96 protein-coding genes are annotated in these 114072 nt (G+C 67.1%); 67 read left to right on the forward strand and 29 right to left on the reverse strand.

Features of this window, described 5'->3' with window-relative positions; all coding sequences use genetic code 11:
* Positions 1–201 precede the first annotated feature (201 nt).
* Entirely contained in the window at positions 202–591 is a 390-nt protein-coding gene (locus EA796_RS18805; RefSeq protein WP_021444290.1) for a MerR family DNA-binding transcriptional regulator, read from the forward strand.
* Positions 592–593: 2 nt separating this feature from the next.
* Here EA796_RS18805 and EA796_RS18810 read toward each other — a convergent pair whose 3' ends face one another.
* The 7 genes from EA796_RS18810 to EA796_RS18840 form a co-directional block, all read right to left on the reverse strand.
* Positions 594–1232 carry a TetR/AcrR family transcriptional regulator gene (locus EA796_RS18810; protein ID WP_122109711.1) on the reverse strand — a complete coding sequence of 213 codons (639 nt, stop codon included), beginning with the start codon at positions 1230–1232 and terminating at the stop codon, positions 594–596.
* A gap of 68 nt (positions 1233–1300) precedes the next feature.
* On the reverse strand, positions 1301–2452 hold the full coding sequence (locus EA796_RS18815) for an acyl-CoA dehydrogenase family protein (protein ID WP_122109712.1): 1152 nt from the start codon (positions 2450–2452) through the stop codon (positions 1301–1303).
* A 9-nt stretch (positions 2453–2461) separates the two neighbouring features.
* Positions 2462–3565 (reverse strand): enoyl-CoA hydratase/isomerase family protein, encoded by a 1104-nt coding sequence (locus EA796_RS18820; RefSeq protein ID WP_122109713.1) that lies wholly within the window; start codon positions 3563–3565, stop codon positions 2462–2464.
* On the reverse strand, positions 3562–4458 hold the full coding sequence (gene mmsB, locus EA796_RS18825) for a 3-hydroxyisobutyrate dehydrogenase (protein ID WP_122109714.1): 897 nt from the start codon (positions 4456–4458) through the stop codon (positions 3562–3564). Before mmsB ends, EA796_RS18820 begins: the two co-directional genes overlap by 4 nt.
* A 77-nt stretch (positions 4459–4535) precedes the next feature.
* Entirely contained in the window at positions 4536–5309 is a 774-nt protein-coding gene (locus EA796_RS18830; RefSeq protein ID WP_021442708.1) for an enoyl-CoA hydratase, read from the reverse strand.
* Positions 5310–5355: 46 nt separating this feature from the next.
* A complete protein-coding gene (locus EA796_RS18835) occupies positions 5356–6864 on the reverse strand; it encodes a CoA-acylating methylmalonate-semialdehyde dehydrogenase (protein WP_122109715.1) in 1509 nt (502 codons plus the stop codon).
* Between the two features lie 97 nt (positions 6865–6961).
* Positions 6962–8662 carry an AMP-binding protein gene (locus EA796_RS18840; protein WP_122109716.1) on the reverse strand — a complete coding sequence of 567 codons (1701 nt, stop codon included), beginning with the start codon at positions 8660–8662 and terminating at the stop codon, positions 6962–6964.
* Between the two features lie 262 nt (positions 8663–8924).
* Between EA796_RS18840 and EA796_RS18845 the strand changes: the two genes are divergently transcribed.
* From EA796_RS18845 to EA796_RS18865, 5 genes are all read left to right on the forward strand, one after another.
* Positions 8925–9875: a LysR family transcriptional regulator gene (locus EA796_RS18845; protein WP_031302800.1), complete on the forward strand. Its 951-nt coding sequence runs from the start codon at positions 8925–8927 to the stop codon at positions 9873–9875.
* A gap of 143 nt (positions 9876–10018) precedes the next feature.
* A complete protein-coding gene (locus tag EA796_RS18850; protein ID WP_122109717.1) occupies positions 10019–11923 on the forward strand; it encodes a sigma-54-dependent Fis family transcriptional regulator in 1905 nt (634 codons plus the stop codon).
* A 6-nt stretch (positions 11924–11929) separates the two neighbouring features.
* On the forward strand, positions 11930–13663 hold the full coding sequence (locus EA796_RS18855) for an ABC transporter ATP-binding protein (protein WP_122109718.1): 1734 nt from the start codon (positions 11930–11932) through the stop codon (positions 13661–13663).
* Positions 13653–14330, forward strand: coding sequence for a peptidase S8 and S53 subtilisin kexin sedolisin (locus tag EA796_RS18860; RefSeq protein WP_122109719.1), 678 nt, complete (start codon positions 13653–13655; stop codon positions 14328–14330). Before EA796_RS18855 ends, EA796_RS18860 begins: the two co-directional genes overlap by 11 nt.
* On the forward strand, positions 14327–15637 hold the full coding sequence (locus EA796_RS18865) for an NAD(P)/FAD-dependent oxidoreductase (protein ID WP_122109720.1): 1311 nt from the start codon (positions 14327–14329) through the stop codon (positions 15635–15637). Before EA796_RS18860 ends, EA796_RS18865 begins: the two co-directional genes overlap by 4 nt.
* Positions 15638–15675: 38 nt before the next feature.
* Here EA796_RS18865 and EA796_RS18870 read toward each other — a convergent pair whose 3' ends face one another.
* Positions 15676–17169 carry an aldehyde dehydrogenase gene (locus tag EA796_RS18870; RefSeq protein ID WP_122109721.1) on the reverse strand — a complete coding sequence of 498 codons (1494 nt, stop codon included), beginning with the start codon at positions 17167–17169 and terminating at the stop codon, positions 15676–15678.
* Positions 17170–17624: 455 nt separating this feature from the next.
* Between EA796_RS18870 and peaA the strand changes: the two genes are divergently transcribed.
* The 10 genes from peaA to EA796_RS18920 all read left to right on the forward strand — a co-directional run bounded on the left by peaA (position 17625) and on the right by EA796_RS18920 (position 30063).
* Complete coding sequence (gene peaA, locus EA796_RS18875; RefSeq protein ID WP_256679229.1) at positions 17625–19142, forward strand: quinohemoprotein amine dehydrogenase subunit alpha; 1518 nt, start codon at positions 17625–17627, stop codon at positions 19140–19142.
* A 73-nt stretch (positions 19143–19215) separates the two neighbouring features.
* Entirely contained in the window at positions 19216–20646 is a 1431-nt protein-coding gene (gene peaB, locus EA796_RS18880; RefSeq protein ID WP_021443192.1) for a quinohemoprotein amine dehydrogenase maturation protein, read from the forward strand.
* Between the two features lies 1 nt (position 20647).
* Positions 20648–20971: a quinohemoprotein amine dehydrogenase subunit gamma gene (gene qhpC / locus EA796_RS18885; protein ID WP_021443193.1), complete on the forward strand. Its 324-nt coding sequence runs from the start codon at positions 20648–20650 to the stop codon at positions 20969–20971.
* 29 nt (positions 20972–21000) lie between these two features.
* Positions 21001–22125, forward strand: a complete 1125-nt coding sequence (gene peaD / locus EA796_RS18890) for a quinohemoprotein amine dehydrogenase subunit beta (RefSeq protein WP_122109789.1) — start codon at positions 21001–21003, stop codon at positions 22123–22125.
* A 147-nt stretch (positions 22126–22272) separates the two neighbouring features.
* The gene (locus EA796_RS18895; protein WP_122109723.1) at positions 22273–23949 is read left to right on the forward strand and encodes an AMP-binding protein; all 1677 of its coding nucleotides are present in this window, start codon (positions 22273–22275) and stop codon (positions 23947–23949) included.
* 75 nt (positions 23950–24024) lie between these two features.
* Positions 24025–25044, forward strand: coding sequence for an AraC family transcriptional regulator (locus EA796_RS18900; protein WP_122109724.1), 1020 nt, complete (start codon positions 24025–24027; stop codon positions 25042–25044).
* A 153-nt stretch (positions 25045–25197) separates the two neighbouring features.
* Complete coding sequence (locus EA796_RS18905; protein WP_122109725.1) at positions 25198–26817, forward strand: acyl-CoA synthetase; 1620 nt, start codon at positions 25198–25200, stop codon at positions 26815–26817.
* Between the two features lie 18 nt (positions 26818–26835).
* On the forward strand, positions 26836–27603 hold the full coding sequence (locus EA796_RS18910) for a 3-hydroxyacyl-CoA dehydrogenase (RefSeq protein WP_122109726.1): 768 nt from the start codon (positions 26836–26838) through the stop codon (positions 27601–27603).
* Between the two features lie 10 nt (positions 27604–27613).
* On the forward strand, positions 27614–28798 hold the full coding sequence (locus EA796_RS18915) for an acetyl-CoA C-acyltransferase (RefSeq protein WP_122109727.1): 1185 nt from the start codon (positions 27614–27616) through the stop codon (positions 28796–28798).
* A gap of 137 nt (positions 28799–28935) precedes the next feature.
* On the forward strand, positions 28936–30063 hold the full coding sequence (locus tag EA796_RS18920) for an acyl-CoA dehydrogenase family protein (protein ID WP_122109728.1): 1128 nt from the start codon (positions 28936–28938) through the stop codon (positions 30061–30063).
* 8 nt (positions 30064–30071) lie between these two features.
* Here EA796_RS18920 and EA796_RS18925 read toward each other — a convergent pair whose 3' ends face one another.
* Entirely contained in the window at positions 30072–30938 is an 867-nt protein-coding gene (locus tag EA796_RS18925) for a LuxR C-terminal-related transcriptional regulator (RefSeq protein WP_371921478.1), read from the reverse strand.
* A gap of 157 nt (positions 30939–31095) precedes the next feature.
* Between EA796_RS18925 and EA796_RS18930 the strand changes: the two genes are divergently transcribed.
* From EA796_RS18930 to EA796_RS18995, 14 genes are all read left to right on the forward strand, one after another.
* On the forward strand, positions 31096–32487 hold the full coding sequence (locus tag EA796_RS18930; RefSeq protein ID WP_122109790.1) for an aminotransferase: 1392 nt from the start codon (positions 31096–31098) through the stop codon (positions 32485–32487).
* Between the two features lie 43 nt (positions 32488–32530).
* A complete protein-coding gene (locus tag EA796_RS18935; protein WP_122109730.1) occupies positions 32531–33928 on the forward strand; it encodes an APC family permease in 1398 nt (465 codons plus the stop codon).
* A gap of 73 nt (positions 33929–34001) precedes the next feature.
* Positions 34002–34667 (forward strand): TetR family transcriptional regulator C-terminal domain-containing protein, encoded by a 666-nt coding sequence (locus EA796_RS18940; RefSeq protein WP_122109731.1) that lies wholly within the window; start codon positions 34002–34004, stop codon positions 34665–34667.
* Positions 34668–34747: 80 nt separating this feature from the next.
* Positions 34748–35473: a response regulator gene (locus tag EA796_RS18945; RefSeq protein WP_122109732.1), complete on the forward strand. Its 726-nt coding sequence runs from the start codon at positions 34748–34750 to the stop codon at positions 35471–35473.
* Entirely contained in the window at positions 35470–36240 is a 771-nt protein-coding gene (locus EA796_RS18950; protein WP_122109733.1) for an ABC transporter substrate-binding protein, read from the forward strand. The genes EA796_RS18945 and EA796_RS18950 overlap by 4 nt, the downstream gene beginning before the upstream one ends.
* Positions 36237–38486, forward strand: coding sequence for an ATP-binding protein (locus EA796_RS18955; protein ID WP_122109734.1), 2250 nt, complete (start codon positions 36237–36239; stop codon positions 38484–38486). Before EA796_RS18950 ends, EA796_RS18955 begins: the two co-directional genes overlap by 4 nt.
* 128 nt (positions 38487–38614) lie before the next feature.
* Positions 38615–40111 carry a Na+/H+ antiporter NhaC gene (nhaC, locus tag EA796_RS18960; protein WP_122109735.1) on the forward strand — a complete coding sequence of 499 codons (1497 nt, stop codon included), beginning with the start codon at positions 38615–38617 and terminating at the stop codon, positions 40109–40111.
* A gap of 382 nt (positions 40112–40493) precedes the next feature.
* Entirely contained in the window at positions 40494–41285 is a 792-nt protein-coding gene (locus tag EA796_RS18965; RefSeq protein ID WP_122109736.1) for an enoyl-CoA hydratase/isomerase family protein, read from the forward strand.
* Between the two features lie 27 nt (positions 41286–41312).
* Positions 41313–42473 (forward strand): acyl-CoA dehydrogenase family protein, encoded by a 1161-nt coding sequence (locus EA796_RS18970; RefSeq protein WP_122109737.1) that lies wholly within the window; start codon positions 41313–41315, stop codon positions 42471–42473.
* 9 nt (positions 42474–42482) lie between these two features.
* Positions 42483–44573, forward strand: coding sequence for an acetate--CoA ligase family protein (locus tag EA796_RS18975; RefSeq protein WP_122109738.1), 2091 nt, complete (start codon positions 42483–42485; stop codon positions 44571–44573).
* A 76-nt stretch (positions 44574–44649) separates the two neighbouring features.
* Positions 44650–46260: a 5-guanidino-2-oxopentanoate decarboxylase gene (locus tag EA796_RS18980; RefSeq protein ID WP_122109739.1), complete on the forward strand. Its 1611-nt coding sequence runs from the start codon at positions 44650–44652 to the stop codon at positions 46258–46260.
* Positions 46261–46365: 105 nt separating this feature from the next.
* The gene (locus EA796_RS18985; RefSeq protein ID WP_122109740.1) at positions 46366–47556 is read left to right on the forward strand and encodes a pyridoxal phosphate-dependent aminotransferase; all 1191 of its coding nucleotides are present in this window, start codon (positions 46366–46368) and stop codon (positions 47554–47556) included.
* Positions 47549–48967 carry an aldehyde dehydrogenase family protein gene (locus EA796_RS18990; RefSeq protein ID WP_122109741.1) on the forward strand — a complete coding sequence of 473 codons (1419 nt, stop codon included), beginning with the start codon at positions 47549–47551 and terminating at the stop codon, positions 48965–48967. The genes EA796_RS18985 and EA796_RS18990 overlap by 8 nt, the downstream gene beginning before the upstream one ends.
* A gap of 67 nt (positions 48968–49034) precedes the next feature.
* On the forward strand, positions 49035–49739 hold the full coding sequence (locus EA796_RS18995) for an NAD(P)H-dependent oxidoreductase (RefSeq protein ID WP_122109742.1): 705 nt from the start codon (positions 49035–49037) through the stop codon (positions 49737–49739).
* A 21-nt stretch (positions 49740–49760) separates the two neighbouring features.
* Here the strand turns inward: EA796_RS18995 and EA796_RS19000 are convergent, their stop codons facing one another.
* On the reverse strand, positions 49761–51845 hold the full coding sequence (locus EA796_RS19000; RefSeq protein ID WP_122109743.1) for a TonB-dependent receptor: 2085 nt from the start codon (positions 51843–51845) through the stop codon (positions 49761–49763).
* A 195-nt stretch (positions 51846–52040) separates the two neighbouring features.
* Between EA796_RS19000 and EA796_RS19005 the strand changes: the two genes are divergently transcribed.
* From EA796_RS19005 to EA796_RS19020, 4 genes are all read left to right on the forward strand, one after another.
* Entirely contained in the window at positions 52041–53162 is a 1122-nt protein-coding gene (locus tag EA796_RS19005) for a gluconokinase, GntK/IdnK-type (protein ID WP_122109744.1), read from the forward strand.
* Between the two features lie 50 nt (positions 53163–53212).
* A complete protein-coding gene (locus EA796_RS19010; protein WP_122109745.1) occupies positions 53213–54490 on the forward strand; it encodes a TRAP transporter large permease in 1278 nt (425 codons plus the stop codon).
* A 58-nt stretch (positions 54491–54548) separates the two neighbouring features.
* The gene (locus EA796_RS19015) at positions 54549–55562 is read left to right on the forward strand and encodes a TRAP transporter substrate-binding protein (RefSeq protein ID WP_122109746.1); all 1014 of its coding nucleotides are present in this window, start codon (positions 54549–54551) and stop codon (positions 55560–55562) included.
* Positions 55563–55685: 123 nt separating this feature from the next.
* Positions 55686–56705: a LacI family DNA-binding transcriptional regulator gene (locus EA796_RS19020; RefSeq protein WP_122109747.1), complete on the forward strand. Its 1020-nt coding sequence runs from the start codon at positions 55686–55688 to the stop codon at positions 56703–56705.
* A gap of 88 nt (positions 56706–56793) precedes the next feature.
* Here EA796_RS19020 and EA796_RS19025 read toward each other — a convergent pair whose 3' ends face one another.
* The 3 genes from EA796_RS19025 to thpR all read right to left on the reverse strand — a co-directional run bounded on the left by EA796_RS19025 (position 56794) and on the right by thpR (position 59571).
* Positions 56794–57834 carry a lipase secretion chaperone gene (locus EA796_RS19025; protein WP_122109748.1) on the reverse strand — a complete coding sequence of 347 codons (1041 nt, stop codon included), beginning with the start codon at positions 57832–57834 and terminating at the stop codon, positions 56794–56796.
* Between the two features lie 52 nt (positions 57835–57886).
* Positions 57887–58840, reverse strand: a complete 954-nt coding sequence (locus tag EA796_RS19030; protein WP_122109749.1) for a triacylglycerol lipase — start codon at positions 58838–58840, stop codon at positions 57887–57889.
* A gap of 185 nt (positions 58841–59025) precedes the next feature.
* Entirely contained in the window at positions 59026–59571 is a 546-nt protein-coding gene (gene thpR, locus EA796_RS19035; protein WP_122109750.1) for an RNA 2',3'-cyclic phosphodiesterase, read from the reverse strand.
* Between the two features lie 193 nt (positions 59572–59764).
* Between thpR and EA796_RS19040 the strand changes: the two genes are divergently transcribed.
* Positions 59765–60073, forward strand: coding sequence for a hypothetical protein (locus EA796_RS19040; protein ID WP_021446298.1), 309 nt, complete (start codon positions 59765–59767; stop codon positions 60071–60073).
* Positions 60074–60079: 6 nt separating this feature from the next.
* On the opposite strand, the gene greB is transcribed toward EA796_RS19040, so the two are convergent.
* From greB to EA796_RS19055, 3 genes are all read right to left on the reverse strand, one after another.
* Positions 60080–60577 carry a transcription elongation factor GreB gene (gene greB / locus EA796_RS19045; protein WP_031304191.1) on the reverse strand — a complete coding sequence of 166 codons (498 nt, stop codon included), beginning with the start codon at positions 60575–60577 and terminating at the stop codon, positions 60080–60082.
* 129 nt (positions 60578–60706) lie between these two features.
* On the reverse strand, positions 60707–63211 hold the full coding sequence (locus tag EA796_RS19050) for an ABC transporter permease (RefSeq protein ID WP_122109751.1): 2505 nt from the start codon (positions 63209–63211) through the stop codon (positions 60707–60709).
* Positions 63211–63894, reverse strand: a complete 684-nt coding sequence (locus tag EA796_RS19055) for an ABC transporter ATP-binding protein (protein WP_122109752.1) — start codon at positions 63892–63894, stop codon at positions 63211–63213. Before EA796_RS19055 ends, EA796_RS19050 begins: the two co-directional genes overlap by 1 nt.
* A gap of 10 nt (positions 63895–63904) precedes the next feature.
* Here EA796_RS19055 and EA796_RS19060 point away from each other — a divergent pair, with 10 nt between their 5' ends.
* From EA796_RS19060 to EA796_RS19070, 3 genes are all read left to right on the forward strand, one after another.
* Positions 63905–64510 (forward strand): arylesterase, encoded by a 606-nt coding sequence (locus EA796_RS19060; RefSeq protein ID WP_122109753.1) that lies wholly within the window; start codon positions 63905–63907, stop codon positions 64508–64510.
* Between the two features lie 56 nt (positions 64511–64566).
* Positions 64567–64848: a hypothetical protein gene (locus EA796_RS19065; protein WP_122109754.1), complete on the forward strand. Its 282-nt coding sequence runs from the start codon at positions 64567–64569 to the stop codon at positions 64846–64848.
* A gap of 69 nt (positions 64849–64917) precedes the next feature.
* Complete coding sequence (locus EA796_RS19070) at positions 64918–65874, forward strand: L,D-transpeptidase family protein (RefSeq protein ID WP_021445791.1); 957 nt, start codon at positions 64918–64920, stop codon at positions 65872–65874.
* Positions 65875–66004: 130 nt separating this feature from the next.
* On the opposite strand, the gene oprI is transcribed toward EA796_RS19070, so the two are convergent.
* A complete protein-coding gene (gene oprI, locus EA796_RS19075) occupies positions 66005–66256 on the reverse strand; it encodes an outer membrane lipoprotei OprI (protein ID WP_003239826.1) in 252 nt (83 codons plus the stop codon).
* 265 nt (positions 66257–66521) lie between these two features.
* Between oprI and EA796_RS19080 the strand changes: the two genes are divergently transcribed.
* Positions 66522–67895, forward strand: coding sequence for a GntP family permease (locus EA796_RS19080; RefSeq protein WP_122109755.1), 1374 nt, complete (start codon positions 66522–66524; stop codon positions 67893–67895).
* A gap of 141 nt (positions 67896–68036) precedes the next feature.
* Complete coding sequence (locus tag EA796_RS19085; protein WP_021445793.1) at positions 68037–68315, forward strand: GNAT family N-acetyltransferase; 279 nt, start codon at positions 68037–68039, stop codon at positions 68313–68315.
* 63 nt (positions 68316–68378) lie between these two features.
* Here the strand turns inward: EA796_RS19085 and EA796_RS19090 are convergent, their stop codons facing one another.
* Positions 68379–69455, reverse strand: a complete 1077-nt coding sequence (locus EA796_RS19090; protein ID WP_021445794.1) for a 3-deoxy-7-phosphoheptulonate synthase — start codon at positions 69453–69455, stop codon at positions 68379–68381.
* A 163-nt stretch (positions 69456–69618) separates the two neighbouring features.
* Entirely contained in the window at positions 69619–70032 is a 414-nt protein-coding gene (locus EA796_RS19095) for a PilZ domain-containing protein (protein WP_021445795.1), read from the reverse strand.
* Between EA796_RS19095 and EA796_RS19100 the strand changes: the two genes are divergently transcribed.
* The 5 genes from EA796_RS19100 (at position 70031) to cysB (ending at position 73973) form a co-directional block, all read left to right on the forward strand.
* Positions 70031–70417 carry a thioredoxin family protein gene (locus EA796_RS19100; protein WP_122109757.1) on the forward strand — a complete coding sequence of 129 codons (387 nt, stop codon included), beginning with the start codon at positions 70031–70033 and terminating at the stop codon, positions 70415–70417. The genes EA796_RS19095 and EA796_RS19100 overlap by 2 nt on opposite strands.
* On the forward strand, positions 70417–71373 hold the full coding sequence (locus EA796_RS19105) for a putative 2-dehydropantoate 2-reductase (protein WP_122109758.1): 957 nt from the start codon (positions 70417–70419) through the stop codon (positions 71371–71373). Before EA796_RS19100 ends, EA796_RS19105 begins: the two co-directional genes overlap by 1 nt.
* A 3-nt stretch (positions 71374–71376) precedes the next feature.
* A complete protein-coding gene (locus tag EA796_RS19110) occupies positions 71377–72282 on the forward strand; it encodes a 5'-nucleotidase (protein ID WP_122109759.1) in 906 nt (301 codons plus the stop codon).
* Positions 72283–72392: 110 nt separating this feature from the next.
* Positions 72393–72893, forward strand: a complete 501-nt coding sequence (locus EA796_RS19115; protein WP_021445799.1) for a universal stress protein — start codon at positions 72393–72395, stop codon at positions 72891–72893.
* A 105-nt stretch (positions 72894–72998) separates the two neighbouring features.
* Entirely contained in the window at positions 72999–73973 is a 975-nt protein-coding gene (gene cysB / locus EA796_RS19120; protein WP_021445800.1) for an HTH-type transcriptional regulator CysB, read from the forward strand.
* Positions 73974–74023: 50 nt separating this feature from the next.
* Here cysB and EA796_RS19125 read toward each other — a convergent pair whose 3' ends face one another.
* On the reverse strand, positions 74024–74758 hold the full coding sequence (locus tag EA796_RS19125) for a phosphoadenylyl-sulfate reductase (RefSeq protein WP_021445801.1): 735 nt from the start codon (positions 74756–74758) through the stop codon (positions 74024–74026).
* Positions 74759–74947: 189 nt separating this feature from the next.
* On the opposite strand from EA796_RS19125, the gene thrH reads away from it, so the two are divergent.
* Positions 74948–75565, forward strand: a complete 618-nt coding sequence (gene thrH / locus EA796_RS19130; protein WP_122109760.1) for a bifunctional phosphoserine phosphatase/homoserine phosphotransferase ThrH — start codon at positions 74948–74950, stop codon at positions 75563–75565.
* Between the two features lie 52 nt (positions 75566–75617).
* On the opposite strand, the gene pabB is transcribed toward thrH, so the two are convergent.
* Positions 75618–76961: an aminodeoxychorismate synthase component I gene (gene pabB / locus EA796_RS19135; RefSeq protein WP_122109761.1), complete on the reverse strand. Its 1344-nt coding sequence runs from the start codon at positions 76959–76961 to the stop codon at positions 75618–75620.
* Between the two features lie 165 nt (positions 76962–77126).
* Between pabB and EA796_RS19140 the strand changes: the two genes are divergently transcribed.
* The 7 genes from EA796_RS19140 (at position 77127) to EA796_RS19170 (ending at position 87869) form a co-directional block, all read left to right on the forward strand.
* The gene (locus tag EA796_RS19140) at positions 77127–79841 is read left to right on the forward strand and encodes a LuxR C-terminal-related transcriptional regulator (RefSeq protein WP_122109762.1); all 2715 of its coding nucleotides are present in this window, start codon (positions 77127–77129) and stop codon (positions 79839–79841) included.
* The gene (locus EA796_RS19145) at positions 79838–82561 is read left to right on the forward strand and encodes a LuxR C-terminal-related transcriptional regulator (RefSeq protein ID WP_122109763.1); all 2724 of its coding nucleotides are present in this window, start codon (positions 79838–79840) and stop codon (positions 82559–82561) included. Before EA796_RS19140 ends, EA796_RS19145 begins: the two co-directional genes overlap by 4 nt.
* 240 nt (positions 82562–82801) lie before the next feature.
* Complete coding sequence (locus EA796_RS19150; protein ID WP_021445806.1) at positions 82802–83224, forward strand: DUF6160 family protein; 423 nt, start codon at positions 82802–82804, stop codon at positions 83222–83224.
* Between the two features lie 85 nt (positions 83225–83309).
* Positions 83310–84071 (forward strand): C39 family peptidase, encoded by a 762-nt coding sequence (locus EA796_RS19155; protein WP_021445807.1) that lies wholly within the window; start codon positions 83310–83312, stop codon positions 84069–84071.
* Positions 84072–84109: 38 nt separating this feature from the next.
* The gene (locus tag EA796_RS19160; protein WP_031303833.1) at positions 84110–85114 is read left to right on the forward strand and encodes a flagellar protein FilC; all 1005 of its coding nucleotides are present in this window, start codon (positions 84110–84112) and stop codon (positions 85112–85114) included.
* 18 nt (positions 85115–85132) lie between these two features.
* Positions 85133–86722 carry an outer membrane protein transport protein gene (locus tag EA796_RS19165; protein ID WP_122109764.1) on the forward strand — a complete coding sequence of 530 codons (1590 nt, stop codon included), beginning with the start codon at positions 85133–85135 and terminating at the stop codon, positions 86720–86722.
* A gap of 4 nt (positions 86723–86726) precedes the next feature.
* Complete coding sequence (locus EA796_RS19170) at positions 86727–87869, forward strand: MalM family protein (RefSeq protein WP_122109765.1); 1143 nt, start codon at positions 86727–86729, stop codon at positions 87867–87869.
* A gap of 83 nt (positions 87870–87952) precedes the next feature.
* Here EA796_RS19170 and EA796_RS19175 read toward each other — a convergent pair whose 3' ends face one another.
* The 3 genes from EA796_RS19175 to EA796_RS19185 are packed head-to-tail and all read right to left on the reverse strand — an operon-like array spanning position 87953 to position 91010.
* A complete protein-coding gene (locus EA796_RS19175) occupies positions 87953–88936 on the reverse strand; it encodes an alpha-L-glutamate ligase-like protein (RefSeq protein ID WP_021445811.1) in 984 nt (327 codons plus the stop codon).
* A 4-nt stretch (positions 88937–88940) separates the two neighbouring features.
* Complete coding sequence (locus EA796_RS19180; protein WP_021445812.1) at positions 88941–90467, reverse strand: inactive transglutaminase family protein; 1527 nt, start codon at positions 90465–90467, stop codon at positions 88941–88943.
* Between the two features lie 6 nt (positions 90468–90473).
* Positions 90474–91010: an ATP-dependent zinc protease gene (locus tag EA796_RS19185; protein ID WP_021445813.1), complete on the reverse strand. Its 537-nt coding sequence runs from the start codon at positions 91008–91010 to the stop codon at positions 90474–90476.
* A gap of 299 nt (positions 91011–91309) precedes the next feature.
* Here EA796_RS19185 and EA796_RS19190 point away from each other — a divergent pair, with 299 nt between their 5' ends.
* The 5 genes from EA796_RS19190 to prpF all read left to right on the forward strand — a co-directional run bounded on the left by EA796_RS19190 (position 91310) and on the right by prpF (position 98006).
* Positions 91310–92032, forward strand: coding sequence for a GntR family transcriptional regulator (locus EA796_RS19190; protein WP_021445814.1), 723 nt, complete (start codon positions 91310–91312; stop codon positions 92030–92032).
* On the forward strand, positions 92029–92913 hold the full coding sequence (gene prpB, locus EA796_RS19195) for a methylisocitrate lyase (RefSeq protein ID WP_122109766.1): 885 nt from the start codon (positions 92029–92031) through the stop codon (positions 92911–92913). Before EA796_RS19190 ends, prpB begins: the two co-directional genes overlap by 4 nt.
* 32 nt (positions 92914–92945) lie before the next feature.
* Complete coding sequence (gene prpC / locus EA796_RS19200) at positions 92946–94100, forward strand: 2-methylcitrate synthase (RefSeq protein WP_021445816.1); 1155 nt, start codon at positions 92946–92948, stop codon at positions 94098–94100.
* Positions 94100–96709 (forward strand): Fe/S-dependent 2-methylisocitrate dehydratase AcnD, encoded by a 2610-nt coding sequence (gene acnD / locus EA796_RS19205; protein WP_122109767.1) that lies wholly within the window; start codon positions 94100–94102, stop codon positions 96707–96709. Before prpC ends, acnD begins: the two co-directional genes overlap by 1 nt.
* A 109-nt stretch (positions 96710–96818) precedes the next feature.
* Positions 96819–98006, forward strand: coding sequence for a 2-methylaconitate cis-trans isomerase PrpF (gene prpF, locus EA796_RS19210; protein WP_122109768.1), 1188 nt, complete (start codon positions 96819–96821; stop codon positions 98004–98006).
* 66 nt (positions 98007–98072) lie between these two features.
* Here prpF and EA796_RS19215 read toward each other — a convergent pair whose 3' ends face one another.
* Positions 98073–98891 (reverse strand): pyruvate, water dikinase regulatory protein, encoded by an 819-nt coding sequence (locus EA796_RS19215; RefSeq protein ID WP_021445819.1) that lies wholly within the window; start codon positions 98889–98891, stop codon positions 98073–98075.
* 182 nt (positions 98892–99073) lie between these two features.
* Between EA796_RS19215 and ppsA the strand changes: the two genes are divergently transcribed.
* The 9 genes from ppsA (at position 99074) to EA796_RS19265 (ending at position 107361) form a co-directional block, all read left to right on the forward strand.
* The gene (ppsA, locus tag EA796_RS19225; RefSeq protein ID WP_031303835.1) at positions 99074–101446 is read left to right on the forward strand and encodes a phosphoenolpyruvate synthase; all 2373 of its coding nucleotides are present in this window, start codon (positions 99074–99076) and stop codon (positions 101444–101446) included.
* A 127-nt stretch (positions 101447–101573) separates the two neighbouring features.
* Entirely contained in the window at positions 101574–102563 is a 990-nt protein-coding gene (locus tag EA796_RS19230; RefSeq protein ID WP_122109769.1) for an alpha/beta fold hydrolase, read from the forward strand.
* A 90-nt stretch (positions 102564–102653) separates the two neighbouring features.
* On the forward strand, positions 102654–102953 hold the full coding sequence (locus EA796_RS19235; protein ID WP_122109770.1) for a Rieske (2Fe-2S) protein: 300 nt from the start codon (positions 102654–102656) through the stop codon (positions 102951–102953).
* Between the two features lie 36 nt (positions 102954–102989).
* On the forward strand, positions 102990–103478 hold the full coding sequence (gene rraA / locus EA796_RS19240; RefSeq protein ID WP_021443659.1) for a ribonuclease E activity regulator RraA: 489 nt from the start codon (positions 102990–102992) through the stop codon (positions 103476–103478).
* A 4-nt stretch (positions 103479–103482) separates the two neighbouring features.
* Positions 103483–104469, forward strand: a complete 987-nt coding sequence (locus EA796_RS19245) for a zinc transporter ZntB (protein WP_122109771.1) — start codon at positions 103483–103485, stop codon at positions 104467–104469.
* Positions 104470–104518: 49 nt separating this feature from the next.
* A complete protein-coding gene (locus EA796_RS19250; protein WP_177342892.1) occupies positions 104519–104770 on the forward strand; it encodes a CrfX protein in 252 nt (83 codons plus the stop codon).
* A 1-nt stretch (position 104771) separates the two neighbouring features.
* Positions 104772–105596 carry a mechanosensitive ion channel domain-containing protein gene (locus EA796_RS19255; protein ID WP_021443662.1) on the forward strand — a complete coding sequence of 275 codons (825 nt, stop codon included), beginning with the start codon at positions 104772–104774 and terminating at the stop codon, positions 105594–105596.
* An 85-nt stretch (positions 105597–105681) separates the two neighbouring features.
* Entirely contained in the window at positions 105682–106272 is a 591-nt protein-coding gene (gene sigX / locus EA796_RS19260; protein ID WP_031303023.1) for an RNA polymerase sigma factor SigX, read from the forward strand.
* A 108-nt stretch (positions 106273–106380) separates the two neighbouring features.
* On the forward strand, positions 106381–107361 hold the full coding sequence (locus EA796_RS19265) for an OmpA family protein (RefSeq protein ID WP_122109772.1): 981 nt from the start codon (positions 106381–106383) through the stop codon (positions 107359–107361).
* A 115-nt stretch (positions 107362–107476) separates the two neighbouring features.
* Here the strand turns inward: EA796_RS19265 and cobA are convergent, their stop codons facing one another.
* The 4 genes from cobA to nirB form a co-directional block, all read right to left on the reverse strand.
* Entirely contained in the window at positions 107477–108220 is a 744-nt protein-coding gene (gene cobA / locus EA796_RS19270) for a uroporphyrinogen-III C-methyltransferase (RefSeq protein ID WP_122109773.1), read from the reverse strand.
* 11 nt (positions 108221–108231) lie between these two features.
* Positions 108232–110949 (reverse strand): nitrate reductase, encoded by a 2718-nt coding sequence (locus EA796_RS19275; RefSeq protein WP_122109774.1) that lies wholly within the window; start codon positions 110947–110949, stop codon positions 108232–108234.
* Positions 110950–111010: 61 nt separating this feature from the next.
* The gene (nirD, locus tag EA796_RS19280) at positions 111011–111337 is read right to left on the reverse strand and encodes a nitrite reductase small subunit NirD (protein ID WP_021442824.1); all 327 of its coding nucleotides are present in this window, start codon (positions 111335–111337) and stop codon (positions 111011–111013) included.
* A complete protein-coding gene (gene nirB, locus EA796_RS19285) occupies positions 111334–113790 on the reverse strand; it encodes a nitrite reductase large subunit NirB (RefSeq protein ID WP_122109791.1) in 2457 nt (818 codons plus the stop codon). The genes nirD and nirB overlap by 4 nt, the downstream gene beginning before the upstream one ends.
* Positions 113791–114072 lie beyond the last annotated feature (282 nt).

A 114072-nucleotide genomic window follows, 5' to 3' on the forward strand; every position in this document is an offset into this window, starting at 1 on the left:
TCAGCTACAGCCTGCCGCTCTGGTAAGGCTTGCGTGCACAACTGCTCCTCGTGAAGCATTTCGGGCCCTGCGGGGCCCGTTTTTTTACCGCGGCGCAGCGTACTGGCGTTTCGCCTTCCTGCGTTGACGTTAACGTAAAGACTTGCTAGCGTGCCGGCCACGCGGCTTCATCCGCGCCGTCTTTTTCAAGGGATAACCGCCATGGCCGCCAAGACCTACAGCATTTCCGAACTGGCCCGTGAGCTGGACGTGACCACGCGGACCATCCGTTTCTACGAGGAGCAGGGCATGCTCTCGCCGACCCGTCGCGGCCAGGAGCGCATCTACACGGCCAAGGACCGCGTGGCGCTGAAGCTGATCCTGCGCGGCAAGCGCATCGGCTTCTCCCTGGCCGAGTGCAAGAGCCTGATCGAGCTGTACGACCCGCAGGGCGACAACCGCAATCAGCTCAACATCATGCTGGGCAAGATCGCCGAGCGGCGCCTGCAGCTCGAGCAGCAGTTGCTCGATATCCAGCAGATGCAGCTGGAGCTGGACACCGCCGAAGAGCGTTGTCGCGCGGCCTTGCTGGAGATTCCCGAAACGCGTTGAGTTCAGTCCCGCAGACTGCCCAGGGCTCCGCGCAACGCGCCCTGCGCCATATCGCGCAGCAGCGCCTGACGGGCCTGGCCACTCAACTGCGGTGCCTCGACCCAGGCCGGCAGCTGGTTGAGCAGGGTGACGATGCCGCCCAGCGCCGCCCGGCAGCTGTCGCCGAGCGGCTGGCCGTGACACTGCTCGACGCTCTCCACCAGCAGTCGTTGATAGCGTGCGCGAAGCGCGCCGATCTGTCGCTGCTGCTCGGCGTTCAGGCAATGGCTCTCGTATTCGGCGAGACGAAAGTGCGCCGCCATGCGCCCGTGCAGCTGCAGGTGCGCCTCGACCAGCGCCTGCAGCCGCGCGTTCGCTGGGGCGGCCTGGCGGCTGACCTGCTGGGCGCCATGCAGCAGTTCCTCGTAGAGCTCCTCGATCAGCTCGAACAGCAGCGCCTCCTTGCTCTCTATATGGTTGTACAGCGAGCCGGCAGCGATACCCAGATGCTCGGCCAGGTCGCGCATGCTGACCCGGCTGAACCCGCGGCAGGCGAACAGTTCCAGCGCCTTGAGGCGCGTGTTCTGGTAGCGCGAGGGATCGGTGCGGCGTTGGCTGGCGGGCATGGCGGCAGGAATGGAGTAGCAGGGGGCGCCAAGCATGGCGCCGCTGATGGTGAAAGCCTAGGTCGGCAGCGCTCGGCTTGGCCGAGCGCTTTGGCCAACGGCCGTTACAGGGGGTAGTGCGTCAGCTCGCGGGCGATCAGCAGGCGCTGGATTTCGCTGGAGCCCTCGTAGATCTGAGTGATGCGCGCATCGCGGTAGTACTTCTCCACCGGGAAGTCCTCCAGGTAGCCGTAGCCGCCATGGATCTGGATGGCCTGGGAGCAGACTTTCTCGGCCATTTCCGAGGCGAACAGCTTGGCCTGCGAGGCCTCCGACAGGCAGGGCAGGCCGGCGCTCTTCAGTCGCGCGGCATGCAGGATCAGCAGGCGCGCGGCGTTGAGCCGGGTGTGCATGTCGGCCAGCTGGTTGGCCACGCTCTGGTGCTCGGCGATCGGCTTGCCGAACTGCACCCGCTCGCGCGCATAACCCAGCGCCGCCTCGAAGGCCGCGCGGGCGATGCCCAGGGCCTGGGCGGCGATGCCGATGCGCCCGCCCTCGAGGTTGGCCAGGGCGATGGCCAGGCCCTTGCCGCGTTCACCGAGCAGGTTTTCTTGCGGGATGCGGCAGTCCTGCAGGGTCACCGCGCAGGTGTCCGAGGCCTTGATGCCCATCTTGTGCTCGCTGCGTTCGACCACGAAGCCCGGGGTGTCGGTGGGCACCAGAAAGGCTGACAGGCCTTTCTTGCCCAGCTGCGGGTCGGTGACGGCGAAGACGATGGCCAGCTTGGCGCGCTTGCCATTGCTGACGAACTGCTTGGTCCCGTTGAGCAGCCAGTGACCGTCCTGCAACACCGCCTGGGTGCGCAGGTTGTGCGCCTCGGAGCCGGCCTGCGGCTCGGTGAGACAGAAGCAGCCGATGGCCTGGCCGCTGGCCAGCGCCGGCAACCAGGCGTCCTGCTGGGCGGGGTTGCCGTACTTGAGCAGGGGGCCGCAGCCCACCGAGTTGTGGATGCTCATCAGCGCGCCGAGGGCGCCGTCACCGGCGGAGATTTCCTCCACGGCCAGGGCGTAGGCGACGTAGTCGGTGTAGCTGCCGCCCCATTGCTCCGGCACCACCATGCCGAGCAGGCCCAGTTCGCCCATCTGCGTCACCACGGTGTCGTCCAACCAGCCGGCTTTTTCCCAGGCCTGGGCGTGCGGCGCCACCTCGCTACGGGCGAAGTCGCGGGCCATGTCGCGGATCATGCGTTGGTCTTCGGTCAAATCGATATCGTGCATGTTCTACTCCTAGTGGCAGCTGGTGTGCGCGGTGCACCCCAAGGCGGCGTGGCCGGGGCGGAAGCCGGCGAAGAAGGCCTGCACCCGCGCGGGCGACAGCTCGGCCAGACTCGGTGGGTTCCAGCGCGGCGTCCTGTCCTTGTCGATGATCAACGCACGCACGCCTTCCATGAAGTCGCCCTTGGCGAACCACTGGCGATCCAGGTGCAACTCCAGGGCGAAACAGTCGGCCAGGCTCAGATGGCGACCGCGGCGCAGCAGCTCCAGGGTCACCGCCATGGCCAACGGCGAGCGGCTGCCCAGCAGCTGCAGGGTCCGCTCGGCCCAGTCGGCGGCATCGGTCTGCCGTTCGGCGTGCAGCGCCGCAAGGATCGCCGGCAGGTCGGGCGCGGCGAAGCAACGCTCGATGGCCGGGCGCAGTCTAGGCAACTCGGCGTGCGGTAGCTCGCCGCTGGCCAGCTCGGCGAGCAGGGTGCGCAGGTCGTCGTCGGGCGAGTCGCTCCAGGGCAGTCGATCCAGTGCCGCGTCCAGTTCGGTCAGGCGGTCGCTGTCGATGCAATGGTCGGCCAGGCCGGTGTAGAGCGCATCGCCGGCGCCGATCTGCACGCCGCTGACGCCCAGGTACAGGCCCAGCTCGCCGGGCAGGCGCGGCAGGAAGTAGCTACCGCCGACGTCGGGGAAGAAACCGATGCCGACCTCGGGCATGGCCATGCGCGTGCGCTCGGTGACCAGCCGCAGCGAGGCGGCCTGGGCCAGGCCCATGCCGCCGCCGAGTACGTAGCCGTCGAGCAATGCCAGCACGGGCTTGGGATAGGCGTGCAGGCACTGATCGAGGGCGTACTCCTCTTCGAGAAAACGCAGGTGCAGGTCGTCGCCGCTGCGTTGGCTGTCATACAGCGCGCGGATGTCGCCGCCGGCGCAGAAGGCCTTGTCGCCGACGCCGCGCAGCACCACCGCGCGAATCGCCGGGTCCTGCGCCCAGGCGTCCAGCTGCATTTGCAGCTGGCGCACCATGACCAGGGTCAGGGCGTTGAGTCCGGCCGGCCGGTTGAGCGTCAGGTGGCCGACGCCGTTGCGCACGGCCACCAGGATCTGCGGCTCGGCGCCGCTCATGCCGGCTGATCCTGCTGGTACAGCTTGATGATGGCGGAGAAATCCAGGCCGCCATGACCCTTGAGGCTCAAGCTCTGGTACAACTGCTGCGCTGCGGCGCCGAGCAGCACCGGTTGGCGTGCGTGCCTGGCCGCCTCGGTAGCCAGGCCCAGGTCCTTGAGCATCAGCTCGGCGCCGAAGCCGCCGCTGTAGCCGCGCGAGGCCGGGGCGTTGTCCAGCACGCCGGGGTAGGGGTTGTTGATCTCCGAGCTCCAGCAGCGGCCGCTGGAGGTGTTGATGATGCCGGCCAGCACCTTGGCGTCCATGCCCAGCGCCACGCCCAGGGCCATGGCCTCGGCGACGCCGACCATGGAGATGCCCAGCAGCAGGTTGTTGGCGATCTTCGCCACCTGGCCATTGCCGCTGTCGCCGCAGTGCACCAGGTTCTTGCCCATAGCAGAAAGAATCGGCCCGGCGCGGTCGAACGCACTTGCCGGACCGCCGACCATAAAGGTCAGAGTGCCGGCCGCGGCGCCGCCGGTGCCGCCGGAGACCGGCGCATCGAGCATCGGGTTGCCCTGGGTGGCGGCGCGGGCGGCCACCTCGCGGGCGCTGAGCGGGTCGATGGTGGAGCTGTCGATCAACAGCACGCCCTTGGCGACCTGGGCGAGCAGGCCGTCCTGGCCGAGGTAGACCTGTTTCACCTGGGCGGCGGCCGGGAGCATGGTGACGATCGCCTCGACCGGCGCCTGGGCCACGGCTGCCGGCGAGATGGCCGCGCTGGCACCGGCCTCCACCAGGGCCGTAACGGCCTGGGCGCTGGGGTCGTAGACGCTGACGCTATGGCCGGCCTTGAGCAGGTTGCGGGCCATGGGGCCGCCCATGTTGCCGAGACCGAGAAAACCTATATGCATGATGGAGACTCCGTTGTGAGTGTTCGAGGCGCTGGACCTTTGCCCCTCACTCCATGGGGGAGAGGGGCGATAGCGGTTCAGCGGTGCTGAAAGCGCGGCGGGCGTTTTTCCACGAAGGCTTGCATGCCTTCCTTTTGGTCGTGGCTGGCGAACAGCGAATGGAACACTCGCCGTTCGAAACGCACGCCTTCGGCCAGGCCGAGTTCCTCGGCGCGGCCCACGCATTCCTTGATCATCATCGCCGCCGGCAGTGACTTGCCGGCGATGCCAGCGGCTACCGCCAGGGTCTGCTCCAGCAGTTCGGCGGCCGGCAGCACGCGGGCCACCAGGCCGGCGCGTTCGGCTTCTTCGGCGCTGAGCTGGCGGCCGGTCAGGCACAGCTCCATGGCCTTGGCCTTGCCCAGCGCACGGGTCAGACGCTGGGTGCCGCCGATGCCGGGAACTACCCCCAGGCTCAGCTCCGGCAGGCCGAAGCGGGCGGTATCGGCGGCGTAGATGAAGTCGCACATCAGCGCCAGTTCGCAGCCGCCGCCCAGGGCGTAGCCGGCCACTGCGGCGATCAGCGGCTTGCGCCGGTTGCCGATGCGGTCGGCGGCGGCGAAGAAGTCGTCCAGGTAGATCTGCGGGTAGCCCAGTTCGAGCATTTCCTTGATGTCGGCACCGGCGGCGAAGGCCTTGGCCGAGCCGGTGATGACGATGCAACCGATGCCGGCGTCGGCCTCCAGGTGGTCGAGCGCCTGGTTGAGCTCGGCGATCAGTTGGCTGTTCAGCGCATTGAGTGCCTGCGGGCGGTTGAGGGTGATCAGGGCGACGCGTTCGCGCACCTCGACCAGCAGGGTCTGGTAATCCATGGAGCTGTCTCCCGACGGGGCCGGCGCGGTGGCCGGCCCGCATGGCTTATTTCAGGGTGATGGTGGTGTTGACCGGGCCGCCGACCTCGTCCTCGTCAAACCAGCGCGAGGTGACGGTCTTGGTCTGGGTGTAGAACTGCACCACCTGCTTGCCGTAGGGACCCAGGTCGCCGAGCTTGGAGGCGCGCGAGCCGGTGAAGGAGAACAGCGGCACCGGCACCGGGATCGGCACGTTGATGCCTACCTGGCCGACGTCGATCTCTTCCTGGAAGTGCCGGGCGGCGGCGCCGGAGCGGGTGAACAGGGCGGTGCCGTTGCCGTTGGGGTTGGCGTTGATGACGGCGATGGCCTCGTCCAGGGTCGCGGCGTGCATCACGCACAGCACCGGGCCGAAGATTTCCTCGCGGTAGATGCTCATGGCGGGGGTGACTCCGGCGAACAGGGTCGGACCGACGAAGTTGCCGTCCTGATAACCCGGCACCTGCGGGTTGCGGCCATCGAGCAGCAGCTGGGCGCCTTCCTCGATGCCGCGGGCGATCAGGCCGCTGACGCGATCCAGGGCGGCGCAGGAGACCAGCGGGCCGACGTCGGTGCCGGGCTCGACGCCTGCGCCCACCTTCAACGTCTTGCTCTTTTCTACCAACTCCGGCAGCCAGCCTTGCGCCTCGCCCACCAGGATCACCACCGAAAGTGCCATGCAGCGCTGGCCGGCGGCGCCGTAGGCCGCGCCGAGCAGGTTGTTGAGGGTCTGCTGCTTGTTCGCATCGGGCAGCACGATGGCGTGGTTCTTAGCCCCCATCATGCACTGCGCCCGCTTGCCGTTGGCCGTGGCACGGTTGTAGACGTGGGTGCCGACCTGGGTCGAACCGACGAAGGACACCGCCTTGATGTCCGGGTGATCGCAGAGCAGGTTGACCGCCTCGGCGCCGCCGTGGATCACGTTGAGCACGCCCTTGGGCACGCCGGCCTGCATGGCCAGCTCAGCCAGGCGCATGGTTACCAGCGGGTCTTGCTCGGACGGTTTGAGGACGAAGGTGTTGCCGGTGGCGATGGCCATGGGGAACATCCACAGCGGGATCATCGCCGGGAAGTTGAACGGGGTGATGCCGGCGCACACACCCAGCGGCTGGTGCAGGGTGTAGGTGTCGACGCCGCCGGCGACGTTGTTGGCCAACTCGCCCATCTGCAGGTTGCCGATGTTGGCGGCGTGCTCGACCACCTCCAGGCCGCGGAAAACGTCGCCCTCGGCGTCCGGCAGGGTCTTGCCCTGTTCGGCGGTGAGCAGCGCGGCCAGCTCCTTCATGTTTTCGCGGATCAGCTGCTGGTACTTGAGGAAGATCCGTGCGCGGGCACCGATCGGGGTCTTGCGCCAGGTCTTGAAGGCCTCGGCGGCGCAGGCGACTGCGGCGTTCATTTCTTCGGTGGTGGCGAAGGGCACGCGGGCCAGGACTTCCTGGGTGGCCGGGTTGACCACATCGCGCCACTGGCTGGTCTTGGATTCGACGAGTTCGCCGTTGATCAGCAGCTTGACGCTGGGAACGCTGGAAGAGGTCATGTTTCGGTCCTATCTGCTTCTTGGGGTCGAGTGAGGCCCCTCGGCCGGGGCGGCCGAGCGGTCGGGTTTAGGGGGAGGCCGGCGCGCCGGCCCGGATTCAGCCCTTGAGCTGCGGGAAGTCTTCTTCGAAGTATTCCTGCGCGCCGCGTTCGCCCTGGCGGCGCTGCACCTCCATCTGCCGCAGTTCGACGCGGCGGATCTTGCCGGAGATGGTCTTGGGCAGCTCGCTGACGAACTCGATGCGCCGCACCCGCTTGTAGGGCGCCAGGTGCTCGCGGGCGAAGGCAAATATTTGCTCGGCCAGCGCGGCGTCGCCGGTCCGGTCGTGGGCGAGGATGACGAAGGCCTTGGGTACCGCCAGGCGCACTGGATCGGGGCTCGGTACCACGGCGACCTCCATCACCGCAGGGTGTTCGATCAGCGCGCTCTCCAGCTCGAAGGGGCTGATGCGGTAGTCGGACGCCTTGAACACGTCGTCGGCGCGACCGACGAAGGTGATGTAGCCCTCGGCATCGATGGCTGCGGTGTCGCCAGTGCGGTAATAGCCGCCGCGCATCACCTCGGCGGTCTTCTCCGGGCTGTCCTCGTAGCCGAGCATCAGGCCCAGCGGATGCGGGTCGAGCGGCAGGGCGACCTCGCCTTCGCTGGCCGGTGCGCCGTCGGGGTCGAGCATGCACACCCGGTAGCCGGGCAGCGGACGGCCCATGGAGCCGGGCTTGAGCGGCTGGCCGGGGGTGTTGCCGACCAGGGCGGTGGTCTCCGACTGGCCGAAGCCGTCGCGCAGCGGCAGACCCCAGGCCGCCTCGATCTGCTCGATGATCTCGGGGTTGAGCGGCTCGCCGGCACCGACCAGCTCGCGCAGGCGCAGGCGGCCTTTCAGGCTGGCCAGGTCTTCCTGGATCAGCATGCGCCATACGGTGGGCGGCGCGCACAGGCTGGTGATGCCGTACTGCTCCAGCACGCCGAGCAGGGCCTTGGCGCTGAACCGCGCGCAGTTGTGGATGAACACGCAGGCGCCGGCGTTCCACGGGGCGAAGAAGCAGCTCCAGGCGTGCTTGGCCCAGCCGGGGGAGGAGATGTTCAGGTGCAGGTCGCCGGGCTTGAGGCCGATCCAGTACAGGGTCGACAGGTGGCCGACCGGGTAGCTCTGGTGGCTGTGCAGCACCATCTTCGGTTTGCTGGTGGTACCGGAGGTGAAGTACAGCAGCAGCGGATCGCTGGCGCGGGTCGGGCCATCGGCCTGGAACTCGGCGGGATAGTCGGCGGCGCTGGCGTGGCCGATCCAGCCCTCGACCGCTGCACCGACGCAGATGCGTGTGCAGCCTTCGGCCAGGTTGGCGAATTTGCCGGTGTGCTCGCTGCCCACCACCAGATGGCGCACGCCGCCGCGCTCGAGGCGGTCGCGCAGGTCGTCGGCGGTGAGCAGGGCGGTGGCCGGGATCACTACGGCGCCGAGCTTGAAGGCGGCCAGCATGGTCTCCCACAGGGCGATGTGGTTACCCAGCATCAGCAAGATGCGCTCGCCGCGGCGCACGCCGCGTTCGCGCAGGTGGTTGGCCACGCGGTTGGAGCGCTCGGCCAGTTCGGCGAAGCTGTAGCGCTGCTCGCTGCCGTCCTCCTCGACTATCCACAACGCCGGCGCCTGGTTGCCCGCGGCCATGGCATCGAAGTAGTCCAGTGCCCAGTTGAATTCGTCGAGCTGCGGCCAGCGGAAGTCGCGCACCGCAGTTTCGTAGTCGCTGCGGTGGGCCAGCAGGAAATCGCGGGCGGCGAGAAAGGGGAGGCAGTTGCGGTTCATGGTTGCGGCCCTGTCTTGTTGTTGTGGGGGTACGGCGCAAGCAAGCTTGTATCTGGAGTATAGGTAGGCGTTTGCGCCGCCAGAAGACGTAAATAATCCGGATCGATATGCATAAATATCGCTATGGATTTAACCCGTGGTGAGGCCTGAGGTGCGGAGCAGAGCCGTCTTCGCAGGGCAAACCGGGGGCTGGTCAGGGTGTCTGGCATGGCGTATATCTGTGCGCAATTGCCCCGATACGACGGCAGGTACAGGGATCGATATGCAAAAAGGCACGATGGGCGACAAGCTCAACTGGGACGACCTGCGCTTTTTCCTCGAGGTGGCGCGTACCCGCACCGCCAGCGCGGCTGCGCGCCGGCTGGGGGTCGACTACACCACCGTGTCGCGGCGCATCCGCGCGCTGGAGCAGAGCCTGGGAGCGCTGCTGTTCGAGAAGTCGCGTGCCGCCGGCTTCGCCCTTACCGTCGAGGGCCAGCGCCTGCTGGGGCATGCCGAGACACTGGAAAGCACGTTGCAGGCCGCTTGCGAACAGGTCTCCGGGACCCGTCTGGGGCTTTCCGGGCACCTGCGCATCGGCTGCACCGAGGCCTTCGGCTGTTGTTTCGTCAGCGCGCAGATGAGCGGTTTTCTCGCGCGCTACCCGCATATCTCCCTGGATATCCTGCCGGTGCCGCACTTCGTCAGCCTGTCGCGGCGCGAGGCGGACATCGCCATCACCCTGGAACGCCCTGAGCGTGGGCCCTACGTCTGCGCCAAGCTGTGCGACTATCGCCTGCGCCTGTACGCCACCCCTGAGTACCTGGCCAGCCATGCGCCGATCCGCAGTCGCGACGATCTGGCCGGCCACCCCTTCGTCAGCTATGTCGACGACCTGGCGTTCAGCTCCAAGCTGCTCTACCTCAACGACCTGTTGCCGGGGACCGTCAGCCAGCTGCGCAGCACCAGCGTGATCGCCCAGTACCACGCCGCGCTGCAGGGCAAGGCGCTGGCCATTCTGCCGAGCTTTCTGGCCGGCCCGGACTCGCGCCTGCAGGCGGTGCTGCCGGAGGAGGTGGACGTGATTCGCCAGTTCTGGCTGTCCTACAGCGAGGACCTGCGCAAGCTCAAGCGCGTGACTCTGGCAGCCGAGTACCTGCGCGCCTGCGCCGATCTCAACCGGCCGCTGCTGATGGGCGAGTCCAGCCAGATGCACTACCTGCCGCCGAGCTGAGCTCAGCGGCACGGGGTTTGCTCGCCAATCCCCCAGCGGCCCCCGGCGGGGCCGGAGCTGGACAAGCGATAACGGCGGGAGCATGGTCACCCATAGTGCCGTCAGGCGCTGGCGACAAGGTAGAGGTTCAGGCGGGAGCGAAGATGGCACAGCGTATTCAAACAACAACGGCTGCCGATCCATTGCACGAATCGAGACAGGCGCGTCTCAAATTGCTACACGAGGGCGAGTTGCCCGAGGGCCTGCTGCGCGAGGAGATCCATGCCTCCTGGCGGCGCAGCCTCGGTCACGGCCTCAACTGCCTGGAGCACGATGCTCTCGGCCTGCAGCAGGACAATGACCTGCAGCTACTGCTCGACAGCAACCGCCTGCTGATCGACGCCGCCACCCCCGAACTGGAGTACCTGGTCAGCCAGCAGGGCAAGGCCGGCCTGGTGATACTCGGCGACGCCCAGGCCAATATCCTCGCCCTCGAAGGCCAGACCCAGCTGCTCAAGGATCTCGGCCTGCGCGACCTGCGCCCCGGCAGCTGCTGGAGCGAATCGCTGCGCGGCACCAACGCCCTGGGCACGGCGGTGCTGGAGGGGCGGCCGACCCTGATCAACTGCGGCGAGCATTATCTCGATCGGCTCAGCCGCTTCTCCTGCACCTCGGTGCCGATCCGTGACCCTCGTGGCCGGGTGGTCGGCGTGCTCGACCTGACCCGCGACGGAGTTATGAGCCAGCCGCAGGACAACCTGGCAACCCTGTTGCTGGCGGCCAGCAATATCGAGAGCCGGCTGTTCGCCAGCTGCTATCCCGAGCATCTGGTGCTGGCCTTCCATGCCCGCCCGCAGTACCTCGGCTCGGCCTGGCATGGCCTGCTGGCGCTGAGCCTGGACGGCGAGGTGCTGGCCGCCAACCAGCAGGCCTGCGAGCTGCTGCAGATCGGCCGCGAGGCGCTGCTCGGCCGGCGCAGCAGCGACCTGCTCGGCAGCCGCTCGCCGCAGTTTATCGCTCGCCTGCTGCAGGGCGGCGTCAGCAGCGTGCAGACCGCCAAAGGCGAGTTCTATTTCCGTGCCCTGCAGGTGCCGCGGCATACCAGTCTGGCCGGCGTGCCGCTGCAGTCGCCGCGCAGTGCGCCGACCAAGCCTACCCTGCTGGACGACCTGGCCGCCGGCGACAGCCGCTTCGCCCGCGCCCTGCGCATGGCCAGTCAGGGGCTGGCCGGTGACCTGCCGGTATTGCTGCTGGGCGAGACCGGCACCGGCAAGGAAGTGGTGGCGCGCGCCCTGCACCAGGCCAGCGCGCGGGCCGACCGGCCCTTCGTCGCGGTCAACTGCGCGGCCATTCCCGAGGGGCTGATCGAGTCCGAGCTGTTCGGCTACCGCGACGGCGCCTTCACCGGCTCGCGCAAGGGCGGCATGGTCGGCCGGCTGATGCAGGCCCACGGCGGCACCCTGTTCCTCGACGAGATCGGCGACATGCCGCTGGCCCTGCAGGCGCGCCTGCTGCGCGTGCTGCAGGAGCGCAAGGTGGCGCCACTAGGCGCCGGCGAGGAGCAGGACATCGACGTCGCGGTGATCTGCGCCACCCACCGCGACCTCAAGCGCCTGGTGCAGGACAAGAGCTTCCGCGAGGACCTCTACTACCGGGTCAACGGCGTCAGCCTGCGCCTGCCGGCGCTGCGCGAGCGCGGCGAGCTGTCTTCGATGATCGCCCTGGTCCTGGAAAAGCTGGGCGCCGAACAGGTGAGCCTGGACAAGGACCTCGCCGAGCTGTTCGCCGGCTATGACTGGCCGGGCAATATCCGTCAGCTGGAAATGGTGTTGCGCGCGGCGCTGGCCATGCGCGAGCCGGGCGAGACGGTGCTGGGCCTGGATCACCTGACCGACAGCCTGCTCGACGAGCTGACCGCCAGCTGTCGCCAGCCCGGCAGCATCCGCGAGAGCGAGCTGGAGCTGATCCGCGGTGCACTGGCGCGGCACCAGGGCAACGTCTCGGCGGCGGCCGATGCGCTCGGCATCAGCCGCGCCACCCTGTATCGCAAGCTCAAGCAGCTGCGCTGACGCGCCATGATCGAGCTGCTGGCACGCCTGGTCGACACCGCCGATCCGCTGCTGCTGCGCCAGGCGCTGGCCTGGCTGTACGGCTTCGTGCGTCCGCACCTGCGCGCCGTGGCGCTGCTGCTCGGCCTGTCGCTGGGCGCCTCGTTGCTGGTGCTGGCGCAACCCTGGCTGACCAAGACGCTGATCGACGACGGTCTGCTGGCGCGGGACTTCCCCGTGCTGGTGCAGGTGGCCGTGGCGATGATAGTCGTCGGCATCCTCGGCACGCTGCTCGGCGGCATCAACCGCTACCTGCATACCCAGCTGTCCGGGCGCATCCTGTTCGCCCTGCGCGACGACCTCTACGGCCATCTGCAGACCCTGTCGCCAGCTTTCTATGGCCAACGACGGATCGGCGACCTGCTGTCGCGTCTGGACGGCGACGTCGCCGAGATCCAGCGCTTCGCCGTCGATTCGCTGTTCGCCGCGGTGTCGGCGGTCATCGGCCTGCTCGGTGCCGTAGTCCTGATGCTGGCGTTGTCCTGGCAGCTGGCGTTGCTGCTGGCGGTGCTGATCCCCGTCGAGGTGCTGTGGCTGCGCTGGATGCGGCGTAGGGTCGAGCGCGACGCCCGCGGCCTGCGCGAGCGCTCGGCGGACCTGTCGTCGTTTCTGGTCGAAACCCTGCCGGCGATGAAGTTCATCCAGGCCGCCGGCCAGCAGCAGCGTGAGGCGCAGCGCCTGCAGGGCCTCGGTCAGGGCTACCTGCGCCAGCTGCTCAGACTGCAGGTCAGCGAGTTCTTCACCCACGCGGTGCCCGGTACCCTGACCTCGTTGTCGCGGGCCTGCGTGTTCATCATCGGCGGTTACTGGGTGGTGCAGGGCACCTGGCAACTCGGCGCGTTGATCGCCTTCTCCACCTACCTGGGCATGGCCGTTGGCCCGGTGCAGAGCCTGCTCGGCCTGTACGTGGCGATGCAGCGGATGAGCGTCAGCCTCGGCCGGGTGATGGAGCTCAAGTGCGAACCGGCCCAGGTCAGCCAGGTGGCGCGGCCGCAGCCGCTGGCGCAGGGCCACGGCGAGCTGCGCCTGGAGGGGGTCTGGTTCGCCCACCCGCAGCGCGCCGAGGCGGTGCTGCGCGGCGTCGAGGTGCGCATCGCGGCAGGGCTGAAAGTCGCCATCAGCGGCGCCTCCGGGGTCGGCAAGTCGACCCTGATCGACCTGCTGCAGCGCTTCTACGACCCCAGTCAGGGCCGCATCCTGCTGGACGGCCGCGACCTGCGCGAACTGGAGCTGGCCGAGCTGCGCCGGCGTATCGCCGTGGTCAGCCAGGACATCGTGCTGTTTCGTGGCAGCCTGGCCGACAACCTCGCCTACGCCGCACCGCAGGTCGAGCGCGCGGCCATCGAACAGGTGGTGCGCCTGGCCCGCCTCGACGAGCTGGTGGCCAGCCTGCCGCAGGGCCTCGACAGCCAGCTCGGCGAGCGTGGCCAGCAGCTCTCCGGCGGGCAGAAGCAGCGCATTGCCATCGCCCGCGCGCTGCTCCAGGCGCCGCTGATCCTGGTGCTCGACGAGGCCACCTCGGCGGTGGACGAGAACACCGAACGCGAGGTGATCGCCGCCATCGACGAGCTGTTTGCCGACCGTACACGCATCCTCATCAGCCACCGCCGTTCGACCCTGGCGCAGTGCGATCTGCACCTGCAGCTGGCCGAGGGGCAGCTGCGGCCGCTGCCGGCGGAGGCCGCGAGCGATGTCCGCTGAACCGCATATCGGCCTGGTCGACAGCGGCCACGCGTCGGCCCAGGCGCCGCTGATCCGCGCCGGGCGGCGTTTCTGGCTGGACGGCGAAGCGCTGTGCGAGGGAGCGCTGGCAGCCGATGACCTTGGCCACGGCGCCGCGGTGATCGCCAGCCTGACGGCCGAGGCCGGCGCTGCCGAGCTATGCCTGGCCCAGGTATTCGACGGCCGCGGGCAGACCAGCGCGCTGCAACTGGCCGCCGCCATCCACTGGCTGATCGAGCAGGACGTGGTGCTGATCAACCTCAGCCTCGGCCTGCGCCAGGACCGACCCTTGCTGCGCCAGGCCTGCGCGGCAGCGAGCGCGGCGGGCATCCTGCTCTGTGCCTCCAGCCCGGCCCAGGGCGCAGCGGTGTTCCCGGCGGCCTATCCGCAGGTGCTGCGCATCACCGGCGACGCCCGCTGTGCGCCGGGGCAGTGGTCCTGGCTGGATAGCGCCCAGGCCGACTTCGGTGCGCCGGTGCGCGCGGACAGCGGCATGGCCGGCGCCAGCGTCGCCTGCGCCGCCCTCAGCGGGCTGATCGCCGCCTTCCTGCGTCGCGAGCCCGGGGCGGGGCGCGAGGCGGTGCTCGACTACCTGCACCGGGGCGCCGCCTTCATCGGCCCCGAGCGGCGCGGGGCCGGCCCATGAGCGCGCCGCGTATCCTGGTGCTGGGCGCCGGCCCGGCCGGCGCCGCGGTGGCGCTGGGCCTGCGGCGCCTGGGTTATCCGTTACGGGTGGTCAGCGACTGGCGCCGCTTCGTCGCGCTGGAGGGCGTCTCGCAGCGGGTGCTCGACGGCCTGCGCCAGGCCGGCCTGCACCGTGCCCTGGCCTGCGCCACCCTGGCCTCGCCGCGGCGGGTGCAATGGAACGGCGAGGAACAGCGGCTGAATCAGGAGTTTCTGATCGACCGCGCGGCCTTCGATGCGGCGCTACGCGAGGATCTGCGCGAGGCCGGCGTGGAGCTGCTGGCGGCGCGGGTGCGTGCGGTCGAGAGCGGCGCCGACGGCCATCGGGTGCAGCTGGAAAGCGGCGAGACGTTGCACGGCGAGTTCCTCGTCGAGGCGCGCGGGCGCCAGGCGCCGCTCGCCGGCAAGCGCCAGCGTGGCCCGGAGACCCTCAGCCTGCTCAGCCAGTGGCAGCAGGCGTCGGGGCCGGCGGCGTCGGCGGTGCAGAGCCTGGCCGACGGCTGGGCCTGGATGGCGCGGCTGGCCGACGGCCGCTGCTACTGGCAGATCACCCGCGACGCCGCCGGCCTGCCGCTGCGGGCGCAGCTGCCGGCCTGGTGCGCGCAGCGCCGCGGCGAATCGGCGCTGGTGCGCGAGCTGTTTGGCGCCGCGGCGCTGCAACCGGCCGCCCTGCATGCGCGCAGCAGCACGGCGATCCTCTTCGACGAGGCCAGCGGCGCCAACTGGCTGCGCGTCGGCGACGCCGCCATGGCGGTGGACCCGCTGTCCGGCAACGGCATCTTCCAGTCGCTGTCCTCGGCGCTGCAGGCACCGGCGGTGATCAACACCCTGCTGCGCCACCCCGAGCGCGCGGCGTTGGCGCGACGCTTCCACCAGCAGCGGGTGGCGCAGCTGTTTCTGCGTTTCGCCCGCACCGGCCGCGACTTCTATGCCCTGGAGCGGCGCTGGGCCGAGCAGCCGTTCTGGCAGGCGCGCAGCCGCTGGCCGGACGCCGAACCGATGCACGCGCCGGCCGACGTTTCCCAGGTTCGGATCGTCAGCGCCCCGGTGCTGCGTGGCGACTCGATCGAGGAGGCCGAGGTGGTGGTCACCGCCGACCAGCCGCTGGGTATCTGGCATCTGCAGGGCGTCGAGTTGGCGCCAGTGGTGCGCGCGCTGCAGGCCGGTGAACTCGCGCAGGCCCTGGCGCGCTTGCAGCCGGAGCCGCGTCGGCTGGTGCAGCGCTGGTTGCTGGCTCAGGGCTACGGCCCTGCTGGGCGACCTGGATAGACTGCGCCACGTGCGATACGTGGCGCGTCTGGAGAGGATCAGAGTTTGATCAGCACCGATTTGAGTTCGGTGTAGTGCTCGATGGCGGCGGCGCCCATCTCGCGGCCGACGCCGGAGAGCTTGTAGCCGCCGAAAGGCAGCGCCGGATCGAGGGCGCTGTGGCAGTTGACCCAGACCGAGCCGGACTTGATCCGCGGCACCATACGGTGCACCGCCGACAGGTCGTTGGACCAGATGCTGGCGCCGAGGCCGTAAGGGTTGTCGTTGGCCATGCGCACCACCTCGTCGATATCGTCGAAGGGCATGGCCACTAGCACCGGGCCGAAGATTTCTTCCTGCACCAGGCGATGCTGCTGGTCGACGTCGACTATCACCGTCGGTTTGACGAAGTAGCCGGGGCCGAAGCCTTCGCCGCCACAAGCGATGGTGGCGCCCAGCTCGCGGCCTAGCTGGATGTAGCCGGTGACGCGATCCTGCTGCTTGGCGGAGATCAGCGGGCCCATCTGCACGCTCGGGTCGAGGCCATTGCCCAGCTTCATGCCGTTGGCGATGCCGGCGATGTCGGCCACCACGTTGTCGAAGTGCTTGCGGTGCACGTACAGGCGCGAACCGGCGCAGCAGACCTGGCCCTGGTTGAAGAAGATCGCGGTGGCGGCACCGGCGGCGGCTTCGGCGAGGTTGGCGTCCGGCAGGACGATGGTCGGCGACTTGCCGCCCAGTTCCAGGGTCACCCGGGTCATGTTGTCCATGGCCGCCTTGCCGATCTGCTTGCCCACCTCGGTGGAGCCGGTGAAGGTCAGCTTGTCCACGCCCGGGTGGCGGGTGAGGGCGACGCCGGCATTCAGGCCGGTGCCGGTGACCAGGTTGAACACCCCGGCCGGGTAGCCGGCTTCCAGCACCAGCTCGGCCAGCTTCAGCGCGGTCAGCGGGGTTTCGTCGGCCGGCTTGAGCACCATGGTACAGCCGGTGGCCAGTGCCGGGCCGAGCTTCCAGCAGGCCAGCAGCAGCGGGAAGTTCCAGGCGACGATGGCGCCCACCACACCCACCGCCTCGCGGCGGATATAGCCGTGGAACTGGTCGTCGGGCATCAGCGGCATCGACACGTCGACCGTAGTGCCCTCGATCTTGGTGGCCCAGCCGGCCATGTAGCGCAGGAAGTCGATGGCCAGCTGCACGTCCATCACCTGGGCCACGGCGACGCTCTTGCCGTTGTTCAGGCACTCCAGCTCGGCCAGCTCCCTGGCGTCGCGCTGCATCAGGTCGGCCAGGCGCCACAGCAGGTTCTGCCGCTCGCGCGGGCGCATACGGCTCCACGGCGAGTCGTCGAAGGCCTGACGGGCGGCGCGTACGGCGCGATCGACATCCTCGGCCGCGGCGCTGGGCACGTCACCGAGCACCTCGCCGCTGGCCGGGTTACGGAAGGCCAGGGTGGCGCCGCTGGCGGCGTCCTGCCACTCGGCGCCGATCAGCATCTGCAGCTTGCGCGCAAGGAAGGCACGGGTCTGGGGGAGGGTGGGCAGGTCGGTGGACATGGGAAGGACCTCATTCATTGATGTTGTCCCGGCCCTTTCGCAACGCCCGTGCCAAGGCCGTTTTTGTCGATCAAGCCATTGATGTAGAAGGATTTATTCGCTCTTCTCGAACCAGGGCAAGGCGTTCCGCTGTTGCACTTTGAGACGGCCTGAGACGGCCCTGGCACAGTTGCCGGAGCTACGCTTGCAGGGTGGCGCGCGCTCGCGTCTCAGGCTGGAACAGTCTGTCGCGAAACAAGACAGCCAGGCGGGCCGTCAGCATTTTCCCAAGGCCGGTATTTTTTAATTAATTAATTGTTTTAAAAGGGTTTTATCTGCTGTGGCACACATTGTGTATTTGCCCTGGCAGCTGCGCCCGCCTTGCAACGGGATGCAAACCATAAGAACAACACCGTGGAGGTCTGACCTTGAAGACGACTCGACTCCGGCAGCACGCAGGCACCCTGGCCCTGGCCATGGCAGCCCTGACGTTCGGCCAGGCCCAGGCAGCAGAGAGCGGCGAAGCCCTGCTCAAGTCCAAGTGCATGGGGTGCCATATTCCCGAGGGCAACGACGCGCTCAGCCGCATCAGTCACCAGCGCAAGACCCCCGAGGGCTGGCTGATGAGCATCGCCCGCATGCAGGTGATGCATGGCCTGCAGATCGGCGACGATGACCGCCGCACCCTGGTCAAGTACCTGGCCGACAAGCAGGGCCTGGCCCCCAGCGAGACAGAAGGGGTGCGCTATGCCATGGAGCGCCGCCTGAACACCGTCGAGCAGTTCGACGAGCAGCTCGGTCAGATGTGCGGCCGCTGCCACTCCAGCGCCCGGGTCGCCCTGCAGCGCCGCCCGGCCAAGGAATGGGAGCACCTGGTGCATTTTCACCTCGGCCAGTGGCCGTCCCTCGAATACCAGGCCCAGTCGCGCGACCGCGACTGGCTGGACCTCGCCCTCAAGCAGATGGTGCCGGACCTGGCCAAGCGCTTCCCGCTGGAGGACCAGGCCTGGACCGACTGGCAGAAGACCCGGCCCAAGGCCGACGTCCTGCCGGGGCAGTGGAGCTTCAGCGGCCACATGTTGGCCAAGGGCGATGTGCGCGGGGTGATGACGGTGACTGCCGATGCAGGCGATACCTTCAAGGTCGACGTGATAGGCCAGTATGCCGACGGCAGCCCCTTCAGCGGCAGCGGCTCGGCCATCCTCTACAACGGCTATGAGTGGCGCGGCAACGTGAAGGTCGGCGAGACCAACATGCGCCAGGTTTTCGCCGCCATCGACGGCGAGATGAAGGGCCGCATGTTCGAGGCCGAGCACGACGAGCGCGGCCTGGACTTCAGCGCCGTGAAGGAGGGCAATGCCCGTCTCCTCGCGGTACAGCCGGCCTTTATCAAGGCGGGCAGCGAAACCGAGCTGACCCTGGTGGGCAGCGGCCTGTCCGGCGCCCCCGAACTGGGCGCCGGGCTCGAGGTGGTCAAGGTGCTGGACAGCGCACCGACCCAGTTGCGGGTGAAGGTGAAGGCCGCTGCCGATGCCGCGCCGGGTCTGCGCAGCGTGACGCTGGGCCAGCTCGCGGGTGTCGAGCTGGCCGTCTACAAGGACATCGCCGAGGTCAAGGTGGTGCCCGCGTTCTCCGTCGCCCGGGTCGGCGACAACGGCGGCTCCACGCCCAAGGTGCAGGGCCGCTTCGAGGCCGAGGCCTGGGGCAAGGGTGCCGACGGCAAGCCCTACCGCATCGGCTACCTGCCGGCGAAATGGTCGGTCGAGCCGTTCGACGAGCGGGCCGAGGAAGACGAGGACGTGAAGTTCGCCGGCCAGATGCAGAAAGATGGCGTCTTCGTGCCCGGCGGCGCCGGCCCGAATCCCGAGCGCAAGATGATGACCAACAACGCCGGCAACCTGAAGGTGATCGCCGAGCTGGAGGAGGGCGGCCACAAGGGCCAAGGCCAGCTGATCGTCACCGTCCAGCGCTGGAACAACCCGCCGCTGCCCTGATGGGCAGGGCCCGGGCGGCGAATGGGCGCCGTCCGGATTCACGACGAATTGGGAAGAATTCCGGGAGGTCGCCATGGGCGCAATCTTGAATCTGGTCGAACGCAACCTGCACGAAGTGCGGGTCGATGCCGACCGCATGCTGTTCCATATCCCCAGCAGTTCGCTGTTCGCCACCGATGCGGTCACCGGCGGCATCATCGACGCGCTGCGCCAGCGGGGCTGCTCGTCCGAGGAGCTGGTGCAACGGCTGGGCGAGCGCTTCGCCGGCCAGGAGGTCGAGGAGACGCTGCGCGAGCTGATCGCGCTGGAAGTGGTCAGCGACGGCTCGCCGCTGACGCCGGAGATCGGCATCGCCAAGGTCGAGCGCACGGCACTGAACACCGTGGTGCTCAACGTCAACACCGGCTGCAATCTGAGCTGCACCTACTGTTACAAGGAAGATCTCGACAAGCCCTCGGCCGGCAAGAAAATGGGCGCGGAAACCGCCGAAGCTTCGGTGGAAATGCTGTTGCGCGAATCGCCCGACGAGCAGCGCTACAGCGTGGTGTTCTTCGGTGGCGAGCCGCTGTCCAACCGGCCGCTGATCGAGCACATGGTGGACTACTGCGAGCGGCGCTTCGCCGAGGCTGGCAAGCAGGTGGAGTTCATCATGACCACCAACGCCACGCTGCTCACCGAGGAGACCATCGACTACCTCAACAAGCATCGCTTCGGGCTGTCGATCAGCATCGACGGGCCGAAGACGGTGCACGACCGCAACCGCATCACCGTGGGCGGGCAGGGCACCTACGACGTGGTGCGGCGCAAGGTCGACCTGCTGCTGTCGCGCTATCGCAGCCGCCCGGTGGGCGCGCGGGTCACCCTGACCCGCGGCATCACCGACGTCGAGACCATCTGGAACCACCTGTTCAACGAACTGGGTTTCGCCGAGGTCGGCTTCGCCCCGGTCACCTCGGGCGATATGGCCGACTACAACCTCACCGCTGAGGAGCTGGTAGAGGTTTTCGCCAACATGAAGGCCCTTGGCCGGCGCTACCTGGAGGCGGCGCTGGAGCACCGCAACATCGGCTTCTCCAACCTGCACCAGCTGATCACCGACATCCATGAAGGCCACAAGAAGGCGCTGCCCTGCGGCGCCGGCCTGAAGATGCTGGCGGTGGACCACAAGGGCGAGCTGAACCTCTGCCACCGCTTCACCGGTTCCAGCCTGCCGACCTTCGGCAATGTGCACAGCGGGGTGAAGCAGGCCGAGCTCAACGATTTTCTCTCCCAGCGCCTGGACCGCAGCGGCACCGGCTGCGACAGCTGCCGCATCCGCAACCTCTGCTCCGGTGGCTGCTACCACGAGAGCTACGCCCGCTACGGCGACCCCACTCACCCGACCTATCACTACTGCGAGCTGATGCGCGACTGGGTGGACTTCGGCATCGAAGTCTATAGCCGCATCATGGCCGCCAACCCGGCCTTCATCAGCAGCTACATCTCCCCGCGGAAGGCGCACTGACATGAAACATCTGAAGCCGCTCAACAACAAAGCGCAACTGCTCGAACAAGCCGCAGCCGAGGATCGCATCGAGGACGTCATGGCCATGAGTGCGGTGGCCGGCTGCACCGCCACCACCGATCCCGGCTGGGAAGTGGACGCCTTCGGCGGCGTCGCTTCGCTGTGCCAGCCGATGGAAGCCGACCTCTACGGCTGCTCCGACCCTTGCTGGTGGCCGGCCCAGGTGCCCGACATGATGAGCACCTACCAGGACTGGAATGCCAACGCTCAGGACTCCGCGCAGGACTGGCGCAACCTGGGCACCGTATTCCCGAAAGACAAATGACCGGCGACCAGAACAAGAGGGAAAACCGTATGAAACTCACCGTCATCGCCAGCCTGGCGACCGCCGTCGCCGGCCTCGCCCTGGGCATCCCCGCTTGGTCCGCCGACACTGCCGGCCCGGCGCTGAAATCCGGTCATGAATACATGATCGCCACCAACTACCCGAACAACCTGCACGTGCTCGACCTGGCCACCGACAGCCTGTACAAGACCTGCCAGCTGCCCGACGCCTTCGGTCCCGGTACCGCCATGATGGCGCCGGACAACAAGACCGCGTTCCTTCTGAACAACCACTTCGGCGACCTCTACGGCGTGAACCTGGACGACTGCAAGACGGTGTTCCACGCCAAGCTGTCGCGCAATCCGGGGGAGAAGGTGCGCTCGATGTTCTCCTTCGCCCTGAGCCCGGACGGTAAGGAGCTCTACACCACGGTCAAACCGACGCAGATGATGAACGACCACTACGTGGTCAAGCCGCCGCGCCTGGAGGTGTTCCGCACCGGCGATGGCCTGGATGCCAAACCCGTACGCAGCTTTCCGATGCCGCGCCAGGTCTATCTGATGCGCGCTGCCGACGACGGCAGCCTGTTCGTCGCCGGGCCGGACATCTACAAGATGGACGTGCACAGCGGCAAGTACGAGGTGGCAGTGCCCCTGCGCAACTGGCAGCGGCCGCTCTACAGTGCACCGGACGTGCTGTACTTCTGGCCGCACCAGACCGCCTTGAACGACTTCTCGATGCTCTACACCACTGCGAAGTTTCAGGATGACAAGCAGGACCTGGCCACTGCCGACTACCGCTACGGCTACCTGAGCATCGACCTCAAGACCGGCAAGTCCGTCGTGCAGGACTTCGCCCCGCTCACCGAGCTGTACTTCACCGGGCTGCGCTCGCCGAAGGACCCGAACCAGATGTTCGGCGTGCTCAATCGCCTGGCCAAGTACGATATCAAGGAGCAGAAACTGATCAAGGCGGCCAACCTGGATCACTCCTACTACTGCATCGCCTTCAACACCCAAGGCAGCAAGCTATACCTGGCCGGCACCTTCAACGACATTGCCGTCTACGACCCGGACAGCCTGGAGAAACTGGGCAATATCAAGCTGCCGGGCGGCGATATGTCGCTCACCACCACTCAGGTATTCACCCGCTGATACGGCTACCCCGCGCCGGGCGCGGGGTATTCGACCAACAGATGACTGGACAGCACCGGGGTCGGTGATCTAGGTTGCCGTTTGCGTAAACGGAAAAGCCGGGCCCGGCCCAGGCGTCCCATAACAAGCACAAGATCGAGGGAACCCATGACTTCACCCAGCTATACCCGCGGCCCGCAGGACAAGCCCCTGCTGGCGATGACCATAGGCGCGGCGTTCGATGCGACCGTGGCGCGTTTCGCCGAGCGCGAGGCGCTGGTGGTGCGTCACCAGCAACTCCGTTACAGCTGGACGCAGCTGGCCGAGCAGGTCGAGCGCTGCGCCCGCGCGCTGCTGGCCATCGGCATGCAGCCGGGCGAGCGCCTGGGCATCTGGGCGCCGAACTGCGCGCAGTGGTGCATCGCCCAGTTCGCCAGCGCCAAGGTCGGGGTGATCCTGGTCAACATCAACCCGGCCTATCGCCTGAACGAGCTGGAATATGCGCTCAAGCATTCCGGCTGCCGCTGGCTGATCTGCGCCGATGCGTTCAAGACCAGCGACTACCACGCCATGCTCGGCGAGCTGCTGCCGGAGCTGGCGGCCAGCGCCACCGGCGCGCTGCACAGCCGCATGCTGCCGGAGCTGCGCGGGGTGATCAGCCTGGGCCGCGAGCCTGCCGCCGGCATGCTAGGTTGGGACGCACTGCTGGCGCACGCCGAGGCGGTCGGCGCCGAGCAGCTGCGCGCCTGCAGCGCCCAGCTGCAGTTCGACGAGCCGATCAACATCCAGTACACCTCCGGCACCACCGGCTTTCCCAAGGGCGCGACGCTCAGTCACTACAACATCCTCAACAACGGTTACATGGTCGGCGAGAGCCTGGGCCTCACCGAGCACGACCGCCTGGTGATCCCGGTGCCGCTGTACCACTGCTTCGGCATGGTGATGGGCAACCTCGGCTGCCTGACCCACGGCAGCACCATGATCTACCCGGGCGACGCCTTCGACCCGCTGACCACCCTGCAGGCGGTGGCCGAGGAGCGCGCCACGGCGCTGTACGGCGTGCCGACCATGTTTATCGCCGAGCTGGATCACCCGCGCCGCGGCGAGTTCGACCTGTCCAGCCTGCGCACCGGGATCATGGCCGGGGCGACCTGCCCGATCGAGGTGATGAAGCGGGTGATCGGCGAGATGCACATGGCCGAGGTGCAGATCGCCTACGGCATGACCGAGACCAGCCCGGTGTCGACCCAGACCGCGGCGGACGACGACCTGCAGCGCCGCGTGGCCAGCGTCGGGCGCACCCAGCCGCACCTGGAGAGCAAGGTGGTCGACGAGCACGGGCGCATCGTCGCGCGCGGGCAGATCGGCGAGCTGTGCACCCGCGGCTACAGCGTGATGCTCGGTTACTGGAACAACCCCGAGGCCACCGCCGAGGCGATCGACGGCGCGCGCTGGATGCACACCGGCGACCTGGCGGTGATGGACGAGGCGGGCTACCTGAGCATCGTCGGGCGCAACAAGGACATGATCATCCGCGGCGGCGAGAACGTGTACCCGCGCGAGATCGAGGAGTTCCTCTTCGGTCATCCGGCGGTGGCCGACGTGCAGGTGGTGGGCATTCCCGACGAGCGCTACGGTGAGGAGATCGTCGCCTGGATCAAGTGCCACCCCGGCCAGGCGATCGACGACGAGCAGCTGCGCGCGTTCTGCAAGGGGCGCATCGCCCACTTCAAGGTGCCGCGGCATTTCCTCTTCGTCGACGCCTTCCCGATGACGGTGACCGGCAAGGTGCAGAAGTTTCGCATGCGCGAGATCAGCATCGAGCAGTCGAGCAAGGCCGGCTGAGGCGCGGCGGCGATTGCCCGCGCGCCGGGCGCCTGCCACAGTGCGCGTCCCACGTCCCCACCGGCAAGGAGCACGATGAGCGCCAGCAGCGAGAAGGGCACCATCTCCGTCCATCTGGTGGCCGAGGCGCTGCTCGAGTGGCGGCGCCGCGGTCTGCCCGACGAGCCGCTGCTGGAGCAGGCCGGCATCGCCCCGGCGCAGCTGCTGCGGCCCTACGCGCGGGTCCCGGCGCAGGCCTATGCGCGCCTGTGGCTGGGCATCGCCGCGGCGATGGACGACGAGTTCTTCGGCATGGATGCGCGGCGCATGAAGTCCGGCAGCTTCGCCTATATGGCCCATGCGGTCCTCGGCGAGGCGGACCTCGGCGCAGCGCTGGAGAGCATGCTGCGCTTCCTCGCCCTGATGTTCGACGACCTGCAGCCGCGCCTGGAGCGCCAGGGCAGCCTGGTGCAGATCGTCCTCGACGAGCGTGGCGAGCCGCCGGCACGGGCCTTCGCCTGCTTCACCCTGTGGCTGATGCTGCACGGCCTGGCCTGCTGGCTGGTGGGGCGGCGCATCGCCATTCTCGGCGTCGAGCTGCGCGGCCCGGCGCCGGGCTACTGTGGCGACTACCGAGTGATGTTCAGCGACAACCTGCGCTTCGACCGCCCGCACAACCGCCTGCTGCTCAACGCCGACTGCCTGGCCCTGCCGGTGCGGCGTAGCGCGCGCGAACTCAAACGCTTTCTCGCCGGCGCGCCGGGCAACATCCTGGTGCGCTACCGCGATCCGCAGAGTCTCGGCGCGCGGATCAAGGCCTACCTGCGCAGCCTCAAGCCCGAGCGCTGGCCGGATCTCGACGCGCTGTCCGGGCATTTCTTCATGGCCTCCTCGACCCTGCGGCGCAAGCTGGCCCAGGAGGGGCAGTCCTACCAGGGCCTCAAGGACCAAGTGCGCCGCGACCTGGCCATCGCTCGCCTGGACGCCGGGGCGAGCAACTTCACCGAGCTGGCCTTCGATCTGGGCTTCGCCGACACCAGTGCCTTCTACAAGGCGTTCAGGAAGTGGACCGGCACCACGCCAGGGCAGTACCGCGCCCTGCATCATCCGGACTGAGAAAAACTGACGGCTCCTGGCAGTTCGTCGGCGCCTTGCGCGCAGGCGCTGTCCAAAACGCTCGGACCGATCGACGACTTTCGACATTGCCGGCGGCCAGCGCCGGCGCGAGCATCGCGCTACTCCAACAAAAACAATCCGGGAGGCTACCCGATGCGCGATTACTTCACCGCTGCCGGCGAGTTCGATTACGCCAGTGCCGCTTCCAGCACCCTGGCGGGTGACCTCGAGGCCCTCAATGCCTGTGTCGAATGCTGCGACCGCCATGCCGAGCCAGGGCGCGTCGCGCTGGTCTGGGAAGGGCGCGAGGGTGCCCGGGCCAGCTGGACCTTCGCTCAGCTCAAGGACGCCTCGGCGCGCTTCGCCAACCTGCTGCAGGCGCGCGGCGTGGGGCCTGGCGACTGCGTATCGGGCATGCTGCCGCGCACGCCGGAGCTGCTGATCACCATCCTCGGTACCTGGCGCGCGGGGGCGGTGTACCAGCCATTGTTCACCGCCTTCGGGCCCAAGGCCATCGAACACCGGGTACGGCTCGCCGGATCGAAGCTGCTGGTCACCGACCTGGCCAACCGCGCCAAGCTCGACGAGGTGCAGGACGCGCCGCCGCTGCTGAGCGTCGGCGAGGACTTCTGGACCGAGCTGGAGCGCCAGCCGGACCACTTCGAGCCGGTGCGGCGCAAGGCGTCCGATCCCTTCCTGCTGATGTTCACTTCCGGCACCACTGGTCTGGCCAAACCGCTGGCCGTACCGCTGAAGGCCATCGTCGCCTTCGTCAGCTACCTGCGCGATGCGGTCGACCTGCGCCCCGAGGACAGGTTCTGGAACCTGGCCGATCCGGGATGGGCCTACGGCCTCTATTACGCGGTGACCGCTCCGCTGGCCATGGGGCATGCCACCACCTTCTACGAAGGCGGCTTCAGCGTGGAGAGCACGTGCCGGATCATTCGCGAGCACGGCATCACCAACCTGGCCGGCTCGCCCACCGCCTACCGCCTGTTGCTGGCGGCCAAGGACGAGGTGCAAGCCGCGCTCAAGGGCCAACTGCGTGCCGTCAGCAGCGCCGGCGAACCGCTGACCCCGGAGGTGATCCGCTGGTTCGCCGAGGGCCTCGGTTGCACCATCCACGACCATTACGGCCAGACCGAGCTGGGCATGGTACTGTGCAATCACCACGCCCTGCAGCATCCGGTGCGCCTCGGCGCCGCCGGTTTCGCCATGCCCGGTCACCGCGTCGTGGTGCTGGACGAGCAGCAGCGCGAACTGCCCGCCGGCCAACCCGGCATCCTCGCCCTGGACATGCCGCGCTCGCCGCTGTTCTGGTTCCCCGGCTATCAGGGCATGGCCACCCGTGCCTTCGTCGGCGACTACTATCTGAGTGGCGATACGGTGGAGCGGAACGAGGACGGCAGCATCAGCTTCGTCGGCCGCGCCGATGACGTGATCACGACCAGCGGCTACCGGGTCGGCCCCTTCGACGTGGAGAGTGCGCTGATCGAGCACCCGGCGGTGATCGAAGCCGCGGTGATCGGCAAGCCCGACCCGGAGCGTACCGAACTGGTCAAGGCCTTCGTCGTGTTGCATGCCGGCCACACGGGCGACGCCGAACTGGCCGAGGCGCTGCAGCAATACGTGCGCAAGCGCCTGTCCGCCCATGCCTATCCGCGCGAGATCGAGTTCGTCGCGGAGCTGCCCAAGACCCCGAGCGGCAAGATCCAGCGCTTTCTCCTGCGCAACCAGGAGATCGCCAAGGCCCAGGCGGCCGCCGCTCACTGATCCCAAGGAGTCAACAACGTGCGTATCGAAAATTCCGTGTTCCTGGTCACCGGCGGCGGTTCCGGCCTGGGCCTGGCCACTGCCCGCGAACTGTTGGGGCAGGGCGGCAAGGTGGTGCTGGTGGACATCAATGCCGAGGCTGGCGCCACCTGCGCCGAGGAACTGGGCGAGGGTGCCCGTTTCGTCAGGGCCGACATCTGCCGTGAGGAAGACGCCCGCGCCGCGGTGAGCGCCGCCGTCGAGGCGTTCGGCGGCCTGCACGGCCTGGTCAACTGCGCCGGGGTGGCGCCGGCCGAGAAGGTCATCGGCCGCAACGGCGTGCACGGCCTGGACAGCTTCGCCCGGACCATCAACATCAACCTGGTCGGCAGCTTCAACATGCTGCGCCTGGCCGCCGAGGCCATGGCCCAGGGGCAGCCGAATGCCGAGGGCGAGCGCGGCGTGATCATCAACACCGCCTCGGTGGCGGCCTTCGACGGGCAGATCGGTCAGGCCGCCTATGCCGCGTCGAAGGGCGGCGTGGTCGGCATGACCCTGCCGATCGCCCGCGAACTGGCGCGTCATGGCATCCGCGTGATGTGCATCGCTCCCGGCATCTTCGAAACCCCGATGATGGCCGGTATGCCCGAGGAGGTCCGCGCCTCCCTCGGCGCCGCCGTGCCGTTCCCGCCGCGTCTGGGCCGTCCGGCCGAGTACGCCGCATTGGTGCGCCATATCGTCGAGAACGCCATGCTCAATGGCGAGGTGATTCGCCTCGACGGCGCCATCCGTATGGCTGCGAAATAAGGAGGCCGCCATGAACAAGAATTCCATCGTCATCGTCAGCGCCGCGCGTACCGCCATGGGCGGCTTCCTCGGCGACTTCAAGGACATGAGCGCCGCCCAGCTCGGCGCCGCCGCCAACCGTGCCGCGCTGGAACGCGCGGGCGTCGCCGGCGATGCTGTCGATGAAGTGATCATGGGCTGCGTCCTGCAGGCCGGCCAGGGCCAGGCGCCGGCGCGCCAGGCCGCCCTCGGCGCGGGGCTGCCGCAATCGGTGGCCTGCTCCACGGTGAACAAGATGTGCGGCTCGGGCATGAAGGCGGTGATGCTGGCCCATGACCTGCTGCGTGCCGGCAGTGCCGAGGTGGTGCTGGCCGGCGGCATGGAGAGCATGTCGGGCGCCCCCTACCTGCTCGAGCGCGCGCGCACCGGCTACCGCATGGGCCATGGCAAGGTGCTCGACCATATGTTCCTCGACGGTCTGGAGGACGCCTATGACAAGGGACGGCTGATGGGCACCTTCGCCGAAGACTGCGCCCAGGCCTACGGCTTCACCCGCGAGCAGCAGGATGGCTTCGCCATCGCCTCGCTGACCCGCGCGCAGCGGGCCATGGCCGAGGGCCGCTTCGCCGCCGAGATCGTTTCGGTGGAGGCCAGGTCCGGCCGCGACCTGGTGACCGTCAGCCAGGACGAACAGCCGCCCAAGGCCCGCCTGGAGAAGATCCCCACCCTGAAGCCGGCCTTCCGCGAGGGCGGCACGGTGACGGCGGCCAACGCCAGCTCGATCTCCGATGGCGCGGCGTCCCTGCTGCTGATGCGCCTGGAGGAGGCGGAGAAGCGCGGCCTGGCCCCCTTGGCCTGGGTCGCCGGGCATGCGTCCTTCGCCCAGGCGCCCAATCTGTTCACTACCGCGCCGGTGGGCTCCATCCAGCGCCTACTGGCGCGCACCGGCTGGAGCCTGAACGAGGTGGACCTGTTCGAGGTCAACGAGGCCTTCGCCGTGGTGCCCATGGTGGCGATGCGTGACCTCGACATCCCGCATGACAAGCTCAACGTGCACGGCGGCGCCTGCGCCCTCGGCCACCCGATCGGCGCCTCCGGCGCCCGCGTGCTGGTGACCCTGCTCAACGCCCTGAGTCAGTACGGGTTCAAGCGCGGCGTGGCCTCGGTGTGTATCGGCGGCGGCGAGGCCACGGCGGTGGCTATCGAAAGATTCTGACTCAGGGGGAGCGGTGCGCACCAACCACCCGAGCCTTGCACCGCCCGGTCTGTGGGAGGGGCTTTAGACGCGACAGTCGCCGCTGAAGCGCGTCCCACCGTAGGGCGATCGATTAACCCGCATTATCGGAGCCAGCCATGCTGCCCAACGAAGAACAACTACTGATCCGCGACATGGCCCGCCAGTTCGCCCAGGAACGGCTAAAGCCCTTCGCCGCCGACTGGGACCGCGAGCATCGCTTCCCAACCGAGGCCATTGCCGAGATGGGCCAGCTGGGCTTTATGGGCATGCTGGTGCCGCAACAGTGGGGCGGCGCCGAGACCGGCCATCTGGCCTACGCCATGGCCCTGGAGGAAGTCGCCGCCGGCGACGGCGCCTGCTCCACCATCATGAGCGTGCACAACTCGGTGGGCTGCATGCCTATCCTGAAATACGGCAGCGAAGAGCAGAAACAGCGCTTCCTCCGCCCGCTGGCCGAAGGCAGCATGCTCGGCGCCTTCGCCCTGACCGAACCGCAGGCCGGCTCCGACGCCAGCGACCTGCGCACCCGCGCGCGGCGCGACGGCGAGCACTATGTGCTGAGCGGCGCCAAGCAGTTCATCACCTCCGGCAACCACGCCGGCATGGTCATCGTCTTCGCTGTCACCGACCCGGGGGCCGGCAAGAAGGGCATCAGCGCCTTTATCGTGCCGACTGACACGCCCGGGTTCTCGGTGGTGCGGGTGGAGGACAAGCTCGGCCAGCACGCCTCGGACACCTGCCAGATCCAGCTCGACGAGGTGCGCATCCCGGCCGAGTTGCGCCTGGGCGAGGAGGGCGAGGGTTACCGCATCGCCCTGGCCAACCTGGAAGGCGGACGCATCGGCATCGCCGCACAATCGGTGGGCATGGCCCGCGCCGCGTTCGAGGCGGCGCGCGACTACGCCCACGAGCGGGTCACTTTCGGCAAGCCGATCATCGAGCACCAGGCGGTGGCCTTCCGTCTGGCCGACATGGCCACGCAGATCGCCGTGGCGCGGCAGATGGTGCACCACGCCGCCAGCCTGCGCGAAGCCGGCCTGCCATGCCTGAGCGAGGCCTCGATGGCCAAGCTGTTCGCCTCGGAGATGGCCGAGCGGGTGTGCTCCGCGGCGATCCAGACCCTGGGCGGTTACGGCTACCTCAAGGACTTCCCGGTCGAGCGCATCTACCGCGACGTGCGCGTGTGCCAGATCTACGAAGGCACCAGCGACGTGCAGCGGATGGTGATTGCGCGCGGTTTGTAGGCGCGGCGCTATGCCGAGTGGCTGGCGGTTCGCCCCCGGGCGCTCACGGCAGGGGGCTGCTGTGCTGCCGGGCGGTCCGTTTCGCCGCCCAGCCAGGCGATGAATAGCGAGAACAGCTCGGCCTGGGAGCCGATCTGCAGTTTGGTGTAGAGATTCTTGCGGTGCATGCGCACCGTCTCCGAGGAGATTGCCAGCAGGCGTGCGCTGGACTTGGCTGAGTGGCCGCGCAGCAGCAGGTGGCAGACCTCCAGCTCGCGGGCGGTGAGCAGGCCCTCGCCGAAGCTCATAAAGGCCTCGCGCAGCTGCTGCTCGAAGTCGGCGCCCTGGGCCTGCTCCGCGTTGCCGACCTCGCGCCAGTGCTGCCGGCCCAGTTCCAGGATCACCGGCGCCAGGCTGCGCAGCAGCTGCAGCTGTTCGGCCTGGAAGGGCCGGGCGCTAAGGCCGTTGTACAGGCTGATCGAGATGCGCTGCTGGCCATCGAGCTCCAGCATAAAGTAGCAGTCCTCCACCGAGCCGGCGCCTAGGTAGTAGGTCTTGTAGTACTGGCTGTCGAAGAAGTCGTCCGGGGCGATCTCGCCCAGGCTGTAGAAACCTTCGGGCAGGCCCTGGTCCACCGCCAGGCAGAAGGGGTCGAGCAGGTAGCCGCGGGAGAAGTAGCGGCTCAGCAGCAGCTCGCGGTTGGTCGCCGGGATGCCGCGCTCGTAGAGCAGGCGGGGGGCGCCGCCGATGCGCTCCAGGTTGATCATCACCGACTCCACGGGCACCAGGCTGGCCAGGGCGTCGACCAGGCGCTCGGCGAAGTCGGGGCCATGGCAGGCGGCCATGGCCCGGGCCAGGGCTTGGTGCCAGCGCTGCAGGCTGTCCGGGGCAAGCATGGGCACACACCTCTCGATTGCAGGGGCGGCCAGCATACCGCAGTGAACCGGGTCCGGCCCGGCATACCCTCAAATGAGGTATGGCCGCCCGGGCCCTGGCTTCTTAGCCTGCAGGCAACAGTCCCGCAGGAGTCAGCCCATGTCCATCGTTACCCCCATGCCCACCGCCGTTCGCGACCAGGCCAGCCTGGCCGCCCTGGATCGCGCCCACTATATGCACGGCTACCACCTGTTCGACGAGCACCGCCAGCAGGACGCGTTGCAGATCGGCGGCGGCGATGGCGCCTATATCCAGGACCTGGCCGGCAACCGCTACCTGGACGCAGTGGGCGGCATGTGGTGCACCAATATCGGCCTGGGCCGCGAGGAAATGGTCGAGGCCATCGCCGAACAGACCCGCCAGCTGGCCTACGCCAACCCCTTCTGCGACATGGCCAACCCGCGGGCGGTGGAGCTGTGCGCCAAGCTGGCGGAGCTGGCCCCGGGCGACCTCGACCATGTGTTCCTCACCACCGGCGGCTCCACCGCGGTGGATACCGCCATCCGCCTGGTGCACTACTACCAGAACTGCCGCGGCCTGCCGCACAAGAAGCAGATCCTGACCCGGCGCAACGCCTATCACGGCTCCACCTACCTGGGCATGTCCCTGGGCGGCAAGCAGGTGGATCGTGAGGGCCAGTTCGACTTTATCCAGGACGGCATCCACCACCTCAGCGGCCCCTATCCCTACCGCGCCCCCGCCGGCCTGAGCGAGGCCGACTACCTGGACAGCCTGGTGGCCGAGTTCGAGGCCAAGGTGCTGGAGTTGGGCGCGGACCGAGTGGCGGCCTTTATCGGCGAGCCGGTGTTCGGCTCCGGCGGGGTGATGGTGCCGCCGGCCGGCTACCACCGGCGCATCTGGGAGCTGTGCCGGCGTTACGACATCCTCTATATCGCCGACGAGGTGGTCACCTCCTTCGGCCGCCTGGGGCACTTCTTCGCCAGCGAGGCGGTGTTCGGCGTGCAGCCGGACATCATCACCACCGCCAAGGGTCTGACCAGCGGCTACCAGCCCTTGGGCGCCTGCCTGTTTTCCGAGCGCATCTGGCAGGTGATCGCCGAGCCGGGCCAGGGCCGCTGCTTCACCCACGGTTTCACCTACTCCGGGCATCCGGTGGCCTGCGCTGCGGCGCTGAAGAACATCGAGATCATCGAGCGTGAGGGCATCCTGGCGCATGTCGAGGAGGTCGGCCGCTATTTCGAGGAGCAGCTCAGGACGTTGCTCGACCTGCCGATAGTCGGCGACGTGCGTGGCCTGCGCTTTATGGCCTGCGTCGAGTTCGTCGCCGACCAGGCGAGCAAGGCGCTGTTCCCCGAGGCGCTGAACATCGGTGAGTGGGTGCACCTGCGGGCGCAGAGGCGCGGCCTGCTGGTGCGGCCCATGGTGCACCTGAACGTGATGTCGCCGCCTTTGATCCTGACCCGCCAGCAGGTGGACTTTATCGTCCGGGTGCTGCGCGAAAGCATTCTGGAGACCCTGGAAGATCTTCAACAGGCCGGTCACTACTAGCGTTTTTGGCGCTCCCACTTTACTCACAGAAGGAAGGCCCCCAATGGACGACAACAAGAACAAGGTCCTGCGCTTTCGCGACGTCACCCTCTACACCGTCTCGGCCATGCTGTTTATGGATCAGATCGCCCTGGCCGCATCCCTCGGCGCCACCAGCCTGTTCTGGTGGGCCTACGTGCTGGTGCTGCTGTTCGTGCCCATGGCCCTGATGACCGCCGAGCTGGGCACCACCTACCCCGGCAGCGGCGGGGTCTACCACTGGGTGCGGCTGGCCTTCGGCGCCCGCTGGGGCGCGCGCCTGTCATGGATGTACTGGGTCAATAACGCGCTGTGGATGCCCTCGGTGTATATCCTCTTCGCCGCCATGCTCAGCGAGTTCTTCCTGCCGGATCTGAGCCTGTGGACGCAGATCGCCATCGGCATCAGCCTGGCCCTGCTCACCGCGCTGTTCAATGCGGTCAAGCTGGGCATCGGCAAGTGGCTGCCCAACATGGGGGCGCTGATGAAGCTGGTGGCGGTGCTGGCCTTGGGGGTAGGCGGTATTCGCTACGGGCTGCAGCACGGCTTCGCCAACCCCCTGACCCTGGATACCCTGATCCCCTCATCGGGGATGGCGATCGCTGCCCTGGGCATCATGGTCTACGGCATCATGGGTACCGAACTGGCCTGCTGCAGCGCCCCGGAGATGCGCAACCCGGTGCGCGACATTCCCCGGGCGATCCTCGCCGCCGGCCTGCTGATCGCCGCCTTCAACGTGTTCGGCACCCTCGGCGTGCTGGCCGCGGTGCCCAGCGACCAGACCGACGTGACCAAGATCTTCGCCGAGTCGCTGTACCAGATGTACGGCCACGACGGCCTGGGCGGCGCCTTCGCCAGCCTGATCGCCTGCTTCGTGCTGTTCACCCTGTTCACCAATATGGTCACCTGGAGCATGGGCACCAACCGTGCGGCGGTAGCGGCAGCCAAGGCCGGCGAGCTGCCCGCGCTGTTCGGCGTGGTCCATCCGCGCTACCACACCCCGGTGGGCCCGGCGTTGCTGGCCTCGACGGTGAGCATCGTGGTGATGCTGGTCTACGGCCTGGTGGCGAGCAGCGCCGAGGAGCTGTTCTGGACCCTGCTGTCGATCTTCGCGATGATCTTTATGCTGCCCTATGTGCTGATGAGCCTGGCCTTTATCAAGCTGCGCCTGCATGACTCGCGACCTCGGCCATTCCGCCTGCCCCTGGGCAACGTCGGCGCCTGCCTGTGGGCGGCAGTGGTGGGGCTGCATGTGCTGGCCGGCATCCTGCTGTTCGTGGTCACCCCCGGCGAGCCGATGGACTGGGACTACAGCGGCAAGATCCTGCTCGGGGTCGGTCTGGCGCTGGCCATCGGCGAGTGGCTGATTCGCGCCAGCAGCAGGCAGCAGGCGCAACAGGCCCTGGCTCTGCAGGGGCGCTGACGGATCGCGGATGATCCTGTACAGTCGTTCAGCGCTGCGTTCAGAGCCTGCTACGACTGTATAAGGATCGGCCATGACCCACCCGACTCGTTTCGCCCGCCTGGAGCCCGAGCTGCGCAAGTCGCATCTGGTCGAGGCCACTCTCAAGTGCCTCAAGCAGCACGGCTTCCAGGGCGCCTCGATCCGCAAGATCTGCGCCGAGGCGGGGGTCTCGGTGGGGCTGATCAATCACCATTACGGCGGCAAGGACGAACTGGTGGCCGAGGCCTATCTGACCGTCACCGGGCGGGTCATGGGCCTGCTGCAGGAGGCCGTCAGCCAGGCCGAACCGACCCCCAGGGCACGCCTGTCGGCCTTCTTCCAGGCCTCCTTCTGCCGCGAGCTGCTCGATCCGCAGCTGCTGGAGGCCTGGCTGGCCTTCTGGGGCGCGGTGAAGACCGCCGAGGCGATCAACCAGGCTCACGAGCACTCCTATGGCGAGTACCGGCGCATGCTCGCCGCGGTGCTCGCCCAGCTGGCGGCCGAGCACCAGTGGCCGGGCTTCGATGCCGAGCTGGCAGCCATCGGCCTGTCCGCCTTGCTCGACGGCCTGTGGCTGGAGTCCGGGCTCAACCCCAGCACCTTTACCCCGGCCCAGGGCGTGCTGCTGTGCGAGGCCTGGGTCGACGGTCTGGAGGCCGGCGGTTATCGCCGCTTCCTTTCGGGGGAGGATGTTGATCAAGTGTTCAGCAATGGCTAGAGTGGCCAGGCGAACCCCCGCGACCTTCCACCTATAACGACAAGAGTGGCCGCTTCCATCGGAGCGGCAGGAGCGAGCGCATGACGGCCATGGCCCGTGTATTGATCGTCGACGACGATCCGGTAATCCGTGAGTTGCTGGCTTCCTACCTGCAACGCGACGGCTACGAGGTGCTCTGCGCCGAAACCGCCGAGCAGGCCGAGGCCTGCCTGCAGGAGCAGCCGGTGGAGCTGGTGATGCTGGATATCCGCCTGCCCGGCAAGGACGGCCTGACCCTGACCCGCGAGCTGCGCGTGCGCTCGGAGGTGGGCATCATCCTGATCACCGGCCGCGACGACGAGATCGACCGCATCGTCGGCCTGGAATGCGGCGCCGACGACTACCTGGCCAAGCCCTTCAACCCCCGCGAGCTGATGTCGCGGGCGAAGAACCTGATCCGCCGGGTGCGCCATGCCCAGGCCGCCGGGCCGGCGGAGGAGGGCCGCCAGCTGCGCCAGTTTGCCGACTGGACCCTGGACCTGGATCGCCGCCGCCTGCTGGCCGCCGATGGCCGCGAATGCCTGCTGACCCATGGCGAGTTCCAGCTGCTTAGCGTATTTCTGCGCAACAGCGGGCATACCCTCAGCCGCGATCAGCTGATGGACCAGATCCGCAACCGCGAATGGCTGCCCAACGACCGCTCCATCGATGTGCTGGTGGGCCGCCTGCGGCGCAAGCTGCAGGACGATCCGGCCGACCCGCGGCTGATCATCACCATCCATGGCGCCGGCTATCTGTTTAGCGCCCCGGTCAGCTCGCGGGCATGAAGCCTTGGCTGTTGCTGGGCCTGCTGCTGGCGGCCGGCCTGGCCCGGGGCGAGGCGCCGACCCTGCGCTACTGCGACCACCCGGTGTACCCGCCGATTTCCTGGAGCGATGCCGCAGGTAGCGTGCAGGGCGTGGCGCCGCGGGCGGTGCGCGAGGTGGCGCAGCGCCTGGGCTTGGCCCTGGAGATCGTGGTGCTGGGCAACTGGCAGCGCTGCCTGAGTGATGCCGGCGAAGGCCGGGTCGACCTGGTGATCGCCTACCGCTCGGCCGAGCGTGAGGCCCAGCTGCTGTTTAGCCAGGAGCCGCTGCTGCAGGAGGAAGTGGTGCTGTTTTACAACCGTGAGCGGCCGCTTAAGGTGCAGCGCCTGGAGGACCTGGCCGGCTATCGCGGCGGCCTGCTGTTCGGCGAGAGCTACGGCCAGGCCTTCGACCAGCTGGTGGCGGTCCATGGCAATGTCGAACGGGTGGCCAGCAACCAGCAGAACTTCGGCAAGCTGATCCGCGGGCGCATCGACTTTATCGCCCACGAGCGGCGTACCGGTCAGCTGTTCGTCGAATACCTGCCGGGGGCCGAGCGTATCGCCATGGCGCCGCTGACCCTGGCGGTGGATCAGCTGCACTTCGCCATTTCCCGGCGCTCGCCCCTGGTGGCCTGGCAGGGGCGTATCGATGCCGAGCTGCGCCGCCTGCGCGAGGAAGGCGCGGTAGAGCGCTGGCTGGCGGAGAGCGAGGCGGCCTATCGAGCCATGCAGGAGGCCGGTCGATGAGCTGGCGCCTGCCGGTGCTCAGCGGCCTGTCGCGGCGCCTGCTGCGCTTTATCCTGCTGTTCAGCCTGTGCTTTACCCTGCTCGCCGGGGCGCTGCAGCTGGTGCTGGAGTACCGCCGCGAGATGGCCGGGGTGGAGTCGCGCCTGGAGCTGATCCGCAGCGGCTACCTGGCCAGCATCGAGCGCAGCCTGTGGGACCTCAACCAGGAACAGCTGACGGTGCAGCTGCGCGGCCTGGTGGACTTCCCCGATATCGCCTGGGTGCGTCTGCAGAGCAGCGACTTCGATCTGCTCAAGGGCCGGCCCGAGGCCGCCGAGCCGCTGCGTCGCGAGCGCTTCGAGCTGGTCTACCGCGCACCGGATGGTCAGCCGCGCAGCCTCGGCAGCCTGGAGGTGGCGGTGGATATCGCCAGCATCCACCGCCGCCTGTGGGCCAGCGGCCTGGCCAACCTGCTGTGGATGGCCCTGTTTATCTGCGGCCTGGCTATCACCCTGGCCTGGCTGTTCCATCGTCTGGTCACCCGCCACCTGCTGGCCATGGCCGAGTTCTCCCGTCATCTGGGTGCCGGTAGCTGGCAGCAGCCGTTGCAGCTGGCCAAGGCGGCCCGCGCCGATGATGAGATCGACCAGGTGGCCCATGCCCTGGAGGACCTGCGCCAGGCCATGCTCGCCGACCTGCGCCGGCGCGAGGCCGATCGCCAGGCCCTGGTCGGTCGCCAGGACGAACTGCAGCGCATGGTCGAGCAGCGCACCGCCAGCCTGCACCAGGCCAAGGAACAGGCCGAGGCGGCCAACCGCGCCAAGTCGCGCTTTCTTGCCACCATGAGCCACGAGCTGCGCACTCCGCTCAATGGCATTCTCGGGATGGCCGAACTGCTTCGCGAGGCGTTGCCGGCCGAGCCTGATCGCCTGCGCCTGCGCGCCCTGCACAAGGCCGGCGAGGGCCTGCTGGCGCTGCTCAACGACCTGCTGGATTTCGCCAAGCTGGAGGAGGGCGAGGCCCGCGCCGAGCCGGTGGCCTTTGCCCTGGGCGAACTGCTGGATGAGGTGGTGACCCTGCTCGAACCCCGTGCCCAGGCCAACGGCACCCAGCTGCAGGTGCGTCTGGACGCCGCGGTGGGGCCCTGGCTACTGGGCTGCGAACAGTTCCTGCGCCAGGTGCTGACCAACCTGCTGGCCAATGCCATCAAGTTCACTGCCGGCGGCCGGGTGTGTCTGAGCGTCGAGCTGCTGGGCGAGCACAGCCAAGGCCAGCAACTGCGCATTCAGGTGGAGGACGACGGTATCGGCATCGCCGAGGCGGTACAGGGGCGTATCTTCGAGCGCTTCGTCCAGGCCGACGAGCAGGTGGCGCGGCGTTATGGGGGGGCCGGCCTGGGGCTGGCCATCTGCAAGCGCCTGGTGCAGGCCATGGGCAGCGAGATCCAGCTGCACAGCCGTGAGGGGCAGGGCAGCCGCTTCTGGTTCGAGCTGTGGCTGCCCCGGGGGCAGGCACCGCAGGCGCCGCAGCCGGTGCCGGCCGTGCCCCTGGCGGCGCGCCGGGTGCTGGTGGTGGAGGACGTGCCGCTTAACCGTGAGGTGGCCCGTGGCCTGCTTGAGCGTGAAGGCCAGTGGGTGAGCCTGGTCGAGGATGCCGAGCCAGCCCTGGCGTTGTGCCGTCAGCAGCGCTTCGATCTGATCCTGCTGGACGTGCACCTGCCCGGCTGCAGCGGGGTCGAGCTATGCCGTCAGTTGCGCCAGGACGCCCAGGGGCTTAACCGCGATACGCCGATCTACGCCTTTACCGCCAGCCTGCAGGCGAGCAAGGTGCAGAGCTATCTGCAGGCCGGCATGCAGGGGGTGATCGGCAAGCCCATCGACCTGGCCCTGCTGCGTAAGGCCCTGGCCCGCTGCACGCCGGCCGAGGTCTGGCTGGACGCGGCCCGGCTGCGCGAACATGCCGAGCAGCTGGGTGGCGAGCGCCTGCGGCAGTTGCTCGGCCTGCTGCTGCACAGCCTGCAGGAGCAGGGCGCACTGCTGCGCGCGGCCCTGCAACGGCGCCAGGCCGCACCCTTGCAGGAGGCCGCTCACCGTCTGGCCAGCGCCTGCGACAGCCTTGGCGCCCTGGCCTTGGGCCAACTGCTGCGTCAGGTGGAACAGGCCGCCGAAGCGGGCGCCGAGTTGCCCTGGGACGACTGGCAGGCCCGTCTGCAGGCGGCGTTGGCAGCCACCGAGGCGGCCGTAGTCCAGGCCCGCGGCCAGTTGTAACAGCGGCGTTACCACTTCTTACAACTTCTTTCCCGCCGTACAACGGCACCTTACATCGCCTGCCAATAATCGAGCCGGGACCGGACACCTGAGGCCGGTCAACCTTCGGTTACTGGGAGACAACAACAATGAAACTCCGCAACCTCTCGGCGCTCGATGCGCTGCTGGTCGGTGCCGTGCTGCTGGCCCTGATCGCCGGCTCGCTGAGCCTGTTCGATAATCCCATGGGTGGGCCATTGCAGCTGGCACTGATCATGGTCGGCTGCTTCGCCGCGCTGATCGGCATGAAAAACGGCATCGGCTGGGCTGAACTGGAAAGCGAGATTATCGCCACCAATGCCAAGACCATCGGCTCGATCTTTATCTTCCTTGCCATCGGCGTGCTGATCGGCGCCTTTATCCTCGCTGGCACCGTGCCGACCCTGCTGTATGCCGGGCTCAGCCTGCTCTCGCCGGGTTTCTTCTACCCCCTGGCCTGCCTGATCTGCGCCATCGTATCGATCTGCATCGGTTCGTCCTGGACCACCGTGGCCACCATCGGCGTCGGCTTGATGGGCACTGCCCATGGTTTTGGCCTGTCGCCGGAGATCACCGCCGGTGCGGTGGTGGCTGGTGCCTACTTCGGCGACAAGATGTCGCCGCTGTCGGAAACCACCAACCTGGCCCCGGCCGTGGTCGGCGTCGACCTGTTCGCCCATATCCGCCACATGGCCTGGGTCTCGCTGCCGAGCCTGCTGCTTGCCCTGTGCCTGTTCGCCTTTCTCGCCTTGAGCGCCGATGTGCGCGGCGATGCGGTATCCAATGTGCCGGAGCTGCAGGCGCAGTTGCGTGAGTCCTTCCATATCGCCTGGTACAACCTGTTGCCCATGCTGGTGCTGCTGGTGCTGTCGGTGCGCAAGGTGCCGGCCTTCCCGGCGATCATGTTCAGCGCGGTGCTGGCCTGCCTGTTCGCCGTGCTGTTCCAGGGCGTGGCCATCGAGCGCTTTATGGCCGAGAGCGAGCTGAGCGGCGCCACGCGCACCGTCACGGCTCTATGGACGGTAATGGCCACCGGCTTCTCCATCAGCAGCGGCAACGAGGTGGTGGACAGCCTGCTCAGCCGTGGCGGCATGGCCGGCATGGTGTTTATGGCCTTCCTGGTGTTCTGCTCGATGATGATGACCGCGGTGCTTGAGCGCATCGGCTTTATCCGCTTCCTGCTCGGCCTGATCGTGCGCAGCGTGCATTCGGTGGGCGCGCTGATCGGCGCCACCCTGGCCACCAGCCTAAGCGTCAACCTGCTGACCGGCGACCAGTACCTGTCCCTGGTGCTGCCGGGGCAGATGTGGAAGGAGGAGTACCGCCGTCGGCGCCTGGCCGCGGTCAACCTGTCGCGCACCATCGAGGACGCCGGCACCGTGACCTCGGCGCTGATCCCCTGGAACGCCTGCGCGGTGTATATGGCCGCCACCCTGGGCGTGGCCACCCTGGCCTATGCGCCATTCGCCTTCTTCAACTGGATCAACCCGCTGATCGCGCTGCTCTACGGCATCTTCTGCATCAAGATCCTGCCGTTGGCCGACGAGCAGGATGAAGCTGCCGAACTCGCGCCGCCCACCGCCCGACCGCTACCCAGCGCCGGCTGATCTCCCCCCGCAACCCACCAGGCCCGCCGCAGTGCGGGCCTTTTGCGTTACGGGGGGCTGCAAGCAACGCCGTTCAGCCGTAGCCCGGATGAAATCCGGGAAGTCCCGGCCCTGCAAAACTGCTCCCGGATTGCATCCGGGCTACAAGTACAGGCCGCTCTCTTGCTTGAGTGGGCCGCATTGGGCCTGTAAGGCCTTGTTCGAACTTGTAACAGGCCTCTGAAAATCCCTAATTAATTTCATATATATCAATCACTTAATCATTTAACTGAACGGTTGTTCGACATCTTGTCGAATTACTGAACAAGTGTTTAGTATTGCCTCCAGGCCCGGACGCAGACGCGTCCAATAACAACAAGCCAGTCCAACAAAGAGGTTTGCCATGAACGCAGCCCCCCGTCTGCTCTGCCAGATCGAAGCCGGCATCGCCCGGGTCAGCCTGAACGGCCCGGAGCAGCGCAATGCCCTGGATATCCCCAGCCTGCAGGACCTCTATGAGCTGCTCGGCGAACTGCAGGCGGCGCCGGAAGTGCGCGTGCTGCTGCTGACCGGCAGCGGCAAGAGCTTCTGCGCCGGCGCCGATGTCGCCGAGTGGGCCGCCGCCGAGGCCCGCGGCGAGCTGGAGAGCTACGGCTGGACGGAGAACGCCCACCGCCTGATGGTGCGCCTGCACGGCTTCGCCAAGCCGAGCATCGCCGCCATCAACGGCAGCGCAGTGGGTGCCGGCATGGACCTGGCGCTGTGCTGCGATATGCGTATCGCCTCGGCCTCGGCGCGCTTTCGGGCTGGCTACACCAGCATGGCCTACTCGCCGGACGCCGGCGCCAGCTGGCACCTGCCGCGCCTGATCGGCGAGGAGCAGGCCAAGCGCTTGCTGTTTCTCGACCAGCCCTGGAGCGCCGAGCGCGCCCTGGCTGCGGGCCTGGTCGGCGAGGTCTGCGCCGATGAGCAGCTACAGGCCGTTGCCGGCGAACTGGCCGCGCGCCTGGCCAAGGGGCCGACCTTCGCCTTCGCCCAGACCAAGACCCTGATCCGTGAAGGGGCTGCGCGCAGCCTGGCGCAGCAGCTTGAGGCGGAACTGGCCGCCGGCCTGCTCTGCGGGCGCAGCGAGGACGGCGCCGAGGCGCTGCGCGCGGCCATGGAAAAACGTACCCCAGATTTTATCGGCCGCTGATCGCGCGCCCTGCCCGAGGACAATGTCATGAATTTTCAACTGACTGCCGAACAGAACATGCTGGTGGAGGCGGTACGCGCCTTTGTCGAGAAGGAGTTGCTGCCCCATGAGGAAGCGGTGGACCGTGCCGATGCGGTGTCCCCCGAGCTGGCCGCCGAGATTCGCGGCAAGGCCATCGCTGCCGGCTTCTACGCCTTCAATATGCCGGAGGAGGTGGGCGGCGGCGGCCTCGATTACCTGTCCCAGGCCCTGGTCGAGCGCGAGCTGTCCAAGGTGTCCTGGGCGCTGCAGGTGTTCGTCGCGCGGCCGTCGAAGATCCTTATGGCCTGCAAGGGCGAGCAGATCGACCAGTACCTGCTGCCCTGTATCCAGGGCGAAAAGATCGACTGCTTCGCGCTTACCGAGCCGGGCGCCGGCTCGGACGCCAACTCGATCAAGACCCGCGCGGTGCGCGACGGCGACGACTTCGTGATCAACGGTGCCAAGCACTTTATCAGCCATGCCGGGCATGCCGACTTCGCCATCGTCTTCGCCGTCACCGACAGCTACGAGCGCAACGGCAAGAAGCGCAATGCGGTCACCGCCTTTCTGGTGGACAAGGGCACCCCGGGCATGACCGTGCGCCGCGGGCCCAAGTGCGTGAGCAACAAGGGCTACCACACCTATGAAATCTTCTTCGACGACTGCCGGGTGCCGGCATCCAAGGTCCTCGGTGAGGTGGATAAGGGTTGGGAAGTGGCCAACGCCTGGCTGACCGCCGGGCGGGTGATGGTCGCCGCCAACTGCGTCGGCCAGGCCCAGCGCGCCATGGCCCTGGCCCTGCAATGGGCGGCGGACCGCCAGCAGTTCGGCCAGCCCATCGGCAGCTACCAGGGCGTGTCGTTCAAGCTGGCCGATATGGCCACGCAGATCGCTGCCGCCGAACTGCTGACCCTCAATACCGCCTGGAAGATGGACCAGGGCAGCATGACCGACGGCGAGGCCGGAATGGCCAAGCTGTTCGCCAGCGAAGTGCTGGGCAAGGTGGCCGACGAGACGGTGCAGATCTTCGGCGGCATGGGCCTGATGGACGAGGGCCCGGTGGAGCGCATCTGGCGCAACGCGCGGATCGAGCGGATCTGGGAAGGCACCTCGGAAATCCAGCGTCACATTATCTCCCGCGAACTGCTGCGGCCCTTGCTGCGCTAGGAATCCATCATGAGCCTGCATAACAATATCCGTCGCCTGCTGGCGCCCAAGCACCTGGCCTTTATCGGCGGGCGCAGCATGGCCCGTGCCCTTAAGCGCTGCGCAGAAGGGGGATTTGGCGGCCAGCTATGGCTGGTCAATCCGCAGCACGCCGAGTTGGAGGGCGTGCCCTGCGTGGCCAGCATCAGGGAGCTGCCCTGTGGCCCCGATGCGGTCTTTATCGCCACCAACCGCGAACTGACCCTGCAAGCCGTGGCCGAGCTGGCGGCCAAGGGGGCGGGCGGGGCCATCTGCTATGCCTCGGGCTTCGCCGAGACGGGCGAGGCGGGCGAGCGCCTGCAGGCCGAGCTGCTGCGCGCCGCCGGCTACATGGCCCTGCTCGGGCCCAACTGCTACGGCCTGCTCGACTACCTGCACGGCGCCGCCCTGTGGCCGGTGGCCCATGGTGGCCAGCGGGTGGAGCGCGGCGTGGCGGTGCTGACCCAGAGCGGCAACTTCGCCTACAACCTGTCGATGAGCGACCGCTCGCTGCCGGTGGCCTATATGGCCTCGGTGGGCAACCAGGCCCAGCTCGGCGTGGCCGAACTGATGGATGCCTTGCTCGACGAGCCGCGGGTCAGTGCCATCGGCCTGCACCTCGAAGGTCTGAAGAATATCCCCGGCTTTGCCCGCGCCGCCCACAAGGCGCTGGTCAAGGGCATCCCGATTATCGCCCTGAAGACCGGTGTGTCGCAGATCGGTGCCGAACTGGCGCTTAGCCATACCAGCTCCCTGGCCGGCTCCGACGCCCTGTACGACGCGCTGTTCCAGCGCCTCGGGGTGATTCGCGTAAGCGGCCCGGTGAGCTTTATGGAAACCCTCAAGGCCGCCGCCTGCGGCCAGTTGCCGGCAGGCCCGGGGCTGATCGCCCTGGCCTGTTCCGGCGGCGATGCCGGCTTGATCGCCGACTATGCCGAGGCCAATGGCCTGGCACTGCCCAAGCTGGATGAGACGCAGCGTTTAGAGTTGGCCGAGGTGCTACCGGCCTACGCCAATATCGCCAATCCACTGGATTTCACCACCGCCATCTGGGGCGATGCCGAGGCGCTGACACGCATGCTCGACAGCTGCCTGAGCCAGCCGGCCGATGCTGCCCTGCTGGTGCTCGATTACCCGGACGAGCAGAGCGGCGAGCGGCCGCAGTGCGACCTGCTGCTTGAGCTGTACTGCGACGCCCTGGCGCGCCACGACAAGTGCGGCTTTATCGCCTCGGCCTTCCCCGAACTGCTGCCGGCCCATGCCCGCGACTACCTGCACGGCCGTGGCGTGCCGGCGCTGCAGGGGGTGGAGGACGGCCTGGCCGCCTGGGGTCGGATCGCCGCTTACCAGAGCCGCCGCCAGGCCCTGCTGGCCATGGGCGAGGCGGCCCTGGTGCCGCTGGCGGCCGGCAGCGCGGACGGCTCAGGCGTGCTGCTGGATGAATGGCAAGCCAAGCAGGCCCTGGGCGCCTTTGGCCTGCCGCTACCCCGTGCCGTGCTCAGCACCCCCGAGCGCGCCCTGGCCGATGCCGAACAGCTGGGTTATCCGCTGGTGCTTAAGGCGGTCAGCAGCGAGCTGCCGCATAAGACCGAGGCCGGCGGCGTGGCCCTTAATCTGCGCGACGCCGGACAACTGCAAAGTGCCCTGCAGCGGATGCGCCGCGACCTGGCCGAGCATGCGCCGACTCTGGCCTTCGACCAGGTGCTGCTGGAGGCCATGGCCGGCCCGCCATTGGCCGAGCTGATCGTCGGGGTCAAGCGCGAGCCCGGCTTTGGCCTGGCCCTGGTGATAGGCACCGGCGGCATTCTGGTGGAGCTGCTCAGGGACAGCCGCAGCCTGCTGCTGCCGACCAACCCGGCAGCGATCCGCCAGGCCCTGCTCGGTTTGCGCAGCGCGCCGCTGCTGAGCGGTTTTCGTGGCCGCCCGGCGGCGGATCTGGATGCCCTGGTGGCGGCCATCGGCGCGGTGGCCGACTACGCCTGCGAGCACGCCGAACGCTTGCTGGAACTGGACGTCAACCCGCTGCTGGTCGGCGCCCATGGCTGCGTGGCGGTGGATGCATTGATCCGTTTGGCCGATTAGAACCCCCTCTCCCCTCGGGGGAGAGGGCCGGTGAGAGGGGCAGTGCGCTACCCCGCCCACGCAAGGAGAAGATTCCATGCAAGACAATACAAGCCTTACTTGCGGCCAGGCCCTGGTGCGCCTGCTGGCCAACTACGGCGTTGATACCGTGTTCGGCATTCCCGGGGTGCATACCCTGGAGTTGTACCGCGGCCTGCCCGGCAGCGGCATCCGCCATGTTCTGAGCCGTCACGAGCAGGGCGCCGGCTTTATGGCCGACGGCTATGCCCGGGTCAGTGGCAAGCCCGGGGTGTGCTTTGTGATCAGCGGCCCGGGGGTGACCAATGTGGCCACTGCCATCGGTCAGGCCCATGCCGACTCCATCCCCATGCTGGTGATTTCCAGCGTCAACCATAGCGCCAGCCTGGGCAAAGGCTGGGGCTGCCTGCACGAGACCCAGGATCAGCGCGCCCTGACCGCGCCGATCACTGCCTTCTCTGCTCTGGCCCTGAGCCCCGAAGACCTGCCCGAGCTGATTGCCCGCGCCTGGGCGGTGTTCGATAGCGAGCGGCCGCGCCCGGTGCATATCTCGGTGCCGCTGGATGTGCTGGCCGCGCCCCTGGCGCGGGACTGGAGCGGCGAGGTGGCGCGCCGCCCCGCTCGCGGCCTGCCGGCCGCCGAGGCGTTGCAACAGGCCGCCGCCAGGCTGGCTCAGGCCAAGCGGCCGATGCTGATTGCCGGCGGCGGCGCCCTGGAAGCCGGTGCCGAGCTGGCCGAACTGAGCCGGCGTCTGGCCGCTCCGCTGTTTACCACGGTGGCCGGCAAGGGCCTGCTGCCCGTCGACGCGCCGCTGCATGCCGGCGCCAGCCTGTGCGTCGAGCCCGGCTGGCAGCTGATCGAACAGGCCGATCTGGTCCTAGCGGTAGGCACCGAGCTGGCCGATACCGACTTCTGGCGCGAGCGCCTGCCGCTGTCCGGCGAGCTGATTCGCATCGATATCGACCCGCGCAAGTTCAACGACTTCTACCCCTGCAGTGTGGCGTTGCGCGGCGATGCGCGGCTTAGCCTCGCGGCGCTGCTGCAGCGGCTGCCGGAAACCGCGCGCGACCCGGCAGCGGCCATGGATGCGGTGGCCAGCCTCAAGGCGGCGATCCAGGGTAGCCAGGGGCCCCTGCAGCGTATCCACCAGGCGATTCTCGAACGCATCGCCCAGGTGTTGCCGGCCGACGCCTTTATCAGCACCGATATGACCCAGCTGGCCTACAGCGGCAACTACCTGTTCCCCAGCCGCGCCCCGCGCAGCTGGCTGCACCCCACCGGCTACGGCACCCTGGGGTACGGCCTGCCCGCCGGCATCGGCGCCAAGCTCGGCGCGCCGCAGCGTCCGGGGCTGGTGCTGGTGGGCGATGGCGGCTTTCTCTACACCGCCCAGGAGCTGGCCACTGCCGTGGAGGAGCTGGATAGCCCGCTGGTAGTGCTGCTGTGGAACAACGACGCCCTGGGGCAGATCCGCGACGACATGCTCGGCCTGGATATCGAACCCATCGGCGTGCTGCCGCGCAACCCGGACTTCGCCGGCCTGGGCCGCGCCTTTGGCTGCGCGGTGCGCCAGCCGCAGAGCCTGGATCAGTTGCAGGACGACCTGGCGGCCGGCTTCGCCCACCCAGGGGTGACCCTGATCGAACTCAAGCACGCCTGCGCCCAATGACCTGAAAGTCGCGCAGCGACGCCCTCCTTATTGCCCTTCTCCCTCCGGGAGAAGGTGGCGCGCAGCGCCGGATGAGGGAAGGGCATACCCGTTAAGGAGACACCCATGCGTTACTCGCAACTGACCCAACGTATCGCTGGCGACGGCGCCGCCGCCTGGACCATCCACTACCGCGCCCTGGAGCGTCAGGCACGGGGCGAGGACATTATCCTGCTGTCGGTGGGCGACCCGGACTTCGACACCCCGCCGCCCATCGTCCAGGCCGCCATCGACAGCCTGCTGGCCGGCCACACCCACTACGCCGAGGTACGCGGCAAGCGCGAGCTGCGCCAGCGTATAGCCGCCCGCCATAGCGCCCGCAGCGGCCAGGCGGTGGACGCCGAGCAGGTGGTGGTGCTGCCCGGCGCCCAGTGCGGCCTGTTCAGCGTGGCCCAGTGCCTGCTCGATCCGGGCGACGAGGTGATAGTGCCGGAGCCCATGTACGTCACCTACGAGGCGGTGTTCGGTGCCTGCGGCGCCAAGGTGGTACCGGTGCCGCTGCGTGCCGAGTACGGCTTTCGCCTGCAGGCCGCCGATGTCGCCGTCGCCATCACCCCACGCACCCGCGCCCTGGCCCTCAACAGCCCGCACAACCCGTCCGGCGCCAGCCTGCCGCGGGCCACCTGGGAGGCCATCGCCGGCCTGTGCATCGACCACGACCTGTGGCTTATCTCCGATGAGGTGTACAGCGAGCTGCTGTTCGAGGGCGAGCACATCAGCCCGGCCAGCCTGCCGGGCATGGCCGAGCGCACCGCGACGCTGGGCAGCCTGTCCAAGTCCCACGCCATGAGCGGCTGGCGCCTGGGCTGGGTGGTGGCGCCGCGGCAGCTGGCCGAGCATCTGGAGAACCTCGCCTTGTGCATGCTCTACGGCCTGCCGGACTTTATCCAGGACGCCGCCTGCGTGGCCCTGGCGGCCGAGCTGCCGGAGCTTGACGCGATGCGCGAGGCCTATCGCCAGCGCCGCGACCTGGTCTGCGCGACGCTGCAAGATTGCCCCGGCCTGCGCGCCCTGAAGCCGGACGGCGGCATGTTCGTGATGGTCGATATCCGCGCCACCGGCCTGTCCGCCCAGGCTTTCGCCGAACGCCTGCTGGATCGCCACGGCGTCTCGGTGCTGGCCGGCGAGGCCTTCGGCCCCAGCGCCGCCGGGCATATCCGCGTCGGCCTGGTGCTCGGCAGCGCGCCGCTGGCCGAGGCCTGCCGGCGCATCGCCCGCTGCGCCGCCGAGCTGCTGGAGGAAGCCTGCCATGCTTGAGCATCGCCAGCTGTATATCGACGGCGCCTGGCAGGCGCCCCATGGCACGGGCCTGGCCGAAGTGCTTAACCCGGCCACCGAGGCCGTGATCGGCCGCGTGCCCCTGGGCGACGAGCGCGATGTGGACCGCGCCGTGCTCGCCGCGCGGCGCGCCTTCGGCCCCTGGTCGCGCACGCCGGCCCATGTGCGTGCCGGTTATATCCGCGCCCTGGCCGAGCTGCTGGAGGCCCGCGCCGGCGAGATGGCCGCGCTGATCACCGCCGAGCTGGGCATGCCGGTGCAATGGTGCCGGGCGGTGCAGGTGGACGGTCCGATCGCAGGTCTGCGCAGCTACGCCGAGCTGGCGGCGCTGATGGACGAGGTGCGCGAGGTCGGCAACTCCCTGGTGCTGCGCGAGGCGGTGGGGGTGTGCGCCTTTATCAACCCCTGGAACTACCCGCTGCATCAGCTGCTCGGCAAGCTGGCGCCGGCCCTGGCCGCCGGCTGCACCCTGGTGCTCAAGCCGAGCCAGGAAACCCCGCTGCATGCCTTTCTGCTGGCCGAGATGGTCCATGCCATCGGCCTGCCAGCCGGGGTGTTCAACCTGGTCAGCGGCCCCGGCAGCAAGGTTGGCGAGGCCCTGGCGCGCCATCCCGAGGTGGACATGCTGTCCTTTACCGGCTCCACCGGCGCCGGTGTGCGGGTGGCCACGGCGGCGGCGCCGACGGTCAAGCGCGTGTGCCTGGAGCTGGGCGGCAAGTCGCCCTTTGTGATCGGCGCGGACGCCGATCTGGCCGCGGCGGTGCGCCATGGCGTGCAGGACGTGATGATCAATTCCGGGCAGACCTGCACCGCGCTGACCCGCATGCTGCTGCCGGCCAGCCGCTATGCCGAGGCGCTGGAACTGGCGGTTGGCGAGTGCGAGGCCCTGCGCCTGGGCGACCCGCTGGACCCGGCAAGCTTTCTCGGCCCCATGTGCTCGGCCGGCCAGCGCCGCACGGTGCAGGACTATATCCGCCTGGGTCAGGAGGAGGGCGCGCGCCTGCTGTATGGCGGCGCCGAGCCGCCCACCGGGTTGCGGCGCGGCTACTATCAACGGCCGACCCTGTTCGCCGAGGTGGACAACCGCATGCGCATCGCCCAGGAGGAAATCTTCGGCCCGGTGCTGTGCCTGATTCCCTATGCCGACGAGGACGAAGCGGTGCGCCTGGCCAACGACTCGCCCTTCGGCCTGTCCAGCGCGGTATGGACCGCCAGCCGCGAGCGCTCGCTGCAACTGGCGCGGCAACTGCGCGCCGGGCAGTGTTTCGTCAACGGCGCGGCCTTCAACTACCGCGCGCCCTTCGGCGGCTACAAGCAGTCCGGCAACGGCCGCGAGTGGGGTGAGGAAGGCCTGCACGAATTCGTCGAGGTCAAGGCGATCCAGATCTGATTTGTAGGGTGCGCCATGCGCACCGAGTCATTTGCCGGTGCCATGGCGCCCCCAGAAAGGAATTTTTATGAAGGTACTGATAGTCCACGCCCACCCCGAGCCGCAATCCTTTACCGCGGCCCTGCGCGACCTGGCCCGCGAGACCCTGGAGGGGCAGGGCCACGAGGTGCAGGTGTCGGATCTCTATGCGATGAACTGGAACCCGGTGGCCTCGGCCGCCGATTTCACCGCGCGGGCCAACCCGGACTACCTGGTCTATGCCCTGGAGCAGCGCGAAGGAGTGAAGGGCGGTCAGCTGGCCGCCGATATCCAGGCCGAGCTGGACAAGCTGCTGTGGGCCGACCTGCTGATCCTCAACTTCCCGCTGTACTGGTTCTCGGTGCCGGCCATGCTCAAAGGCTGGATCGACCGGGTGCTGGTCAGCGGCGTCTGCTACGGCGGCAAGCGCTTCTACGACCAGGGTGGCCTGGCCGGCAAGAAGGCCCTGGTCAGCCTGACGTTGGGCGGGCGCGAGCATATGTTCGGCGCGGGGGCTATTCATGGGCCGCTGGAAGACATGCTGCGCCCGCTGCTGCGTGGCACCCTGGCTTATGTCGGCATGGATGTGCTGAAGCCCTTCGTCGCCTGGCATGTGCCCTATATCAGCCACGAGGCGCGCGAGGATTTTCTGCGCGCCTATCAGCAGCGCCTGCAGGGTCTGGAGCGGGAGCAGCCGCTGGCCTTCCCGCGTTTGGAGCAGTTCGACGAGCGGCTGTATCCGCTGAGTTCGTAGGGCGGGCTTGTAGGCCGAGTTTCAATCGAATCGGTACTGCACCCCCGCGCCGAGATACCAGGCGCGTTCCGGCCCCGGTTCGTAGTAGCGGCCGTTGCTCTCGCCGACTATCACCGAGCCGATGTATTCGCGGTCCAGCAGGTTGTCGATGCGCAGCACCTGGTTGAAGGTCAGCGCGCCGAGCTTCTGCTCGAAGCGCGCCTGCCAGTTGAACAGGGCGTAGCTGGGCGCGGCCTTGGCCTGGTTGCTGTCCTCGACATACAGCTTGCTGCGGTACAGCCCTTCGATGGCGGTGCTGAAACCCTCGCGCGGCTGCCAGGCCAGCTCGCCATACAGGGTGCTGGCGGGGATGCCGGGCAGGCGATTGCCGGACGCGATCGGCCGGCCGCCGCTGGCGAAGTCCTGGCTGTAGATGGCCTCGATATGGCTGTAGGCGAGGTTGCCGCGCAGGGTTTCGCTCAGTTGGCTTGCCACCGCCAGCTCCACGCCGCGACGGCGGGTCTGTGCGGCGTTCTGAAAGCGCGTGCGGCCGCCGCTGGCCGATTCCACCACCAGCTCGTCGTCGGTATCGATCTGAAACAGCGCCAGTTGCAGGTCGCTGGCCTGGCCGAGGCGGGCCTTGAGGCCGATTTCGACCTGCTCGCTGGTGGCCGGTTGCAGGTCGAAGCCGAAACCGTTGTCGGGACCGGAGTACGACAGTTCGTTGAGCGTCGGCGTCTCCAGGCCCTTGCCCCAGCTGGCGTACAGATTCAGCTCCGGCAGCAGCGCGTAGCTGGCGCCCAGGGTCGGGGTTAGCTCGCGGTAGGTGACCGCGCCGCCATCGTCGCCATTGCTCAGGAAGCGGTCGTCCACCTCGAACCGCACTTCGTTGTGGCGCAGGCCGGCCTGCAGGCCGAGCTTGCCCAGTTGCCAGGCGGCCTGGACATAGGGCGACAGGCTGCTGACCTCATCGCGCTCGTCGCGGCGCAGGTTGCCCTTCACCCCCAGGGTGCTGCCGACGAAGTTCTCAAAGCCCTGGCGGTCGTCGCGGGAATGGTCGTAGTCCAGGCCGGCGGTCAGGGTCAGCAGGCTGCTGCCCAGGTCGAAGGGCTGGATCCAGCGGTTGCTGGCGCCGAAGAAGCGCCGCTCGAAGTCGATCACTCCGCCTGAGTGGGACGGGTTGGCCTGCACCGCCACCGGGATCGACTGGTACTGGATCACCCGCCGGGTACCGCTGTACAGCGTGCTCTGCCAGGTGCCGGCGGCGAAGCTGCGCTCGTAATTCAGGCCAAGCTGCTGGTGATCCACCGTCTTGCGCGTATTGAACGCCAAAGCGCTGGGGGCGGCGGCGCGGCGGTCGGCCTGCACCTGTTGCCAGGTCAGGCCCTGCGGGTCCTGAGTGTCGTTCTGGTCGAGCTGATTGAAGCTCAGGCTGAGCTTGCTGGCATCGTCCGGGTACAGGGTCAGCTTGGCGAAGCTCTTGTCGAGGATGGCGCCGCTGTGCTCGCGATAACCGTCGGTCTCGAAGTGCGAGCGGTTGAGGATAAAGCCGGCCTGGTCGTTGCCGCCCTCGGCACTGACTCGCGTGCGGCTGGTGCCCCAGGCCGCCTGCGAGGTGTCGACGGACACCCTGGGTGCGCCTTCGCCATCGCGCGAGAACAGCTGGATCACCCCGCCGGAGTTGCTGCCGTAGACGCTGGCGAAGGGGCCGCGCAGCACCTCGATGCGCTCCAGGGTATCGAGGTCGAAGGTCGCCGCCTGGCCCTGGCCATCGGGGTTGGACAGCGGCACGCCATCGGCCAGCAGCTTGATACCGCGGATGCCGAAGGCCGAGCGGGCGCCGAAGCCGCGCGAAGACAGCTGCAGATCCTGGGCGTAGTTCTGCCGGTTCTGCACCACCAGGCCGGGCACGCTGCCTAGCGCCTCGGACAGGTTGACCCCCGGCTTGCCCAGGGTGGCCTGCTCGGCATCGATGCGGTTGACCGAGAAGGGCAGGCGCCAGCCGCTGGCCTGGTAACGGCTGCCGGTAACCACCAGCGGCTCGGCCTGATAGCTGGCGTTCTCGGCCTGCGCGGTCAGTGGTAGCAGCAGGGCGGCAAGCCAGGGGCGAGGGCGGAATGGGGTCATGGTCGAGGGATCTTCTGCGGTCGCTATCCCGCGATGGTGACCGCAGCGGCGGACCGCGGGCTAGAGTCGCTGCGCCGCCTGACGCAGAAATGCTCTACGAAATGTTGCCGCAATAGGGTTGTCGAACGATTTGGATAGCGCTAACATTCGGCCAAACAATGAGCGGCGCCACGTCGATGGCGCCCTGGAGTTCCCATGCAGCAACAGCCTTTCGCACTGCCTGCCCGCACCACATTGGTGGTCATGGGCGTCAGCGGCTCCGGCAAGAGCGAGATCAGCCAGGCGGTCGCCACCACCCTCGGCTGGCGCCATATCGAAGCCGATCACTTCCATCCCCGCGAGAACGTCGAGCGCATGCGCGCCGGCATCCCCCTGAGCGACGACGACCGCAGCCACTGGCTGGACGCCCTGAGCGAGCAGATGCTGGCCGCCCAGGCGGCGGGCGAGGGCTTCGTGCTGGCCTGCTCGGCGCTCAAGCGCGCCTACCGCGAGCGCCTGCGCGCGGCGGTGCCGGGGCTGCAGTTCGTGCATCTGCAGATCGACCAGGCCACCGCGCTACAGCGAGTCGGCGCGCGTCCCGGGCATTTCATGCCCATCTCGCTGGTCGACAGCCAGTTCGCCACCCTCGAAGCGCCGGCCGGCGAACCCCAGGTGCTGACCCTGGATGCGGCCGCCAGCCGCGAGGCGCTGCTGGCGGATATCTGCGCCTGGTTGCGCCGCGATCTGCCGGAGGCCGGCTCGGGCGCCGATGCCGCTGGTTCGACGACAGAAATTGATAGCGCTAACCACGCCGCGCAGCTGGGCGCCGACCCCATCTACGAGGGCCGTCTGGCGCGGCTGTTCGACCGCCTCACCGACGGCCTGATGGCGACGCTGATGGCCTTCATGGTGCTGGCGGTGTTCGCCAACGTGGTGCTGCGCTACGCCTTCGGCACCGGCTGGGCCGGGGCCGAGGAACTGTCGCGACTGGCCTTCGTCTGGCTGGTCTTCGTCGGCGTGGCCTCGAGCATGCGCCGCGGCGAGCTGATGACCTTCCGCATGATCCGCGACCGCTTCCCACAGTCTGCGCAACGTCTGCTGGATTCGCTGAGCTGGCTGCTGGTGGCCGGCGCCAGCCTGCTGGCGGCCTGGGGCGCCTGGATGCAGGTGCAGTTCGGCTGGGGTAACCACAGCACCGTGGTCGGTTATCCGGTGGTGCTGGCCATGGTGCCGGTGCTGGCCTGCATGACGGTGCTGGCCGTCCTCGCCCTGGTGCAACTGATCAACCTGTGGCGCCGCGCGCCGCAGGCAAGCCTGGCTCACGCGCAAGTCGATTGAGGCTGCGTCATCACTAACAAGAACGGGCACTGCCCACCGAGGACCTGCCGATGACCGTCGCCGTCTTCCTTTCATCCCTGCTGGGCTTCATGGCCTTCGGCATGCCCATCGCCTTCGCCCTGATCCTCACGGCGGCGCTGCTGATGTGGTACCTGGACTTCTGGGACGTGCAGTTGCTGGCGCAGAACCTGCTCGCCGGCGCTGACAGCTTCCCGCTCTTGGCCGTGCCCTTCTTCATCCTCGCCGGCGAGCTGATGAATGCCGGCGGCATCTCCAAGCGCATCATCGCCATGGCCCAGGCCTATTTCGGCCACCTGCGCGGTGGCCTCGGCTACGTCGCCATCGCCGCCGCGGTGCTGCTGGCGAGCATGTCCGGCTCGGCCCTGGCCGACACCGCGGCGCTGGCCACCCTGTTGCTGCCGATGATGCGCCAGCGCGGCTACCCGCTGCATTCCTCGGCTGGCCTGGTGGCCGCAGGCGGCATCATCGCGCCGATCATCCCGCCGTCGATGCCCTTCGTGATCTACGGCGTGGTCACCAACACCTCGATCAGCCAGCTGTTCATGGCCGGCCTGGTGCCGGGGCTGATCATGGGCGCCGGGCTGATCGTCGCCTGGAGCCTGATCGCCCGCGGCTTCACCGAGCCGACCCCGGCCAAGGCCAGCGCCGCCGAGCGCCGCCGCGTGCTGGTCGACGGCGCCGCGGCGCTGATGCTGCCGGTGATCATAGTCGGCGGCCTGCGCTTCGGCCTCTTCACCCCGACCGAGGCGGCGGTGGTCGCCGCGGTCTACGCCCTGGCGGTGTCGACCCTGCTGTACCGCGAGCTGAGCTGGGCCAGCCTGATGGAAACCCTGACCCGCGCCAGCCGCACCACCGCCTCGGTGATGTTCCTCTGCGCCGCCGCCACGGTATCGGCCTACATGATCACCCTGGCCCAGCTGCCGGACGAGATCGGCGCCATGCTCGGGCCGCTGGCCGACCACCCGCAACTGCTGGTGCTGGCGATCATGCTGCTGATGATCGCGGTGGGCATGGTCCTCGACCTGACCCCGACCATCCTCATCCTCGCCCCGGTGCTGGCGCCGATCGCGATCAAGGCCGGGGTCGACCCGGTGTACTTCGGCGTGATGTTCGTGCTGATCGGCTCCATCGGCCTGATCACCCCTCCGGTGGGCACCGTGCTCAACGTGGTCGGCGGCATCGGTCGGCTGCGCATGGAGGTGCTGGTGCGCGGGGTGATGCCGTTCTTCCTGATCTACCTGGGCATCGTCGCGTTGCTGATCGCCTTCCCGGCCATCGTTACCGTGCCACTGACCTGGCTGCGCTGATTCGCCCCAACCGGCGCGGGCGCGCCGGCTTCGTTCACAACAATAAGAGGTAGTCCCGATGAAACGTCCGCTGCTCGCCATCCTCACCGCTGCCCTGCTGTGCAGCCCGCTCGCCGCTGTCAGCGTCCACGCCGACGAAGTCCGCTCGCGGATGATCCGTTTCGGCTATGGCCTCAACGAAAACAGCAACCAGGGCCGCGCGGCCAAGCTGTTCGCCGAGGAGGTGGCCAAGGCCTCGGACGGCAAACTCAAGGTGCGCACCTTCGGCGCTGCCAGCCTGGGTTCGGACGACCAGATGCAGAGCGCGCTGATCGGCGGCGCCCAGGAAATGATGGTCGGCTCCACCGCCACCCTGGTCGGCATCACCAAGGAAATGGCGGTGTGGGACACGCCCTTCCTGTTCAGCAGCGCCGAGCAGGCCGACGCCGTGCTCGACGGCCCGGTCGGCCGCCAGGTGATGGACAAGCTGCAGGAGAAGGGCCTGGTTGGCCTGGTGTACTGGGAGAACGGTTTCCGCAACCTGACCAACAACGCCCGGCCGATCAGCAAGCTGGAGGATTTCGCCGGCATCAAGCTGCGCGTGATGCCCAACCCGGTGTTCCTCGAGACCTTCAAGCTGATGGGCGCCAACGCCGTGCCACTGCCGTTCTCCGAGCTGTTCACCGCGCTGGAGACCAAGGCCGTGGACGGTCAGGAAAACCCGTTCAACACCATCCTCTCCTCGAAGTTCTACGAGGTGCAGAAGTACCTGACCGTGACCAACCACGTTTACAGCCCGTGGATTCTCACCGTGTCCAAGCGCTGGTGGGACGGCCTGTCTGCCACCGAGCAGAACATTCTCATGGAGGCGGCGCAGAAGGCGCGTGACTTCGAGCGCCAGGACACCCGCGCCGAGGCCGCCCGCGCCCTGGCCGAGCTGAAGGACAAGGGCATGCAGATCAACGAGGTGGACGCCGCCGAGGTGCAGCGCATGCGCGAGCAGGCCGCCCCGGCGATCCAGAAGGTGGTCGACACGGTCGGCCAGCAGCTGTTCGATCAGGTGCAGGCCGAGGCCGCCAAGGCTGCCTTGTAAGTTTCGCGGGGCACGTTGGGACGGCCGCTCCTTGCATGGTGGTGGCCTCCCGGGCGGCGTGTCCCGCGCTTTATTCGTCGTCCAGGCTGCTAGAATCGCGGCCTGGTCTTTCCTGGAGGCGCTATGAGTCAACGTCGTCGCCGTTCCGCCGAACGTGTCACCCTGTCGGATGTGGCCAAGGCTGCCGGCTGCTCGCTGATGTCAGCCTCGCGCGCACTGTCGCAGCCGGGCAGGGTCTCCGACGCCCTGCGCGAGCAGGTGATGCGCGCCGCTCAGGCGCTCGGCTACGTGCCCAATCCGGCGGCGCGGGCGTTGGCCAGCTCGCGCTCGAACCTGGTGGCGGTGGTGATTCCCTCGCTGTCGAACTCGGTGTTCGTCGATACCGTCGAGGCGATCCAGCGGGTGCTGATGCCGGCCGGCTTCGAAATGATGATCGGCGTCAGCCACTACCGGGTCGAGGAGGACGAACGCCTGCTGCGTTCCTACCTGGCGCACCAGCCGGCCGGCCTGCTGGTCACCGGCTTCGAGCGCAGCGACGCGGCGCGCGAGATCCTCGGCGCCAGCAGCTGCCCGCTGGTGACCCTGATGGAGCTGAGCGACGAACCGGAGGACTACTGCGTCGGTTTCTCCCAGGTCGAGGCCGGCGCCGCCATGACCCGCGCCCTGGTCCAGCGCGGCTACCGGCATATCGCTTTCGCCGCCGCCCAGCTCGACCCGCGCACCCTGCAGCGCGCCGAGGGCTACCGCCAGGTGATGCGCTACCTCAATCGTCACGACCCGGCCTTGGAGCTGCTCACCCCCGAGCTGTCGTCCATCGGCCTCGGCGCCGAGCTGCTCGACCGCCTGCTGGCGCAGCAGCCGCAGATCGATGCGGTGTTCTTCAACAACGACGACCTGGCCATGGGCGCGCTGTTCCGCGCTCGTCAGCTGGGCCTCGAGGTGCCGGGGCGGCTGGCCATCGCCGGCTTCAACGACCTGCCGGCGGCGGCCTGGATGCACCCGGCGCTGAGCACGGTGCGCACCACCCGCGGGCGCATCGGTGAGCTGGCGGCGAACATGCTGCTGGCCTTGATGCGCGGCGAGACGCCCGAGCAGCACTGCATCGACGTCGGCTTTGAACTGGTGATGCGCGACAGCACCTGAGGGTAAGGGAGGCCGTGCCGGGTAGGTTGGCGCTGAGCGCAGCGAAGCCCAACGGGGAGCGCAGCGCGCTCCGCCCGGCGATCCGGACTCAGCCGCCGCTCGTATTTCTGCCAGCCTCGGCCAACTGCTCGGCCGCCTCCAGGCGCAGGCGCTCGCGTTCGTCGAAATGTTCCGCCGCCAGCGCCTCGATGGCGGCGCGCTTGTCGCCGCTGCTGAGCCCCTCGTTGGCCTGGATACGCGCCTTGGCGGCGAGATACTCATCGAGACGCTTCTGCCAGCCCTGGCGTTGGCTGTCCAGCGCCTCCAGGCGGGCAGTGGCCTCGGCGCCGACCAGCTGCTGGCGCAGCTGGCGAATCTGCGCGGCGCTGGCACCTTCGGCCTGCAGGCGCGCGGTGTGCTGGCGCAGCTCCTGCTGCAGCTGCGGCAGCACCATGTCCTGCAGCTCGTCCGGCAGGCTGGCGCGCAGGCGGTCGACGGCTTCGCCCTTTTCCTCGTCGCTCAGTCCGGCGTCCTGGCGGATCGCCAGGCGCTCCAGGGTGAAGCGGTTGTAGCCTTCCTCGCGGGCGAAGAAGGCCTGATGGCTCTCGCTGTCGAACAGCCGCGCGCGCAGCGCCTGCACCGCCGCTTCGCGTTGGCGCATGGCGTCCAGGCTGGCCAGTTGCGGCAGGTCGCGCTCCAGCAGCACCAACTCGCGCTTGTAGGCCAGGTACTGGTCGAGCAGCGCCTGCGCGCGGGCCCGGGCCGGTTCCTGCAACTGGCCGTCGATATAGCCGCGCAGACGCGCGACGCTGGCGTCCAGGCTCTCCTCGCCGAGGCTGGCGAGGAAGTAGTCGAAAATACGCCGAATGTCTTCGCTGACGATCAGGTTGCCGGCGGCATCGACGCGAAAGCGGCCGTCCACCTCGGTGCCGACGAAGGATGCCGGCAAGCCGAGAGCGGCGGCTTCTCTCGGCGGCGTGACGGGCGCGGGCAGCGCTTGCTGCAGCGCGGGTGGCGCCGCCGGTGGCGAGGTTTCCCCGCTGGCCGCGGGTGGATTGAACCGATCGGGCAGATGCCCGGGCTCGAGATAGAGCATCGACGCCAGGCAGACGGCGAACAGCAGGGGCAACAGCAACAGGGCTTTGTTCACGGCAGATTCCTCTACGGCGTCCGGGCCGGATGACGCCGGCCCGGACTTTGGCTCAGAGCCCGGCGTTCTTCAGGCGGTTGGCATGCTGGCGGTAGACGGTCACCGGATCGGTCTCGAACAGGCTGGTCAGGCCCAGGGTCTGGTTGACCTCGTCGAGGTGGTTCATCCGGTAGTTGTCGCGGATCACCTGGCCCATGCGCGAGCTGCAGCGGCCGACCAGGCCGTCGTTGGCTTCGCTGCCGAAGGTCAGTGCGCTGGCGCCCATCAGCAGGTCGCTGGGGTCGAGCAGGTTGGTCAGCGGGCTGGTGCCGCTCCAGGAGTAGTAGCGCACGCCGTTCACGCTGTAGGCGCCTTCGCCGCAGGCGCTGGTGGGAATGCCCTGCGGGAACTTGGCGTTGAAGCGCGCGGCGCCCTCGCTGTTGAGCGACTCCAGCGAGCCGAGGGCGTTCTGCGGGGTGGTGCTGGGGCTGCCGGAGAGAAAGTTGATCAGCGCGCCGAGGCCATTGACGATGCCCGCCAGCAGCGGGGTGGCGACCGGGCCGGTGGGGCCGTCGCTGATGCCCTTGAGGAAGTCGGCGGTGGCCGAGCCCTTGTGCGGCGCGCCGACGCTGGTGACCGAGGCGACCAGGTCCGGGCGCACGGCGGCGACGTAGCGGGTGGTGGGGCCGCCGTGGCTGTGGCCGATCAGGTTGACCTTGGCCTTGCCGCTGATGGCGACGATGTCCTCGACCTGCTGCAGCAATTGCTCGCCGCGCGCTTCGGAGGTGTCCAGCTGGCTGACCTCGGTGATGTAGACGCTGGCACCGTCACGAAGCAGGGCGGCGGGAATGCCGTACCAGTAGTCGACGCCGAGGATGCTGTCGAAGCCGAGCATGCCGTGGCCGAGGACGATGGGGTATTGGGTCTGGGTATAGCCGGACGAGCCGAACCAGAAGGCCTGGGTCTGGCCGCTGGCGAGCAGGCCGGCGCCGAGGCAGAGGGCGAGCAGGGTCTTGTTCTTGTTCATGGGCGCTCTCGATGGGTGTGTTGAGGTGCGTCCTGCAACAAAATCGCGCCCATCCCGTGGCACGTACGGCACGAGGGAGAGGGCAGGAAACATGCCATTGCCGAATTTTCCAGACTAACCCCTCTATCGCGGCACTTTTCCCGAGATTGCCCTGTTTTGCCGGCGAGATTGCCCAGGCTTTGCTGTTACGGGGCGCTACGCCCGGTTGGGGTCGCAGGCCGCAACGGCCACTGGCCGAGCAGGCGATAGCGGCTGCCGTGGCCGTCATATTCCGAGCAAAACAGGGCGAACTGCCGCAGCGGCCAATCGAAGGTTGGGGCGGCGCCGGCCGGCGGCTGCGGGTAATGCCGCGCCAGGGTCAGGTGCGGGCGGAAGGCGCGCCGCTCCAGTTCGAAGCCGGCGCCGCTCAGGCGTGCGTGCAGCTGCCGCTGCAACTCGTCCAGCGCCGGCGGCACCCGGCTGGGCGCCAGGTGCAGCACGCCGCCGCGCCAGCGGCCGAGGCGATCCAGGCGCAGCTCGCAGCCTTCGCCCGGCAACTGCGCGGCGAGGCTCAGCAGCGGCGCCAGGCAGCTGGCCGGCTGTGCTCCGAGAAAGGCCAGGGTCAGGTGCAGGTTGGCGGCATCGACCGGCCTGCCGCCGGGCGCTTCGCGCTCACGCCAGGCGCAGATCGCCGCGGCCAGCGGCGGCGGGCAGGGCAGGGCGAAGAACAGGCGCAACTGGTCGGCGGTCATGGCGCTTGGCCGGTGGTGGCTCGCCTTGACAGTATCGCGCGGGCTTCTCTAGGATGCGCGCTGCGCCGATTTAAACAGCTACTTGCGGGGCGCCACAGGGTGAAGTTTCCAGCACCCGAAATTCCGCTAAAGCGCTGGTTCGGTGTCGCCTCCCACCGCTGCCCAGCGGGATTTTTGAGGCGGAGACTCGAGCATGACCTGTCCCCAACCGCACATTCGCCTGGCCCCCATCACCTCGGGGCTGTTGCTGCGCAACCCGCGCATCCTGCTCGGCGGCAATCACCAACCGACCCTGCTGCGTTACCTCGACGGCTGGCCCAAGCGCTGGAGCGGGCCGCGTACCTTCCGTATCCAGTTCGTGCAGCGCGGCGAGTCGCTGGCGCGCTTTCCGCGCGACAGCTTCGACCTGGCGGTGGTCCAGGCGCCCAGCGCCGATGCCCTGACGGAAACGGTCGCCGAGCTGGTACGGGTGGCGCGCCAGGGCCTGATTACCCGGCGGTAGGGAGCCTCAGGGGTAGTCGATCTCGACTATGTAGCAGGTCTTCTCGCCGCTCGGGCTGTGCACCCGCACTTCGGCGTCCAGCGGCTTGCCCACCAGCGCGCGGGCCAGCGGCGAGTCGATGCTGATCAGCCCCTGTTTCAGATCCAGCTCGTCCGGACCGACGATGCGGTAGCGCGACTGTTCGCCGTCTTCGTCCTCGATGGTGACCCAGGCGCCGAAATAGACCTTGTTCGGGTCCGAGGGTCTGTCGCTGACCACCTTGAGCTTTTCCAGGCGTTTGCTCAGAAAGCGCACGCGGCTGTCGATCTCGCGCAGCATCTTCTTGCCGTAGGTGTACTCGGCGTTCTCCGAGCGGTCGCCCTGGGCGGCGGCCTCGCTGACGGACTGGGTCACCTGCGGCCGGCGCACGTGCCACAGCTCGTGCAGTTCGGCGCGCAGGCGCGCCTCGCCTTCCGGGGTGATCAATGGCGTGCCGGCGGGGCGAGGGGGGCGGTAACGGCTCATGGCGTCTCGGAATGATTGGAGAGGCGGCAAGTCTAGGGGCTGCCGTCGTTTCGTCGCAAATGCTCCGTCGGGGCAGGCGCTCCTAGCGGCGACGGTCGCAGCGCAGAGCCCTTCTGGGGCCTTCCTCAGTCAACCCTCGCGCAGCACGCTTAGCGGGCTGGCATTGAGCGCGCGGCGGGTGCCGAGCACGCCGGCGGTGCCCACCAGCAGGGCGCCGATCAGCGGCAACAGCAGCAGCCAGGGGTGCGGTTGCCAGCTCATGTCGAAGGCATAGCGATACAGCAGGAAGCTCACCAGTTCGCAGCCCAGTGCGGCGAGCAGGCCGGCGGCGGCGCCGAGCAGGCCGAATTCGGCGCGCCGGGCGCTGACCAGCAGCTGGCGTTCGGCGCCCAGGGCGCGCAGCAGGGCGCCCTGGCGGATGCGTTCGTCGAGCGTCGCCTGCAGCCCGGCGAGCAGCACGGTGATGCCGGCGGCGAGGACGAACAGCAGCACGTACTCGATGGCCAGGGTGACCTGGGCGAGGATGCTGCGCAGCTGCGCCAGCAGCGCGTCGACCTGCAGCAGGGTGACGCTGGGGAAGGCGCGGCTGAGCGTCACCAGCTCGGCGTCCTGACCCGGCGGCAGGTAGAAGCTGGTCAGGTAGGTGGCGGGCAGGTCCTGCAGGGTCTGTGGCTCGAAGATCATGTAGAAGTTGGGCTGGAAGCTGTCCCAGTCCACCTCGCGCAGGCTGCTGACCTGCGCCTCGCGTTCGATGCCGCCGACGTTGAAGCGCAGACGGTCGCCCAGCTCGAGTTGCAGGCTCTCGGCCAGTTCGGCTTCCACCGACACCCCCGGCAGTTCGCTGGCATGCGCCGCGCCCCACCAGCGGCCGCTGGTGATCTGGTTGTCCGCGGGCAACTGTTCGGCCCAGGTCAGGCTGAGGTCGCGCTGGATCGCCCGTTCGCCGCGGCTCTCCTTGCTCACCAGCTGACGCACCGGCTCGTCGTTGATCGTCACCAGGCGGCCCGGCACCACCGGGTAGAGCGGCGCCGGATGCGGCGAGAGTTCGGCCAGGCGCGCGGCGAAGGCGTCGCGCTCGGCCGGCAGCACGTTGAGGGCGAAGTGGTTGGGTGCGTCTTCCGGCAACTGGTCCTGCCAGGTGTCGAGCAGTTCGCCGCGCAGCAGGGCGATCAGCGCCATGGCCAGCAGGATCAGGCCGAAGGCCAGCGACTGGCCGGCGGCGGCCAGCGGGTGACGCAGCAGTTGGCCGAGGCCCAGGCGCCAGGGCAGGGCGGCGCGTTGCAGCAGACGACGCAGGCTCTGCAGGCCGAGCAGCAGCAGGCCGCCGAGCAGCAGGGCGGCGAGCAGGCCGCCGCCGAGCAGCGCCAGGGTCAGGCGCAGATCCAGGCTCAGGCGCCACATGATCAGACCGAGCGCCAGCAGCGCCGCGCCGTACACCAGCCAGGAGCTGGCCGGCACCGGCAGCAGGTCGCGGCGCAACACCCGCAGCGGCGGCACACGGCCGAGCGCGGCCAGCGGCGGCAGGGCGAAGCCGGCCAGCGACACCAGGCCGGTGGCCATGCCGGCCAGGGCCGGCCAGACGCCGGCCGGCGGCAGGTCGGCGGGGATCAGCCCGCGCAACAGGTGAAACAAGACGTGCTGGCCGAGCCAGCCGAGCAGGGCGCCCAGCAGGCAGGCGAGCAGGCCGAGCAGCGCCAGCTGCAGGGCAAACAGCGTCAGCGCTTCACGGCGCGACAGGCCCAGGCAACGCAGCAGCGCGCTGGCGTCGAAACGGCGGGCGGCGAAGCGCGCCGCCGACAGTGCCACGGCCACCCCGGCGAGCAGCACGGCGGCCAGGCTGGCCAGGTTCAGGTAGCGCTCGGCACGGCCCAGCGCACTGCCGACCTGGCGATTGCCATCGCGAGCATCCTCCAGGCGCTGGTTGGGTTCGAGGCTGGTTTGTACCGCCTGGCGGTAGGCAGCCAGCACCTCGGCGTCGCCGCGCCACAGTTCGCGAAAGCGTACGCGGCTACCCGGTTGCACCACCTCGGTGGCGGCCAGGTCATCGAGGTGCATCAGCACCCGCGGGGTCAGGCTGTAGAAGTCGCCGGCGCCGTCCGGATCGTAGGTCAGCACGCGGGTCAGGCGCAGGCGCTTGGCGCCGATCTCGAGCTCGTCGCCGATCTGCAGGCCCAGGGCGGCCAGCAGGCGCGTCTCGGCCCAGGCTTCGCCGGGCGCCGGACCCGCGCCGGGCTCTTCCGGCCGATAGGGGGCGGCGGCGCTTTTCAGTTCGCCACGCAGCGGGTAGGCATCGCTGGCGGCCTTGACGCTGGCCAGCTGAATGCCGTCGCCGGCGGCGACCACGCTGGAAAATTCGACTATCTGCGCGTGATCCAGGCCCAGGCGGGTGCCGGCCTCGATCTGTTCGGGTTTGGCCTGTGTGCTGCCGCTCAGGCGCAGGTCGGCGGCGAGAAATTCGCTGGCGCGCAGCAGCATGGCATCGTTCAGCCGCGCGCTGAAGTAGCCGATGGCGCTGCTGGCGGCCACTGCCACCAGCAGGGCGAAGAACAGCACGCGCAGCTCGCCGGCGCGGGCGTCGCGCAGCAACTGGCGGGTGGCCAGTGCCAGCAGGCGAGTAAGCGGTACGCGGTTCATCAGGGTTCCACGCGGTCGATCAGGTGGCCGGCCTCCAGACGGATCAGGCGTTGGCAACGATGGGCCAGGCGTTCGTCGTGGGTGACCAGCACCAGGGTGGTACCGCGCTCCTGGTTGAGCTCGAACAACAGGTCGCTGATGCGCTCGCCGGTGTGGCTGTCGAGGTTGCCGGTAGGCTCGTCGGCGAACAGCACGTCCGGCTCGGCGGCGAAGGCGCGGGCGATGGCCACCCGCTGCTGCTCGCCGCCGGACAGCTGGCGTGGGTAGTGCGACAGGCGCTGGCCCAGGCCGACCCGCTCGAGCAGGGCGCGGGCACGCTGGCGGGCGTCGCCATGGCCTTCGAGCTCCAGCGGCAGCATGACGTTCTCCAGCGCGTTGAGGCTGTCGAGCAACTGGAAGGACTGGAAGACGAAGCCGACATGCTCGGCGCGCAGCCGTGCGCGCTGGTCTTCGTCGAGTTCGCCGAGGTCCTTGCCGGCCAGCAGCACGGTGCCGCCGCTGGGCAGGTCGAGCCCGGCGAGCAGGCCGAGCAGGGTGGATTTGCCCGAGCCGGAGCTGCCGACTATGGCCAGGCTGTCGCCTTTGGCCAGGTTCAGGTCGAGGTCGTGGAGGATGGTCAGCTCGCCTTCCGCGCTCTCGACCACTTTGCTAAGGTTCCGCGCAGCGAGAATGCTCGAAGTCATGGAGATTCCAATGCGTGCATGGTGGCTGAGTGGTGCCTTGGCCCTGCTGTTCTGGGCCCAGGGGGCGGTTGCAGGCACCCTGCTTGTGGTCGGCGATAGTATCAGCGCGGCTTTTGGCCTGGATAGCCGCCAGGGCTGGGTCGCGCTGCTGGAAAAACGCCTGCAGGAGGAGGGTTTCGACCACAGGGTGGTCAACGCTTCGATCAGCGGCGATACCAGCGCAGGCGGCGCCGCACGGCTGTCTGCGCTGCTTGCCGAGCACCAGCCCACGCTTGTGATCATCGAGCTGGGCGGCAACGATGGCCTGCGCGGCCAGCCGCCTGCGCAATTGCAACAGAATCTTGCATCGATGATCGAACAGTCCCAGGTCGCCGGGGCACGCGTGCTGCTGCTCGGCATGCGCTTGCCGCCCAACTACGGTGCCCGCTACACCCAGGCCTTCGCCCAGGTGTTCGCCGACCTGGCGCAGGGCAAGCAGGTGCCGCTGGTGCCGTTCTTCCTCGAAGGCGTTGGCGGCGTGCCGGCGATGATGCAGGCCGACGGCATCCACCCCACCGCGGCGGCGCAGCCGCTGCTGCTCGATAACGTCTGGCCGGCGCTGAAACCGCTGCTCTGAGACTTTTCCGCCCCAAGCCTTTCGGCTAATGTGGCCGGCCCGCCATGGAGCCCCAGATGCCGCGTCTCGCCTGGTCCCTGTATGCCTATCAACTGATCGAGCCGGACGAGCAGCTGGATCTGTTCGCCTGCCGCGAGGTGCGCCTGCACCTGGTCGCCCGCCAGTTGCGCCTGGGCGGCCATGCCGACCGTACCCTGTGCGGCGGTTTGCTGCCGGCGCAGCCGCGCTGGCGGGCACTGGACAAACCCGTGCTGCGCGACCGGCGCCTGTGTCCGGCCTGCCTGGCCACGTTCGAGGCCCAGCGCCAGGGGCTGTACTCGAACTGGGCGGATGGCTGACGGCTGCCCTGGGCTTGAACGGCGGTGTACAATCGCTGCACTTCTAGTCAACCCATCAAGGATTCCCGGATGTTGTCGCGATTCTCTGCGGTCAACCGTTGCCTGACCCTCATGGCGCTGTGCACCAGCGCCGCGGTGCAGGCGCTCGAACTTCCCCTGCCGCCGCCCGGCGAAGACGTGGTCGGTCAGGTGCAGGTGATCAAGGCCAAGTACGAGGATACCTTCGCCGATCTGGGAACCACCCACGACCTGGGCTACCTGGAGATGGTCGCGGCCAACCCCGGGGTCGACCCCTGGCTGCCGGGCGAGGGCACCGAGATCGTCCTGCCGACGCGCTACGTCCTGCCGCCGGGCCCGCGTGAAGGCATAGTGATCAACCTGGCCGAGTACCGCCTGTACTACTACCCGAAAGGCCAGAACGTGGTGCATACCTTCCCCCTCGGCATTGGCCGCGAGGGCTGGGGCTCGCCGCTGGGCACCGGACGCATCACCGCGAAGACGCCGAACCCGGCCTGGTATCCGCCCAAGTCGATCCGCGAGGAGCATGCCGCCGAAGGCGATATTCTGCCCACCGTGGTGCCGCCGGGGCCGGATAACCCGCTGGGGCCATATAAGATGGGGCTGTCGTTCCCCGGCTACCTGATCCACGGCTCGAACAAGAAGTTCGGCATCGGCATGCGCGTCAGCCATGGCTGCTTCCGCATGCTCAACCACAACGTACTGGAGCTGGCGGACATGGCGCCGGTGGGGACGCCGGTGCGCATCCTCAACGAGCCTTACAAGTTCGGTGTGAGTGGCGGCAAGGTCTATCTGGAGGCCCATGCGCCGCTGGACGACGAAGGCGCGCCCTCGGTCGTCGACAAGCACACGGCGGTGATCAATACCCTGCTCAAGCGCGAGGAACTCAGCGGCCTGCGCCTGGACTGGGAGATGGTCCGCGAAGTGGTGGCTTCGGAAGACGGCCTGCCGGTGCCGATCGCCGCCCAGGGCGACAACGTGGTGGCGAGCAGCGCTAACCCGTTCTAACGCGATCCGTGCCGAACAGCCCGCCCGCACTTGTGCCGGCGGGCTTTTTATTGCTGGTAGTGTGCGTGCAGCGGCCAATAAAAAAGCCGACCCAGTTGCCTGGGTCGGCTTTCTAAAAGCCGGTCGCCTATTACTTGCGGCTGGCTTTTTCCAGCATGCGCAGAGCGCGCTCGTTGGCTTCGTCAGCGGTCTGCTGAGCCTTCTGAGCGGCAGCCAGAGCTTCATCGGCCTTGCGGTAGGCTTCGTCGGCACGGGCTTGAGCGCGGGCAGCTGCGTCTTCGGTAGCAGTCAGACGAGCTTCGGTTTCTTTGGACATGCTGCTGCAACCGGTAGCCAGAACTGCGGCCAGAGCCAGAGCAGAGAATTTCAGAACGTTGTTCATCGTGTTCCCCTTGAGGTGGAGTTTTCCATAAAAGCAATTCCCCAACTGCGGGAAATTAGCCGGCCTACATACTACCTATTACTTTTAGTAAGTAAACGGAGGGCGAGCAAGAGTTGCGTGTTTTTTTACTGGGTGAGTCGTTTTCAGGTCAGTGGCTATGCTCTTTGGATAAAAAATAGCCAACTCTGATGCTGTTAGGACGTGCTCGCGGCCAAGCTGTTATAACTGTCGCGCAAGGACTACAACAATAAGGGCGGGGACGAAGATGTTGGGTAACTTGGGTTTGTTGCTGGGCTTGGCGTTGCTTATCTACATGGCGCTGCGTGGGGTGAACATTTTCATTGCGGCGCTGGTCTGCGCCATGCTGGTGGCCTTGAGCAACGGCGTGGCCGTGCCCAAGGCTTTGCTCGAGCACTTTCCGTTCGGCCCGCTGGGCGCATTCACCTTCGCCGGCAAGTTCTTCGTGCTGTTTCTCTGCGGCGCCATCTTCGGTAAGGTCATGGCCGCCAGCCAGGCCGCCGGCAGCATCGCCCAGGCGATCACTCGCGGCCTCGGCACCCAGCGCACCCTGTGGGTGGCCATGCTGGTCTGCGCGGTGCTGACCTACGGTGGCGTGGTGGTGTTCGTGGTGATCTTCACCATGTACCCGCTGGGCATCACCCTGATGCGCGAGGCCAACCTGCCCAAGCGCCTGTTCTGCGCGGCGACGGCCCTGGGCGCGGGCACCTTCACCATGACTGCCTTGCCGGGGTCGCCGTCGATCCATAACGTGATCGCCGCCAGTGCCCTGGGCACCGATCTGTTCGCCGGGGCCTGGATCGGCGTGTTCGCCAGCCTGCTGATGATCGGCCTGGGCATGGCCTATCTGCAGCGCGAGTGGCGCCTGGCGCGCGAGCGGGGCGAGGGCTTCGAGGCCAACGCCCAGGATGCGCGCATGGAGCAACTGGCCGGCACGCCGGGAACCGGGCCGCACTGGGGCATGGCGCTGGTGCCGATCGTCGTGGTGCTGGGCATCATCCTGCTGCCACGTCTGCTCGCCTTGTCCGGCGCGGTCGCACCCGGCGAGGGCGCCCTGGGCGGGCTGCTGGCGTTCAGTCAGGCGCAACCGATTCTCTGGCCGAGCCTGGCGCTGGTGCTGGCCACCGGAGTGGCGGTGCTGATGTTTCCGACCTTGCGTCGCAACACCCTGGGTGTGCTGGGGCAGGGCGCCGACGACGCGATCATGCCGCTGCTCAATACCGCGGCGGTGATCGGCTTCGGCGGCGTGGTGACGCAGACCGCGGGTTTCGCCCAGTTCGCGCAATGGATACTGGCGTTGGACCTGCCGCCGCTGCTCTCGGTATTCGCCTCGGTCAGCGTGGTGTCCGGCATCGTCGGCTCCTCCTCCGGCGGCCTACAGATCTTCATGCAGACCCTGGCGCCGCGTTATCTGGAAATGGGCGTGGAGCCTGAGGTGCTGCACCGCATCGCTAATATCGCCGCCGGTGGCCTGGATTCGCTGCCGCACTGTGGGGCGGTGATCGCCATGCTGATGATCATGGGCCTGACCCACAAACAGGCCTACAAGGATATCTTCGTCATCACCGTGCTGATCCCGGTGCTGGCCGTGCTGCTGTGCATCGCGGTCTTGAGCCTGTGATTGCGCATGACTGGGCGGTCTTTGGCCTGATAAGCTGTCAGCTCGCGCCGCCGAGACGAGGCGCGGGGATTTGCGCTTTCGGTAAAGCGTAGGTATGAAATACGGATGTGCCGCGACAGGCTCGCGGCTAGAGGAGTGAAGATGAGCGAGGGGTTGTCCATTCACCACGATCAGGCGGGTCACCAGTTCGTGACGTCCGTTGACGGTGATCGTGCCTACCTGGCCTATATGGACCTTGGTAAGCAGACCCTGGACATCTATCGCACCTTCGTCCCCAACGCCCTGCGCGGTCGCGGCATCGCCGCGGCGCTGACCGAGCACGCCCTGCGCTACGCCGAGGGCAAGGGCTACACGGTGATTCCGTCCTGTTCCTACGTCGAGCGTTATATGGAGCGTCGGTCGCGCCACCAGGCCGGCTGAGGCTGAACGCGGATATGAAAACGCCGGGCATCGCCCGGCGTTTTCGTTTGCGCTGCTGCCGAATCAGCCGCGTTGACGCTTGGGCAGCACGTCCTTGAGCTTGGCGTGCATGCTGCGCAGGCTCTTCTCGGTGGTGTCCCAGTCGATGCAGGCATCGGTGATGGACACGCCGTACTTGAGGTCGCAGAGATCCTTGGGGATCGACTGGTTGCCCCAGCCCAGGTGGCTCTCGACCATCAGGCCGACGATCGAGTTATTGCCTTCGAGAATCTGATTGGCGACGTTTTCCATCACCAGCGGTTGCAGCGCCGGGTCCTTGTTGGAATTGGCGTGGCTGCAGTCGACCATGATGTTCGGGCGGATGCCGGCTTTGGTCAGTTCCTGCTCACAAATGGCAACGCTGACCGAATCGTAGTTGGGCTTGCCGTTGCCGCCGCGCAGCACCACATGGCCGTAGGCGTTGCCCTTGGTGGTGACGATGGATACGCCGCCTTCCTGGTTGATGCCGAGGAAGCGGTGCGGGCTGGACACCGACTGCAGGGCGTTGATCGCCACGGTCAGGCCGCCGTCGGTGCCGTTCTTGAAGCCAACCGCAGACGACAGGCCCGAGGCCATTTCGCGGTGGGTCTGGGATTCGGTGGTGCGCGCGCCGATGGCCGACCAGCTGATCAGGTCCTGCAGGTACTGCGGGGAAATCGGGTCGAGCGCCTCGGTGGCGGTGGGCAGGCCCATCTCGGCCAGGTCGCGCAGCAGCTGGCGACCGATGTGCAGGCCATCCTGAATCTTGAACGAGTCATCCAGGTAGGGATCGTTGATCAGGCCTTTCCAGCCGACCGTGGTGCGCGGCTTCTCGAAGTACACGCGCATGACCAGGAACAGGCTGTCGGACAGTTCGGCGGCCAGCACCTTGAGGCGCTCGGCGTATTCGTGGGCGGCCTTGATGTCATGAATCGAGCAGGGGCCGACCACCACGAACAGGCGATGATCCTTGCCGTCGAGGATGTCGCGCACCACCTGGCGACCGTGGGCCACGGTCTTCAGCGCGGCATCGGTCAGGGGAATCTCGCGTTTCAGCTGATCGGGGGTGATCAGGGTTTCGTTGGAGGCGACGTTGAGGTCGTCGATCGGTAAATCAGCCATCGTGCTATTCATCGGGTCAGGTCGTCAGGTCACGGGTGCCGGCCGCCAGCGATCCCCTGTGGCGGTGCACAGCTAGTTGGCGCAGGGGGAGGCCGAACCTTAGCGCGTAAGGGGCTTCGCGACAATGGGCGGTAGGTTCAATGAGGCCTATAGAGGGGGCGCATCAGGCCAGATAGGGAAATTGCGCGGCGTGCTTGGCGATCCATTCGCGGGCGCAGTGTTCGATGGCCATGGGCTGGCCCGTCTCCTGCTCCAGTTGCTGGCGGTAATGCTGGATCTGGCACACCTGCTCGACCATGCGCGCACGGAACAGGGTGTCCTCGTCGAGGAAGGCGATGCCCACCAGATAGTCTTCAGCCTGGCGGCGACACCAGGCGACCACACCGGGGTAGCGCGCCTGCTCGCCGAACAGGGGAATGCGCAGTTCCACCGAGGTGCCGCGGCGAAAGCCGCGCGTCGAGTTGCACGCCACCCCGCCGAGGCTGATATTGTTCAGCCGTTGCCGCGGGATGCAGGCCTGTCTGCGCAATACCAGTTCCACCGGCATGTCGCTTGGATGACGCAGAAACTTACGCATGAGCACCGACCTCGAATGCAGGCAAACTGATATCAGTGATTTCAGTATAGCGACGCAATTGGAACTGACCGATCTGGATGCGGACCGCCGCCTGCTCGATCTGCCCGGCACCTCGCTACTACTCTTCACAAGCACGGGCTGTGCCAGTTGCCGCTGGGCGCGCCGGGTGCTGCCGGCCATGCCCCTGCCGGTGGCGCCCCTGTGCTGGGTCGACGCCGGGCACAACGCCGGTCTGGTGACGCGCTACGAGGTGTTTCACCTGCCGGCGCTGTTTCTGATCCGCGACGGTCAGTTCTTTGGCGCGCTGCAGGCGCGCCTGACCCCCACCGATCTTGTTGCCGCCATGGGCGAAGCGCTGCGTCGCCCGGCTGAGGAGCTTCCCTGATGTCTCAATCCCCCGCGCCGCGCATCGGCATCATCGGCACCGGTGCCATCGGCGGCTTTTATGGCCTGCTGCTGGCGCGCGCCGGCTACGACGTGCATTTCCTCCTGCGCAGCGAATATGCCGCGGTGGCCGAGCGCGGCCTGCAGCTCAACAGCGCGGTGCATGGCGCCCTGCAGCTGGCACCGGTGCAGGCCTATCGCAATGCCGGTGACATGCCGCCCTGCGACTGGCTGCTGGTCGGTGCCAAGACCACCGCCAACGCCGAGCTGGCGCCGCTGATCGCCCAGGCGGCGGCGCCCGGCGCCAAGGTGGTGCTGCTGCAGAACGGTCTGGCGGTGGAGGACGAGCTGCGTCCGCTGCTGGCGGACGACCTGCATTTGCTCGGCGGGCTCTGCTACATCTGCGTGCACCGCAGCGGTCCCGGGGCGATCGAGCACCAGGCGCTGGGGGCGATCAACCTGGCCTATCACTCCGGGCCGGCGGCGGAGGGCGAGGCGCGCCTGGCGCTGGCCGAGGAGGGGGCGGGCATGTTCCGCGGCGCCGGGCTGGATTCCGCGGCCATGCCCAACCTGGCCCAGACACGCTGGCAGAAGCTGGTGTGGAACGTGCCCTACAACGGCCTGTCGGTGCTGCTCGATGCCGACACCCGCCAGCTGATGGGCAACCCCGACAGCCGCGCGCTGATTCGCGACCTGATGCTGGAAGTGGTGCAGGCCGCTCAGGCACTCGGCCACGGCATGCCGGACAACTACGCCGACAAGCTGCTGGCGGCCACCGAACGGATGCCCGATTATCTGCCGAGCATGTACCACGATTTCGCCCAGGGGCGGCCAGCCGAACTGCATGCCATCTACGAGGCGCCGCTGGCGGCCGCGGCGGCGGTCGGTTGCGACATGCCCAGGGTCCGCGCGCTGTATCAGGCGCTCAGCTTCATTCAGGCGCGTCGGGAGGCCTAGGCCATGGGCAAGGGATTGGGCGACAAGCTGGTGCTGGCGATTTCCTCGCGGGCCTTGTTCGACTTGAGCGAGAGCCACCAGATCTACGAGAGCGACGGGGTGGAAGCCTACCGCCGCTACCAGATCGAACACGAAGACGAGGTGTTGATGCCGGGCGATGCCTTTCCCCTGGTGGAAAAGCTGCTGGGGCTCAACCAGCGCCTCAGCGAGCAGCGTGTCGAGGTGATTCTGGTCTCGCGCAACAGCGCCGACACCGGCCTGCGCGCCTTCAACTCGATCCAGCATTACGGCCTGGGCATCTCCCGCGCGGCTTTCGTCGGCGGCCGCAGTCCCGATCCCTACCTGGCGGCCTTCGGCTGCCACCTGTTCCTGTCGACCCACGCCGATGACGTGCGCAATGCTTTGAAAGCCGGCTTTGGCGCGGCAACCCTGCTTTCCGGCGGTACCGGGCGGGCGAACAGCAACGAGCTGCGCATCGCCTTCGACGGTGATGCGGTGCTGTTTTCCGATGACTCCGAACGGGTTTACCAGAGTGGCGGTTTGCACGCCTTCCAGAGCCACGAGCGCGAGGCGGCGCGGCAGGCGCTGCCGGGCGGGCCGTTCAAGCCGTTTCTGGCGGCGCTGCACAGCCTGCAGCAGGAGTTCCCCGAGGTAGATTGCCCGATCCGCACCGCGCTGGTCACCGCGCGCTCGGCGCCCGCCCACGAACGGGTGATCCGCACCCTGCGCGAGTGGAACATCCGCCTCGACGAATCCTTCTTCCTCGGTGGCCTGGACAAGTCGGCGGTGCTCGAAGCCTTCGCCGCCGACGTGTTCTTCGACGACCAGACCGGCCATTGCGAGAAGGCCCGTCAGGTGGTGGCGACCGGGCATGTGCCACATGGGGTGAGCAACGAGCTGCAACCCTGAGCGGCTCGTCGCTATATAGCCATTCGTCCTAAATAGCGCCTCCGATCTTGCTTTGCCTGATGCGCTGCTAAGCTCAATCAAGGGCCTGGGCCAGCAGTCAAGGAGGCCGCGTGATCCGCTCGATACTCTACGCCACCGATCTCGGCCTCTATGCCTCCTATGTGTTGCAGCATGCCCTGGCGTTGACCCGCAGTTTCAACGCCGATCTCTACGTGGTGCACGCGGTGGAGCCCATGGGCCTGTTCGCCGAATCCGTGCTGCAAACCTACCTGGACGAAGACACCCTTGGCGAGTTGCGTCGCAACGGCCTGAGCACGGTGATGGCGAGCATCGAGCAGCGTGTGCTGGAGGGGTTTCGCGACGAGCTGGGCGAGGGCCAGCAGGACCTGCAGCTGATCCGCGCAGTGCGGGTGCTGCAGGGCGACCCGCCGGCGGTGATTCTCGCGGAGGCGCAGAAACTCGGGGTGGATCTGCTGGTCGTAGGCAGTCACAGCCACGGCGCCGATCTGGCCGTACCGCTGGGGCGCACGGCGGCGCGGGTGGTGCAGCTGTCGGAGGCGCCGGTGTACCTGGTGCCGATGCTGCAACATCGCGGACATGGCGAACTCTAGGAGGCGAATCCGAATAAATGGTCTAGATTGTTGGTTTAAACCAATAATATGGTTATATAAGGCGTCGGCGGCCACGGGCCGGCCTACCAGCTTTGAGGGAAACATATGAAGCTTCAGCAACTGCGCTACATCTGGGAAGTCGCGCACCACGACCTCAACGTATCGGCGACCGCACAGAGCCTGTACACCTCGCAGCCGGGGATCAGCAAGCAGATCCGCCTGCTCGAGGACGAGCTGGGCGTGGAGGTTTTCGCCCGCAGCGGCAAGCACCTGACGCGCGTCACCCCGGCCGGCGAACGCATCATCACCACCGCCGGCGAGATCCTGCGCAAGGTCGAGAGCATCAAGCAGATCGCCCAGGAGTTCTCCAACGAGAAGAAGGGCACCCTGTCCATCGCCACCACCCACACCCAGGCGCGCTACGCCTTGCCGCCGGTGATCAGCGCCTTCATCAAGCAGTACCCGGACGTCGCCCTGCACATGCACCAGGGCACGCCGATGCAGATCGCCGAAATGGCCGCCGATGGCACGGTGGATTTCGCCATCGCCACCGAAGGCCTGGAGCTGTTCAACGACCTGATCATGATGCCCTGCTACCGCTGGAACCGCTGCGTGGTGGTGCCGCAGGGGCATCCGCTGACCAAGCTGCCGAAGCTCACCCTGGAGGCGCTGGCCGAGCATTCCATCGTCACCTACGTGTTCGGCTTCACCGGCCGTTCCAAGCTGGACGAAGCCTTCAGCCATCGCGGCCTGACGCCCAAGGTGGTGTTCACCGCCGCCGACGCCGACGTGATCAAGACCTATGTGCGCCTGGGCCTGGGCGTCGGCATCGTGGCCCGGATGGCGGTGGACGCCAAGCTCGACCCGGACCTGGTGGTGCTCGATGCCAGCGACCTGTTCGAGGCCAGCGTGACTAAGATCGGCTTCCGTCGCGGCACCTTCCTGCGCGGCTTCATGTGCGATTTCATCGAGAAGTTCGCCCCGCACCTGACCCGCGAGGTGCTGGCCAAGGCGGTGCAGTGCCACAACAAGTCGGAGCTCGAAGAGCTGTTCCACGGCGTCGAGTTGCCGACTTACTGAAGGCCGGCGTCGCCCATGAAAAAGCCCGCGTCGCGCGGGCTTTTTTCTGCTCAGTGTTTGGCGATCAGGTTGCCGGCGTGCAGGCCGCATTCCTTCTGCGTGGCTTCCTCCCACCACCAGCGGCCCTCGCGCTCGTGCTGGTTGGGCAGTACCGGACGGGTGCAGGGCTCGCAGCCGATGCTGATGAAACCGCGCTCGTGCAGCGGGTTGTAGGGGATCTCCAGCATGCGGATATAGGCCCAGACCTCTTCGCTGCTCATCTGCGCCAGCGGGTTGAACTTGTACAGGCTGTGCTGCGCGGTGGAGAAGGCCTGGTCCAGTTCCAGTACGGCGACCTGGCTGCGCGTGCCGGGGCTCTGGTCGCGGCGCTGGCCGGTGGCCCAGGCCTTGACCGTGGCCAGCTTGCGCTTGAGCGGGGCGATCTTGCGCACGCCGCAGCACTCCTCGTGACCGTCCTTGTAGAAGCTGAACAGGCCCTTGGCCTTGACCAGCGCTTCGAGCGCGGCGGCGTCGGGGCTGAGCACCTCGATGGCGATGCCGTAGTGTTCGCGCACCTGCTCGATGAAGCGGTAGGTTTCCGGGTGCAGGCGACCGGTGTCGAGGCTGAACACCTTGACGTTCTTGTTCAGCTTCCAGGCCATGTCCACCAGCACCACGTCCTCGGCGCCACTGAAGGACAGCCAGAGCTCGTCGCCAAAGTGCTCGAAGGCGAGCTTGAGGATGTCCTGGGGGGATTTGCTGGCGTAGGTCGCGGCCAGTTCGGCGACGTCGAAGGGGTGGCTCATCAGGCGGGCTTCCTTATTGATCGGGGTGGCGCTGGGCGCTCTGGCGGCGATGGTAGCAAAAGCCGGTTATGCGTCTAAATAACCAATACCCCTTGTTACTGCACTACTTGGCTATAAGGGCTGCGTTGCGCGGCTTCTGGCGAGCCGTTAGAGTGCCGCCTTCTTTCAAGCTCAATCGAGGAGTGGCCTGTGGAAATCGCGTGTCTCGACCTGGAAGGCGTGCTGGTCCCGGAGATCTGGATCGCCTTCGCGGAAAAAACCGGCATCGAGTCGCTCAAGGCGACCACCCGGGACATTCCCGACTATGACGTGCTGATGCAGCAGCGCCTGCGCATCCTCGACGAGCACGGCCTGAAGCTGCGCGACATCCAGGAAGTGATCGCCACCCTCAAGCCGCTGGACGGCGCGGTGGAGTTCGTCGACTGGCTGCGCGAGCGCTTCCAGGTGGTGATCCTCTCCGACACCTTCTACGAATTCTCCCAGCCGCTGATGCGTCAGCTGGGCTTCCCCACGCTGCTGTGCCACAAGCTGATCACCGACGAGACCGATCGGGTGGTGAGTTACCAGCTGCGTCAGAAGGACCCCAAGCGCCAGTCGGTGATCGCGCTGAAGAGCCTGTACTACCGGGTGATCGCCGCCGGCGATTCGTACAACGACACTACCATGCTCAGCGAGGCCCACGCCGGCATCCTGTTCCATGCCCCGGACAACGTGATCCGCGAGTTCCCGCAGTTCCCGGCTGTGCACAGCTATGCAGACCTCAAGCGCGAGTTCCTCAAGGCGTCCAATCGCCAGCTGAGCCTGTAAGGCTCGCCGCAATGCTACAAGGCCCGCAGTTGCGGGCCTTGTGCTTTCTGCCTCATAGGCTTTCCAGGGTCTGCAGCAGCACCTTCACCTTGGTGATGGACTCCTGGTACTCGGCCTGCCAGTCGGAGTCGGCGACTATGCCGCCGCCGCCCCAGCAACTGACCTGGCCGTCCTTGACCAGCAGGCTGCGGATGGCGATGGAGCTGTCCAGTTCGCCGCGCACGTCCAGGTAGAGCAGCGAACCGCAGTACAGGCCGCGGCGGGTCGGCTCCAACTCGTCGATGATCTGCATGGCGCGGATCTTCGGCGCGCCGGTGATGGAGCCGCCGGGGAAGCTGCCGGCGAGCAGGTCCAGGGCGTCCTTGCCCGGTGCCAGCTCGCCGGTCACCGCGCTGACCAGGTGGTGCACGTTGGGGTAGCTCTCCAGGGCGAACAGCTCCGGCACCCGCACCGAGCCGATGCGGCAGCTGCGCCCGAGGTCGTTGCGCAGCAGGTCGACGATCATCAGGTTTTCCGCGCGGTCCTTGCTGCTGGCTAGCAGCGCCTGCGCCTGCGCCTGGTCGTCCGCCGCATCCGCGCCGCGCGGGCGGGTGCCCTTGATCGGCCGGGTCTCGACCTGGCCAGCGCTGACCTTGAGAAAGCGCTCCGGCGACAGGCTGAGGATGGCGCTGCCGTCGGCCAGGCGCTGGAAGCCGGCGAAGGGCGTCGGACAGGCCCGGCGCAGGGCCTGGTAGGCGGCCCAGGGATCGCCTTCGCATGGCGCCTGGAAGCGCTGGGCGAAGTTCACCTGGTAGCAGTCGCCGGCCAGGATATAGCCCTGGATGCGCTCGATGGCGCGGCGGTAGGCGGCCTGGTCGAGATCGGCGCGAAACGGCTGCAGCAGGCGAAAGTGCGCATCCGCGTCGGCTGCCGGCGTGGTGAACAGCTGGCACAGGCGCGTGCGTTCGGCCGGCGCCAGGGCCGGGTGGAACAGCAGCTGGCTGGTGCCGAGCAGGTGGTCGCTGATCAGCGCCCAGCCGTACAGGCCGAAGCATGCATCGCCCAAGGCCAGGTCGTCGCGGCTGTGCGCGGGCAGGCGCTCCAGGCGCCGGCCGAAGTCGTAGGCGAGGTAGCCGATCAGTCCGCCGACGAACGGCAGCGCGCTGCCGGCCGGCACCTCGGCCGGGCCGAGGCTCTGCAACGCGGCACGCAGGCGGGCGAGGAAGTCGTTGGCCGATTCGTCGGCAGCTGGCGCCAGCTCTGCCAATGGCCAGGCGCTCATAAGGTCATAGCGTCCACGCTCGGCGCCCGGCCGGCCGGCATCCAGCAACACGGCGCCGGGAGCTTGACGGATACGCTGGAAATACTCGGCGGGATCGGCCCGGTAGGGCAGGGAATGCAGGGAGCAGCTAGGCATGCGTGGCAGTCGAGAGGGCTGAAGGGGCGATTGTAGTCTGCCGCTAACATTCATCCTAGAGCTTGCGCCCGGGTTTACTCGGGAGCCGCCGGCTGATTAGTATGAGGCCGTGCCGGAACGTTGAACCGCCGTACCAGAACAATAATTAACGAAGGGATCCAGGCCATGGATGAAGTTATAGATCCAGCCGCTGGAAGCCTGCTGCGCTCGAAACTCTCGCCGCCCCAGGCCTCCACCGACCATCTGGCAAGGCCCCAGGTTGAAGCCGCGCTTTCAGCCCATCCGCATGCCCGCCTCGTGCTCTTTTCCGCTCCCGCCGGCTTCGGCAAGACCACCGCCCTGGCGATGTTCGCCGCCGAGCGCCGCAGCGCCGGTGCCGGCATCGCCTGGTTGTCCCTCGGCCCTGGCGACGACGAGCCGGTGCGCTTCTTCCAGCAACTGCTCGAGGCCCTCGGCCGCGCGCTGCCCGGGTTGGGCGACGACGCCCTGGGCTACCTGCGCAACACCATGCGCGTGCCGGTCGAGGCCGTCATGGAAAGCCTGCTGGTCGATCTGGCGCAGCGCCAGGAGCCGCTGCTGCTGGTGCTCGACGATCTGCACCTGATCCAGGACGGCGAGCTGCTCGGCTCGCTCAATCGCCTGGTCAAGCTGGCGCCGCCGAACTTCACCCTGGCCATCGGCAGCCGCTCGCAACCGCCGCTGAACCTAGCCACGCTGCGCGCCAAGGGGCTGCTGCTGGAAATCGGCAGCGAGGAGCTGCGCCTCAACCCGCAGGAGGCGCGCAGCTACCTCGAACGCAGCGGCCTGCAGCTCGATGCCGAGGCGTTCCGCGCGCTGTACAGCCACACCGAGGGCTGGATGGTCGGCGTGCACCTGGCCAGCCTGTGGCTGCGTCATCAGCCCCAGCCCGGCGCGCGCATGGCCGAGCTGGGCGCGGAGCAGCACGCGGTGGGCGACTACCTGCTGCGCTCGGTGTTCGAGCAACTGCCGCTCGAGCGCCAGGAGCAGCTACTGGCCCTCGGCGTGGCGCAGCAGCTCAGCGGCGATCTGGCCAACGCGCTGACCGGCCGACAGGACGGCCAGCGCCTGCTGGAGGAGCTGGAAGCCATGCAGCTGTTCCTCCTGCCGCTGGATCGCGAGCGACAGTGGTACCGCTTCCACAACCTGTTCGCCGAATTCCTCCGCAACCGTCTCAAGGAACGCGACCCCGAACGCCTCAAGCAGCTGCATTTCAATGCCAGCCTGTGGTTCACCAATCACCACATGCAGAACCTGGCCATCGAGCACGCCTGCCTGGCCGAGGACGCCGAGATGCTCGCCGCGCTGCTTGACGGCTGCGGCCTGGAGCTGATCAATCGCGGCCAGCTCAACCTGATCTACAAGTGGCGCCAGCACGTGCCGGACGAGATCGCCGGGCGTTTTCCCGTGCTGGTGCTCGCCGACGTCTGGACCCGCGCCGCCGAACTCGGCCTGAGCGAAGCCAACCGCATGCTCGACGAGCTGCTCGAGCGCTGGGGCGAGTCGCGCAGCAGCGGGCCGCTCAGCGACAAGCTGTTGGCCACCCTGGCGATCAAGGCGGTGATCGCCCTGCAGAAGGACGACCTGGACACCTGTGTGAGCCTGGCGCGGCGCATCGAGGCACAGCTCGGCCAGCACACCGCCTTTCTCGAGGTGGCGATCCTCACGGTCGGCGCCCTGGCCCAGGTCATGCTCGGCCAGGCCGAGCCGGCGCGCCGCCTGCTGGCCCTGGCGCAGCAGCGCAACCATTTTCTCGAAGGCCGCTACCTGGACATGCAGCTGGCCAACGTGGAAATCCTGCTGTGCCTGGAGCAGGGACGGATCAAGCAGGCGCAGCTGCTGTTCGAGCAGCTGCGTGCGCGGGTGATGCCCTGGTTCGGCGAGAAGTCCCGCGCCCTGGCCCTGCCGACCATCACCGAGGCGCTGATCGCCTACCGCCAGGGGCGGCTTGCCGGGCTGCAGGAGCGTCTGCGCTGGGCTCTGGCCACGGTCGACGTGATCAACCCCATCGATCTCTACGCCCAGGCCATGCTCTGCCTGGCGCGGGTGCAGCGCATGCAGGACGCACCCAAGGAGGCGGCCGCGACCCTGGTGCTGATGCAGAACCTGGCGGCGCGCAACCATTCCTGGCGCTTCTACGTGCAGGCGGTGGGCGAGGAGATCGCCCTGATCCTGCAGGAGCCGGCGGCCGACCGCAGCAAGCGCGCCGAGCAGCGCTTGAAGGCGGTGGACTGGCACAAGCTGGCGGCGCACTACAAGCAGCGCAGCTTCAACCCGGTGCTCTGGGTGCTGGGCTTGACCCGCATTCGCCTGCAACAGGCGCGCGGCCATTACAGCGAGGCGCTGCACGAGATCACCCAGCTGCGCAGCCAGCTGCAGAACGGCTGGCACGGCCTGCAGCGGCTGCGCCTGGACCTGCTGGCGGCGCTCAGTTACCAGCGCCTGGGCTATCAGGAACGGGCACAGAGCCTGCTGGTGCAATGCCTGATCGGTGCCGAGCGGGAAGAGGCGCGCAGCCTGTTCGTCGAGGAAGGCGAGGCCATTCGCTTGCTGTTGCAGCAGCTGGAAGCCGCCGAGCGCCAGCCGGCGCTGCAGGGTTTCATCCGCAGCCTGCTGGCGATCTGGCCGGGGCAGGAGTCGCGCCAGGCCCTGGACGTGCTGGAGGAGGGACTGACCGAGCGCGAGCGCGAAGTGGTCTGCCTGGCCGCCAAGGGCCTGTCCAACGACGAGATCGGCCAGCAGCTGTCGCTGGCCCTGGGGACCGTCAAATGGCACCTGCACAACATCTACGAAAAGCTCAAGGTGCGTAATCGCACCCAAGCCATCCGTCGCGCCCGCGAGCTGAGCCTACTCGAATCATGACCAGTCAAAACCAACCCCGCCTGCAGGCGTTTCCCCTGCTGCGCACCAAGCTCTATCCCGCCCATGGCGAAGGCGCACCGCTGCTGGAGCGCTCGGCGCTGCTCGAGCGTCTGCTGGCGGCGCGCGAACAACGCCTGTTGCTCCTCAGCGCGCCGGCCGGCTTCGGCAAGAGCACGGTGCTCAGCCAGTTGCGACGGCGCCTGCAGGCGCAGGGCGCGCGCGTCGCCTGGCTGTCGTGCGACGAGGCCGACAGCGAGCCGCCGCGTTTTCTGCAGTACCTGATCGCTTCCATCGAACTGGCCTGCCCGGGGTTCGGCAGCAGCGCCTCGGCGCTGCTGCAGGGCGACATCAGCTGGCCGCTGGAGGCGGTGATCGACGCCTTCATCGACGACCTCAAGGGCCTGCCGCACGCGCTCTACCTGATGCTCGACGACTTCCACCGCATCCGCCATCCGTCCCTCGGCCAGGGGGCGCGCTACCTGGTCGAGCGCCTGCCCAGGCACGTGCACCTGGTGGTCAGCACGCGCTACCAGCCGCGTTTTCTCGACGAGCCGCCGTCGCTCGGCGCCTGGGCCTTCTGGCTCAAGGCCGAGGACCTGCGCCTGAGCCGCGCCGAGACCGCCGCCTACTTCCGCGAAATCAAGCAGCTGGCGCTGGAGGAGGGCGAGCTCAACCAGCTCTATGCGCGTACCGAGGGCTGGATCACCGCCCTGCACCTGGCCGCGCTGGCCTTGCCGCGCCAGCAGGATCGCGCCGCCTTTCTCGCCGGGCTGTCCGGCGCCGAACGCGATATCGCCGACTACCTGGCCGAGGACGTGCTGGCCAGCCTGCCCGAGGCGCTGCAGCTGTTTCTCGATCAGACCTCGGTGCTCGACGAATTCAACGCCGAGCTGTGCAACGCCCTGACCGGCCGCCGCGACGGACGCGACATGTTGCGTCGGCTGCAGGGCGAGCAACTGTTCGTGATCCCGCTGGACGAGCAGGGCGAGTGGTTCCGCTATCACCACCTGTTCTCCGAATTCCTCCAGGGCCGCCTGGCCAAGCGCGGCGATCCGGCCCACCTGCTGCACGCCGCGGCACGCTGGTGCGAGGGCCGCGACCTGGCCGACAAGTCGATCAAGTACGCCCTGCGCGCCCGCGACTACGCTTTCGCCGCAGAACTGCTTGAGCGCCAGGGCGCGCGGCTGATCGCCGGCAACCGGGTGTACGGCATCCTCGCCATCCTCAAGGACGTGCCGCCGGTGGTGATCGGCGAGCAGCCGGTGTTCCAGATCTTCTATGCCTGGCAGCTGGCCTTCGAGCAGAAGTTCGCCGAATCCGAGGCGCTGATCGAGGAGGTCAGCACGCGCCTGACCCAGGGGCGCGGCAAGGGCATGCACTTCGGCCTGATCGAGCTGCTGGCGGCGGCGCAGGTGCTCAAGGCGCTGGTGCTGCTGTACCAGGACAAGTTGGAGGCCTGCCTCAAGGTGGCCGGGCACTGGCTGGCGCTGGTGCCGCAGAACCAGCCGGTGTTCCGCGCCAGCCTGGCCTGCGTGCAGGCCGCGGCGTTCGCCCTGCTCGGCGAATTTGGCGAAGCGGCCAAGGCCATCGCCGTGGCGCGGGAGAACCTGCGCCAGTGCGAGAGCGAATACCTGCACGTGATGGCCAGCCTGATCGAGGCGCTGATCTGCAAGGAATACGGCGAGCTGGAGCGTGGTCGCGCCCTGGCGGAAACCGCGCGGGCGCGGGTCGAGCAGGTGTTCGGCCGGCGCAGTCGGGTCGGCGGGCCGCTGGGCCTGGCCTACGCCGACCTGCTCTACGAACAGGATCGGCATGGCGCCATTCTCGCCGAACTGCCGCTGGCCACCACCTGGCGCGACGTGGCCACGCCGGTGGAGCTGATCAGCCGCGGCAAGCTGGTGATGGCGCGCGCGCGGTTCTTCGCCGGCGAGGCCGAGCAGGGGCTGGCCGAGCTCGACGAGTGGCTGGCCGGCCTGCAGGGCCCGGGCTACGAGCGGGTATTCGCCTTGGGCATGGGCTGCAAGGTGCAGTTCCTGCTGTGGCTGCGCCGGCCCAACGAGGCGCAGCGCATCTACCTGCAGCTGGAGCGACACCTGGCGGCGCTGCCCATCGAACGCTATGGCGATGCCCATACCGCCCTGGCCCTGAGCCAGGCGCGTCTGGCCCTGGCCGAGCGCCGGGTGGAAAAAGCCCAGGCCAGTCTGGAAGCCTGCCTGGCCAAGCAGGGCGCCGAGCACCAGCGCGACCGCCGGCTGCGTCTGGCCCTGTTACTTTCTGTGGCGTACTGGCGCAAAGGTAACAGCGAAAAAGCCTTCGCCTTGCTCCGCGCGACGCTGGAGGAGGCCTGGCAGTGCGGCTACCGCCGCCTGTTCCAGGACGATGCGCTGTGGCTGCTGCCGCTCTGGGACGCCTGGAGCAGCGCCGAACCCAAGCGCGCCGCGGCCTGGCAGGGGGTCGCCGAACTGCTCCGCGAGCAATGTCGACGAATGGCCATAGATCCGGAAAGTTTCGAGGAAAATCAGGATGTTAGTCATCGCGAGCGGGAGATCCTGCGGCTGGTGGCGGCGGGCCTGTCGAACCGCGATATCGCCCAGGCGGTGCACCTGTCGGAGGCCACCATCAAGTGGCACCTGCACAACCTGTTTTCCAAGCTGGGGGTGCGCAGCCGCACCCAGGCGGTACTCAAGGGCAAGAGCCTGGGCCTGCTCAGCGAGGCCTGAGCTGTCCGGTGAGGAAAGTGAGCGGCCGTGCTCCATCCCTTGGATGGGCTGGCAGTCGGGGAGGGGGTTAGTAGCTTGTAGCCAGGTCGAGAAGCACGGTGCTTCGCGAATCCAAGCCTGGCGCGCTTAGGGAAGCAGCGGCAGGCCTGGTGATCGGTATGAGCCGATCCAGCTGCTCGCGACAGGGAGTCGCCGGCAGAGCCCCGGGGAACCCCCATTAGAACTGTGGAGATAACAACAATGATGACCCTGAAAAAACTCGCTCTTGCCGCCGCCATCATGGCCGTTCCGTTCATGGCTCAGGCCGACCTGAAGGCGCTGGACGACGCCGATCTGGCCGGTGTGACCGGTCAGGCCGGGATCAGCATCGCCGGTAACTTCGACGCCACCATCGGCTCCATCGTCTACACCGACACCGAAGCCGGCGTCACCGACGGCAGCAACAGCCTGACCCTGGAAACCGTCACCCTGTCCGGCTTCAACATCGACGAAAGCAACCCGCTGACCATCGACGTGGTCGACAGCAAGCTGGAAATCGGCCTGCCGGGCATCAACGGCGGTGTGTCGGTGGCCGCGGTGAAGATCGGTGCCAACAGCATCGGCGGTCTGGCCATCAACGGCCTGGACATGGCCGGCTCCACCGTCAAGGTCTGGGGTCATTGATCCTCGTTTGACCCGATCCACAGGAGCCCTGTCGCCAGGCGCGGCGGGGCTTCCTGCTTCGTTGTACGCAGTCGCGGATTGACCAATGATCGAGATTCTCGTGGGCAGCCTGATCGGTTTGTACGGTTTTACCGAGGCGGTCGACACCAAGCCGCAACCTGCCGGAGTCGTGAATATCAGCCAGCCGCTGGTGCCCAATGGCCCGTTGCGCGAGTCGGTGGTGCTGGAGCCGATGAGCCAACTGCAGTTTCGCAACGTGATCCGCCAGGCCTACGACTACAGCTGCGGTTCCGCGGCGCTGACCACCCTGCTCGACTACTACCTGGGGCGCAATCTGGAAGAGCGTCAGGTGATGGAAGGGCTGCTGCATTTCGGCGAGGCGGAGAAGATCGTCGAGCGTCGCGGCTTTTCGCTGCTCGACATGAAGCGCTTCGTCACCGCGCTGGGCTACAAGAGCGGCGGCTTTCGCGCCGACTTCGCCGACCTCGAGCAGCTCGAGCACCCGGCCATCGTGCCGATCGAGTATGCCGGCTTCAAGCATTTCGTGGTGGTGCGCGACGTCTACAACGAGCACGTCTTCGTCGCCGATCCGGCGCTGGGCAATATCAGCTTCACCCGCGTGCGCTTCGAGCAGATCTGGGACCAGAACGTACTGTTCGTGATCTTTCCCAGCGGCAACGAGCCGGCCAATGCCATGGCCCTGACCGACCGCGATCTGCGCATCATCGACGACCGCACCATCAGTCTGCTGGCCTTCCGCGAGTTTCCGCAGATGGCCAAGTTCACCGCCAATCAGGCCGATCAGCTGGGATCGGGGGGCGACATTCAATACATTCGCCGCAAGTGATTCACCCGGCATAACAATAACGACCTGGGGATAGCGTCATGGGAGTTTGGGGGTACGCAGGGCTGGCCGCGCTGGCGCTGGCCATGGCGCAGCCGGCCTGCGCCGAAGAGGCGACGGTCGACGAGGCGCGCGAGGCGCTGACCAAGAAGGAAGACGACGCCGACAGCGCCAAGGCGCTGGAAGAGGTGTTCCAGGCCGCCGAGAAGAGCTACACCCTGCTCAAGAAGGGCGAACGCACCCTGACCTACGGCTTCGACTACTCGCTGCTGCGCGATACCCAGATCCAGACCGTGCGCACCGGCAGCAACGTGTTCAGCGTGATCGGCCAGAGCGAGGCGCAGCACACCTTCACCAACTCCTTCACCTTCGACTACGGGGTGTGGGACAACCTGACCTTCAGCATGCGCGTGCCGTTCCTGGCCAAGTACGACACCGAGCGCGACCTCAGCACCTACAGCCTCGGCGACGTCTCCGCCAGCCTGCGCTGGCAGCCCTGGTCGTCGGCGCGCGGGCGGCCGGTCACCACGCTGTTCGCCACCCTCGGCCTGCCCACCGGCGACAGCCCTTACGACGTCAGCCTGGACAACGGCCTGTCCAGCGGCAACGGCTATTACAGCCTGGGCGTCGGCGCCAACCTGTCCTACGTGATCGACCCGGTCGTGCTGTTCGGCTCGCTGGGTTACACCTACAACCTGCCGATCCGCGACGCCGACCAGGTGCGCGCCGGCCGCCTGCTGGAAGAGGTCGACCCGGGCTCGAGCCTGTCGCTGAGCATGGGCTTCGCCTACGCGCTGTCCTACGACGTGTCGCTGGCCACCTCGTTCCAGATGGCGCACAACCTGGCGCCGAAGTTCAAGTTCAGCGACGCCAGCTTCGAAGGCAGCGAGCAGACCAGCGCGGTGATGAACTTCTCCCTCGGCCTGCGCACCTCGCCGAACCATATCGTCAACGTCAACGCCGGCTTCGGCATGACCGAAGATTCGCCCGATGTCCTGCTCGGCGTCTCCATGCCCCTGGACATCAAGGGCCTCAAGGCCGAATAAGCAGCGAGCGAAGCCGATATGACCCATCTTGCGACGCTGCAGGCCGTGCTGCTGGTCGGACTGAGCGCGGGCTGCGCCCTGCAGGCCCAGGCCCAGCTGGCCAATAACCTGACCATCGGCAATCCCAAGGCCATGGCCATGGGCAACGCGGTGACCGCCGATTCCACCGGCATCGACGCCGTGCACTACAACCCGGCCGCGCTGAGCAAGCTCAAGGGCCGGCAGACCACGGTCAAGCTGCTCAGCGGGGTGATGGACATCCGCGCCGAATTCGAGGCCAAGCAAGACTACGGCTTCATGGGCTTCGACGACGACCCGTTCAAGAATTCCAGCAGCCGCACCCTGACGCCGACCATGTACCTGCCCGGCGTCGGCGGCATGACCGAGCTGCCGGTGCTGGTGGCACCGCTGGCGGGGCTGTCGATCAACCCGCCGGGCTCGAAGTTCACCTTCGCCACCAACGTCTACGCGCCCATGGCGCTGGGCTATTCGCGCGATTCGGACAGCGACCCGGGGCGCTTCCAGGGGCGCCAGGTCTCGCTGCAGCGCATCACCTACTTTTCCCCCTCGCTGGCCTATCAGGTCAACGATGAACTCTCCGTGGGGCTGTCCGTTGGCTTCTCGCACCAGGCCGTGGCGCTCAACCAGGATTTCCGCAACCCCGGCATGCTCACCGGCCTGACCCGCATCCTCAACGAGGCGCTGTGCCTGCCCGGTCTGGAGGAGATCCTCGGGCCCTTCATCAACGTCTGCAGCGGCAAGATCGGCCCCTTCGACTCGCTGGCCAACCTCGATCTGGACCTGCAGCAGAGCCTGTCGCCGACCTACAACCTGGGCATCCTCTGGGAGCCCACCGACTGGTTCGCCTGGGGCGCCACCTACCAGAGCGAGGCGCGGATGAACCTGCAGGGCAAGTACCGCATCGACTACACGGACGACTGGGCCGGGTTCTGGTCGGGGCTGCAGGGCTCGCTGTTCGGCCAGGTGCTCAGCCCGCTGTTTCCCTACGGCGCCGACGAGGAGAGCGGCAATGCCTCGCTCAAGCTGACCTACCCGGATGCCTTCAGCACCGGCATCAAGCTGCGCCCGCTGGACAAGTGGCAGTTCAACCTCGACCTGCGCTGGGTCGGTTACAGCGACTGGAACAACTTCGAGATCGAGTTCGACCGCGAACTGGACCTGCTGCGCATCGCCAAGACCTTCGGCGGCGGCAACGCCACCGATCGCAGCATCATCCTCGACCGCGGCTACCGCGACACCTGGAGCTGGGGCGTGGGCGTGCAGTACGAGGTCAACGACCGCCTGGCCCTGCGCGCCGGTTACGAATACCGCCCCTCGGCCATCCCCAAGGACAAGGCCGACGTGCTGGCGCCGGTGGGCGACGGCGATCTCTACGGCCTGGGCCTGGGCTACCGCTGGGACAAGGACAGCAGCATCGACATCGGTTTCAACTACTTCGTCTCCAAGCAGAACATCCCCGCCGGTAGCAGCTGCAACCTTAGCTGCGAGGGCCTGGACAACCTGGTCTACAACCCCTATGCCGGGCTCAATGTCGAAACCACGGTCAAGGCCTATATCTTCTCCATGACCTACACCTCGAGGTTCTGAGGCGATGCGCAGTCTGCTGTTCGTCCTGATGCTGCTGCCGCTGATGCATGCCGCTGCCAGCAGCCGCTACCTGACCTGGGTCGACGACCTCGGCCGGGTGCACAACACCTTCGTCGATACCCGCTTTGCCGAGCAGCAGCGCCTGGCCCAGCGCCGCGCGCAGCAGAGCGATCAGGCCCGCCTCGGCGACGGCGGCGCCTGGCCGGGCAGTGCGCCGAGCACCGGCGAGAGCAAGCGCCGCTATTTCACCTGGGTCGACGGCAGCGGCCAGCTGCAGAACAGTTTCTATGCCGGCGAGCAGGTCGCAGGCGTGGCCCGCCGCGACCGCCTGCTGGCCAGCGGCGAGCGGGCAGGGGACTACATCGATTCGGCGGTCCTGGAGGGGCGCGGCTTCGTTCGCGACGGCGACGACAGCCCCTATTACACCTGGGTCGACGAGCAGGGGCGGATGCACAACTCGCCGGTCGTCGCCGGCCAGCGAGGTGCCAGTGGCAGCGGACAAAGCGCGTCGGTGCGCTACAGCGAGGGCCGGCAGATCGAGTTCGAGCGCGGCCAGCCGGCCCTGCCGCTGCTCGACGGCCAGCCGACCGCGGCCATGCAGGCGCTGCTGGCCGGCAGCCAGAGCCGAGGCGACGGCCTCTACGGCGAATTGCTGACACGCTGCTGCGGCCAGCTGCGCGACAGCGATTTCACCGCGCTGTCCGCCGACGAGCCGCGCTACGAGGAGCTCGACCGCTTCTCGCCCAGCTTCGAGTTCCCCATGGGCCGCAGCTACTACGCGGCGCTGAAGCTGCCGGCATCGCGCCAGACCTACGGCCTGCGCGTGCGCAGTTTCGCCAATCGCCAGGTGGTCTATCCCTCGTTGCTGTTTCTCGACGAGGCCAAGCGGCCGACGCGCCTGGTCAGCGATGCGGTGTACCAGCTGCACCCGGAAACCTGGTATCGCTACGCCTTTATCGAGGGCACGGTGCAGGTGCGCGCCGAGCGCTACGTGCTGCTGCTCACCACCGACGAGGATCGCGCCCTGCAGACCCTCGACAACAAGCCGTTCAAGCGTCCGCTGCAGGCGCTGGCGACCGATGCGGCGGGCATGCAGCGTCATGCCCATGCCGACGAGGGGGGCTTCGAACTGGCGATCGTGCGCTAGGTTGGACTTCGCTGCGCCTGGCGCCAACCTACAAATGAAAGGGCCCGGTCATTTGACCGGGACCTTTCATCGTCTCGGCGCCGTCAGGCGTTCTGCTGGACGTGGCCGAACAGCTGCTGGGAGAAGCGCACGCGTTCCTCCGGGCTTTCCTGGATGCCTTTCTTCTTCAGCTCTTCCAGGCGTGCCTCGACGGCGTGGGCGCGGTGGGTCAGGCCGCAGTCGTTGGCGATCTGGATGTTCAGACCGGGGCGGGCGTTGAGCTCGAGGATCAGCGGGCCCTTGTCCTGGTCCAGCACCATGTCCACGCCGATGTAGCCCAGGCCGCACAGCTCGTAGCAGCCGGCGGCCAGCTTCATGAAGCCGTCCCAGTTCGGCAGTTGCACGCCGTCCACCGCGTTGGTGGTGTCCGGGTGCTTGCTGATCTTGTTGTTCAGCCAGGTGCCGCGCAGGGTCACGCCGGTGGCCAGGTCGACGCCGACGCCGATGGCGCCCTGGTGCAGGTTGGCCTTGCCGTTGGACTGACGGGTCGGCAGGCGCAGCATGGCCATCACCGGATAACCCATGAGCACGATGATGCGAATGTCCGGCACGCCTTCGTAGCTGATGCTCTTGAAGATGGTGTCCGGGGTCACCCGGTACTCGATCAGCGCGCGGTCGCGGTGGCCGCCCAGCGAGTAGAGGCCGGAAAGGATGTTGGAGATCTGCTGCTCCAGCTCCTCGTGGCTGACGATCTTGCCGGACACCGTCTTGAAGCGCTCCTCGAAGCGGTCGGCGATCACCAGGATGCCGTCACCGCCGGCGCCTTGCGCCGGCTTGATGACGAAGTCGGTGCGCCCGGCGATGATCTCGTCGAGCTTGTCGATGCCTTTCTCGGTGTCGATGATGCCGTACAGCTCGGGCACGTCGATGCCGGCCTCGATGGCCCGCTCCTTGGTGATGATCTTGTCGTCGACTATGGGGTAGAGGTGCCGTTTGTTGTACTTCAGCACGTAGTCCGCATTGCGTCGGTTGATGCCCATGATGCCCTTGGCTTCAAGGGCCTTCCACGTCTTGATCAGGCCGAACATGGCGTTAGTCCTTGAGGAAGGCTTTGAAGCGGAACAGTTCGGTCAGGCGGTAGCCGCGGTAACGACCCATCGCCAGCATGAAGCCCACCAGGATCATCAGCACCGCCGGGAAGGTGAACACGAAGTACACCAGCTCCGGCACGCTCATCAGCAGGTGCGCCAGGGTGGCGGCGACCAGGGTGCCGATGGCGACCTTGAAGGCATGGCTGCCGCCGCGCTCTTCCCAGGTGATCGACAGACGCTCGATGGTCATGGTCAGAATCACCATGGGGAACAGCGCCACCGACAGACCGCGCTCCAGGCCCAGCTTGTGGCTGAACAGGCTGATGGCGGCGATCAGCACCACGACGAAGGTCAGTACCACCGACAGGCGCGGCAGCATCTGCAGCTTGAGGTGCTCCAGGTAGGAGCGCAGCGACAGGCCGAGTGCGGTGATCACGGTGAACAGGAAGATGCCGAAGCCCAGCTGGGTCTCGCGGAAGGCCAGGGCGATCAGCACCGGGGTGAAGGTGCCGAGGGTCTGCAGGCCGCCGAGGTTACGCAGGATCAGGATCACCAGCACGCCGATGGGGATGACGATCATGATCTGGAAGGTCTGCTGGGTCGACAGCGGCAGGCCGTACAGCGAGTACTCGAGGAAGTCGGCGTCGGTGGTTTCGTCGGTCAGCTTGGCCAGGCGAATGGCGTTCATCTCGCTGTTGTTCAGGCTGAAGCTGACTTGCGCCTGCTTGCCGCCCTCCAGGCTGACCAGGTCGCCATCGCCGATCCACCACACCAGGCGGTCGGCCGGCAGACCCTGTTCGCCGCTTTCCGGGTTGAAGTACAGCCACTTCTCGCCGTTGAAGCTGCGCAGCCAGAGTTCCGGCGACTGGCTGGTCTCGGCCTGCAGGCGAATGGTGTGCACGCGCTCCATCGGCACGTGGGCGATGGACAGCAGCAGGTCGATCACCTTGGCCTTGTTGGCCGTGGAGGCGTCGCCGCCGAGCAGCAGCTTGACGTTGTCGTCATTGGCGTTGTTGACTCGCTTGATGGTCTCGCTGATGAAGGTTTCGACGTCGGCCGAGTGCTGGCGGATGGGCGCGAGCAGGGCGTCGGCGGCGATCTTCTCCGCACCTTCGACCGGGATGCTGTCGCGGAAGATCGGCCCCTTGGCCGGCGTCTGTTCGCCGCTGTAGCGCTTGGTCAGCACCAGGCGGTAGTAGAGGGTCTGCTTGCCGCTGGCGCGACGGGCCGACCAGGTGACGCGGCGGTTGCCGTCGGCACGGTTGACGCTGACGCCATAGTTGTTGGAGATGAAGCTCTCGTTGAGGCTGACGTAGTCCTGGTTCAGCGGCGGCACGTACATCTGCAGCTTGACCGGCTCGCGCGGGCTGGCCTGGAACTCGACCTTGGCGTCGATGTTCCACAGGTCGTCGGTCTCGTCTTCGGTCACCGGAATGCCGAGGATGAAAATTTGGTATGCCGTAATCAGAACGCCCAGGGCCACCAACAAGGTGATCAGGACTTTCAGATGCAGGTTCAGAGAGCGCATGGGGAGTTACTCGCCAGGGGTTGCGTCAGAGTCGCAGCCGGGTTTGCCGGCGGCGTATTTAAGGCTTGGATCGACCAGGGCTTCGAAGTGCTTGAGCGCTTCGGAGCCGATCAGCAGCGGGTATTGGAATGCACTACGGTCGGTCAAGTTCACTTCGATGGTGCGCAGGGCCTGACCCATGCACAGCTGCAGCTCGATCACCGGGCGCGCCGTGTAGGTCTTGCCTTCATCCGGGTCGTAGTCGCCGGCGCGGCGCTTGATCTTGCTGATCCGCGCCAGCGGGCGTTCGATGGTCTGCTCCTGGCCGCCGTCGATGGCCAGGACGAAACGCACCCAAGTCTCGCCGTCGCGCTTGAAGCGTTTGATGTCGCGGGCGCTGAGCGAGGCGGTCTTGGCGCCGGTATCGAGTTTGGCGGCGACTTCCAGGTCGAAGTCGAGCACGCGGGTGTATTCGTTGAGGCCATAGACGGTTTTGCCCACCGCGAGACTCGGGCAGGACAGGGCCAGCAGGCAAAGCAACAAGGCGAAGGGCTTGAGTGTCATAAGTCCTTGAAGGGAATGTTGCCAGGGGCGTGTGGGCGACTGGCGGCGGATGACCGGCGCGTTTGCTTGCCAGGAGTCTAGCAGGCATGGCCGGGCGCAAGGCCCGGTCTGAGCGGGCGCCATTCTAGCATGGGGTTTTTCCGTGCTGACAGACGCTTATGTAGCTTTCTGCAAGTAAGGTCGGCGGTTGGCTGGCGGAGTAGCCGACTGCAGATTGTCGACAATGACTAATTTTTCTTTGACAAGAACCGGGTGTTAGCTTATTTTTTCGCCATTGCATAGCCATGGTGTCGACAATCATGTTGATCGATTCAACGCTCACCGCTGCGCCCCAGGCCGATTCGGAGACGCTTTCCGAGCACGTCTTTCGCCTGATCCAGGCCGCCATCGTCAAAGGCGAGATCGCCCCCGGCAGCAAGATCTCCGAGCCCGAGCTGGCGCGCACCTACGGCATCAGTCGCGGGCCGCTGCGCGAAGCGATCCACCGTCTGGAAGGGCAAAAGCTGCTGGTGCGCGTGCCCCATGTCGGCGCGCGAGTGGTGTCGCTGTCGCACGCCGAGCTGATCGAGCTGTACGAGATCCGCGAATCCCTGGAAGGCATGGCCTGTCGCCTGGCCGCCGAGCGCATGAGCCAGGGCGAGATCGACGAGCTGCGCCGGGTGCTGGACACCCACGAACGCGACGAGGCCTTTCAGGCCGGCCGGGGTTACTACCAGCAGGAAGGCGATTTCGATTTCCACTACCGGATCATCCAGGGCAGCGGCAACGAGACCCTGGCCAAGATGCTCTGCGGCGAGCTGTATCAGCTGGTGCGCATGTATCGCCTGCAGTTCTCCTCGGTGCCGAACCGGCCGCGCCAGGCTTTCGCCGAACACCACCGCATTCTCGATGCCATCGCCGAGCGTGACGGCGAGCTGGCCGAACTCCTGATGCGCCGCCATATCGGCGCCTCCAAACGTAATATCGAGCGCCATTATCTGGATGCTCAGTCCAAGACAGCCAAGAAACGAGGTGAGTCATGAGTCAGCTTTCCCCCGGCCAGCGCTTCCGCCAGGCCCTCGCCATCGAGACGCCGTTGCAGGTGATCGGCGCAATCAACGCCAACCATGCGCTGCTGGCCAAGCGCGCCGGCTTCAGGGCCCTCTACCTGTCCGGTGGCGGCGTCGCGGCCGGCTCCCTGGGTCTGCCGGACCTGGGCATCAACACCCTCGATGACGTGCTCACCGACGTGCGCCGCATCACCGACGTGTGCGACCTGCCGCTGCTGGTGGATATCGACACCGGCTTCGGCCCTTCGGCCTTCAATATCGAGCGCACCATCAAGAGCCTGATCAAGGCTGGCGCCGCCGCCGCCCATATCGAGGACCAGGTCGGCGCCAAGCGCTGCGGCCACCGTCCGGGCAAGGAAATCGTCTCCTGCGAGGAAATGGTCGACCGCGTGCGCGCCGCCGCCGACGCCAAGACCGATCCGGATTTCTTCCTGATCGCCCGCACCGACGCGATCCAGGCCGAGGGCGTCGATGCCGCCATCGAGCGCTGCCAGGCCTACGTCGAGGCCGGCGCCGACGGCATCTTCGCCGAGGCCGCCTATGACCTGCCGACCTATAAGCGCTTCGTCGAGGCACTGCAGGTGCCGGTGCTGGCCAACATCACCGAATTCGGCGCCACCCCGCTGTTTTCCCGCGACGAGCTGGCCTCGGTCGGCGTGGCCATCCAGCTCTACCCGCTGTCGGCCTTCCGCGCCGCCAACAAGGCAGCCGAGGCGGTCTACACCGCGATCCGCCAGAACGGCCACCAGAAGGACGTGATCGAGCTGATGCAGACCCGCGCCGAACTCTATGACCGCATCGGCTACCACGCCTTCGAGCAGAAGCTCGACGCGCTGTTCGCCGCGAAAAAATAACAATGCATCAACCGGATTCGAGGAGATAAGAGATGAGCGCCGAAACCACTGCCGGCTTCAAACCGAAGAAATCGGTCGCCCTGAGCGGCACCGCCGCCGGCAACACCGCCCTGTGCACCGTCGGCCGCACCGGCAACGACCTGCACTACCGCGGCTATGACGTGCTCGACTTCGCCAACCGCTGCGAGTTCGAGGAAATCGCTCACCTGCTGGTGCATGGCAAGCTGCCCAATGTCGCCGAATTGGCCGGCTACAAGGCCAAGCTCAAGGCCCTGCGTGGCCTGCCGGCCGGCGTCAAGGCCGCCCTGGAAACCCTGCCGCCATCCGCCCACCCGATGGACGTGATGCGCACCGCGGTGTCCGTGCTCGGCTGCCTGCAGCCGGAGAAGGACGACCACAACCACCCGGGCGCGCGCGATATCGCCGACAAGCTGATGGCGTCCCTCGGGTCCGCATTGCTGTACTGGTACCACTACAGCCACAACGGCAAGCGCATCGAGGTGGAAACCGACGACGACTCCATCGGCGGCCACTTCCTCCACCTGCTGCACGGCGAAAAGCCTCGTGATTCCTGGGTGCGCGCCATGCACACCTCGCTCAACCTGTACGCCGAGCACGAATTCAACGCCTCGACCTTCACCTCGCGGGTGATCGCCGGCACCGGCTCCGACATGTTCAGCTGCATCGCCGGCGCCATCGGCGCGCTGCGCGGGCCCAAGCACGGCGGCGCCAACGAGGTGGCCTTCGAGATCCAGAAGCGCTACGACAATCCGATTGATGCCGAGGCCGATATCCGCGCCCGCGTCGAGCGCAAGGAAGTGGTGATCGGCTTCGGTCACCCGGTCTACACCGTCAGCGACCCGCGCAACAAGGTGATCAAGGAAGTGGCCCGCGAGCTGTCGGTGGAGCAGGGCAACACCAAGATGTTCGACATCGCCGAGCGCCTGGAAAGCGTGATGTGGGAAATCAAGAAGATGTTCCCCAACCTCGACTGGTTCAGCGCCGTGAGCTACCACATGATGGGCGTGCCCACCGCCATGTTCACTCCGCTGTTCGTCATCGCCCGCACCGCCGGCTGGTCCGCGCACGTCATCGAGCAGCGCATCGACGGCAAGATCATCCGCCCGAGCGCCAACTACACAGGCCCCGAAGACCTGAAGTTCGTGCCGCTCAAGGAGCGCAAGTGATGAACACTCAATACCGTAAAAGCCTGCCCGGCACCGCGCTGGATTACTTCGACGCTCGCGAGGCGGTCGAGGCGATTCAGGCCGGCGCCTGGGACAAGCTCCCCTACACCTCGCGCGTGCTCGCCGAGCAGCTGGTACGCCGCTGCGATCCGCAGGAACTGACCGCCGCGCTGGAGCAGTTGGTCCATCGCAAGCGCGACCTGGATTTCCCCTGGTACCCGGCGCGGGTGGTCTGCCACGACATCCTCGGCCAGACCGCGCTGGTCGACCTGGCCGGCCTGCGCGACGCCATCGCCGAGCAGGGTGGCGATCCGTCCAAGGTCAACCCGGTGGTGCCGACCCAGTTGATCGTCGACCATTCGCTGGCCGTCGAGGCGCCGGGCTTCGACCCGGATGCCTTCGAGAAGAACCGCGCCATCGAGGACCGGCGCAACGAGGACCGCTTCCACTTTATCGACTGGACCAAGACCGCGTTCAAGAACGTCGACGTGATCCCGGCCGGCAACGGCATCATGCACCAGATTAACCTGGAGAAGATGAGCCCGGTGATCCAGGCGCGCGGCGGCGTGGCCTTCCCCGACACCTGCGTCGGCACCGACTCGCACACCCCGCACGTCGACGCCCTGGGCGTGATCGCCATCGGCGTCGGCGGCCTGGAGGCCGAGACGGTGATGCTCGGCCATCCGTCGATGATGCGTCTGCCCGACATCGTCGGCGTCGAGCTGACCGGCAAGCGCCAGCCCGGCATCACCGCCACCGACATCGTCCTGGCCATCACCGAGTTCCTGCGCAAGGAGCGCGTGGTGGGTGCCTGGGTCGAGTTCTTCGGCGAGGGCGCCGACAGCCTGACCATCGGCGACCGCGCCACCATCTCCAACATGTGCCCGGAATACGGCGCCACCGCCTCGATGTTCTATATCGACGGCCAGACCATCGACTACCTCAAGCTCACCGGTCGCGAGCCGGAGCAGGTGGCACTGGTGGAGAACTACGCCAAGACCCTCGGCCTGTGGAGCGATGCGCTGAAGACCGCCGAGTACGAGCGTGTGCTGCGCTTCGACCTGGGCAGCGTGGTGCGCAACATGGCTGGCCCGAGCAACCCGCATCGCCGCCTGCCCACTTCGGCGCTGGCCGAGCGCGGCATTGCCGACGAGACCAAGCTGCAAGCCGGCAAGGGCGAAGAGGCCCAGGGCCTGATGCCTGACGGCGCGGTGATCATCGCCGCCATCACCAGCTGCACCAACACCTCCAATCCGCGCAACGTCATCGCCGCCGGTCTGGTGGCGAAGAAGGCCAACGCCCTGGGCCTGGTGCGCAAGCCCTGGGTCAAGACTTCATTCGCACCGGGTTCGAAAGTCGCCAAGCTGTACCTGGAGGAGGCCGGCCTGCTGCCGGAACTGGAGAAACTCGGTTTCGGCATCGTCGCCTACGCCTGCACCACCTGCAACGGCATGTCCGGCGCGCTGGAACCAAAGATCCAGAAGGAAATCATCGACCGCGACCTGTACGCCACCGCCGTGCTCTCGGGTAACCGCAACTTCGACGGCCGTATCCACCCCTACGCCAAGCAGGCCTTCCTCGCCTCACCGCCGCTGGTGGTGGCCTATGCGATCGCCGGTACCGTGCGCTTCGATATCGAGCAGGATGCGCTGGGCACCGATGCCCAGGGTAATCCCATCACCCTCAAGGACCTGTGGCCGAGCGACGAGGAGATCGACGCCATAGTCGCGGCGAGCGTGAAGCCCGAGCAGTTCAAGCAGATCTATATCCCGATGTTCGACCTCGGGACGGTGAAGGAAGCCGACAGCCCGCTGTACGACTGGCGGCCGATGTCCACCTATATCCGCCGCCCGCCTTACTGGGAAGGTGCGCTGGCTGGCGAGCGCACGCTCAAGGGCATGCGTCCGCTGGCGATCCTGCCGGACAACATCACCACCGACCATCTGTCGCCGTCCAACGCCATCCTGGCGGACTCGGCGGCCGGCGAGTACCTGGCGAAGATGGGCCTGCCGGAGGAGGACTTCAACTCCTACGCCACCCACCGCGGTGATCACCTGACCGCGCAGCGCGCCACCTTCGCCAACCCGCAGCTGGTCAACGAAATGGCCGTGGTCGATGGGCAGGTGAAGAAGGGCTCGCTGGCCCGCGTCGAGCCGGAAGGCAAGGTGATGCGCATGTGGGAGGCCATCGAAACCTACATGAACCGCAAGCAGAACCTGATCATCGTCGCCGGCGCCGACTACGGCCAGGGTTCGTCCCGCGACTGGGCGGCCAAGGGCGTGCGCCTGGCCGGTGTGGAAGTGATCGTGGCCGAAGGCTTCGAGCGCATCCACCGCACCAACCTGGTGGGCATGGGCGTGCTGCCGGTGGAGTTCAAGCCGGGCACCACCCGCCTGACCCTGGGCCTGGATGGCACCGAGACCTACGACATCGAGGGCGAGATTTCGCCGCGCTGCGACCTGACCCTGGTGGTCAATCGCCGCAACGGCGAGGTGGTCAAGGTGCCGGTGACCTGCCGCCTGGACACCGCTGCCGACGTCAGCGTGTACAAGGCCGGTGGCGTGCTGCAGCGCTTCGCCAAGGACTTCCTCGAAGGCGCGGTCGCCTGATTTCGTAGGGTGGATGGCGCTTTTTCCATCCACCGTGGCTGGTTCCACGGTGGATCGGTGAGGCGTGATCCACCCTGGGATTCATTTATCTTCCAGCCAGGACTCACCTATGGCTCATCAACCCCAGATCAAGATTCCTGCCACCTATATCCGTGGCGGTACCAGCAAGGGCGTGTTCTTCCGCCTGCAGGATCTGCCCGAGCGCTGCCAGGTGCCGGGCGCGGCGCGCGATGCGCTGTTCATGCGCGTGATCGGCAGCCCCGACCCGTACAGCGCGCATATCGACGGCATGGGCGGCGCGACCTCGAGCACCTCCAAGTGCGTGATCCTGTCGAAAAGCAGCCAGCCCGAACACGACGTCGACTACCTCTACGGCCAGGTTTCCATCGACAAGGCCTTCGTCGACTGGAGCGGCAACTGCGGCAACCTGTCCACCGCGGCCGGTGCCTTTGCCATCCATGCCGGCCTGGTCGATCCGGCGCGGATTCCCGACAACGGCACCTGTGTGGTGCGTATCTGGCAGGCCAATATCCACAAGACCATCATCGCCCACGTGCCGATCACTAACGGTCAGGTGCAGGAAACCGGCGACTTCGAGCTGGACGGGGTGACCTTCCCCGCGGCGGAGATCGTGCTGGAGTTCCTCGACCCGTCCGATGATGGCGAGGAGGGCGCCTCGATGTTCCCCACCGGCAATCTGGTCGATGACCTCGAAGTGCCTGGCGTCGGTACCTTCAAGGCGACCATGATCACCGCCGGCATCCCGACCGTGTTCGTCAATGCCGAGGACATCGGCTACCAGGGCACCGAACTGCGCGAGGCCATCAACGGCGATCCGGCGCAACTGGCGCGTTTCGAGCAAATCCGCGTGGCCGGCGCGCTGCGCATGGGCCTGATCAAGACGGCGGAAGAAGCGGCTACCCGCCAGCACACGCCGAAGATCGCCTTCGTTTCCCCGCCGAAGAGTTACAAGGCCTCCAGTGGCAAGCAGATAGAGGCTGGCGAGGTCGATCTGCTGGTGCGTGCGCTGTCCATGGGCAAGCTGCACCACGCCATGATGGGCACCTGCGCAGTGGCCATCGGCACGGCCGCGGCGATTCCCGGCACCCTGGTCAACCTGGCGGCCGGCGGCGGCGAGCGCGAGGCGGTGCGGTTCGGCCATCCGTCCGGCACCCTGCGCGTCGGCGCCCAGGCGAAGCGGGTCGACGACCAATGGACGGTGACCAAGGCCATCATGAGTCGCAGTGCGCGCATCCTGATGGAAGGCTGGGTACGGGTGCCGGGCGACAGTTTCTGATGGCGAAAACTGGAAAAGGCTCGAAATTGCGAGCCTTTTTCTTTTTGAAACAGCTGGTTATGGCGATTACTTGAGCCGGCGCTCAACACCTTTCTCCACCAGGATCTTGGCCGAGATTTCCTCCACCGAGAAATGCGTGGAGTTGATATAGGCGATGTTCTCGCGGCGGAACAGGTTCTCCACCTCGCGCACCTCGAACTCGCACTGGGCGAAGCTGGCGTAGCGGCTGTTGGGCTTGCGCTCGTGGCGGATGGCGGTGAGCCGGTCGGGGTCGATGGTCAGGCCGAACAGCTTGTTCTTGTACGGCTTTAGCGCGGCCGGCAGTTGCAGGCGCTCCATGTCGTCCTCGGTCAGCGGGTAGTTGGCGGCGCGAATGCCGTACTGCATGGCCATATAAAGGCAGGTGGGGGTCTTGCCGCAGCGCGATACGCCGACCAGGATCAGGTCGGCCTTGTCGTAGTAGTGGGTGCGTGCGCCGTCGTCGTTGTCCAGGGCGAAGTTCACCGCCTCGATGCGCTCCATGTAGTTGGAGTTCTGCCCGATGGAGTGGGACTTGCCCACCGAGTAGGAGGAGTGCGAGGTCAGTTCCTGCTCCAGCGGCGCGAGGAAGGTGGAGAAGATGTCGATCATGAATCCGTTGGCGGTGGCCAGTACGTCGCGGATGTCCTGGTTGACGATGGTGTCGAAGATGATCGGGCGTGCGCCGTCCCTTTCGGCAGCCAGATCGATTTGTTGTACCATGGCGCGCGCTTTATCGACGCTGTCGATATAGGGACGCGTCAGTTTGGTGAATTGAATATTCTCGAACTGCGCGAGCAGGCTCTGGCCCAGGGTTTCGGCGGTGATGCCGGTGCCATCGGAGATAAAGAAAGCGGTTCGTTTCATTTGCGCCAAAGGCCTTAAGCTGAGTTCGATTCTTGGCTATCATAGGCCGCGTTTTTCGCCGGCCCCACCGGGTTCGGCATTGTTACTTATACAAGGGCCAGGCCACAATCTCGCGATCTTGAGTTCGCCGGACCTTCCAGAGCCCCCTGAGCTTTTCCAACACCGTTAGTGGAGAGATCACCTTGGTAGAGTACGTAGTTTCCCTCGATAAGCTCGGCAATCACGATGTTGAGCATGTGGGGGGCAAGAACGCATCCCTCGGCGAGATGATCAGCAACCTGGCTGGTGCCGGTGTCTCGGTTCCCGGCGGTTTCGCCACTACGGCTCAGGCCTACCGCGACTTTCTCGAGCAGAGCGGCCTGAACGCGCAGATCCACGCGGCCCTCGATGCCCTCGACGTGGACGACGTCAACGCCCTGGCCAAGACCGGTGCGCAGATTCGCCAGTGGGTGATGGACGCCGAGTTCCCGGCCGAACTGGACAAGCAGATCCGTGATGCCTTCGCCACCATGAGCGCCGGCAACGACAACATGGCGGTGGCCGTGCGTTCCTCCGCCACCGCCGAAGACCTGCCGGACGCCTCCTTCGCCGGCCAGCAGGAGACCTTCCTCAACATCCGCGGCGTGGACAACGTGATCCGCGCGGCCAAGGAAGTCTTCGCCTCCCTGTTCAACGACCGCGCCATCGCCTACCGCGTGCACCAGGGCTTCGACCACAAGCTGGTCGCCCTGTCCGCCGGCGTACAGCGCATGGTGCGCTCGGAAACCGGCACGGCCGGTGTGATGTTCACCCTCGACACCGAATCCGGCTTCCGTGACGTGGTCTTTATCACCGGCGCTTACGGCCTGGGCGAGACCGTGGTGCAAGGCGCGGTCAACCCCGACGAGTTCTACGTGCACAAGCCGACCCTGGAAGCCGGCCGCCCGGCGATTCTGCGTCGCAACCTGGGCAGCAAGGCGATCAAGATGGTCTACGGCGACGAGGCCAAGGCCGGTCGCTCGGTCAAGACCGTGGAAGTCGACCGCGCCGAGCGCGCGCGTTTCTGCATCAGCGACGCCGAGGTCAGCGAGCTGGCCAAGCAGGCGCTGATCATCGAGAAGCACTACGGCCGGCCGATGGACATCGAGTGGGCCAAGGACGGCGACGACGGCAAGCTGTACATCGTCCAGGCCCGCCCTGAGACCGTGAAGAGCCGCGCCAGCGCCACCGTGATGGAGCGCTACCTGCTGAAAGAGAAGGGCACCGTACTGGTGGAAGGCCGCGCCATCGGCCAGCGCATCGGCGCCGGCAAGGTGCGGGTGATCCACGACGTCTCCGAGATGGACAAGGTGCAGCCGGGCGACGTGCTGGTCTCCGACATGACCGACCCGGATTGGGAGCCGGTGATGAAGCGCGCCAGCGCCATCGTCACCAACCGCGGCGGGCGTACCTGCCACGCGGCGATCATCGCCCGCGAGCTGGGCATTCCGGCCGTGGTCGGTTGCGGCAACGCCACCCAGGTGCTGAAAGACGGCCAGGGCGTCACCGTCTCCTGCGCCGAGGGCGACACCGGCTTCATCTTCGAAGGCGAGCTGGGCTTCGACATTCGCAAGAACTCGGTCGACGCCATGCCCGAGCTGCCGTTCAAGATCATGATGAACGTCGGCAACCCGGACCGCGCCTTCGACTTCGCCCAGCTGCCCAACGAAGGCGTGGGCCTGGCCCGTCTGGAATTCATCATCAACCGCATGATCGGCGTGCACCCCAAGGCGCTGCTGAACTTCGCCGGTCTGCCGGCCGAGATCAAGGACAGCGTCGAGAAGCGCATCGCCGGTTACGGCGATCCGGTGGACTTCTACGTCGAGAAGCTGGTCGAGGGCATCAGTACCCTGGCCGCAGCCTTCTGGCCGAAGAAGGTCATCGTGCGGCTGTCGGACTTCAAGTCCAACGAATACGCCAACCTGATCGGCGGCAAGCTCTACGAGCCGGAAGAAGAAAACCCGATGCTCGGCTTCCGCGGCGCCTCGCGCTACATCAGCGAGTCCTTCCGCGACTGCTTCGAGCTGGAATGCCGCGCGCTGAAGAAGGTGCGCGGCGAGATGGGTCTGACCAACGTCGAGATCATGGTGCCCTTCGTGCGCACCCTGGGCGAGGCCTCGCAAGTGGTCGAGCTGCTGGCCAGCAACGGCCTGGCCCGCGGTCAGGACGGCCTGAAGGTGATCATGATGTGCGAGCTGCCGTCCAACGCCATCCTGGCCGAGGAGTTCCTCGAGTTCTTCGACGGCTTCTCCATCGGTTCCAACGACCTGACCCAGCTGACCCTGGGCCTGGACCGCGACTCTGGCATCGTCGCCCACCTGTTCGACGAGCGTAACCCGGCGGTGAAGAAACTGCTGGCCAACGCCATCGCCGCCTGCAACAAGGCCGGCAAGTACATCGGCATCTGCGGCCAGGGTCCCTCGGACCACCCGGACCTGGCCAAGTGGCTGATGGAGCAGGGCATCGAGAGCGTCTCGCTGAACCCGGACTCGGTGCTCGACACCTGGTTCTTCCTCGCCGAGACTCAACCCGCCTGAGGCCGTGCCTGACGGCGACAAAGGGCGGGTCGATCCCGCCCTTTTTTGTGTACCGCCGTCTCGCAAGCCGCTGTGAAACGATCTCTCCCGGCAATATTTCGTGTAAGCGCTTCCGGTCGTCCGATCCATGCAAAGCAGCAGTGAGCTTTTCCCCGTCGCCCTGATCAGCGCCGAATTGCGCGGCGATCTCAGCGAGGACGTCTACCTTGTCAAACCCAACAACAGCCCGGACTCCAGCGTCGAGCTGGCCCTGACCCGTCTCGGCCTGGCCGGCGCCGAAGATGCGCGCGGGGTGCCGGTGGTGCTGCTGCACGGCAGCTTTTCCAACCGGCGTTTCTGGTACTCGCCCAGGGGCGTCGGCCTGGGCGCCTACCTGGCGCGTGCCGGCTTCGATGTGTGGATCGCCGAGATGCGCGGCCACGGCCTGTCGCCACGCAACGAGGGCTACCGCCACAACAGCGTGGCGCAGTACGTGCGCCACGACCTGCCGGCCATCGCCGCCTTCATCGCCGAGCAGAACGGGCGGGTCGCCCACTGGATAGGTCATTCCCTGGGGGGCATCACCCTGGCCGCGGCGCTCGGCGGCGGCTACCTGGACGCCCGGCAGGTGCGCTCGGCGGCGCTGTTCGGCAGCCAGATCAGCCGCGTCCACTGGCCGCTCAAGCTGCCGCCGGTGGAGTGGAGCGGGCGTCTGCTGCTCAAGGGCCTGCCCTGTATTTCCGGGCGGCGGATGAAGCAGGGGCCGGAGGACGAACCCATCGGCATCGCCCTGGAGAGCCTGCGCTGGCACGGCCTGTTCGGCCGCTTCGGCGACCGCGAGCAGGATTGGTGGGCCGGCCTGGCCGGCGTCGAGGTGCCGCTGCTGGCGGTGGCGGCCGCCGGCGACCGCCAGGATCCGCCCTGGGCCTGCCGCAAGCTGCTGCAACAGTGCGCGGCGGCGCCGCAGCAGTTTCTCCTGCTGAGCAAGCAGGGCGGGTTCTCCAGCGACTACGGGCATGTCGAGATGCTGGTCAGCAAGGAGGCGCAGCGCGAGGTCTGGCCGCTGGCCGAGTACTGGCTGAACCACCTGCAGCTGCCGGCGGGTTTCGCCGAGCAGCCCTCTGCTACGGGGGCTTGAGGCGGCGCAGGCGTTCCTTCGCCGCGCGCATGCCGTTAAGATGTGACGCGATAAAGGCTTGCGGTCATTTCAGGAGCCGCCGGAGGGGGCATGTTCATCGCGCTGGAGCGCCTGATCAACCTCGACGAGGGCTACCGGCGCAGCTTCCAGGTTGCCGGGCGCAGCCTGTTGCTGCTGGTGGTCGAGGGGCAGCCGGTGCTGCTGGAAAACCGCTGCCCGCACCAGGGCGCGCCGCTGCACGACGCCAGCCTGCAGGGCCGGGTGCTGCGCTGCGCACGCCATGGCGTCGAGTTCGACCTGCGCAGCGGGCAGGCGCTGAACGCCCAGTGCGCCGGGTTGTCCCTGTTGCACACGGCTTATGACGGCGACCGCATCGGTGTCGACCTCTAGCCGTCTCACCTATTCATTGCTGAAAGGAGTTTTGCCATGCACTACATCACCCCCGACCTGTGCGACGCCTACCCGGAGCTGGTGCAGGTGGTCGAGCCGATGTTCGCCAACTACGGCGGCCGCGACTCCTTCGGCGGCCAGATCGTCACCATCAAGTGCCATGAGGACAATTCGCTGGTCAAGGAGCAGGTCGACCTGCCCGGCCAGGGCAAGGTGCTGGTGGTGGACGGCGGCGGTTCGCTGCGCCGCGCCCTGCTCGGCGACATGCTCGCCGAGAAGGCGGCCAAGAACGGCTGGGAAGGCATAGTGGTGTACGGCTGCATCCGCGACGTCGACGTGATCGCCCAGACCGAACTGGGCGTGCAGGCCCTGGCCAGCCATCCGATGAAGACCGACAAGCGCGGCATTGGCGATCTCAACGTGGCGGTGACCTTCGGCGGCGTGACCTTCCGCCCGGGCGAGTACCTGTATGCCGACAACAACGGCATCATCGTCGCCCCGCAAGCCCTGAGCATGCCGGAATAAGCCCATGCAGGATCAGCAATCGGCCCTGCTGCATGCCTTCGTCCTCGACGGACGCGGCGGCGCACGCAGCATCACGGGCGAAGAGCTGGACGGTCTGCAGTTGGCCGAGCAGGAAAGCCTGTGGCTGCACTGGGATCGCAGCCAACCTCAGGCGCAGCATTGGCTGCGCGAGCACAGCGGGCTGGACGAGTTCAGCTGCGACCTGTTGCTCGAGGAAAACACCCGGCCGCGCCTGCTGCCGCTGCCGGACGACGAGCTGCTGCTGTTCCTGCGCGGGGTCAACCGCAACCCCGGCGCCGAGCCGGAGGACATGGTCTCGGTGCGCATCTTCGCCGATGCGCGGCGGGTCATCTCGCTGCGCCTGCGCCCGCTGCGGGCCACCGAGGCGCTGATCGAGGACCTGCAGGCGGGCAGGGGGCCGAAAACCCCGTCCGAGCTGCTGCTGGAGCTGGCGCGCTACCTGACCGACCGCGTCGACGACCTGATCGCCGAATTGGGCGAGCTGCTCGACGGCGAGGAAGATCACCTGGATGCCGACGAGCGCTACCGTCCCGAACACGGCCTGATGCTCCAGGTGCGCCGGCGCGCGGCCAGCCTGCGCCGCTTCCTGGCGCCACAGCGCGATCTCTACGCCCAGCTGGCGCGCAACCGCCAGCCCTGGTTCGTCGAGGACGACGACGATTACTGGAACGAACTGAACAACCGCCTGACCCGTTACCTGGAAGAGCTTGAGCTGGTCCGCGAGCGCGTCAGCCTGGTGCTGGAGGCGGAGAGTCGGCGCCTGAGCGAACGGATGAACCGCATCATGTACCGCTTCAGCATCATCACCGGGCTGTTCCTGCCGCTGACCTTCCTCACCGGCCTGCTGGGCATCAACGTCGGCGGCATACCCGGCGCCGAGAGTCCGCTCGGTTTCTTCGTCGCCTGCGGCCTGATGGCCAGCCTGGCACTCGGCCAGCTGTGGCTGTTTCGCCGCTGGCGCTGGCTGTGATGTGTGACTTGGCCGCTCGCCGCCGCGTCTAGCCGTGACATCCCGTGAGGTGCGCATGCACGATCCATTCGAAGAATCCCTACGCGATTTGCTCAAGTCATCGCCGTCCAATCATGACGACGATGCCTGCCTGCACCGGGTTCTCAAGACCGCCAACCGTCAGGTCGGCGCCGGCGACCTGTTCAGCCTGATGGGCCACTGGCTCGAAGCCCTGATGATTGCCCTGAACAACGGCTCGGCGCATGTCGCGCCGGTTTCGCGCCGTACCCATTCCCCTGCTTCCGCTGATAAGGCCGATTGAAATGGAACTCGACCCCTGGACCCAAAGCCTGATCGCCGCCATGACCGCACTCTGGACCAAGGTCGCCGGCTTCATTCCTAACCTGTTCGTCGCCCTGGTGCTGGTGCTGCTCGGCTTCGTCGTGGCCAAGCTGCTCGACACCCTGCTGTCCAAACTGCTCGGCAAGGTCGGGCTGGATCGCCTGATGATGGGCACCGGGCTGACCAAACTGCTGGCGCGCGTCGGCATCCAGGCTTCGGTGTCGACCCTGATCGGCAAGATCGTCTACTGGTTCGTGCTGCTGATCTTCCTCGTCTCGGCGGCCGAGTCGCTCGGCCTGCAGCGGGTTTCCGCCACCCTCGACGTGCTGGCGCTGTATTTGCCCAAGGTATTCGGCGCGGCCCTGGTGCTGCTCGCCGGCGTGCTCCTGGCGCAGCTGGTCAGCAGCCTGGTGCGTGGCGCGGCCGAGGGCGTCGGCCTGGATTATGCCCACGGCCTGGGCCGTGTGGCCCAGGGCCTGGTGATCATCATCAGCATCTCGGTGGCCATCGGTCAGCTGGAGGTCAAGACCGATCTGCTCAACAACGTCATCGCCATCGTGCTGATCTCGGTCGGCCTGGCAGTGGCGCTGGCCCTGGGGCTGGGCAGTCGGGAAATCGCCAGCCAGATTCTGGCCGGCATTTATGTGCGCGAGTTGTACCAGGTCGGGCAACAAGTGCAGGTTGGTGAGGTCGAAGGCCAGATCGAGGAAATCGGCACGGTCAAGACTATCCTGTTAACCGATGCGGGTGAGTTGGTCTCGGTGGCCAACCGCGTGATGCTCGAGCAACGGGTAAACAGTCGCTAACGCGCCAATCCTGCTACTTTATGCCGCCGCCCGACAGGTATAGCCTGTGGGGCGGTTTTCGTCCCGACTTTCGGCCCAACTTGTTTTGAACAAAGCCCAAACCTTGCCCACGCGTTACGATCCCCGCGAGCTCACCGATGAGGAGCTGGTGGCGCGCGCTCACGACGAGTTGTTCCACATCACCCGTGCTTATGAAGAACTCATGCGCCGTTACCAGCGCACCCTGTTCAATGTCTGCGCGCGTTATCTGGGGAACGAAAGGGACGCCGACGATGTCTGTCAAGAGGTCATGCTGAAAGTTCTTTACGGTTTGAAGAACTTCGAGGGCAAGTCCAAGTTCAAGACCTGGCTCTACAGCATCACCTATAACGAGTGCATTACCCAGTACCGCAAAGAGCGCAGAAAGCGGCGTTTGATCGACGCCCTGAGTCTCGATCCGTTGGAAGAGGCGTCCGAGGAAAAGACGCCGAAAGTCGAGGAACGCGGTGGTCTGGATCGCTGGTTGGTGCACGTCAACCCGATCGATCGGGAAATTCTGGTGCTACGTTTTGTCGCAGAGCTAGAGTTCCAGGAGATCGCCGACATCATGCATATGGGCTTGAGCGCCACGAAAATGCGCTACAAGCGAGCTTTGGATCGATTGCGCGACAAATTTTCGGACACTTCCGAAACTTAGTTCAGCTAATCGACCACTAAGGGAGTGGCGAACCCTGCTAAAATCGCCGCCAAGTTGCCGACTGAAACCGCAGGCGACTTATTAACCACCAAGATGGGGATTTAACGGATGAAACTGAAAAACACCTTGGGCGTAGTCATTGGCTCTCTCGTTGCCGCAACTTCCTTCGGCGCGCTGGCGCAAGGGCAAGGCGCTGTCGAGGTGGAGGGCTTCGTCAATCGCTACTTCGCCGACACCCAGCGTGACTTCGCTCACGATGAAGGCAACCTGTTCGGCGCCAGCATTGGCTACTACCTGACCGACGATGTCGAGCTGGCCCTGTCCTACGGCGAGTACCACGACCTGCGTGGCGAAGGCGCTGCCGGCAGCAAGAACATCAAAGGCAACCTGACCGACCTGAAGGCCCTCTACCACTTCGGTCAGCCGGGTGCAGGCCTGCGTCCCTACGTGTCTGCCGGCTTCGGCCATCAGAGCATCGGCGACGCCAACAGCGGCGGCCGTGACCACTCCACCCTGGCCATCGCCGGTGCCGGTGCCAAGTACTACTTCACCGAGATGTTCTACGCCCGTGCCGGCGTCGACGCTCTGTACAACATCGACCAGGGCGACACCGAGTGGCAAGCCGGCGTCGGCGTTGGTCTGAACTTCGGCGGCGGCAGCAAGCCGGCCCCGGCTCCGGCCCCCGTAGCCGCTGTCGAGCCGATGCCCGAGCCCGCTCCGGAGCCGGTAATGGAAGCCGTGCGCGTCGAGCTGGACGTCAAGTTCGACTTCGACAAGGACCGCGTGAAAGAAGAAAGCTACGGTGACATCAAGAACCTGGCCGACTTCATGAACCAGTACCCGCAGACCACCACCACCGTTGAAGGTCACACCGACTCCGTCGGCAGCGACACCTACAACCAGGGTCTGTCCGAGCGTCGTGCCAACGCCGTTCGCGATGTGCTGGTCAACCAGTACGGTGTCGATGGCAGCCGTGTGAACACCGCCGGTTACGGCGAGTCGCGCCCGGTAGCCGACAACGCCACCGAAGCTGGCCGCGCCGTCAACCGTCGCGTTGAAGCCGAAGTGGAAGCCCAGATCCAGCAGTAATGCTTCTGGTGCGCTAAGAAAAACCCGGCCTTGGCCGGGTTTTTTCTTTTCTGGAATAAAAAAGCCCGCCGAGGGGGCGACGGGCAAACAACGACTTCGCAGGAGCGCGAAGCGGTCAGGCATGCAGGAGCTGAGGCATGCTGATCTGGCTGCTGGCGCGGGCGACTTCGCCGATCACCAGGATGGCCGGACTCTGCAGGGCAAAGGCGCGGGCATCTGCGACCATATCGGCCAGTTGGCTGCGGCATTCGCGCTGCTCGGGCAGCGAGGCGTTTTCGATCATGGCCACCGGCATTTCGCCGCTCATGCCGCCGGCGAGCAGGCCGGCCTGGATGTCGACCAGCTTGGCCACGCCCATATAGACCACCAGGGTGGTGCCGCCCTGGGTCAGGGCCGCCCAGTTCAGGCTGCTGTCGTCCTGGGTATGGGCGGTGACCAGGGTCACGCCGCGCGCCACGCCGCGCAGTGTCAGGGGAATGCCGCAGTTGGTGGCGCCGGCCAACCCGGCGGTGATGCCGTTGACCAGCTCCACCTCGATACCGTGCGCGCCGAGCCAGTCGGCTTCCTCGCTGCCGCGGCCGAAGATGCAAGGATCGCCGCCTTTCAGGCGCACCACGCACTTGCCCTGGCGCGCGTAGCGCAGCATCAGGCGATGGATAAAGGCCTGTGGGGTGGAGCGGCAGCCGCCGCGCTTGCCCACCGAAACGATGCGCGCGCCGGGGCAGTGTTCCAGCACGGCCGGGTTGACCAGATCGTCGATCATCACGATCTCGGCCTGATTCAGGGCCTTGACCGCCTTCAGCGTCAGCAGCTCGGGATCACCAGGGCCAGCGCCCACCAGCCAGACTTTTGCGCTCATATCGGGTTCCTCTAGGCGTTGACGGCAAGCGGCTGGTTAGCCAGCAGGCGTTTGATTTCGGGGACGCAGGAGCCGCAGCTGGTGCCGCACTTGAGCTCCTGCTTGAGGCCGTCCAGGTCCAGGCCGCGCTTGATGCCGGCGCACACCGCGCTTTCGCTAACGTTCAGGCAGTTGCACAGGGTCTTGCCGCGGGTGGTGGCGGTTGCATTGCCTGGCGGCGCGGAGACCGGGGCGAGCAGCCAGCGGCGCAGGTCGGCGTCGGCCTGGCCGTCCAGCCACAGGCTTCTGAGCCATTCGCTGGCGGCGGTTTCGCCGGCCAGGCGGATGCTGACGATACGGCCGTCCTCGATGCGCACGCGCTTGCCCACCGCGCGGCGCGGGTCGTCGTAGGCCAGCACCGGGCCCTGGTGCAGGCGCAGCAGGCGGTCGATCTGTGCCAGCAGCTCCGGCTGCGGCGCTACGGCGCAGGCGGCGCGGATCAGCAGGGCGGGGCGCTCGCGGCCGGTGGGGGTGAGGCTGGCGTAGGCGAACTCCTCGAACAGCGGGCGCAAGGCCTCGAAGCGACTCTGCACCTCACCCTCGACCAGAGCGAACAGCTGCCAGGGCAGCTCGACCTTGTCCACCTCGACCCCGGCGTGCTTGAGCTCCGGCTGCTTGGACAGCGGATCGAAGGCCGGCTGGGTCAGCACATTGGTGCCCAGGCCCTTGAGGAAGCGGTCGCCCCAGTGCATCGGCAGCCAGGCCTGGCCTGGGCGCACCGACTCGTCGGCCTGCACCGGCAGGATCAGGCTGCCGCGGCGGCTGCGCAGCCTGACCAGGTCGCCGTCCTGCAGACGACGGCGACGCAACTCGTCCGGGTGCAGGCCGAGCACGGCGGCCTCGACATGGCCGAACAGGCGCGCGGCGGTGCCGGTGCGGCTCATGCCGTGCCACTGGTCGCGCAGGCGGCCGGTGTTGAGGGTCAGGGAGTAACGCGCCTCGCGCTTTTCCTTCGGTGCGCGGTACGGGTCGGCGTGGAACTGCGCGCGCCCGCTGGCGGTGGGAAAGCGGCCGTCGGCATAGAGCCGCGCGGTGCCCTGGCGTGCGCCGGGCGCAAACGGCCATTGTTGGGGACCTTGGTCGTCGAGCAGCGCGTAGCTCAGCCCCGAGAGGTCGAGGTCGCGCTGGGCGGTCAGGTGCTTGTATTCCTCGAACAGCGCTTCGCTGTCGGCGAAATCGAACAGGCTGGGCAGGCCGGGGCGGAGCAAAGTTTCCAGGCGACGGGCGAAGTCGCAGGTGATCGACCAGTCGGGCCGCGCCTCTTTGGGCGCTGCCACGGCGCGGCGTACATGGCTGACGCGGCGCTCGGAGTTGGTCACCGTGCCTTCCTTCTCGCCCCAGCTGGCGGCGGGCAGCAGCAGGTCGGCGTAGCGGCAGGTCTCGGTGGTGAAGAAGGCTTCCTGCACCACGACGAAGGGGCAGGCGGCCAGGGCCTCGTGCACCTTGTTCTGGTTCGGCAGCGACTGCGCCGGGTTGGTGCAGGCGATCCACAGCGCCTTGATGCGGCCGTCGTGCACCGCATCGAACAGTTCGATGGCGGACAGGCCGGGCGTCTGCGGCAGGGCGTCGACGCCCCAGTAGGCGGCGACTTCGGCGCGGTGCTCGGCATCGCCGGCCTCGCGATGTCCCGGCAGCAGGTTGCTCAGGCTGCCGGTCTCGCGGCCGCCCATGGCGTTGGGCTGGCCGGTCAGCGAGAAGGGACCGGCGCCGGGCTTGCCGATCTGCCCGGTGGCCAGGTGCAGATTGATCAGCGCGCTGTTCTTTGCCGAACCGGCACTGGACTGATTGAGCCCCATGCACCACAGCGAAAGGAAGGAGGGCGCCTTGCCGATCAATTCGGCGCAGCGCTGCAGGGCGTCCAGGCTGATGCCGCAGATATCGGCGGTGGCCGCCGGGCTGTAGTCGCGCACCAGGTTCTTCAGCGCCGCGAAACCTTCGGTGTGGGCGTCGATATAGCGGCGGTCGACCCAGCCTTCCCACAGCAGGAGATGCAGGATGCCGTGAAACAGCGCGACGTCGGTGCCGGGCAGAATCGCCAGGTGCAGGTCGGCCAGCTCGCAGGTGTCGGTACGCCGCGGATCGACGACGATGATCTGCATCTCCGGACGGCGCGCCTTGGCTTCTTCCAGGCGGCGGAACAGTACCGGATGGGCGTAGGCCATGTTGGAGCCGGCGATCAGCAGGCAGTCGCTCTGCTCGATGTCCTCGTAATTGCAGGGCGGGGCGTCGGCGCCGAGGCTGCGCTTGTAGCCGACCACGGCGCTGGACATGCACAGCCGCGAGTTGCTGTCGATATTGTTGGTTCCCACCAATGCTCTCGCCAGCTTGTTAAAGGCGTAGTAGTCCTCGGTCAGCAGCTGGCCGGAGATGTAGAAGGCCACGCTGTCCGGGCCGTGCTCGCGGATGGTCTCGGCGAACACCGCCGCGGCATGGTCCAGGGCGCTGTCCCAGTCCGTGCGCGAACGGGCCAGGCCCTTGCCCAGGCGCAGCTCGGGGTACAGGGCGCGGGCGTCGAGGTCGCCGGTCAGGTGCAGGGTCGAACCCTTGCTGCACAGCTTGCCGAAGTTGGCCGGGTGGCTGGGGTCGCCGGCGACGCCGAGAATCTGCTCGCCATCGTGCTCGATCAGCACGCCGCAGCCCACGCCGCAGTAGCAGCAGGTGGAGGCGGTGACTTGAGTGGGGCTGGCCATGTTCGGAGCTCCTAGGGGGCAATACGCCTGGCGGCAGACCGCGTGCCTGCCGCCGGACGGCTTAGGCGCACTTCGCGGCGGTGTTCAGGGCCAGCAGCACGCGGCCGCTTTCCACCTTGGCATGGTGCCGGTGAGCGCAGCCCACATCCGGCGCCACGGCCTCGCCGGACTCCAGCTCGATCTGCCAGTTGTGCAGCGGGCAGGCCACGCGCTTGCCGTAGATCAGCCCCTGGGACAGCGGGCCGCCCTTGTGCGGGCAGCGGTCGTCGAGGGCGAAGACCTCGTCGGCCGCGGTACGGAAGATGGCGATATCGCCTTTCGGCCCTGCAACAATGCGCGAGCCGAGTACGTTGATCTCGTCCAGGGCGCAGATATCCAGCCAGTTCATACGGTGGCCTCCTCAATTTGCACGACCTTGATGCGGTCGAACTCTTTCTTCAGTTGCGGCGTCTCGATGCGCTCCTTCCAGGGGTCCTGCTCGAACGACAGGGCGTAGTGCAGGCGCGCGGCCAGGGCCTTGCGGTTGGCTTCGTCCTCCAGCACCGCCTTCTTGATGTGCTCCATGCCGACGCGCTGCATGTAGTGCACGGTGCGCTCGAGGTAGAAGGCCTCTTCGCGGTACAGCTGGAGGAAGGCGGCGTTGTATTCGCGCACTTCCTCGGCTGTTTTCACCTTGACGAAGAACTCGGCCACCTCGGTCTTGATCCCGCCGTTGCCGCCGATATACATCTCGAAGCCGGAATCCACGCCGATGATGCCGACGTCCTTGATGCCGGCCTCGGCGCAGTTGCGCGGGCAGCCGGAGACCGCCAGCTTGACCTTGTGCGGCGACCACATGTTGAACAGGTCGTGCTCCAGGTCGATGCCCAGCTGGGTGGAGTTCTGCGTGCCGAAGCGGCAGAACTCGCTGCCGACGCAGGTCTTCACGGTGCGGATGGACTTGCCGTAGGCGTGGCCGGAGGGCATGTCCAGGTCCTTCCACACGGCCGGCAGGTCATCCTTCTTGATGCCCAGCAGGTCGATGCGCTGACCGCCGGTGACCTTGACCATGGGCACCTTGTACTTGTCGGCCACATCGGCAATGCGGCGCAGCTCGGAGGGGTTGGTCACGCCGCCCCACATACGCGGCACCACCGAGTAGGTGCCGTCCTTCTGGATATTGGCGTGGGCGCGTTCGTTGATCAGGCGCGACTGCGGGTCGTCCTTGGCCTCGCCCGGCCAGGTGGAGATCAGGTAGTAGTTCAGCGCCGGGCGGCAGGTGGCGCAGCCGTTGGGCGTGCTCCAGTTGAGAAACTCCATGGTTTGCGCCATGGACGTCAGGTGCTGCTCGCGGATCGCCTTGCGGATCTGCCCGTGGTTGAGGTCGGAGCAGCCGCAGATGGCCTTCTCGCTCTTGGGCTTGACGTCGGCGGCGCCGCCGACGGTGCTGATCAGAATCTGCTCGACCAGGCCGGCGCAGGAGCCGCAGGAGCTGGCGGCCTTGGTGTGCTTCTTAACCTCGTCGACCGAGAAGAGCCCGTTCTCTTGGATGGCCCGGACGATGGTGCCCTTGCACACGCCGTTGCAGCCGCAGATCTCCATGCTGTCGGGCATGTTGGCGGTCTTGTCGGCGCCCTGGTGGCCGACATCGCCGATGGCGCCTTCGCCGAACATCAGGTGGTCGCGGATCTCGCTGACGTTGTGGTTCTCGCGGATCTGGCGGAAGTACCAGCCGCCGTCGGCGGTGTCGCCGTACAGGCAGGCGCCGACCAGCACGTCGTCCTTGATCACCAGCTTCTTGTACACGCCGCCGATGGGGTCGGACAGCGTTATCGTTTCCGTTCCCTCGCCGCCCATAAATTCGCCGGCGGAGAACAGGTCGATGCCAGTCACTTTCAGCTTGGTCGAGGTCACCGAACCCTGATAGCGGGCGAAGCCGAGCTGGGCCAGGTGATTGGCGCAGACCTTGGCCTGCTCGAACAGCGGCGCCACCAGGCCGTAGGCGATGCCGCGGTGGCTGGCGCATTCGCCGATGGCGTAGATGCGCGGGTCATAGGTCTGCATGGTGTCGTTGACCAGGATGCCGCGGTTGCAGGCGATACCGGCGCTCTCGGCCAGTTCGCTGTTGGGGCGGATGCCGGCGGCCATCACCACCAGGTCCGCAGGGATCACCTCGCCGTCCTTGAATTTCACCGCGCAGACGCGGCCTTCGCCGTTGTCCAGCAGCTCGGCGGTGTGCTTGGGCAGGAGGAACTTCAGGCCGCGGTCTTCCAGGGATTTCTGCAGCAGCTCGCCGGCGGTGCGATCGAGCTGGCGCTCCAGCAGCCAGTCGCCCAGATGCACCACGGTGACGTCCATGCCGCGCAGCTTGAGGCCGTTGGCCGCCTCCAGGCCGAGCAGGCCGCCGCCGATGACTACGGCGTGCTTATGGGTCTTGGCGGTGTCCATCATCATCTGGGTGTCGGCGATATCGCGATAGCCGATCACGCCCTGCAGGTCCTTGCCCGGGATCGGCAGGATGAAGGGGTTGGAACCGGTGGCGATGAGCAGGCGGTCGTACTCGGCTTCGCTGCCGTCGTCGGCGATCACCAGGCGCTTCTTGCGGTCGATCTTGACCACCTTGCGCCCCAGCAGCAGCTTGATGTCGTTTTCCGCGTACCAGCCCAGATCGTTGAGCACGATCTCCTCGAAGGTCTGCTCGCCGGCCAGCACCGGCGAGAGCAGGATGCGGTTGTAGTTGGGGTGCGGCTCGGCGCCGAACACGGTGATGTCGTAGAGATCGGGGGCGAGCTTGAGCAGCTCTTCGAGGGTGCGTACACCCGCCATGCCGTTGCCGATCATCACCAGCTTGAGTTTTTGCATGCCGGCCATCTCCTGAAGAAAAATCACGGTCGAAAAAATTGTCGGGAGCAATTCTTGACGTCGCTCCGCGACGGCTCGAAGAGTGGCCGCCAGGGATGGCAGGCCATAAAAAAACAAAAAAGGCGTCCCGCTAGTCACCTAGCGAGGACGCCTTTGTCCAGGTCCCGTTCGATCGGGAAGTGCAGCCTTCTTCGTTGAAGGTCGCGCTTTATTCAACTTGTGCCAAGACTAATGCAGCGCCTGTGCCAACTTTCCAACATCACGGTTTTTCAGGCTTTTCAG

Source organism: Pseudomonas sp. AOB-7, from assembly GCF_003696305.1.
In the GTDB taxonomy this organism is placed as follows: Bacteria; Pseudomonadota; Gammaproteobacteria; order Pseudomonadales; family Pseudomonadaceae; genus Aquipseudomonas.

Bases quoted from the DNA above. Each gene is read 5' to 3' on its own strand.
- EA796_RS19095 (WP_021445795.1), bottom strand. From the start codon at position 70,032: ATGCGTAAGTTTCTGCGTCATCCAAGCGACATGCCGGTGGAACTGGTA.
- EA796_RS18980 (WP_122109739.1), top strand. From the start codon at position 44,650: ATGCAAGACAATACAAGCCTTACTTGCGGCCAGGCCCTGGTGCGCCTG.
- EA796_RS19020 (WP_122109747.1), top strand. From the start codon at position 55,686: ATGAGTCAACGTCGTCGCCGTTCCGCCGAACGTGTCACCCTGTCGGAT.
- EA796_RS19170 (WP_122109765.1), top strand. From the start codon at position 86,727: ATGCGCAGTCTGCTGTTCGTCCTGATGCTGCTGCCGCTGATGCATGCC.
- mmsB (WP_122109714.1), bottom strand. From the start codon at position 4,458: ATGCATATAGGTTTTCTCGGTCTCGGCAACATGGGCGGCCCCATGGCC.
- EA796_RS18915 (WP_122109727.1), top strand. From the start codon at position 27,614: ATGAACAAGAATTCCATCGTCATCGTCAGCGCCGCGCGTACCGCCATG.
- EA796_RS19110 (WP_122109759.1), top strand. From the start codon at position 71,377: ATGGGCAAGGGATTGGGCGACAAGCTGGTGCTGGCGATTTCCTCGCGG.
- nhaC (WP_122109735.1), top strand. From the start codon at position 38,615: ATGAAACTCCGCAACCTCTCGGCGCTCGATGCGCTGCTGGTCGGTGCC.
- EA796_RS19090 (WP_021445794.1), bottom strand. From the start codon at position 69,455: ATGGCTGATTTACCGATCGACGACCTCAACGTCGCCTCCAACGAAACC.
- EA796_RS19105 (WP_122109758.1), top strand. From the start codon at position 70,417: ATGTCTCAATCCCCCGCGCCGCGCATCGGCATCATCGGCACCGGTGCC.
- EA796_RS18840 (WP_122109716.1), bottom strand. From the start codon at position 8,662: ATGAACCGCAACTGCCTCCCCTTTCTCGCCGCCCGCGATTTCCTGCTG.
- EA796_RS19150 (WP_021445806.1), top strand. From the start codon at position 82,802: ATGATGACCCTGAAAAAACTCGCTCTTGCCGCCGCCATCATGGCCGTT.
- EA796_RS18855 (WP_122109718.1), top strand. From the start codon at position 11,930: ATGATCGAGCTGCTGGCACGCCTGGTCGACACCGCCGATCCGCTGCTG.
- EA796_RS18990 (WP_122109741.1), top strand. From the start codon at position 47,549: ATGCTTGAGCATCGCCAGCTGTATATCGACGGCGCCTGGCAGGCGCCC.
- EA796_RS19180 (WP_021445812.1), bottom strand. From the start codon at position 90,467: ATGCGCTCTCTGAACCTGCATCTGAAAGTCCTGATCACCTTGTTGGTG.
- EA796_RS19165 (WP_122109764.1), top strand. From the start codon at position 85,133: ATGACCCATCTTGCGACGCTGCAGGCCGTGCTGCTGGTCGGACTGAGC.
- prpC (WP_021445816.1), top strand. From the start codon at position 92,946: ATGAGCGCCGAAACCACTGCCGGCTTCAAACCGAAGAAATCGGTCGCC.
- EA796_RS18950 (WP_122109733.1), top strand. From the start codon at position 35,470: ATGAAGCCTTGGCTGTTGCTGGGCCTGCTGCTGGCGGCCGGCCTGGCC.
- EA796_RS18865 (WP_122109720.1), top strand. From the start codon at position 14,327: ATGAGCGCGCCGCGTATCCTGGTGCTGGGCGCCGGCCCGGCCGGCGCC.
- EA796_RS19080 (WP_122109755.1), top strand. From the start codon at position 66,522: ATGTTGGGTAACTTGGGTTTGTTGCTGGGCTTGGCGTTGCTTATCTAC.
- EA796_RS19245 (WP_122109771.1), top strand. From the start codon at position 103,483: ATGCAGGATCAGCAATCGGCCCTGCTGCATGCCTTCGTCCTCGACGGA.
- EA796_RS19155 (WP_021445807.1), top strand. From the start codon at position 83,310: ATGATCGAGATTCTCGTGGGCAGCCTGATCGGTTTGTACGGTTTTACC.
- peaA (WP_256679229.1), top strand. From the start codon at position 17,625: ATGGCAGCCCTGACGTTCGGCCAGGCCCAGGCAGCAGAGAGCGGCGAA.
- thpR (WP_122109750.1), bottom strand. From the start codon at position 59,571: ATGACCGCCGACCAGTTGCGCCTGTTCTTCGCCCTGCCCTGCCCGCCG.
- acnD (WP_122109767.1), top strand. From the start codon at position 94,100: ATGAACACTCAATACCGTAAAAGCCTGCCCGGCACCGCGCTGGATTAC.
- cobA (WP_122109773.1), bottom strand. From the start codon at position 108,220: ATGAGCGCAAAAGTCTGGCTGGTGGGCGCTGGCCCTGGTGATCCCGAG.
- prpB (WP_122109766.1), top strand. From the start codon at position 92,029: ATGAGTCAGCTTTCCCCCGGCCAGCGCTTCCGCCAGGCCCTCGCCATC.
- EA796_RS18930 (WP_122109790.1), top strand. From the start codon at position 31,096: ATGCCCACCGCCGTTCGCGACCAGGCCAGCCTGGCCGCCCTGGATCGC.
- EA796_RS19140 (WP_122109762.1), top strand. From the start codon at position 77,127: ATGGATGAAGTTATAGATCCAGCCGCTGGAAGCCTGCTGCGCTCGAAA.
- EA796_RS18935 (WP_122109730.1), top strand. From the start codon at position 32,531: ATGGACGACAACAAGAACAAGGTCCTGCGCTTTCGCGACGTCACCCTC.
- EA796_RS19185 (WP_021445813.1), bottom strand. From the start codon at position 91,010: ATGACACTCAAGCCCTTCGCCTTGTTGCTTTGCCTGCTGGCCCTGTCC.
- EA796_RS18870 (WP_122109721.1), bottom strand. From the start codon at position 17,169: ATGTCCACCGACCTGCCCACCCTCCCCCAGACCCGTGCCTTCCTTGCG.
- EA796_RS18850 (WP_122109717.1), top strand. From the start codon at position 10,019: ATGGCACAGCGTATTCAAACAACAACGGCTGCCGATCCATTGCACGAA.
- EA796_RS19265 (WP_122109772.1), top strand. From the start codon at position 106,381: ATGAAACTGAAAAACACCTTGGGCGTAGTCATTGGCTCTCTCGTTGCC.
- EA796_RS19235 (WP_122109770.1), top strand. From the start codon at position 102,654: ATGTTCATCGCGCTGGAGCGCCTGATCAACCTCGACGAGGGCTACCGG.
- EA796_RS18895 (WP_122109723.1), top strand. From the start codon at position 22,273: ATGACTTCACCCAGCTATACCCGCGGCCCGCAGGACAAGCCCCTGCTG.
- EA796_RS19000 (WP_122109743.1), bottom strand. From the start codon at position 51,845: ATGACCCCATTCCGCCCTCGCCCCTGGCTTGCCGCCCTGCTGCTACCA.
- EA796_RS18925 (WP_371921478.1), bottom strand. From the start codon at position 30,938: ATGCTTGCCCCGGACAGCCTGCAGCGCTGGCACCAAGCCCTGGCCCGG.
- EA796_RS18955 (WP_122109734.1), top strand. From the start codon at position 36,237: ATGAGCTGGCGCCTGCCGGTGCTCAGCGGCCTGTCGCGGCGCCTGCTG.
- EA796_RS19215 (WP_021445819.1), bottom strand. From the start codon at position 98,891: ATGAAACGAACCGCTTTCTTTATCTCCGATGGCACCGGCATCACCGCC.
- EA796_RS19070 (WP_021445791.1), top strand. From the start codon at position 64,918: ATGTTGTCGCGATTCTCTGCGGTCAACCGTTGCCTGACCCTCATGGCG.
- EA796_RS19065 (WP_122109754.1), top strand. From the start codon at position 64,567: ATGCCGCGTCTCGCCTGGTCCCTGTATGCCTATCAACTGATCGAGCCG.
- EA796_RS19100 (WP_122109757.1), top strand. From the start codon at position 70,031: ATGAGCACCGACCTCGAATGCAGGCAAACTGATATCAGTGATTTCAGT.
- EA796_RS18975 (WP_122109738.1), top strand. From the start codon at position 42,483: ATGAGCCTGCATAACAATATCCGTCGCCTGCTGGCGCCCAAGCACCTG.
- EA796_RS19125 (WP_021445801.1), bottom strand. From the start codon at position 74,758: ATGAGCCACCCCTTCGACGTCGCCGAACTGGCCGCGACCTACGCCAGC.
- pabB (WP_122109761.1), bottom strand. From the start codon at position 76,961: ATGCCTAGCTGCTCCCTGCATTCCCTGCCCTACCGGGCCGATCCCGCC.
- EA796_RS18995 (WP_122109742.1), top strand. From the start codon at position 49,035: ATGAAGGTACTGATAGTCCACGCCCACCCCGAGCCGCAATCCTTTACC.
- prpF (WP_122109768.1), top strand. From the start codon at position 96,819: ATGGCTCATCAACCCCAGATCAAGATTCCTGCCACCTATATCCGTGGC.
- EA796_RS19160 (WP_031303833.1), top strand. From the start codon at position 84,110: ATGGGAGTTTGGGGGTACGCAGGGCTGGCCGCGCTGGCGCTGGCCATG.
- oprI (WP_003239826.1), bottom strand. From the start codon at position 66,256: ATGAACAACGTTCTGAAATTCTCTGCTCTGGCTCTGGCCGCAGTTCTG.
- EA796_RS18900 (WP_122109724.1), top strand. From the start codon at position 24,025: ATGAGCGCCAGCAGCGAGAAGGGCACCATCTCCGTCCATCTGGTGGCC.
- EA796_RS19145 (WP_122109763.1), top strand. From the start codon at position 79,838: ATGACCAGTCAAAACCAACCCCGCCTGCAGGCGTTTCCCCTGCTGCGC.
- EA796_RS18820 (WP_122109713.1), bottom strand. From the start codon at position 3,565: ATGAGCGGCGCCGAGCCGCAGATCCTGGTGGCCGTGCGCAACGGCGTC.
- EA796_RS19005 (WP_122109744.1), top strand. From the start codon at position 52,041: ATGCAGCAACAGCCTTTCGCACTGCCTGCCCGCACCACATTGGTGGTC.
- EA796_RS19085 (WP_021445793.1), top strand. From the start codon at position 68,037: ATGAGCGAGGGGTTGTCCATTCACCACGATCAGGCGGGTCACCAGTTC.
- EA796_RS19010 (WP_122109745.1), top strand. From the start codon at position 53,213: ATGACCGTCGCCGTCTTCCTTTCATCCCTGCTGGGCTTCATGGCCTTC.
- EA796_RS19060 (WP_122109753.1), top strand. From the start codon at position 63,905: ATGCGTGCATGGTGGCTGAGTGGTGCCTTGGCCCTGCTGTTCTGGGCC.
- EA796_RS19015 (WP_122109746.1), top strand. From the start codon at position 54,549: ATGAAACGTCCGCTGCTCGCCATCCTCACCGCTGCCCTGCTGTGCAGC.
- EA796_RS18860 (WP_122109719.1), top strand. From the start codon at position 13,653: ATGTCCGCTGAACCGCATATCGGCCTGGTCGACAGCGGCCACGCGTCG.
- EA796_RS19055 (WP_122109752.1), bottom strand. From the start codon at position 63,894: ATGACTTCGAGCATTCTCGCTGCGCGGAACCTTAGCAAAGTGGTCGAG.
- peaB (WP_021443192.1), top strand. From the start codon at position 19,216: ATGGGCGCAATCTTGAATCTGGTCGAACGCAACCTGCACGAAGTGCGG.
- peaD (WP_122109789.1), top strand. From the start codon at position 21,001: ATGAAACTCACCGTCATCGCCAGCCTGGCGACCGCCGTCGCCGGCCTC.
- EA796_RS18920 (WP_122109728.1), top strand. From the start codon at position 28,936: ATGCTGCCCAACGAAGAACAACTACTGATCCGCGACATGGCCCGCCAG.
- EA796_RS18970 (WP_122109737.1), top strand. From the start codon at position 41,313: ATGAATTTTCAACTGACTGCCGAACAGAACATGCTGGTGGAGGCGGTA.
- EA796_RS19230 (WP_122109769.1), top strand. From the start codon at position 101,574: ATGCAAAGCAGCAGTGAGCTTTTCCCCGTCGCCCTGATCAGCGCCGAA.
- EA796_RS19190 (WP_021445814.1), top strand. From the start codon at position 91,310: ATGTTGATCGATTCAACGCTCACCGCTGCGCCCCAGGCCGATTCGGAG.
- EA796_RS18905 (WP_122109725.1), top strand. From the start codon at position 25,198: ATGCGCGATTACTTCACCGCTGCCGGCGAGTTCGATTACGCCAGTGCC.
- EA796_RS18835 (WP_122109715.1), bottom strand. From the start codon at position 6,864: ATGACCTCTTCCAGCGTTCCCAGCGTCAAGCTGCTGATCAACGGCGAA.
- EA796_RS18810 (WP_122109711.1), bottom strand. From the start codon at position 1,232: ATGCTTGGCGCCCCCTGCTACTCCATTCCTGCCGCCATGCCCGCCAGC.
- qhpC (WP_021443193.1), top strand. From the start codon at position 20,648: ATGAAACATCTGAAGCCGCTCAACAACAAAGCGCAACTGCTCGAACAA.
- EA796_RS18940 (WP_122109731.1), top strand. From the start codon at position 34,002: ATGACCCACCCGACTCGTTTCGCCCGCCTGGAGCCCGAGCTGCGCAAG.
- EA796_RS18965 (WP_122109736.1), top strand. From the start codon at position 40,494: ATGAACGCAGCCCCCCGTCTGCTCTGCCAGATCGAAGCCGGCATCGCC.
- EA796_RS18945 (WP_122109732.1), top strand. From the start codon at position 34,748: ATGACGGCCATGGCCCGTGTATTGATCGTCGACGACGATCCGGTAATC.
- rraA (WP_021443659.1), top strand. From the start codon at position 102,990: ATGCACTACATCACCCCCGACCTGTGCGACGCCTACCCGGAGCTGGTG.
- EA796_RS19030 (WP_122109749.1), bottom strand. From the start codon at position 58,840: ATGAACAAGAACAAGACCCTGCTCGCCCTCTGCCTCGGCGCCGGCCTG.
- greB (WP_031304191.1), bottom strand. From the start codon at position 60,577: ATGAGCCGTTACCGCCCCCCTCGCCCCGCCGGCACGCCATTGATCACC.
- cysB (WP_021445800.1), top strand. From the start codon at position 72,999: ATGAAGCTTCAGCAACTGCGCTACATCTGGGAAGTCGCGCACCACGAC.
- nirB (WP_122109791.1), bottom strand. From the start codon at position 113,790: ATGCAAAAACTCAAGCTGGTGATGATCGGCAACGGCATGGCGGGTGTA.
- EA796_RS19040 (WP_021446298.1), top strand. From the start codon at position 59,765: ATGACCTGTCCCCAACCGCACATTCGCCTGGCCCCCATCACCTCGGGG.
- EA796_RS19050 (WP_122109751.1), bottom strand. From the start codon at position 63,211: ATGAACCGCGTACCGCTTACTCGCCTGCTGGCACTGGCCACCCGCCAG.
- EA796_RS18845 (WP_031302800.1), top strand. From the start codon at position 8,925: ATGCAAAAAGGCACGATGGGCGACAAGCTCAACTGGGACGACCTGCGC.
- EA796_RS18985 (WP_122109740.1), top strand. From the start codon at position 46,366: ATGCGTTACTCGCAACTGACCCAACGTATCGCTGGCGACGGCGCCGCC.
- EA796_RS18830 (WP_021442708.1), bottom strand. From the start codon at position 5,309: ATGGATTACCAGACCCTGCTGGTCGAGGTGCGCGAACGCGTCGCCCTG.
- EA796_RS18815 (WP_122109712.1), bottom strand. From the start codon at position 2,452: ATGCACGATATCGATTTGACCGAAGACCAACGCATGATCCGCGACATG.
- nirD (WP_021442824.1), bottom strand. From the start codon at position 111,337: ATGAACTGGCTGGATATCTGCGCCCTGGACGAGATCAACGTACTCGGC.
- EA796_RS19255 (WP_021443662.1), top strand. From the start codon at position 104,772: ATGGAACTCGACCCCTGGACCCAAAGCCTGATCGCCGCCATGACCGCA.
- EA796_RS19275 (WP_122109774.1), bottom strand. From the start codon at position 110,949: ATGGCCAGCCCCACTCAAGTCACCGCCTCCACCTGCTGCTACTGCGGC.
- EA796_RS19175 (WP_021445811.1), bottom strand. From the start codon at position 88,936: ATGTTCGGCCTGATCAAGACGTGGAAGGCCCTTGAAGCCAAGGGCATC.
- EA796_RS18805 (WP_021444290.1), top strand. From the start codon at position 202: ATGGCCGCCAAGACCTACAGCATTTCCGAACTGGCCCGTGAGCTGGAC.